The sequence below is a fragment of the Neisseria shayeganii genome (assembly GCF_014054965.1).
GTDB classification, from domain to species: domain Bacteria; phylum Pseudomonadota; class Gammaproteobacteria; order Burkholderiales; family Neisseriaceae; genus Eikenella; species Eikenella shayeganii.
This window is the reverse complement of the sequence record NZ_CP059567.1, coordinates 1-115,343: the sequence shown is the minus strand read 5'-3', so window position 1 is coordinate 115,343 and position 115,343 is coordinate 1. Positions and strand designations below refer to the sequence as shown.

Genomic DNA, 115,343 nt, shown 5'->3' with positions numbered 1-115,343 from the left:
GCTGCTGGCCGGCCTGCCCAACACCGTTTCCGGCATCACCATCAACCGCTATTGCTCTTCCGGCATCAACGCCCTGCAAATCGCCGCCGACCGCGTGCGCACCGGCGAAGCCGAGATCGCCATTGCCGCCGGCAGCGAGAGCATGTCGATGGTGCCGATGATGGGCAACAAAGTGTCGCTCAACCCCGCCGTGTTCGAGAAAGACGAAAACTACGCCATTGCCTACGGCATGGGCCTCACCGCCGAGAAAGTGGCTGAGCAATGGGGCGTGAGCCGCGAAGACCAAGACGCCTTCGCCGTGGAAAGCCACCGCCGTGCGCTGGCCGCCATTGAAGCCGGCAAATTCAAGGCCGAAATCAGCCCCATCGAAGCCGTGTACCGCACCGCCGATTTGGCCAGCCGCGAAGCCAAAGAAATCCGCAAACTGTGCGACACCGACGAAGGCCCGCGCCCCGGCACCTCCATGGAAGGCCTGGCCAAGTTGAAACCGGTGTTTGCCGCCAAAGGCAGCGTGACCGCCGGCAACTCCTCGCAAATGTCCGACGGCGCCGGCGCGCTGCTGGTGGTGAGCGAAGAGGTGCTCAAACGCTACAACCTCACCCCCATCGCCCGCTATGCCGGTTTCGCCGTGCGCGGCGTGCCGCCCGAAATCATGGGCATCGGCCCCAAAGAAGCGATTCCGGCGGTACTGAAATCGGCCGGCAAAACCCTGGCCGACATCAAATGGATGGAGCTGAACGAAGCCTTCGCCGCCCAAGCGCTGGCGGTGTGCCGCGACCTGAATCTGGACATGGACGTGGTCAACCCCAACGGCGGCGCCATCGCCCTGGGCCACCCGCTGGGCGCCACCGGTGCCATCCGCGCCGCCACCGCCATCCACGGCATGCGCAACCGCGGCGAAACCGGCTATGCCATGGTGACCATGTGTATCGGCACCGGCATGGGCGCCGCCGGCCTGATTGAAGTGCTGTAATCCTTTCTTCACGGCATCGGGCTACCTGAAAGCAGAAAACGGCTTTCAGGTAGCCTTTTATTTTGCCTGGAAGGTAGGCTGAGACCTTTGCAAAACCCCCATCTGCGGCGCATTTCTGCGTTGTGCGTTTATGCCCTATGGGTACTGCTCGCTCGCTTGCCTATCCAGATGATATGTCTTCGCTCGCTGCGCTGCTACGCCTTGAACTGCATCCACATCTGGGGGTTTTGCAAAGGTCTCAGGCTGAATGCGTCGCTGCCTGCGGAACCGCCATTCTTGGCCGCCCCGCCCGCAGTCACACCACAAAACCGCCGCGTCCAAGCCGAATCGGCCTATAATGCCGCCCCTTTGCCATGGCTTCTGCTGTTATGTCCCGTTTCTTTGCTTTTTTCGTGCAACTGCTGCCCTTGGCCGCCGCGGCGGTCGTCTGCATGGCCGTGGCCGGCCTGCCCGTCTTGGCCGCCTACGGCATCAGTCCGCTCACCGTGGCGATTGTGGCGGGCATGGTGTTGGGCAACACGGTGTTCCCGCGCTTCGCCCCCCATCTGGCCGACGGCCTGGCTTTCAGCAAAACCCGTCTGCTGCGGCTGGGCATTGTGTTATACGGCCTGAAAATCACCCTGCCGCAACTGGCGGCCGCCGGCTGGCCGGCGCTGGCGGCGGACATCGGCATCGTGGCCGGCACCTTCCTGCTGGCGGTATGGCTGGGCAAACGCCTGCGCCTGCCGCCGCAAACCGCCGCCCTGATCGGCGCCGGCAGCGCCATCTGCGGCGCGGCGGCGGTGTTGGCCGCCCAGCCGGTGCTGAAAGCCGAAGAACGCGACGTCGGCGTGGCGGTGGCCACCGTGGTGGTGTTCGGCACGCTGGCGATGTTTGTTTATCCCATGCTGGCTGCCTGGCTGGTGCCGTCTGAAGCCGCCGATGCGGTTTGGTTTGGCTGGGGCCTCTACACCGGCGCCAGCGTGCACGAAGTAGCGCAAGTGGCGGCTGCCGGCGCCGCCATCCACCCGCTCGCCGCCGACGTGGCGGTGATCACCAAAATGATCCGCGTCATGCTGCTCGCCCCTTTCCTACTGACTCTGCCGTGGCTGATGCGCCGTCTGCACCCGCAAGATGGCGGCATCGGCAGCAGCCGGCTGACCATTCCGTGGTTCGCCCTCGGCTTTGTGGCCGTGGTGGTGCTCAACAGCCTGATCAGCCTGCCCGAAAGCTGGCATCAGGCCCTGATCCGTTTCGACACCTTTCTGCTCACCACCGCCATGTTCGCCCTGGGGCTGACCACGCGCTGGCACAGCGTGCGCCAGGCCGGCATCCGCCCCCTGCTGTTGGCCGGCTGTTTGGCGGCGTGGCTGCTGCTCGGCGGCGCGCTGCTTTCGTATGCCGCCTATTCCTTACTCGGCTGAAGCGCGGTTGTGATCCTGCAGGCTGAGACCTTTGCAAAACCCCCATCTGCGGCGCATTTCTGCGTTGTGCGCTGCTCGCTCGCTTGCCTATCTAGATGATATGTCTTCGCTCGCTGCGCTGCTACGCCTTGAACTGCATCCACATCTGGGGGTTTTGCAAAGGTCTCAGGCTACCTGAAAAATCAAGGCCACGCTTTCAGGTAGCCTGCCGCCCGATTTTTGGCTACACTCGCGCTTTTGCTGTTTTAGAGAAGAAACTTCACGCCGGCTTGCCGGCACCCTAAAGGCCGCGCAGACATTGCGCCTGCGGCGGCCGGTCGGCGACATTGCGACGCCGCAAACCCAGAAAAGGAACCCGCCATGAGCACCCTCTCCCCCATCGCCCTGCGCCGTCAAACCGAGCGCAAGCCCCATGCCACCGCCCAATACTGGCGCAAATGCCAAGTGGAAGAACTGTTCGCCCTGCCCTTTTTAGACCTGGTCTATCAAGCCGCCCAAATCCACCGCGAACACTTCAACCCGCGCGAAATCCAACTCTCCACCCTGCTCTCCATCAAAACCGGCGGCTGCCCGGAAGACTGCGAATACTGCCCGCAATCGGCGCACTACAACACCGGCCTCGAAAAAGCCAAAATGATGGACGTGGCGGAAATCGTCGAAAAAGCCCGCATCGCCAAATCGCGCGGCGCCAGCCGCTTCTGCATGGGCGCCGCCTGGCGCGGCCCCAAACCCAAAGACGTAGAAACCGTATCCGAAATCATCAAAGCCGTGAAAGGCCTGGGCTTGGAAACCTGCGGCACCTTCGGCATGCTGGAAGACGGCATGGCCGAAGATTTGAAAAACGCCGGCCTCGACTACTACAACCACAACCTCGACACCGACCCCGAACGCTACAACGACATCATCCACACCCGCCGGCATGAAGACCGCATGGATACCTTGGGCAAAGTGCGCGGCGCCGGCTTGAAAGTGTGCTGCGGCGGCATCGTGGGCATGAACGAAACCCGCCCCGAACGCGCCGGCTTAATCGCCAGCCTGGCCAATCTCGACCCTCAGCCCGAAAGCGTGCCGATCAACCAATTGGTGAAAGTCGAAGGCACGCCGCTCGCAGACGCCGAAGACTTGGATTGGACAGAGTTTGTGCGCACCATCGCCGTTGCCCGCATCACCATGCCGAAAAGCTATGTGCGCCTGTCGGCCGGCCGCAGCGACATGCCCGAAGCCATGCAGGCACTGTGCTTTATGGCCGGTGCCAACTCGATTTTCTACGGCGACAAACTGCTCACCACCGAAAACCCCGAAGAAGACGGCGACCGCCTGCTGATGCACAAACTGGACCTCTATCCCCTGCAGCATCAGGCCGATGCCTGACAGACAAACCACAGGCTACCTGAAACCCTTTTCAGGTAGCCTGAGACCTTTGCAAAACCCCCAGATGTGGATGCAGTTCAAGGCGTAGCAGCGCAGTGAGTGCAGACATATCATGAAGATAGGCAAGCGAGCGAGCAGCGCACAACGCAGAAATGCGCCGCAGATGGGGGTTTTGCAAAGGTCTCAGCCTGAATCTTTGTTTCTCATCCCAACGGGCAAAAACAAGATAAGGAGAACCGCCCGTGATGCCTCAGCATCCATCCCCAGACCCCGACTCTGCCGCCCAAGCGCGCCACGCCCGCCTCCGCAAGCTCGGCGGCCTGCTCCTCGCCTGTTTTGCCGCCGCGATATTCCCCGCCTGGTTCGGCTTGATCATGCTCGCCGCTCAGCTGGGCTGGGCAGTTTCCGCCACCCAACTGATGGCTTGGCTGGCATCCGCCCTGTTGGCCTGCGGGGTTTGGCCGTGGATACTGTATATGATGTACTACGACCCCCAGCATCAGCCTGAATCCCGCTTGCCTGCGCAGCATAGGTGGTTCGACTCCCCTCCTGCCCCCATGCCGCCGCTCCCGCCGCTGAGCCGGGCCGACCGGGCGCTGCGGCTGCTAATTTTACTGCTGGGCATGGTGGCCCTGTTTTTCCTGTGCGGCAACGAAGCACCGTTTGCAGACCTCACAGAAGCGGTGTCCACCCTATCGGTGCAACCGCATGCCTACGGCTCCTTAAGCGGCTTTCTCGCCCTCATGCTGCTGGCCGCCATCGGTCCGCCGACACTCTACTTCGCCGACCACCAACTGGAGCAGACCCCGCCGAACAGCCTGCACCGCCTCATCTTGGCCCGGCAGACCCATTGGCTGGTCTGCGCCGGGCTGGCTTGGGCGGCCTGCTTCCTCGCCGGCCAAATGACCATTCCGATAATATTCGAATATCTCTAGGGCGTATCGCCGGCATGACAAAGCACCCGTTTTCAGGTAGCCTGCCGCCCTTGCTGTCTGAATCAAGGAACCCCGCCATGTGCCAGCTGTTGGGCATGAACTGCAACACCCCCACCGACATCGTGTTTTCCTTCGAAGGCTTCCGCCGCCGTGGCGGGCTCACCGACCACCATGCCGACGGCTTCGGCATCGGCTTTTTCGAAAACCGCGGCGTGCGCCTGTTTCACGACGACCAACCCAGCGCCCATTCGCCGGTGGCCGACCTGATCCGCGCCTACCAAATCAAATCGGAAAACGTCATCGCCCACATCCGCAAAGCCACCCAAGGGCGGGCCGAGCTGGTGAACACCCATCCGTTTATCCGCGAAATGTGGGGCGAATACTGGCTGTTCGCCCACAACGGCCATCTGGAAAACTTCCGCCCCGCCTTGGGGCAATACTACCGCCCGGTGGGCGGCACCGATTCCGAACGCGCCTTCTGCCACATACTCGAAGAACTGCGCCAGCGTTTCGACAGCAAGCCGCCCGCCCCCGTGCTGTTTGAAGCCCTCGCCGAGCTGACCGCCCGCATCCGCTGCCACGGCCTGTTCAACTTCATGCTTTCCAACGGCGACATCCTGTTTGCCCACGCCAGCACCCTGTTGCACTACATCGTGCGCCAAGCGCCGTTTGGAGAAGCGCAGCTGCTGGACGATGATGTGACGGTGGACTTTGCCGCCGTCACCACCCCCAACGACCGCGTGGCCGTGATCGCCACCCTGCCGCTCACCGGCAACGAAACATGGACCCAACTGGCGGTCAACGAGCTGGTGGCTTTCCGCGACGGCGACATCATCTTGCGCGACCGGCCTGCCGAACCGAAATACCTGCCGGTGGCCGAAGGTTTGGCTTTGGCGCGCGCCGTGGGCGCGGTATAACTTTGCAGTGAAAAAGCGTTCAGGTAGCCCAAGGGCTGAGACCTTTGCAAAACCCGCAGATGTGGATGCAGTTCCAGGCGTAGCAGCGCAGCGAACGCAGACATATCATATAGATAGGCAAGTGAGCGAGCAGCGCACAACGCAGAAATGCGCCGCAGATGGGGGTTTTGCAAAGGTCTCAGGCTACCTGAACGCTTTTATGTATGTGGTGCCATAAAACCTTAAAAATGCCCGCACCACCCGGTGCAGGCATCAAACCGCTGCGCTTTTGGGCTATGGCCTCCACCCTGTCTGCCAAGCCTCAGCGGTACAAGCCGTGCTGCCGGATATATTCGTTCACTGCCGGCGGCACCGCCCCGCTGACGCCTTGTTCCGCCAGCTCGCGGCGGATGGCGGTGGAGCTGATGTCCTGCGCTTCGGCCGGCAAAATCCGCACCCGGCCCTCAGTCAAAGCACCGGCCAGCCACTCTTGCAAAGGCGGCGGCACTTGCGCCAAGCTGAAACCGCTGCGCGGGGCCACCGCCAGGCCGGCCTGCCGCACCAAATCTTGCCAGCGGTGCCAAGTATGCAGCTGCAACAGGCTGTCCATGCCGAGCAAAAACCACAGCCGGGCCGCCGGAAAATGCTGGCGGAAAATCTGTACCGTATCGTAGGTGTAGGTGGCGCCGTCGCGCACCATATCGCAATCGCTGACGGCAAAACGGGCATCGGCCGCCACCGCCCGTTCCGCCATGGCCAAACGGTGGCGGGCGGGCGTGCGCGGCCGGTCTTTGTGGTAGGGGTCGCCGGCGGGCAGAAAAATCACGCTCTCCAGCGCCAATTCGTCGGCAAAAATGCGGGCGATGCGCAGGTGGTCGTTGTGGATGGGGTCGAAGGTGCCGCCGAACAGGCCGATGGCTTGCATAGATACTCCGTTTTCCAAACCTGTTTGTAGCCCGTGTTCAAAGTCTTCTTGTAAACCGGCGCTAGGTTTTCAGGTAGCCTGAGGGCAATGGTGATTTAAATCGCGCATTCGGTTTTGCCGTTCACCACCACCGTCAGCTTGCCGGTAGTGGGGTGGATCACCATACCGTGCACGGCTATGTTTTCGGGCATCAGCGGATGGCGGCGGATCACGCTCACGGTGTGGCGCACGCTGTCTTCCACGTCGTCAAAACCGGTCAGCCAGCCGTCAAGATTGATGCCGGCGTTGCGCAGGGTAACGATGCGGTCTTCGGGAATGCCCTGCTCCACGGCATGGCCGAGGAACTGCTCGGGATTGAGGCCGCGCATACCGCAATCGTGGTGGGCCACCACCATGATTTCTTCCACCTGCAGTTCCAGCACCGCCACCAATAGGCTGCGCATCACCGAACCCCAGGGATGGGTGACCACGGCGCCGGCATTACGGATCAATTTGGCATCACCGTTTTTGATGCCCATGGCCGCCGGCAGCAACTCCAAAATCCGAGTGTCCATGCACGAGAGAATCGCCAGTTTTTTTTCCGGAAATTTATTGCTGGAATAATGGATATATTCTCCCGCCTCTACAAATTGCCGGTTGTGATCGAGAATATCGTGCAGCAGACCCATGTCCGTTTCCTTTCGCTGGGTACTCAAAACTGAGGGCGCATTATAGCGGATATGCTTACCGGCTCCGATAAGCCAAACAGGCTACCTGAAAATTTTTCAGGTAGCCTGTTTGATGCACCGGCAGATACTGAAAACCTGCCGTCAGCGCGCACTCAACGCACACCGGCTTTTTTCACGCTGTCCACATAACCGTGGTCGTTCAAGCGGATGTGGCGGAACAGCCAGCCCTCCAAAAGATTGAGCAGCTCATCCAGCGCTTCGTTGTCGCCGTTGTTGTAGCGGCTTTGGAACATATTCATTTTGCTCACAAAATTGGCGTGCACTTTTTTATGCGGCTCAATCAGGTGGTAATCCGCCTCTTGCAGCATCATTTCTTCGTAGCTGAAATGCTCCACCGTGTAATCAATCAGGTGTTGAAACACTTCGCTGATGGCCTGTTTGTCGCCTTTTTCCTTGGCATCATACAAATCATTGATGTACTGCACCAATACTTTGTGCTGTTCATCGATGTCGTCGAAACCGGTATCCAGATCAGGGGTCCAATAAATGAATGGCATGTTTTTGCTCCCGCAATGGTTAAGAAATCGTTTTATTGATGCGGGATAACTTAACAATTCTGCCGCCAGAAATCAAGTTTCCGGCGCATGATGCGCCTGATTTTGCCATCCGGCTGTTGCGCTTTGGCAAGTCCGCTTACGGCCAAGCCGCTTGCTCCGGCTTTCTCGACCGCGCAAACATCATTCCAGGCAAAGAAAAACCTCCCGTCAAAGCGGGAGGTTTCCAAACATGGGCCCGGCGGCCATTAACGGCGGATGCCGTAACCGTCCACCTGAACCTCTACACGGCGGTTGGGTTGCAAGCAGGCAATCAGCTCGGCACGGTTGCCGGTGCGGTTGCACTGTTTCACCGGCTGGGTTTCACCCGCGCCGTAAGCACGGATTTTAGATGCCGGCAAGCCGCGCTCAATCAGATATTGGCGCACGGTTTGCGCACGCGCTTGAGACAGGCTTTGGTTGTAGGCATCGGAACCCAGATAGTCGGTATGACCGACAACGGTAATGCTGTTCAGCTCGGCAAAGCTTTGCAGCTTATTGGCCAAATCGTCCAGCTCCTGACGACCGCGCGGATTCAAATCGTTCATGCTGCTGCGGTCAAAAGCAAACAAAGCATCGGCGCCCAAGGTATAGCGCTCTTGTACCGGAGCGGCAGGAGCCGGAGTGGGAGCGGGTGCACCGCAAGCGGCATCAGACGGATCCACCGGATTCCAATGCGTGCTGCCTACGCGCATATTGCGGTCGAACAGGATTTTGTATTGGCAAGTGGTCACGTTGTCGGTGCCTTGGCCGGGCGTATGGAAGTGGAACAGATAAGTCCACTCGCGCGGACGCCACAGCTCATCGTAATGCGGGCGGCCCAGCAGATAGTACAGCTCGTCTTTGGTCAAACCGGGTTTCACTTGGTTCAAGCTGCCCAAGTCGGGGAAGGTACCGCGGTTTTTATGAAAGGTAACGCTGTCCCAACGCGGCCATTTCAGCTCGGCGGCAGCGGTGCCGTCGGCATTGATGCGGTTGGAAGACGAGGAGCAGGCAGCCAACACGGCGGCCGATACCGCCACCAGTGCCACGTGACGGGTGATCTGGATGAATTTCATTTTATTTCCTTTTATATCAGATATTCAGGCAGGCTACCTGAAAGCCTTTCAGGTAGCCTCTGCTTGACTCCGTTACCACTGGTAACCGGCACCTACGGAAGCACCGAAGTGGCCGCGCGAATTACCGGAAGCGGTACCTTTGATGATCCAGTTGCCGCCGTCGGAGATGGTGGAGAAGCCTACGGCGTAACCGGTTTCACCTTTGTAGTAACCGCCGCCTACGGCCACCATGCTCTTGCCGGGCAGATAAGCCTGCGGCAGGCCGGCAGTGGCAATGGCTTGCGCCACGCCCGCATTGGCGGTGTTTTCCACTTGGTTAACACGGTTTTCGATACCATTGAGGCGGCCTTGCAGCTGACCTGGGATGGTCACGTTCACGTTGTTGATCGCCTTGTTCAGTTGATCCACGTTCACCGCATCGGTGCCTGCCGTGCCTTCGGCCACGTTGGTAATCTTGTTACCGCCGTTGTTCAGGCCGTCGCCGGTGAGACTAACCGGTGCTTTGCCCTGAGCCGCAGGCGTGATGGTAACACCATTGCCGTTGGTGACGGTTTGGTTGCCGGCCGCATCCGTTGTGGTCACGCTGGTCAGCGTCATATTCGGATTGGTGGCTACCTGATAGTTGGTGACGCCGTTGGCGGTGGTCGGAGTTACCACAATATTGGTGCCAGCGGAAACGGTGTTGCGCTTGCCGGCCGCAGTGGCTACTTGAGCCAACTGGTCTTCGGTAGCAGCACGACCGCTAACCGGTGTACCGTTCCAAGTCGTGTTGGTCAAACCGCCGATGGTGCCGGCATTGCCATTGATGGTAACGGGATTGCCGCCTTGGGCAGGGCCGATATTAACTACCGGAGCCAAGGACAGATTCACGGTATCGCCGTTTTTCTGAGCCGTGATATTGCTGTCGCCTACCACGTTTTGTACCGCGGTATCGGCTTTAGCCAAGCTGTCTTTAGCCGCTTGCGACAAGTCCACAGCATAATCAGTTACACCATTAACAGGGGCCTTCGGTGTAACGGTAACCGCCGTGCTGCCAGCCGATACGCTGGCAGAAGTATCTGCCGCAGCCGCAGCCGCAGCCGCTAAGCGCTTCACATCACCAATGTTGGCACCGTTGGTGTCGGTATCTCCACCACTGGCCACATTGGTAATTTGCTTACCGCCTGCATCAATACCTGCCTTGGTCACGTTCGGGCCGCCAGTGATGGCCAAACCGTTGTCGTTCAACAAGGTATCGCCCGCTTTCACGCTGGTTACCGCCAAATCAGGGTTCAGTTTGATTTGCAAACCAGCAACCGTGGCTTCTGTGGTGATATTGGTGTCACCGGAAACTTTTAAGCTCTCGCCCAGTTTTCTGGCTCCAGTGGTACCAGTATCGCCTGCAAAATCCAAACCTTTATTGTCTACGGCATCTTTGGCTGCGACACCTTGGGCAATATCGGTTTTCACTTGATCAGCCAAACCCACGGTGTAGACTGGCGCTTCCGGTGTGCCGCTTTGCGCGACAACGGTCTCGCCTGCTGTTGCTGCTACAGTGGTCACAGTGTCTTTAGCATTCACTGTATATTCAATACCGCCGGCAGCGTTCACACCTTCATCAACGGTAACGTTGGTACCCGCTTTAACCGTATTGTGCTTGCCAGCCTGAGCCTGTACTGCTTGCAACTGAGACACGTTAACAGCATCTGTCGGTGCAACACCATTGGCAACACCGCTGATGACTTTGTCACCTGCATTGATGCCGGCTTTGGTAATGCTCGGTCCACCAATAATAGCCAAACCGTTGTCGTCTACCTTGGTATCGCCCATCACCACGCTGCCGTTATTGCCCAGGTCGATGTTCTCGGCCAGTTTCACGTTCAGCGTACCGGTTTGCGGATCAGCTTCCACGCCGATATTGCCATTGGTCAGATTGCCAGTAGCGCCACCTTTGATGTTGACGGTCGAACCCAGCTTGCGTTCCACATTACCGCCGCTGTCGCCGGCAAAGGTCAGCGGTTTCACTACTTCGTCGTTCAGGTTTTTCAGCGCATCGGCAACATTGTTAGCCGGGTTGTATTGCGTACCATCAGTTTTAGTGATGGTATAACTCGGTGCAATGAATGTACCCGCGGGGATTGCTGGATTGCTACCATCTGCAATGGCTGCGCCACCACCCAATGCATCTGCTGCGCCTTTGAGCTGGCTCACGTTTACGGCATCGGTGTTATTTACGCCGGGAGCAACATTAGCCAATGTCATCGCATAGGTCGTCTGACCAATGGCATTTTGCATAGAGGCAATCACATTCGGCGGGTCTACCTCATTTCCACCGCCATTCGGCTGGGTATAGAACTTGTCATCGGTATGTTTGTACAGCTTATTACCTGCAGCATCGGTATACACCACCGGCAATTGTGCACTCTCAGCTTGACCTTGGGCATTCATGCCGATGGTGATGGTGGTTTTGGCTCCGTCAGTATTCGTGGTAACCGTGGCGCCATTGGCTCCGACAAAGTTCACCGTATCGTAGGGACGAACAAAATCGGTAGGCGCACCGCCAACTTGCAGGTTCCAACCAGCATTTAGCACATCGCCCACTGTTGCAGCGTTACCAATGGCCGGATTGGCCGGCGCGGTTTGCGCGGTGGTCGGGGTACCGGTGCTGGTGGTTACGGGCAGATTGGCAGCCAAGCCGCTGATATTGCCTGCGGTGCCGTTGATGGTAATCGGGCTACCACCACTATTCGGACCGATGGTCACGACAGGCGCCAGATTAAAGTTGACATTATTACTTGTGGCATCTTTACTGATCACAAGATTGCCATCACCGCTACTCAAATCAACCTTTTCGCCGGGGTTGACCAGAGAAGCCGTGCTGGTTTCACCCTGAGCGGTCAGCGTAAAGCCGCTGTTGTTGATGGCGTTGGCAATACCTTCAGCGGTAACCATTTTGGCGTTATCCGGGGCATTTGGCACGTTTACCTTACCGTCGGTATGGGCCAAGGTGGTGGTTTCAATGGCCGGCGTTGCTGCCACATCAAAAGTGACTTTGGTGACACCGTCGGCTTCAGTCGTGACGTTGGCTGTGGTTCCATTGCCATTTACAAACTGCACTTTGTCACCAGGCGTCACCGTGCCTTTTACTGCTCCGCCATTGTCCAGCACCTGCCAACCTTGGTTGATGTAGGTATTCAGCTGGGTAACGGCATCTCCGACATTATTCGCGGTAGTAGCCGCAGTATTACCGGCCGCATTGGTGTAGGTAACCGGAGCACCGGCAGCATTCACTACAGTGTAAGTGGGTGCAGTATAGGCATTGTTAGCCGGATCGTAGTTAGCTCCACCACCCAAAGCGGTAGTGTTGCCAGCTGCTTGCAGCTTAGCATCTTCCACTTGATTGGCCACAGCTTTCAATTGAGATACGTTTACCGCATCGCTGTTTTCGGTACCGGCTGCAACATGGGTAATTTGGCGGGTTTCCAGCTCGCCCGCTTGGGTTTTACCGCCTACAGACACCTCACCTAAAGTGTTTTTCGCAGTGGCAGCCACCGCATCTTTATCGGCCTGATCGGCAATGCCCAATACATAAACTTGATTGTTTGCCAGCACCGGGGCAGCCTCTGCGGTGGCAGAAGCAGTAAATCTTGCACGATCAGCAATTAGTGGCATTAGCACCATCCCCCACCGCCAAAGCAGATTGACCGGTTGCTTTTGCCGCATTACCTACGGAAACCGCATTGTTTTTATTAGATACCGCGCTAGTACCGAATGCAATCGCATTTTTCGCGGCATTAACTTCCGCGTTACTACCGAATGCAATCGAACTTTGCGCCGTGGCTGAGTCACCTGTTACCTTGGCATTGGTACCGATAGCGGTGGAATCCTGGCCTGCGGCCGCACTTGTACTGGTACCACCGGTGTGCACTACGACAGCACCGCTAGCAGCGCCATCGACAATGGTCGCCGCCACCGCCTGCCCGCCCATCAGCAATACAGCGGAAGCCGCAGCCGTCATCATAAAGCGCGAACCGCCCAAGCCCAGCTCGCTTAAAACAGAGCCGCCGGATTTACTCGATTTCCCGCGGGCTTTGGCCGTTTCCTGCACGGCCACCCATGTGTTGGTGTGCTCGTTCCATACGGTACGATAAACCTTATTCATATTTTCATTCCTTCTCATTGAGGTGATCAATTCACACAGCCGAACGCTCCGGCCGATCCGCCCAGCCAACCCATCCGCAACCGATTTAAGGCATCAGCCCATTGGCAAAGCCATACGGAGCGATTCGGATTGGATTTGGCATCCATGGTTCGGCAGATTGTCAGTCAGATTATCCAAACCTGCGGCTTGGGATAACACATTATTGCTTGTTTACACAAACAATCGACAGCTGCACTCAGTAAAGCATCATACCGGCTTTTCTTTACGAAAACTAGAAACCGGCTGCTCCGCCTTGGGAAAGACGGCTTATTTACAACAAGCCTTTTCTCAAGGAAAACAGCCGGATAAGCAAAAAAAGCCCATCCAATTAACAGAAGTTTATATTTTTTTTACGAAAACCATGCTTTCCGCGCCAAACCCAGCTGCCAACAGAGTTTGCCAAACCTCACGGTGGGGTTCGCCAACGGGCGCGTTGGTATGTATCCGCACACATTGCGCCTCGCGGGCAAGATCGGCCAAGCAATCCAGCAAGCGGGCCAGAACCGAATCTGCCGCCTGCGGGGTGGCGCTCAAGGTATCGATATATAAGGTGCTGCCGCCGTGCAGGCTGTCGTTCAGGTAAAACAGACAGGCGGCGACGGCTTGGCCGTTGGCATCAAAACAAGCCGCCACCCGACGGCCTTGGCCGTGCAGTTTGGCCAGGCGCTGGCTGAAGTGTACCTGCCCCAAAGCTTCCGGCAATATGGGGCGGAAGGCGGGGTAGGCGCAATGCAGCTCGCCGGCATCCAGCTCGCGGGCTTCGAAATGGGCAGCCTGTTCGACCGCCGCTGTTTGACCTGAGGACGGATGCGCTTGCGCTTTGCTCTCAGCGGCGGCTTGGGAGTCTGCCTCGGCCTTGGCCTGCAAAGCGCTGTCCAAGAGGGTGCCTTCCGCTGCATTTTGCTCTTCCAACAAGGCTTTGCAATCGATCACGCGCAAATCGTTGTCTTGGGCGAAATCCATCAGAAAGCGGAACATGGATTCGTTGATTTGCTCGAGTTTTTTATCTACGGCCACGCAGCGCACATTGTCCACCAAAATGGGGCGCACCCAATCGTGATAGGAAAGCCGGTTGTTGTCGAACGAAGACAAGATGCCGCACAAACGCTCCGACCAATCGCTGGGGCGGAAGGTTTTGCCGTTGCTGGTGATGCCTTGTATAACGATTTCGTAAGGGTTGCAAATCAACATGGATGAGGTCTTTCAGGTAGCCTGCGGGCTTAGGCAAATCATGATTTGGAATGACATTGATTATAGCCGACCGCCCATAGCGGCAACAGGGTAAATTAAGCAGGGGCGGTGCTTTCGTGGCATTTTCCCCTTATAAAGCCGAACAACTACTCTTGCCAATGTGCTTTAGGCTACCTGAAAGGGCAAACATTATCAGAACCCTATAACAAAAATGAATCACCATCCCGCCATTTGCCTTCATCAGACGGTAACAAGCGTTTATCCAAAGTTTTTAAACCCGCGATACAACACCTTTTACAAAAGCCGGCAGTAAATTAACGCTGCCCCGCCTTCGGCTGCTATCATACCGGCAGGTTTTACTTTAGAGCCTACCTTCAGCCGCCGACTCTTAACGACGGCCGCATTGATCCGACAAGCAAATGTTGCGCCTCATGATACTCCGGCCCTATTTTTTGAGTTTTCTCATTATTCTCTTTTCTGCCCCTGCTTATGCAGAAGACGGCGGATTGCGAGCCGTTCTCCGTCAGGCATTGAACAGCGATCCGCGCCTTTTGGAGGCACGGGCCAATATTGCCGCAGCCGAAGAGCAAGTACAAATCGCCCAAGCAGGGCATTATCCGGTGCTCTCACTCACCGGCCGCCAAACGATTGCGCAGCGTCAAAGCCATTCGGCCAACCGCGAAGATGCAGACATCGGCTTACACGGACGTTTAAACCTCTACGCATGGGGCGGCATCGAAGCGGCGGTAGCACGCGACCGAAGCAAACAGGGCTACTACCGGCACAAATACGATGAAACCCGCGAGCAACTGGGTAAAACCATTTCGGAACTCTACCTGACAGCTTTGCGCGCGCGCGAACAAAGCGCGGTGTACCGCGAGAGCTTGGCACGGCACGACAAAATGCTGCATGACCTGTCTGTTATTGTCCGCTACGATGCCGGCCGCCGCTCCGAACTCACCGAAGCTCAGGCCAGGCGCCTGCAAGCCGAGTCCAACCTCTTACAGCAACAGCGCATCCTCCACACTTCTTTAAGCAGCCTGAGCCGTTATACCGGCCGCACCTTACAAGCAGCAGACCTGCGCGATCCCTTTGCCGGCAGCACACCGGAAGACATTATTTCCCGTTATCAAAACCGCAGCCAGCTATCGCACCCTTCCTATCTGGCGCAAAAATCAGAATGGGACAGCGTACGCGCCCAAGTGGATGTAAGCCGCTCCCGCCGCCTGCCTTCCGTGAATCTGGAAGGCAACCTGAACCGCAATAACCGCGAGGTCTTTCTCAGTCTGAATTGGCATATCTTCGACCATGCCGCCCGCCATACCGTGCGGCAAGACGGCCACTCTTTGGCGGCGGCCGAGGCCAAGCTGGAAGAAATCCTACGCGAAACGGCCGAGAAATCGCAAACGGCCAAGGTGGACATGGGCCAAAGCCGCCGTCGGATGCTGGTGGCCATCCAGCAGATCAGCGCCCAACGCGAAGTGGTGCGCGCTTATGAAGCACAGTTCAAAATCGCGCGCCGCTCACTGGCCGATGTGCTCAATGCCTACCAGGAATTGTCGAACATCCAGATTGCCGAAGTGAATGCCTACGCCGACTTTTCCGATGCCGCCCTCGCCTACCTAACCGCCCAAGCCGCCATTAGCGATTGGGCAAACAGCGAACAGCAAACAACGGCATCCGCACTGCCCCAGCAATGGCTTTCCGCACCGCCTGCCGCACCAAGCGAAACCGCAAAACCCGCCGCAACCCCGCCACCACCTGCCGCTTCGGACAGGCTACCTGAAAACCCAGCACCGGCCATGCGGCAAACCGCCGAACCCGCAACATCGGTTCCGCAAGCCGCAGCCAAGCCGCCCGCCCCTCCGGCGCCCGAAGCGGCCGCGCAGGTGGCGCCCCCGCCTGAGCAAAACTTGCTGACGCCCATCTCCGTCTCCTCTCACAGCATACCCGCCGACCTGATGGATATGCCCATACCCGAACAACTGTTGTCCACCCCCGCCCCACAACCATGAACGCCCTAATCGACCATTTGGCTTTGGCCACCAAAATCTGCGGCGCACCGCTGGCCAAAGAAACCCTGGCCGCACAAACCGTACACGGCGAAAGCCGTCACGACACCTTCCGCTCCTTGGCCGAAGTGCTGCGCAGCCACGGTTTTGAAAACACCCTTTCCAAACGCCCTTTATCGGAAATTCCGGCCCTGGCCGTGCCGGCGGTGCTGATTTTGCACGACGAAGAAGCCGCCGTGGTCACCAAAATCGAGGGCAGCGGCAGCGAGCGGCGCTACACCATCCGCCAAACCGACGGCTTGGAAAAAGTGCTGACCCACGCGGAGCTTAATCTCCTCTATCTGGGCTTTTGCTGGTTTGTGAAACCCAAGGCTGCCTCAGACACCCGCTCCGAATTACCGGAATACCATCTGCCCAAAGCATGGTTTTGGAAAGTGATTTGGCGTTTCAAAAACTATTATTACCAAGTGATTCTGGCCACGTTCATCATCAACTTTCTGGCGCTGGTCAGCTCGCTGTATGTGATGAACGTTTACGACCGCGTGATTCCCAACCAAACCTATGAAACCCTGTGGGCACTCAGCATCGGCGTGGTATTGGCGATTACCTTCGAATTCATCGCCAAGCTGATCCGCGGCTACCTGACCGACATCGCCGGCAAAAAGGCCGACCTCATCATCAGCTCGGCCCTGTTCCGCCGCGTCATGAGCCTGCGTTTGGCCGACAAACCGGTGTCTGCCGGCTCTTATGCCAACAATCTGCGCGATTTCGAATCGGTGCGCGAATTCATGACCAGCGCCAGCCTGCTGGCTTTGGTGGACATGCCTTTCCTGCTGCTGTTCGTATTCGTCATCGCCCTATTGGGCGGCAAGCTGGCGCTGGTGCCGCTGATCATCATCCCCGTTGTGATCTTGGTGGGGTTGGCGGTGCAGCCGCGCATGGCGCGCTACATCAACGAATCCATGCGCGAATCCTCGCAACGCCAAGGCTTGGCGGTGGAAGCCATTGAAGGCATCGAAACCCTGAAGGCCAACAATGCGGTCAATTGGGCCCAGCAACGCTGGGACAACTTCACCGCCAAAACCGCCGCCTCCCAAGTGAAAGTGAAAAACCTGAGCAACTTCGTGGTCAGCTTTTCCGTGGCCATGCAGCAGCTGAACACCGTATTTCTGGTGGTGCTCGGCACCTACCTCATCCACAGCAGCAATGAAGCCGACCGCATCACCATGGGCGCCTTGATCGCCGCCGTGATTCTCTCCGGCCGCGCGCTGGCGCCGCTGGCGCAAATCGCCGGCTTGGCCACCCGCTTCCAGCAGGCCAGATTGGCATTCAAAGGGGTCAACAACATTGTGGAGCGCCCGATCGAGCGCGCACCCGACCGCCAATACATTACACTGGACGCCATGCAGGGCGGCATGAGCTTCCATCAGGTAGCCTTCCGCTACGGCAAAGACAACCAAGCGGCACTCAGCAACATCCGTCTCAATATTCAACCCGGAGAAAAAATCGGTATTCTCGGCCGCATCGGCAGCGGCAAAAGTACCCTGCTCAAGCTGGCTGCCGGCCTGTACGAGCCGGCCGAAGGCAATATCTGTATCGACAACATCGACCTGCGCCAAATCGACCCCGATTATCTGCGCCACCAAATCGCCTTATTCAGCCAATCGCCGCGCCTGTTTCTGGGCAGCCTGCGCGACAACCTCAATCTGGCGGCCGGCGAGTACACCAGCGACCAAGAGCTGATGTTCGCCCTGCGCCGCTTCGGCCTTGACCGCCTGATTCAAAGCCACCCGCGCGGCTTAGATATGCCTTTGGGCGAAAACGGCCTCGGCCTCTCCGGCGGCCAGCAGCAATTGCTGGCGTTGGCACGCATGACCTTAAAAAATCCGCGCGTGGTCTTACTGGACGAACCCACCAGCGGTTTGGATCAAGGCACCGAAAACCGCGCCCTGCGCGTGCTGGCCGATTGGACCAAAGAACGCACCCTGCTGGTGGTGACCCACCGTCCGCAAGTCTTGCGCATCGTCAACCGCGTCATCGTGGTTGAAGAAGGCCGGATCATTTTGGACGGCCCGCGCGATGCGGTACTCCAGCGCCTGATGGGCGGCGAACCGCAGCCCGCCACCCCGGCCCAACCTGCCGTCCGCTCCGCCTGAGTTTTCAGGTAGCCTCACCGGAGAAGCCCGCCATGTCCCGCTCCCCAAACGACCAACAGATCAAAGAATCCGATCTGGCCTTGATCAACGACCTCAACGCCGCCCTGCAAACCGAAAAACACCGCGGTATTTTTGCCGTTACCCTGCTGTTTGCCCTGCTACTCGTTATCTTCGTGGTATGGGCCTACAACAGCCCGCTGGAAGAAGTGACCCGCGGGCAAGGCAGCGTGATTCCGAGCAGCCGCGACCAAATCGTGCAAAGCCTTGACCCGGGCATCATCCGCGAAATCAAAGTCAAAGAAGGCGATGTGGTAGACAAAGGCCAAGTGCTGATTTTGCTCGACGACACCCGCAGCTCCGCCGTGCTGCGCGAAAGCGAAGCCAAAGTGAACAATCTGCAGGCGATTTCCGCCCGTTTGCAGGCCGAAGCGCACGGCACGGCACTGCAATTCCCGGCCGGTCTGCCGGCCGAGCTGCGCGCCCGCGAAACCGCCGCCTATCAAGCCCGCCGCCGCGCGATGGCCGATGCCGTCAGCGGCCTGCAGCAAAGCAAAGCCATGCTCGACCGCGAAATCGCCATCACCGAACCGATGGTGGCGCAGGGTGTGATGTCGGAAGTGGAACTCTTGCGCATGAAACGGCAGTCGGCCGATTTGTCGCAACAAATCGCGGAACGCCGCAACCGCTACGTGACCGAAGCCAGCAACGAACTGGTACAGACCGAATCCGAGCTGGCGCAGGCGCGCGAAAACATGGCCATGCGCGCCGACCCGGTGGACCGTTCGCAAATCCGCGCCCCTTTGCGCGGTGTGGTGAAAAACATCCGCATCAACACCGTCGGCGGCGTGGTGCAGGCGGGGCAGGACATTCTGGAAATCGTGCCGCTGGACGACAAACTGCTGGTGCAGGCCTACATCCGCCCCAAAGACGTGGCCTTTATCCGCCCCGGCCAAGAGGCGGTGGTGAAAATCAGCGCTTATGATTACGCCATTTACGGCGGCATCGAAGGCAAGGTTACCCTCATCAGCCCCGATACCCTGCAGGACGACCGCCGCTCCAGCGCCCTCAAGCTGAACCCCGACGAAGCCTATTACCGCGTGTTGGTGGAGACCAGCGGCAACCGCATGACCGACAGCAACGGCCAACCGCTGGAAATCACCCCCGGCATGACCGCCACCGTGGACATCCGCACCGGCGAAAAAACCGTGTTCCAATACCTGATCAAACCGATCACACGCATGAAACAGGCCTTGCAGGAACGCTAAAGGCCGAAGAACAAAAGGCTACCTGAAAACTTTCAGGTAGCCTTTATTGTGTTGCGGCACGCCGGGGCGTGCCGTCTCCAAAACATCCAAACTCAGCTGCGGTAAGCCTGCATCAGCTGATCGTAGTTTTCATAATGGGCGGGGGCCACAAAACCGCGAATCAGGCTCATGGTCTGGTAAATGCCGCGGCGCTTGGCTTCTTCGTTCCACGAGCCGTCGTGCTGGGAGTTGTCGAAATCGAACCAGTATTTGGTGACCAGCCACACGTTCAAGCCTAATTCGCGCAAGGCTTCGTCGCTGGCTTCCAAAATGCCTTTCTGGCGCAGCTCGGTGAAAATCTGCACCAGCAGCGGGGAAATTTTCACGTGGGTGAATTCGTTGTGGTCGCCCAACAGCTCTTTGCTGCGCATCAGGAGGGTATTCACGTCGCTGAACAGGAAGCGGTAGTCCCACAAAATGTCGTACACGCCGTTCATATACTCGCCCATTTTGGCCATGTCGCCGGGCAGCTCGGTTTGGCGGATGTAGTCCAACAGCGTGTTGGTGTAGCGCTTGAACAGCTGGATGATGATTTCGTCTTTATTGCGGAAGTGGTAATACAGGTTGCCGGGGCTGATGCCGAGGTGTTGGGCGATGTGGTTGGTGCTGATGTTGCGCTCGCCCTCTTCGTTGAACAACTTCAGGCTGGCATCAACGATGCGGTCGTAAGTACTCGGCTTGCCGGGTTTCTTGGCCATGGTGGGACTCCTTGATTTTGTATTTGAGATGGCGGTTTCTTCTGTGTGTGGCGGGGCGGGTGCACCCCTGCTGCCGCCCGCCGTTTTCAGGAAACGGCAGGCAAGTGAAAGAACCTGCACTCGGCAGATTCGCTGCCTGAAGAATACAGGTTCTAGGGCCTGCGGACAATCGGCCGGCATCCTATTTGTTTCACTTTAACAAACAGTTTGTTGCCTGCCGGCTGCCTGCAGTTTTCCGGTTTAAAACCAGATAGGCTCCGGCTCCAAATCCACGCCGAAGCGCTGTTGCACGCTGAGGCAAATGTGTTCGGACAATCGGGCGACGTCGGCAGCGGTGGCGCGGCGGCGGTTTACCAACACCAGCGCCTGCCGATCGTGCACGGCGGCACCGCCTTCCTGCCGGCCCTTGAGGCCGCATTGGTCGATCAGCCAGCCGGCCGCCAGTTTCACGCTGCCGTCGGCCTGCGGGTATTCGGGCAGGCCGGGATACCGTTGCCGCAAAGCGGCGGCTTGTTCGGCGCTGACCACCGGGTTTTTGTAAAAACTGCCGCAATTGCCGAGTTCGGCCGGGTCGGGCAGTTTGCTGCGGCGGATGCGGCACACGGCCTCCGCCACCAGCTGCGGCGTGAGCGGGCCGCCTTGTGCCAAGGTTTCGGCCACGTTTTTCAAATCGCCGTAGCGCAGTTGCGGCGTAAAACGGCGGCTGAGGGCAAAGGTAACGGCGGTGATCACATAACGGCCTTTGCCGGCCTGCTTGAACAGGCTGTCGCGGTAGGCGAAGCGGCAGTCGTCCCGACTGAGGACGGCAAACTGCCGAGTTTCCAAATCGAACACATCCACTTCGACAATGCGGTCTTTCACTTCCACGCCGTAAGCGCCGATGTTCTGCACCGGCGCGGCGCCCACGGTGCCGGGAATCAGGCTCAGGTTTTCCAAGCCGCTCAGGCCCAGCACCAGGGTGTGCTGCACGAAATCGTGCCACACTTCGCCGGCTTGGGCGCGCACCCGCACGGTGTCGCCATCATCGGCTACCACTTCAATGCCGCGCGTGGCCATGCGCACCACCAAGCCGGGATAATCCTTCATAAACAGCACATTGCTGCCGCCACCCAGCCACAAGACCGTTTCGCGGCGGTATTCGGGCAGGCGGAGGATTTCAGGTAGCCTGTCGGTGTGTTCGAGCACGCACAAGGCGGCGGCGCGGGCCGGCAGGCCGAAAGTGTGCAGAGGGCTTAAATCGGCATCGTATTCTATCTTCATCGGTATGCCCGTTCGCGGCTCACTGTTTCCAAACACCACAGCAGCGCCACGGCCGCTGCGGCCAAAGACAGCACCAGCGCCGTCCAAAATCCGTAAATGCCCATCTCCCTGCCGAAGGCCAGCCAGCAGCCCAGCCCCAAGCCGAGCACCCAAAAAGCCAGGGCATGAATCAGCATCGGCAGCTTGGTCACCTTATAGCCGCGCAGGGCGAAAGAAGCGATGCACTGCACCGCATCGGCCAGCTGGAAGGCGGCAGCAAACAGCAGAATCGTCGCCCCCAGCGCCAGCACGGCGGCATCGTCGGTGTACATCGCCACCAAGTGATGGCGCAGCAGCAGAATCAGCACCGCCGTGCACACGGCCAGCGCCGCCCCCACCGCCACCGCCACGCCGGCGGCATAGCGCGCCCGGTACAGCTCGTTGGCGCCGACGGAGTAACCCACCCGCACCGTGGCCGCCGTGCCCACGCCTTGCGGAATCATATAAATGATGCCGGTGATGTTGATCACCACCTGCTGCGCGGCCACAAAGTCTTCCGTATTGCCGTCCAAACGCGCAATCAGCAGCATGATGAAGGTGAACAGGCTCACTTCCAAAAAGAACGACAGCCCGATGGGCACACCCAAGCGGGTGATCTGGCCGAACACCGCCGTATCCGGCTTGGAAAAGCGCGCCATCAGGCCGAAAGGGCGGAAATAACGCTGCTTGGCCACATACAGCCACAGCGCCAGCGCGTTAAACCAAAACACCAGCGCGCTGGCCAGGCCGCAGCCTGCCCCGCCTAAAGCCGGCATGCCCAGTTTCCCGTAAACAAAAATATAGTTGAGCGGGATATTCAGCAGCAAAGCCGCCCAGCTCACCCACATAATCGGCTTGGGCCGCCCCAGGCTGGACGCATAAGCATGCAGGGCGCGGTGCACCATCGCCGCCGGCATCGCCAGCGCAATAAAGCCCACATACTGGCCGAATTGGGCTTCGACATTGGCATTGAGTGTCAGGTAGCCCTGCAGCGGCGCAATCGCCAGCCACAGCAGCAACATACCCAAGATGCCCAACAACAGGCCGTACCACAGCCCCTGCCGGCCCAATTCGCCCACCGCCTCGGTTTCGCCCGCGCCGTGCTGTTGCGACAGCATCGGGTTGAGGGCGGTCATGATGCCGAGAAAGGTAATGTAAACCGTGATGAATGCGCTGCCGCCCAGCGCCACGGCGGCCAAATCGTCTTTACCCGCCCCGCCCGCCATCACGGTATCGACAAAACCCACTCCCACCTGCGCCACTTGGGCGGCCAGCATCGGCATCGCCAACACCGCCAGTTTGGCGGCTTCGCGGCGGAATGCGGCGGGCGAATATCGGGTCAGGTCGAGCAACATGGTTTCGGGCGGACAAAAGGCGCGCAGTTTAGCAGAAAAAGAGCAAGTAAGTTAAGAGCCAAAGGTTTAGGGCGTGCCGTCACCAGGCATTGCGGCGGTATTTTTGGTCAAAACCCGCATCTGCGGCGTTAAAAATGCTCGCAAGATGTCCAATCTTGCTGCGCTTTTTGCCTGGCAGCTGCAAATTTTGCCTCAAAAAACCGCTTCGCAAGCATGATGACGATGCGCCCTAGAAACCGCAACATCGGGTTAAATTGTGTTGCACAAACAAACCGTTCCCTGCCCGCCCGCCGTTCAGGCTACCTGAAAGCACGGACGGCGCCGCCGCACTGCTTTCAGGTAGCCTAGACCTTTGTCTTTACATTTCCGCACACTTTCCGCCTTTTTTCCGCCGCTTGCGCTACAATTCGGCCTTTTGCACCGTCTGCCAGTGTTCCGACCGACAGTTACAAAGGAAACCCCATGCAATTTAACGAGTTATTCAACCCGAATGAATTCATCGCCCGCCACATCGGCCTCAACGCCGCCGAACAGGCCGCCTTGCTGGCCGAGCTGGGCGAAGAAGATATGGCCGCCTTCATCGACAACACCGTGCCGCAAAGCGTGCGCATGCCGGGCAAACTGAATCTGCCCGCCGCCATGAGCGAAGCCGACGCGCTGGCCAAACTGCAGGCCGTGGCCGCCCAAAACACCATCCACAAAAGCTACATCGGCCAAGGCTATTCGCCCACCCGCCTGCCCAACGTCATCGTGCGCAATGTGCTGCAAAACCCCGGTTGGTACACCGCCTACACCCCCTATCAGGCCGAAGTGGCGCAAGGCCGCCTCGAAGCCCTGCTCAACTTCCAGCAGATGTGTATCGACCTGACCGGCCTGGAAATGGCCGGCGCCTCCCTGCTCGACGAAGCCACCGCCGCCGCCGAAGCCATGGCCATGGCCCGCCGCGTGAGCAAATCCAAGTCCAACCGCTTCTTCGTGGATGCGCGCGTGTATCCGCAAACGCTGGACGTGATGACAACCCGCGCCGAATACTTCGGTTTCGAACTGGTGGTGGGCGACTTTCAGGTAGCCGCCGAAGGCGAATTCTTCGGCGCCCTGTTCCAATACGTCGGCAAAGACGGCGACATCGCCGACTTGGGCGACGTCATCGCCGCCGTGAAAGCCAAAGGCGCGGTGACCGCCGTGGCCGCCGACGTCATGAGCCTCGTCTTATTGAAATCGCCCGGCGAAATGGGCGCCGACATGGCCTTGGGCAGCACCCAACGCTTCGGCATCCCCATGGGTTTCGGCGGCCCGCACGCCGCCTACTTCGCCTTCAAAGACGAACACAAACGCTCCGCCCCTGGCCGCATCATCGGCGTATCGGTGGACGCCTCCGGCAAACCCGCCCTGCGCATGGCCCTGCAAACCCGCGAGCAGCACATCCGCCGCGAAAAAGCCAACTCCAACATCTGCACTTCGCAAGTGCTGCTGGCCAACCTGGCCGGCATGTACGCCGTTTACCACGGCCCCGAAGGCGTGAAGCGCATCGCCAGCCGCATCCACGCCCTGGCCTGCGCCTTCGCCAACATCGTTTCAGGTAGCCTCAGCATCGCCAACAGCGACTTCTTCGACACCGTAGAAGTGGATTGCGGCGCCCAAGCCGACGCCATCTACCAAAAAGCACTGGCCAAAGGCTTCAACCTGCACCGCGCCGCCGACACCGTGCTGGGCGTTTCCTTCCACGAAGAAAGCGACGCCGCCGACTTCGCCGTACTCACCGAAATCTTCACCGGCAAAGCCGCCGTGCTGCCTGCCGAAGCCACCTGCCGCATCCCGGCCTCCCTGCGCCGCAGCAGCCCGATTCTGCAACACCCCGTGTTCAACAGCCACCACACCGAACACCAAATGCTGCGCTACCTGAAAAAACTGGAAGAGCGCGACTTGGCGATGAACCGCAGCATGATTTCGCTCGGCTCCTGCACCATGAAGCTGAACGCCACCAGCGAAATGATCCCCATCACCTGGCCCGAATTCGCCAACATCCACCCCTTCGCCCCGCGCGAACAGGTGCAGGGCTACCTGAACATGATCCACGGTCTGGAAGAGCAGCTCAAAGCCATCACCGGCTTCGACGCCATCTCCATGCAGCCCAACTCCGGCGCTTCCGGCGAATACACCGGCCTGTTGGCCATCCGCCGCTACCACGCCGCCCAAGGCCAGCCCGAGCGCAACATCTGCCTGATTCCGCGCTCCGCCCACGGCACCAACCCCGCCACCGCCCAAATGCTGGGCATGAAAGTGGTGGTGGTGAACACCGACGAGCAAGGCAACGTGGACGTGGCCGACCTGCAAGCCAAAGTGGCGCAATACGCCGACACCCTCGGCGCCCTGATGATTACCTACCCCTCCACCCACGGCGTGTACGAAGAAGGCATCCGCGACATCTGCAAACTGATTCACGACCACGGCGGCCAAGTGTATATGGACGGCGCCAACATGAACGCCCAAGTCGGCATCATGCAGCCGGCCGAAGTGGGTGCCGACGTCTTGCACATGAACCTGCACAAAACCTTCTGCATCCCCCACGGCGGCGGCGGCCCCGGCATGGGCCCCATCGGCCTGAAAGCCCACCTCGCCCCCTACGCTCCCAGCCACGTGGTAGCGCCGGTGGAAGGCAAAACCGCAGGCATGGGCGCCGTCTCCGCCGCGCCCTACGGCTCCGCCAGCATCCTGCCGATTTCCTGGATGTACATCACCATGATGGGCGCCGACGGCCTGCGCCAAGCCACCGAAGCCGCCCTGCTCAACGCCAACTACGTGGCCAAAAAACTGTCGGCCGACTACCCCGTGCTCTACACCGGCAAAAACGGCCGCGTGGCGCACGAGTGCATCATCGACCTGCGCCCGCTGAAAGCCGAGAGCGGCATTACCGAAGTGGACATCGCCAAACGCCTGATGGACTACGGCTTCCACGCCCCCACCATGTCCTTCCCCGTGGCCGGCACCCTGATGATCGAGCCCACCGAATCGGAAGACAAGGCCGAGCTCGACCGCTTCATCGCCGCGCTCAAGCAAATCAAGCAGGAAGCGCTGAAGGTGCAAAACGGCGTGTGGCCGAAAGACGACAACCCGCTGGTGAACGCCCCGCACACCGCCGCCAACATCGCCGGCGAATGGAACCGCGCCTACAGCCGGGAAGAAGCCGTGTTCCCGCTTCCCTTTGTGCGCGAAAACAAATTCTGGCCCAGCGTCAACCGCGTGGACGATGTCTTCGGCGATAAAAACCTGGTCTGCTCCTGCCCGTCTATCGACAACTACGAAGACTAAGGTTCAGACACAACAAAGGCTACCTGAAACGTTCAGGTAGCCTTTTTCTTGCTTCGCCCCTTATTTACGGCTCTTCCGGCAATACGAAGGCGGCAATGATGTACACCAGCAAACCCACGCCGGTGAACAGAATCGCCACAGCGGTGGCAATGCGCACCCAGCCCGAGTCCACACCAAAATAAGCGGCCAGTCCGCCGCATACGCCGGTGAGCTGGCGGTCGGTTTTCGAGCGGTAAAGTTTTTTCGCAGGCAGGGCCATGATTCTTCCTTTTCCAATAAGATTGGCAACGGCGGCCAGTATAAACCGCCCGAACGTTGGCTGCGGTAAAGAAAAAGAAAACGCAAAATCCGCGCCCTGCCGCTCCCGCCCCGGCATTCTTCGGTTAGAATCGTGGCTTTGCCACCTTGTTTGAACGGAACCGCCATGCAAGCCGAAACCGAACTGCCGATTGACGATTACGAAGACGAAAGCGCCGAGCAGGAGCAGCGCTGGCGCGAAGGCCGCATCGTGGATGTGGCGGTGCGGATTTGGGACGAAGAAAAACGCGCCGGCGTGGCCGATGTGCTCACCGCAACCAATCCCCCGCGCGTGTTTCTGGTGGGCGATATGTTTGCCGCCGCCGATTTGTCGCCCAAGCCGGGCGACGTCTTGCGCGGCATCCTGCACACCCACCCCTTCGGCGGCCACTGGCTGCTCGACAGCGCCGAAAACGCCGCCACCTCCGGCCTGCAGCACCGCAGCCCGGAAGAGGAAGAAGCGCTGCACAAACAGCGCAAACAGGCCAAACGCCTCGACCAGCTGGTGAACGGCGAAACCTATGTCGGCAAAGTGGTGCGCTGGCGCGACGAAGAACAGGCCGGCTACATCAAAGTGCAATCCATCAAAGCGCGGGTGTATTTCCCGCAATCGGCCTTCGTCTTCCGCAACAAACGGCCGGAAAAACGCCAGCGCGTCAGCTTCGTGCTCAGCCGCCGCAACGACCAATGGGTGGCCACCCGCGTGATTCCACAGGGCTACTCCATCGGCTTTGCCGACCAGGCCAGCGAGCAGGCTTCCGGCACCCTGATGAGCGGCGGTTTCAGCGAAGCCGTGCTGGCAGTGGCTTTTGTGCTGCTGCATTTGTCGGCCGTTTCCTTTATCTCGCTTCAGGTAGCCGTGGCCTATCTCTTGCTCAGCTGCCTGCTGCTCTCGCTCTACCGTTTCGACAAACGCGCCGCCCAAGCCAGCGGCCGCACCAGCGTGCCCGATTTCGTGCTGCACCTCATTTCCGCCCTCGGCGGCTGGCCCGGCGGCCTCCTGGCCCAACTGCGCTACAACCACCACACCGCCAACATCCGCTTCATCCGCATCTTTTGGTTTACCGTGGCGCTGAACGTGGTGTGGACCTACCTCTTCCTCGTCCACCTCATCAGCCGGCCGGAATTCGCCTTTCTGAAAAACTGAGCCTGTTTTATGCACCCCTCCCGTTTCAGGTAGCCCGAACAGGCTACCTGAAAATACAAGCATGAGTTATTGCGACCACATATCCACCCTGCCCGAAGACGACCCGAACCGGCACTACCACGACAGCGAATACGGCTTTCCCCTGTATGACGACCGGGAGCTGTTCGGCCGTCTGCTGCTCGAAATCAACCAAGCCGGCCTCAGTTGGACGCTGATGCTGAGAAAAGCCGCCGCCTTCCGCGCCGCCTATGCCGGCTTTAACATCGCCGCCGTGGCCGCCTTCGGCGAAGCCGACCGCGCCCGCCTGCTGGCCGATGCCGGCATCGTGCGCAACCGCCTCAAAATCCACGCCGCCATCCACAATGCCGCCGTGATTCTCGATTTGCAGCGCCAACACGGCAGCTTCCGCGCCTGGCTCGACGCCCACCACCCGCAAACCCTGCCCGAGTGGGTCAAACTGTTCAAACGCACTTTTAAATTTACCGGCCCCGAAATCACCCGCGAATTTCTGATGAGCACAGGCTACCTGAAAGGCGCCCACCGGCCGTCCTGCCCCGTTTACGCCCGCATCGAGGCCGCCAACCCGCCCTGGTTGCAGGCCGAACGCGCGCAGCAGTCAATCCGCACCGGCCAAGCGTAAGGCACACAGAAATCCGCCGCCAACAAGCGCTTCGGCGGGCACTCTTGCTATAATTCCGCCTTTCATTATTTTCCCGTTACCGAGTCCGCCATGTACGCCCTGCTGCGCCGCTTTCTGTTTCAAATGGACGCCGAACGCGCCCACCACCTCACTCTCTCCGCCCTGCAACTGGCCTACCGCAGCGGCCTTTCAGGTAGCCTTTCCAGCGCGGCCACCGGACGGCAAACCGAATGGATGGGGCTGCAGCTGCCCAACCCGGTCGGGCTGGCCGCCGGCCTCGACAAAAACGGCGACTACATCGACGCCCTGGCCTCGCTCGGTTTCGGCTTCATCGAAATCGGCACCGTCACCCCGCTGCCGCAGCCGGGCAACCCGCAGCCGCGCCTGTTCCGTGTGCCCGAACACCAGGCCGTGATCAACCGCATGGGGTTCAACAACGGCGGCATCGACCAACTGATCACCAACGTGCTCCGCAGCCGTTTTCAAGGCGTGCTGGGCATCAACATCGGCAAAAACGCCGTCACCCCGATGGAAAAAGCCGCCGACGATTACCTCATCTGCCTGGAAAAAGCCTATCCGCACGCCGGCTACATCACGGTCAACATTTCCTCGCCCAACACCAAAAACCTGCGCGCCCTGCAAGGCGGCGACGAGCTGCACGCCCTGCTCGACGCCCTAAAAAACCGCCAATCCCAACTGGCCACCCAACACGGCCGCTACGTGCCGCTGGCGGTAAAAATCGCCCCCGATCTGGATGACGCACAAATCGAAGCGGTGGCCGAAGTGGCGCTGCAAACCGAAATCGACGGCATCATCGCCACCAACACCACCATCGACAAAACCGCCCTCGGCAACCACCCGCTGGCCGGCGAAGCGGGCGGCCTCAGCGGCCTGCCGGTGCGCGAAAAAAGCCGCGCCGTGCTGCAAAAACTGGCCGCCCGCCTCAACGGCCGCATTCCGCTCACCGGCGTCGGCGGCATCGTCTGCGGCCAAGACGCCGCCGACAAGCTGGCCGACGGCGCCACCGCGGTACAGATTTACAGCGGCTTGGTGTACCGCGGCCCTGAATTGGTGGGCGAATGCATCCGCGCCACCCGCTGAAAACCTTGCCGCCCCTGAGGCTACCTGAAAGCCGCCAACCGATTGATGATGAAAAGGTCTTACCCTGTCCTGTTTTTTCAGGTAGCCTATCCACGCTTTTCTATTTTTTCCGATAAGGAGCTTGCTCATGTCTGCTTTGACCCGTTTGTCTGCCGCCGCCCTATCCGCCGTTTTGGTGCTCGGCGCGTGCAGCAATAATTCCGCCGTACATTACACCACCGGCCAGGCGCAAAACGCCGCCCGCGTGCATTATGGCGAAGTGCTGTCGGTGACCCCCGTGTCCATCGAAGGCGAAGACAATCCGCTGCTGACCGCAGCCGGCGCCGCCGTGGGCGGCATCGGCGGCAGCAACATCGGCAAAGGCCGCGGCTCGGCCGTGGGCGCGGTAATCGGCGCCGTGGTGGGCGGCCTCGTGACCCAAGCCGCCACCAAAGGCGCCGACCGCCAACAAGCCTACGAAATCGTGGTGCAGTTAGAAGACAGCCGCGACGCGATTTCGGTGGTACAAAAAGCCGATGTGGCCGTACAGCCCGGCCAGCGTGTGCGCGTACTGATCGGCAACAACGGCGTGACCCGCGTGCTGCCCCTCCACTACTGATGCCGACGGCCAAGCCGGCGGCAGCCGGCCGACACCGTCTTCCCCCTCAGGCTACCTGAAGCCCTTACCGGCTTTCAGGTAGCCTGAAACTTTCGCGCCGCCGCATCTGCCAAATCCGTTAAATTGCATTAAAATAAACCCTCTTTCCGTAATCCGGTTTTCCCATGAACATTCTGATCAGCAACGACGACGGCTATCAGGCCGAAGGGCTGGCCATTCTGGCACGGGTGGCGGCCGAATTTGCTAATGTCCGCGTGGTGGCGCCCGAGCGCGACCGCAGCGGCGTGAGCAACTCCCTCACCCTCGACCGCCCCATGCGCATCCGCCAGGCCGCCAACGGATTCTATTTTGTCAGCGGCACCCCCACCGACTGCATCCACCTCGCCCTGCACGCCCTGCCCGACTTCAAGCCCGATCTGGTGCTCTCCGGCATCAACCACGGCGCCAATATGGGCGACGACACCCTCTATTCCGGCACCGTGGCCGCCGCCACCGAAGCCTATCTGCTCGGCATCCCCGCCGTGGCCTTTTCGCTCAACGACAAAAGCAACCGCTATTGGGACACCGCCGAACAGGCCGTATGGCGGCTGCTCTCGCATCTGCTGCAACAACCGCCACAACAGCCGGTGTTGTGGAATGTGAATATTCCGGCGGTGCCGCCCGAGCAGATTCAGGGCATCACCACCGCCCGCCTCGGCCGCCGGCACCACCACCAATGCGTGGTGCCGGCGCAAAGCCCGCGCGGCGAAGCGGTATATTGGATCGGCGCCGCCGGCGAAGTGTCCGACCGCGAACAGGGCACCGATTTTGCCGAAAACGAAGCCGGTTGGATCACCGTCACCCCTTTGTCGGTGGATTTAACCGACTACCGGCGCATGGGCGATGTGGCGCAATTCTGGCAGGGAGCAGCATGGTCCGCCCCGATGTAAACCGCAGCAGTTTCGACTGGCGACGCCGCAGCATGGTGGAACGGTTGGCCCGCATGGGCATCCGCCGCGAAGAAGTGCTGGCCGCCATGAACAGCGTGCCGCGCCATCTGTTTGTGGAGGAGGCCCTGCGCTCGCGCGCCTACGATGATATGTCGTTGCCGCTGGGTTTGGGACAAACCATCTCCCAGCCCTATACCGTGGCCGTGATGACGCAGCTGATGCTGGGCAAACTGCCGGTGGCGGGCTTCGGCCGCGTGCTCGAAATCGGCACCGGCTGCGGCTATCAGACCGCCGTGCTGCAAGCCGCCGGCCTCGCCCAAGTGTATTCGGTCGAGCGCTTGCGGCCGCTGCACGAAAAAGCCAAACACAATCTGCGCCAAGCCGGCCTCATCGGCCGCATCCGCATGGTCTGCGGCGACGGCTACCTGGGCCTACCCGAAGTCGCGCCCTTCGACGGCATTTTGGTCACCGCCGCCCCGGCCGAAGTGCCGCTGCCCCTGTTGCAACAATTGGCCGTCGGCGGCCGCATGGTGATTCCGCTGGACGAAGGTGGCCACCAATATTTGTGGCTGATTGAAAAAACCGAACGCGGCTTCCACGAAACCTGCATACAAGAAGCGCGCTTCGTCCCCTTGATTAACGGAACTTAACCGGTTTCCCCTACCCGCAAACTTGCATTAAGCGGCGCGTATTGCTTATGATAAGCGCCGTTTTTGCGTACAGAGGCAGCATTCATGAACCGTTCTTCCCTTCTGCGCTACAGCGTATCCGCCGCCGTGCTTTCCCTACTCGGCGCCTGCTCCTTTCTCAGCCAGTCGCCCGCTCCGGTGGTAGCCGGCAACAACAGCGGCACCGGCACTGCTGCCCCCTACTCCCCCCCGCCGGCCGACAACCCTTACGGCGCCCAACCCTATACCCCGCCCGCAGCGGCGCAGACAACTGCACCCTACACCCCTCCGGCCCAGTCCGCGCCCTATAGCCCGCCGCCCGCTGCCGGCGGCTCCGGCTATGTGCCGTCTTACGCCCCGGTTGACATCAACGCCGCCCAACACACCGTGGTGCGCGGCGATACGGTGTACAACATTTCCCGCCGCTATCAAATCAGCCAAGACAATCTGCGGGCTTGGAACAACATCGTGGATAACAACATCCACGTTGGCCAAGTATTGCGCGTGAAACCCGCCGGTTACGTTGCGCCAGCCGCCAGCCGCCAGCCGGCGGCCGTCACTCCGCCGACGGTCACCACAACTGCTCCGGCAGCCACAACCCCGCCCGCCACCACAGCCAGCGTTTCCGGCGCCACCCGCAGCGTGGCCGGCATCACTTGGCAACGCCCCACCGCCGGCAGCGTACTGGCCCGTTTCGGCGGCGCCCAGAAAGGCATCAACATCGGCGGCAACTTGGGCCAACCCGTTGTGGCGGCTGCCGACGGCAAAGTGGTGTACAGCGGCTCCGGCCTGCGCGGCTACGGCAATTTGATCATCGTGCAGCACAACCAAACCTATCTCACCGCTTACGGCCACAACCAGCGCCTACTGGTGCGCGAAGGCCAGTCCGTTCGCCGCGGCCAAAGCATTGCTACCATGGGCAACAGCGACACCAACCGCGTCCAGCTCCATTTCGAGCTGCGCAAAGACGGCCAACCGGTGGATCCGCTGCTCTACCTGCCCAACTAAGCCTATACAAGTCCGTACGGCAAAACAGGCTACCTGAAAGTTTTCAGGTAGCCTGTTTGCTATCCGGCTTTGTCGGCATATCCGACTCAATCCTGCGGCGGCAGGGCCGCGCTGCCCATGCGGCGCAAAATGATGTTGGTCTTATTGCGCAAACGGCGGTGGTTGCGGTGCTCTTGGTAATACTTGGGATTGGGCAGCATCGCAATCAGCGAAGCCGCCTGCGGCGCCGACAAACGGGCGGCCGGCTTGCCGTAATAATGCTGCGCCGCCGCTTCGATGCCGTAAATGCCCTTACCGAATTCCGCCACGTTCAGATACACCGTCAGAATCCGCTCCTTGCTCCACATATTTTCCAGCATCACCGTGATCACCGCTTCTTCCGCTTTGCGCACATAAGAGCGCTCCGGAAACAGAAACAGGTTTTTCGCCAACTGCTGGCTGATGGTGGAGCCGCCCGCGCGCACCGCTCCGGTGCGTTCGTTGCGTTTCATCGCCTGTTCGATGCCGTCCCAGTCAAAACCCTCATGGTTGCTGAATTTGGCATCTTCGCTGGCAATCGCCGCCTGCTTGACGCTGCGGGCAATCTGGTCGCTTTCCACCCATACCTGCTGCGCGCGCGAAAACGTGGTCACATTGTGGCGCAACATAAACGCACTGGTGTGCACCGGCTGGGTTTTCCAATACAGCAGCAACACAGCCACCAACACATGAAAGCCGACAAACAGCCACACCACCGCCCAAATCAGCTTCTTCACCGCCCGCCGCAACCTGCCCGGCCGCTTGGCCGGCACCTCAGCCGCTTGGGCGGCCGCCGTTTCTTTGTCCATATCTTCACACAGCACAGTATTCAAAAAGCCGCCACCATAGCAAATTTCCGCGTCACAACCTGCAGAAATTACCCGCGCCAAAACAACTTAACCGTTTGCCGGCATACGCAAACCCATCCAGGCTACCTGAAAACACAAACCCTGCCGTTTCAGGTCGCCCCTGCCGCTTTTTCTCCCGCAGCCGACTCAACGGATTAAATAGAGAAATCCTCACTAATCGGCCGATACAGCCTTTGTTCAATCTGTTCCCGACTCAACTGCGGCAGATACAGCTGCATAAACTCAAAAGCATAACCGCGCAAATACGTATCCTGCCGCACCACAATATGGGTAAAAGCCGGATAAAACATATGCCCGGCGGGGAGACAGACCAAATCCGCATCCGCCTCCGCATCATAGGCCACATCCGCCAACAAACCCACGCCGATGCCGGCCCGCACATAGGTTTTAATAATATCCGGGTCGGCGCTGGCCAACGCCGTTTCCGGCCAAGGCAGGCCCGTACCGGCAAAAACCTGCTGCAAAGCCGAGTCGTCAGCCACATCGGCATACGTGACCAACGGCACACCCGCCAAATCTTCCCGCACCAAGGGCCGCGCCATCTCGGCCCAAGTATGCCCTCGCGGCACCAGTACACAGCGGTGCCAAGGGTGGGCGGTAATCCGTCTCAGATTGGCATCCAGCAGCGCCACTTCCGAGTTCACCGCCAAATCCACCCGACCGTCCGCCACCATTTGATCAATGGTCATCGGCGCCGCCGGTATCAGCGACAGCTTGACTTTGGGGTAGCGGCGCAAAAAAGCGGTCACCACTTGCGGCAAGACATAACGCGCCTGTGTATGCGTCGTTGCCACCGTCAAGCGGCCGCTGTCCTGCTCGGCAAACTCGGTACCGACATTGCGGATATTCTGCACATCGCGAAATATCCGCTCGGCAATTTCCACCACCGCCTGTCCCGGCGGCGTCAACGAAACAATGCGCTTACCGTGGCGCACAAACAGCGACACGCCCAGCTCATCTTCAAGCAGCTTAATTTGTTTGGAAATGCCCGGCTGGGAGGTAAACAAAACCTCGGCCGCTTCGGAAATATTCAGATTGCGGCGGGATACTTCCAAAAAGTAGCGCAACTGTTGCAATTTCATAAAATAAACATATTTGTAGGATTTATACGACAATGCCAAGCGGCCTCCACGCCGGCCAACAGACCCATGGCCAAAGCCGGCGCAGAAAGGAAGCGCATGGTATCACAGCCGGTTCGGACTTTCGCAGGCAGCTCAGATAAGCAATTGCCTGCAATGTTGTTTTTGCACAACCAAAAATCTGAACACGTCGCCATTTGTTAATTTTTTTCATGACAGCGCCGGCAAATTTCGGCATGATTCCCCTTCAGGAAACGGGTATTTCCACCGTATGGCCGCGTAACTCCTTATTGACAGTTCGGGCCGGCCTTTTTATAGTGCCAACCTGAGTATATCTGGATAACCGCAGTTTCCGGCGGTCCTTATATGGTATTTGCGAGGGCAAGCGTACGTTGCATATGTATGAGCGGTCTGCGCATAACAAACTTTTTGATGAGGGAATAACATGACCAAACAGCTTAAATTGAGCGCTTTGTTCTTGGCCTTGGTTGCTTCCGGCACCGCTATGGCTGACAGCAAATTCAGCAACGAAAAATACGGCTATACCATCAGCGAGCAATCTCGCGAAGTAGTTCGTTCCAACACTGAGCCGAACGGCGCTCACGAGTGCTGGGAAAACAGCTTCCTGAACGAAGAAGTAGGCAAGCTGGGCTTGGCCGAATGTGGCGACCGTCAAGAAGTGGCCCAACCTGCTCCTCCTCCCAAAGTACAAGAAGAAGTCATCTCCTTGTCTTCTAACTTCTTGTTCGGCTTCGACAAATACACTCTGCGTCCTGAAGCGCAAAGCACTCTGAACGAATTGGCACAACGCCTGAGCCGCGCCGAAGTACAATCTGTACGCGTTGAAGGCAACACCGACTTCATGGGCAGCGAAGCCTACAACCAACGCTTGTCTGAGCAACGTGCGGCTGCTGTTGTGAACTACTTGACCGCACGTGGCGTGACTGCCGAGAAAATCACTGCCGTTGGTCTGGGTGAGTCTCAAGCCCGCATGACCGAACAGTGTCAAAACGAAGTAAACAACTTGGGTCGTCGCGTATCTGCAGCCCGCAAACGTACTGCTTTGATCGCGTGTATCGAACCCGACCGTCGCGTAGACATCCGCGTGACTGCCGTAGTAGAACACCAAGTTCGTTAATCGTTGCTTCAGCATTGTATTGCCCAAACCCTGCCTCGGCAGGGTTTTTTTATTGTTGGCCGTTCCGAATCACTGGCCGATCCCAACCCAAAACAAACGTAAAACCGCAGTACAGAACATGACAGGGGTGGCCTATTATTTTAAAATGATGAGTTTGGCGGAGCTTGGCGCACAAGTGATGCAAGCCGGCTACTTCAGGTAGCCCTTGGCCTCATCATTGCCGGCGTGGAGCTCTGTTTCCGCCCACTGCTAAAACAAGGAAAACAGATGCGTTTACACCATGCACTTCTGCCCGCTCTTTGCGTTCCGCTGAACGCCTCGGCCGCCTCTTTGGACGGCGCCAGCTTGAGCCTGCTCTGGGGCATACCCTTTGTACTGATTCTGCTGTCGATCGCCACCGGCCCTTTGCTGTTTTCCCATACTTGGCACCACCATTTCGGCAAAATCACCGCCGGCTGGACCGTATTGTTTCTGGTTCCCTTCATCGCCGTGTTCGGCTTCGGAGAGGCACTGCACACCGTCGCCCATGCCCTGGTAGCCGAATATATCCCGTTTATTTTATTGCTGCTCGCGCTCTATACCATTTCTGGCGGCATTCTGGTTTGGGGCAATCTGCACGGCAGCCCGCGTCTGAACACCACTATTTTGGCCATCGGCACCGTTTTGGCCTCCATTATGGGCACCACGGGTGCCGCCATGCTGCTGATCCGCCCGCTGTTGAAAGCCAATGACAACCGCAAGCACCGCGTTCACGTGGTGGTGTTCTTTATTTTCTTGGTGGCCAATATCGGCGGCGGCCTCACGCCCCTCGGCGATCCGCCTCTGTTCCTCGGCTTCTTAAAAGGCGTGGACTTCGGCTGGACCGTGCAACATATGTTCATGCCCGTGCTGCTGAGCTCGGTGATCTTGCTGATCGCCTTTTACTTCCTGGATCGCTATTTCTTCTCCAAAGAAGACGAGATCCTGCCCAAAGACCCTTCCCCCGACAGCCCGCTGAAAATCTTCGGCAAATGGAATTTCTTGCTTTTGGCGGGCGTAGTAGGCGCGGTCTTGATGTCCGGCTTATGGAAGCCCGACCACCCCGGTATCGATGTGCTGGGCACCCCTTATCTGCTGCCCAATCTGATTCGCGACATCATTTTGATTGTGCTGACCGTGGTTTCCCTGAAAATCACGCCGCAGCAGGTGCGCGCCGGTAACGAATTCAACTGGGATCCGATTTTGGAAGTCGGCAAACTGTTTTTGGGCATTTTCATCACCATTTCCCCGGTCATCGCCATTCTGCAAGCCGGCGAAAACGGCGCTTTTGCCGGGCTGATCGCCTTGGTACACGATGCCGCCGGCAACCCGATCAACACCATGTATTTCTGGATGACGGGCCTGCTTTCCGCCTTTTTGGACAACGCCCCTACCTATTTGGTGTTTTTCAATATGGCCGGCGGCGATGCCACTGCCCTGATGTCCGGCCCGCTCTTCCACACCCTGCTTGCCATCTCCATGGGTTCGGTATTCATGGGCGCCCTCAGCTACATCGGTAATGCGCCCAACTTCATGGTGAAAGCGATTGCCGAACAGCGCAAAGTGCCCATGCCCAGCTTTTTCGGCTACATGGTGTGGTCATTCGGCATCTTGGTGCCCCTGTTTATTCTGCACACCCTGATTTTCTTTGTGTGGCAGCTGCTGTAAGCCATCTCTCTGAATCAAGGCTACCTGAAACCGGCGCTCTGCCCTGCAGATGCCTTTCAGGTAGCCTTTTCCACTCGATTTCCGCCATCCATGAATTTAAGCAAATACCTACAAGCACAAGGCTGGGGCAGCCGCAAACAATGCCAATGGCTGATCCGCAACGGCCTGGTCAGCGTTAACGGACACGTGCTCGACAACGAGCAAACCGAAATCGACCCCACCGCCGTCCACAGTCTGCAACGTGACGGCGAACCGCTGGTCGTGATCCCCTATCCCTATTACTACCTGCTGCTGAACAAGCCCGCCGGCTATGAAACCTCGCACAAACCGCGCGATTACCCCAGCGTGTTCAGCCTGCTGCCCGACCACCTTCGCGCCCGCCAACCGCAAGCCGTCGGCCGTTTGGATGCCGACACCACCGGTGTATTGCTGATCACCAACGACGGCGCATTCAACCACCGCCTCACCTCGCCCAAGCATAAAGTGCCCAAGCATTACCGTGCCACCTTAAAACACCCTGCCGATGAAAACCTGTGCGCCACCCTGCGCCAAGGTGTGCTGTTGCACGACGAGAACGAAACCGTTGCCGCCGCAGCCGCCTCCCTGCCCCAGCCCACCACCCTCCTGCTCACCCTCACCGAAGGCAAATACCATCAAGTCAAACGCATGGTGGCCGCCGCCGGCAACCGGGTGGCGGCCCTACACCGCCTCCGTTTCGGTGACTGGGATTGCGGCCAATTAGCGGAAGGAGAATGGTGTTTTATTGATCAGCCGGCCTGACGCCGGAAGCTCAACAGACAGGCGTGTTGGGCAAAAGAATATGTCCGCATCCCAACGTTGCCGCATCGGCCGTCCAGTCAGAAGCCTGTCCGGTCAATCGCCACCCCGCCCGAATCGTGTTTCCGCCACTGCCCGACTCTGCCGGCAGCCTCCATATGCTTATTACACATAAATTGCTTTTTTCAGAAAAAATCCGGAATTTATGCCGAAGATAAAACAGAAAAAGGTTTTATATGCCGATAAATTCACAGTTTAGGCAGTTTGCTGCATCTGCACATGCAGGCGGCTTGGAGCAAACGGTCGATTACGCTAAGATGCCCGCCCTTCAAGGCTACCTGAAAGAAAGCAGGTTTATAAAATGAATCCGGAAACCCCTTCAGTTTCAACCTGGCAAACCCGCCTGCGCGCCATGGGCCCGGGCATCATGATGGCTTCGGCCGCGGTGGGCGGCTCGCACATCATTTCCTCCACCCAGGCCGGAGCGCTGTACGGCTGGCAGCTGGCGCTGATTATCGTGCTGGCCAATCTGTTTAAATATCCGTTTTTCCGTTTCGGCCCGCAATACACGCTGGAAACCGGCAAAACCCTGCTCGAAGGCTATGCCGAAAAAGGCCGCATTTATCTGTGGGTATTTTTCCTGCTCAATCTGTTTGCCACCGTCATCAACACCGCCGCGGTGAGCCTCTTATGCGCGGCCATTCTGAGCTTTGTGCTGCCCGGCGATTGGTCGGTCAACCAATTGGCGGTGGCGGTGTTGGCTTCATCGGTGCTGATGCTGCTGGCCGGCCCCTACCGCACGGTGGACGGCCTTTCCAAACTCATCATGATCAGTCTCACGGTGACCACCGTGGCCGCGGTGGCGATTGCCGCCTCCAGAGGCGCGGCCATGCAGCCCGACTTCATCGAGCCCAGCCCGTGGAATCTGGGTGCGCTGGCATTTATTGTGATGCTGATGGGCTGGATGCCGGCGCCGATTGAAATTTCCGCCATCAATTCGATGTGGGTGGCGGCCAAAAACCGCATCAGCCCGGTACGCTACGAAGACGGCCTGTTCGACTTCAACGTCGGCTACATCGGCACCGCCCTGCTGGCGCTGGTGTTTCTGGCCTTGGGCGCGCTGGTACAGTACGGCTCCGGAACTGAGGTGCAAACGGCAGGCGCGGCCTACATCGGCCAGTTGATCAATATGTATGCCGCGACCATCGGCGAATGGTCGCGCTGGCTGGTCACCTTCATCGCGTTTGCCTGTATGTACGGCACCACGCTCACCGTTATCGACGGCTATTCGCGCACCAATATGGAATCGCTGCGCCTACTCACCCGCACCAGCCACCTGAGCGGCAACCGCGCTTTGGGGGTGTGGATTGTGTTTGCCGCCTTGGCCGGCCTGTGCGTGATTCTGTTTTTCAAAGGCGCGGTGCTGCCGATGCTGAAATTCGCCATGATTGCCTCTTTTGTCAGCACGCCCGTCTTCGCTTGGCTGAATTTGAGCCTGGCCCGCCGCGGCAAACGCGGCCAGCAGCCCTGGCTGATGGTGTTGGCCTGGGTGGGCCTGCTCTATCTGAGCGCCTTTACTTTACTGTTTTTAGTGAACCAAACCGGCTTGTTGAAATAAGGCCGTGTTGAATGGCAAACAGGCTACCTGAAACGCTTTCAGGTAGCCTGTTTGCTTTAAGTCAGACAAGGACATCCGTCTCAATACACCGCCCGACCTTGAGCATCGGTGACTTTTTTCCACTCTTGGCGTACCAAATCCTTCACCGAGGCCGGCAACGGCACATAATCCAGCTTGGCCGCGGCTTCGTCGCCGTTTTGGTAGACCCAGTCGAAGAAGCTCAGCACGGCACGGGTTTGCTCGGCTTGGTCGGCCTGCTTGTGGATCAGAATGAAGGTGGCTGCCGCCAGCGGCCAGGCCTGCTCGCCCGGCTGGTTGGTCAGCACCAAGCTGAAACCGGGTACGCTCTGCCAGTCCACTTCGGCTGCGGCGGCAAAGCTGGCCTGCGAAGGCTGCACGAATTGGCCGGCCCGGTTTTGCATTTGCACGTGCGCCATTTGGTTTTGCTTGGCGTAGGCGTATTCCACATAGCCGATGGAGTTCTTCACCCGGTTCACATAAGTGGCCACGCCTTCGTTGCCCTTGCCGGCCGCGCCAGAGGAGGCAGTCGGCCATTTCACGGTATTGGCCGCGCCCACGCTGTCTTTCCAGGCGGCGGAAACTTGGCTCAAATAGGTGGTGAAAATAAAGCTGGTGCCGGAGCCGTCGGAGCGGAACACGGTGGTGATCGGCGCATCCGGCAGGCTCAATCCTTCATTGAGGGCGGCGATTTTCGGGTCGTTCCACCGCTTGATGTTGCCCAGATAAATGTCGGCCAACACTTCGCCGGTCAGCTTCAGTGCGCCCGGCCCGATGCCGTCCACATTCACCACCGGCACCACGCCGCCGATGACGGTGGGGAACTGGATCAGGCCCTGTTTGTCTAATTCTTCCGCACTCAGCGGCGAATCGGAGGCGCCGAACTGCACGGTTTTGGCGGTAATCTGCTTCACGCCGCCGGACGAGCCGATGGATTGGTAGTTGACGCGGCCGCCGGCGGCTTGTTGGTAGGCTTGGGCCCACTGCACGTAAATCGGTTGCGGGAAAGATGCGCCGGCGCCGGTGATGTCGAGGCTGACTTGGTCGGCCGGGGCGGCGGCCGAAGCGGCCGGTGCCGCCGGCTGTTGGGCGGCGGGGGCGTTTTTTTCGCCGCCGCAGGCCGCCAACAAGGCGGCGCTCACGGCGGCTGCGGTGATCAGACGGATATTCATGCTTGCTCCTGAGTTTGGGTGAAAACAGGCGCAGTCTAATCCGTGATTGTTGCAGGCGTATGACGGGGCAACAAGCAAACAGGCTACCTGAAAGCGAAGCACGCGGGTTTCCGCGTCGTCAAAACTTTCAGGTAGCCTTTAATCGTTTCATGCAGAATTAGGGTGTGCCACCCCTTCAGATGTGGCTGCCGCCCAAAGCCGGGCAGTACAACAGACGCCGGTGCTCGCTAGCCCTGTGGCAGACAGATGACCCGAAGCCAAGCGGCCGGGCAGCATTACCAAGGTACCACACAAAAAATGCCGCAGTCGGAATTGGCAAAGCGCTCAGCCTGCCGTTTGCCGCACGGTATCCGACAGGCTGCCCAGCGGTGCCGCTGCTCACAACACCGCTTGCGGATAAGCGCCGATGATTTTCACAAACGCCGCCCGCTCGGCCAGTTCGTTCAGCGCAGTGCGCACCGCCGGGCTGTCGGCATGGCCTTCGATGTCGATAAAAAACACATAATCCCACAGGCCCGCGCGGCTGGGGCGGCTTTCCAGCTTGGTCATGGACACGCCGTGGGCGGAGAAGGGCCGCAACAGGCCGTGCACCGCGCCGGCGCGGTTGGGGGCGGAGACGATGAGCGAAGTTTTGTCGCCGCCGCTGGGCACGGTGCCCTGGTGGCCGAGCACCAGAAAACGGGTGGTGTTGTTCGGCTCGTCTTCGATATTGCTCGCCACCTTGGCCAAGGCATACAGCTCGGCGGCGGCCTGGCCGGCAATGGCGGCGGCCGTCTCGTCTTCTGCCGCCAAACGGGCGGCTTCGGCATTGCTGGAAACGGAAATGCGCGCCACCCCTTCGGGCAGGTGGCGGTTGAGCCATTCGTGGCATTGCGCAAGCGCCTGGGCATGGGCATACACGCGGGTGATGCCGTGCCAACCGCCGTGGCGGCTGAGCAGATGATGGTGGATGCGCAGCACCACTTCGCCGCAGGCCTGAAGAGGCGTGGATACCAGCAAATCCAAAGTACGCCCCACCGAACCTTCGGTGGAGTTTTCCACCGGCGCCACCACATAATCGGCCTGCCTCGCCTCCACCAGGCGGAAACATTCGTCGATGGTGGCGCACGGCAGGGTGTGGGCGGCATGGCCGAAGTGCTTCATGGCCGCCTGTTGGGTAAAGGTGCCCGCCGGGCCGAGATAGGCGATGGTAAGCGGCCGCTCCACCGCCAAGCACTCGCTCATGATTTCGCGGAACAGGCGCGCCACCGCCTCGTTGGGCAACAAACCGCGGTTGAGCGACTGGATGCGGCGCAATACCTCGGCTTCGCGCTCCGGGCGGTACACCACGCCGGTGCCTTTCAGTTCGCCGATGGCGCGGGCATGGCCGGCGCGCCGGTTGAGCAGGTCGAGAATGGCGGCATCGATTTCGTCGATGGCCTGACGGTGGGGCAGGAGTTTTTCGTGGTCGGACATGATGACGGACGGAACAATTCGAGACAGAGGAAAATAAAGCGGTATTGTAGCCCATCTGCCCGCCGCCGGTGGCCCTTCCGCGCAGCGAAGCAGCAGGCCGAGAGTTGCCAAACCGCCCTCCGGACACTTTTCTGCTTACTACCTTGATGCCCCGGGAGTGGCGCTCATGCTCTCTGCGCTGTTGCGCTTTAAACGGCAAGCCTATCTGGCGAAGGGCAAAGCCCTCAGGCTACCTGAAAGCGGACGGCGCTGATTCGGTTGGCCCGTTTGGGCTTCATTGTCGGACGGCATCCGAAACAAGGGGTTTCAGGTAGCCTGCCGCACCAGCGGCCAGCGTTGCAGCAGGCGGCTGACCGCATCCGCTTGCGCCAATAAATGCTGTTGCCAAGCCGCCGTGCCCTGCCGCCATTCGGGCAGGCGGTTGAGCAGGGCCGACCACGCGGCGATGCGTTGCTCCTCACTTAGGCCATGGATGCCGTTGAGTTCGTCCGACAGCTGTTGGTGCGGCGCCTGCCAAGCCACGCCGGCCGAACGGGCATACATTTTCTGCCAAAAGGCATGCAGTTTGTCGGCATGCGCCATTTCCGCCTGCGGATAAATGTGCCACAGCAGCGGCTTGCCGGCCAACTGGGCGCGCACAAAGCTGTCTTCGCCGCGCACCGTCACGCCGTCGGCCAACCACAGCACTTTGTCGAATTCGTTTTGCGGCACAAAGTCCACCCGCACCAGCCGCACCGTTCCCGCCTGCCACACGTCGCCGGCTTGACGCAGGGCGTGCTCGGGCACCGCACCGCTGCGCCTCAGGCTGTCGGCAATCTGGTGCCCGGCCAACCACCATTCCGCCGCCTGCCCCCAAGCCTGCCAAGCGGCCAGCCATTCTGCCCAAACCGGGCTGTCGTAGCCGAAAAACAGCCAGCGGCAGGCGGCAGGCGGCGTTTCAGGTAGCCTCAACGCCCGGTACACCGCCGTTTGGGCGGCCGCATCCTGTAAAAACGCCTGCCGCCGTTCGGCATAAGCGTTTTCGCGCAGCAGGCCACCGCTCTCGGCGCTGAAACCCATCAGCCAAAAATATTTGTCTGTGCCGTCGGCCTGCAGAGACGGCTTGCCGTGCATGGCCTCGGCCCAGTCTTCCGCGCTCAGGTATTCCCAGTTGAGCCACAAGGCACCGCTGCGGCGGACGTGCGCCAACACCGCGTCCGGCAAGTCGCAGCCGAAAGTTTCCACCACCAACGCCGGCACGGCCGCGGCCGCCTCTTCCGCCAAGCCGGCAGCATTGTCGCCCTGCCAAGCGTGCACGCGGATGTCGGGCGGCAACGGCTGTCCGCCCAACAAAGCCGCCAACGAGGGCGGGTGGTCGTGCCATAAGGCTACCTGAAAGCCGGCTTCGGCCAAACGGCAGGTCAAACGCCAAGCCACACCGATGTCGCCGTAGTTGTCGATTACGCGGCAAAACAGCCAGGCGGCGGGGCGGCGGACGGGATGGGCAGCAATCATGTTTCGGGCCGAATCGGAAAAACCAGATGGGGCGGCAATTTACGTCGCTTTGCATTTTTGTCAAGCCAAGTCGGGGAAATTTTTTGTGTTTATCCACATTGACGGACTCTGTTTTTTGTGCGGTCGCCCAGGCAGCCGCCCGGCCGGCTTGACAGCTTGAGAAACAATCTAAATCATTAAATAGCAATAAATTTTTCAAAAATGACAATTTTTTGGGCAAACCAAGCCGAAGCCTGATTTTTCAAGCATTCCGCGCGCTGCCCCATGGTTTTCCACGAAGTTATCCACAGCTTTTGTGGGTAAGGCGTAAAGGCAATATTTCATAAGGTTTTAGCCGGAAACGGCGGCGCTGGCGGCGGCAAACAAGATGCGGCGGGATTGGCAGTTCATTGCTTTTTTTGCCAGGAAACGCGGAGAAAAATTCACGCTGCGGCAGCCTATGCCGTCTGCCTGCCGATGACGGCGCTGCCGGCATTGGGCGGCGGCTCGAATTGCCGTTATAATCACTGCCTTATTTGCCTCGGCGCACCGACGGCCGACGGCTGCGGCCGGCACCGCCGCCTTCTCCCACAGGAATCCATTGCTTCATGATCCGTTTCGAACAAGTTTGCAAAACCTACCCCGGCGGCTTTCATGCCCTCAAAAACGTCAGCTTTCAAATCAATAAAGGCGAGATGATTTTTGTGGCCGGCCACTCCGGCGCCGGCAAATCCACCGTGCTCAAGCTGATTGCCGGCATCACCAAACCCACTTCCGGCAAGGTGTGGATGAACAATCAGGAAATCGGCAGCCTGTCCGACCAGCGCTTGGGCTATCTGCGCCAACACATCGGCATCGTGTTTCAAGACCACAAAATCCTGTTCGACCGCAACGTGCTGCAAAACGTGCTGCTGCCGCTGCGCATCATCGGTTACGACCGCCAAACCGCCGACAAACGCGCGCGGATTGCAATTGAAAAAGTGGGCTTGGGCGGGCGCGAGCTGGCCGATCCGATTACCCTTTCCGGCGGCGAACAGCAGCGCCTGTGCATCGCCCGCGCGGTGGTGCACCAGCCCGGCTTGCTGATTGCCGACGAACCCTCGGCCAACCTCGACCGCGCGTATGCCTTAGACATCATGGAGCTGTTCAAGACCTTCCACGAGGCCGGCACCACCGTGATTGTAGCCGCCCACGATGAAACCCTGATGGCCGACTACGGCCACCGCATCCTGCGCTTGCAGGAAGGCAGGTTTGCCGCATGAAACATTATCTTTCCCTGCATCTCGAAGCCGCCCTGCAGGCTTTCAAAGCCTTATTCAAACAACCGCTGGGCACGCTGTTGGTGCTGCTGATGTTGGCCGTGGCCATGACCCTGCCGCTGGCCCTGTATTTGGGCGTGCAGAGCAGCGGCACGGTGTTGGGGCGGCTGAACGAAGCGCCGCAAATCACCCTCTATCTCAACCACGAAGCCGACAGCGCGGCGGCGGAGTACATCCGTGCCAAACTGGCAGCCGATGTACGCATTGAGAAGGCGGATTTCGTGAGCAAACAGGAAGGCATGCGCGAACTGCAGCAGGCCTTCCAAGGGCAGGATTTGGTGTCCATGCTCGACAGCAATCCGCTGCCAGACGTGTTTGCCGTTAGCCCGCGGGACGGCCTCACGCCAGAAGAACAAACCGCGCTGCAGCAAGACCTGGCCGCCCTGCCGCAGGTGGACAGCGCGCAGATGGATGCCGAGTGGATGCAAACACTCTACCAAATCAATACCTTCGTCCATCAGGTGTTCCGTTTTCTGGCGCTCACCTTGGGCGTGGCCTTTGTTTTGGTAGCGCACAACACCATCCGCCTGCAAATCCTCAGCCGCAAGGAAGAAATCGAAATCACCAAGCTCTTGGGGGCGCCCGCCTCGTTTATCCGCCGCCCGTTTATTTATCAGGCCGTGTGGCAGAGCGCCCTGGCCGCCGGCCTGAGCCTGCTCTTGTGCGGCTGGCTGGTGCAGACCACGCGCCCGCTGATCGACCGCATTTTCCGCCCCTACGGCCTGCATTTGGACTGGCGTTTTTTCCACGGCTGGGAAATCGCCGTGGTGTTTGCCGTGGTGTGCGGCTTGGGCGCGCTGGGCGCTTGGCTGGCCGGCAGCCGCCATCTGCTCAGCTTTAAGGCCAGAAGCTGACCTTCCCCGCTTCGCAAACGCAACGCTTTCAGGTAGCCTTCGGGCTACCTGAAAGCTTTTCCGGCCTGCCAATAGAGGTTTGTATGCTGACGCACCCCGCCTTAAACCACCCCGCATTTGCGCCCTATAAAAACGCCCTGCTGGCTGCGGCCAGGCCCACCGCCGAAATGATACTGCACCCCGCTGCCGACTTGGGCTGGCGCCAAAGCAAGCTCGGCGGCCTGCCCTATCTGCCCGCCGGTGCGGCCTACCCGCACAGTGCGGACGGCAAGCCGCTGTATCTGCTCTTGCAAATCAATTTTGCCGAAATGCCACCCCTGCCCGACTTTCCCACCGAGGGCATTTTGCAGTGGTTTGTCGAGGCCACTTGGACTTGGGGCGCCAATTTCGACCACCCCGCCGACCAAAGCGCTTTCCGCCTCTGCTATTACCCCAAAGTGCTGACCGACGACTCGGCGCTGGTGCGCGATTTTTCTTTCCTGCCGCCACTGGATCCGCCCGCGCAGGGGCTGTGGCAAAAGTGGAAACGCAGTTTTGCGCGCCCGCCGCGTCTGCCCTTCACACAGCCCTGCGCCATCCGTTTCGAGGCCGGCGTGCAATTTCCCGCCCTGGACGATCGCACCTGCTACCTGACAGGCGAGTGCGCGCCCGACATTCATTTTGACAACTGGATTGAAGACGAATTCGATGCCTTTGCCGAAGCTTATTTGGCAGCATTCGCAGGCAACGGCAACCGCGTGGGCGGCTACCCCACCTTCACGCAGGACGACCCGCGCCTCAGCGCCGAGGAAATGGCCTACGTGCAATTGGTGCAGCTCGACAGCCAACCGCCCGAGCTGATGATGTGGGGCGACGCCGGCATTGCCCATTTGTTTATCCGCCCCGACGATTTGCGCCGCCGCGATTTTTCGCGCGTGCTCTACACTTGGGATTGTAGCTAAGCTGGGCACCGGCATGGGCCCAAACAAGCCAAGCGCCCTTTCAGGCTACCTGAAAGGGCGCTTGGCAACCGGAGCGGCTCAATCCTCGTCCGGCAGTTTGCTGACTTTCACCCGCTCGATGCGCTGGCCTTCTTTTTCCAGCACTTCGAAACGCCACCCGTAATAATCGAGGGTATCGCCGACATCGGGGATGCTTTGCAGCTCCTCCATCATCAGGCCGGCCACGGTGTGGTAGTCGGCGTCTTCTTCCTGCGGCGGCAGGTTGAGCTGCGGCGCAAGTTCCACGTATTCCAAGCTGCCGTCCACGGTGAGGCTGTGGTCGGCATTGGTTTGCAGGCTGGGGCTGTCTTCGCGCTCGAAGGCTTCGGGAAATTCGCCGGCAATGGTTTCCAACAGGTCTTTCATGGTCACCATGCCGAGAACGGCGCCGAATTCGTCCACCACCAGCGCGTAATCGGCACTGCTGCGGCGGAACTGCTCGATAGCGGAGAGGGCGTTGGCGCTGTCGGGCAGAATCAAGGGTTGGCGCAGGGCGGCTTGGATGTTGATTTCGCCTTCGTCCAAGAGCTGGTTGAGCAAGTCTTTTTTGTTGATGTAGCCCAAGGGCTCGTCGGCACCGGCCTTGCCCACCACCAGAAGGCGGGAATACGGGGTGTTTTGCAGTTGGGCTTTCTGTTCTTCCTTGCTTTGCGAGATGTCGAGCCGCTCGATGTCGCGGCGCGGAATCATCACGCCGGGAATGGGGCGCTCGGCCAGGGTGAGCACGCTGCGGATCATGGATTTTTCGTTTTCTTCAAAATAGCCGTCGTTGTCGGTTTCACCGGCTTTGGCCAGCACGGCTTCCCGGATGCCCATCATGCCGAGCACGTTTTCGGCAGTGCGCTTGCGCCAGGAGCTGCCGCTGTAGGCGTTTTTGTCGGTGTTGCGGCGGGCGATGTGGTTGAAGATTTCAATCAGGATGGAGAAGCCGATGGCGGCATACAGGTAGCCTTTGGGGATTTCCACATGGAAGGCTTCGGCAATCAGCGAAAAGCCAATCATCAACAGGAAGCCCAAGCACAGCATCACCACGGTGGGGTGTTTATCGACAAACTCGGTGAGCGGTTTGCTGGCCCAAATCATCATGCCCATGGCCACCACCACAGCGGCCATCGCCACTTCGATGTGCTGCACCATGGCGACGGCGGTAATCACCGCATCGATAGAGAAGACGGCGTCGAGCACCAGAATCTGCGCCACCACGCCCCAAAAAGGGGCATGGACTTTGTGCTGCTCGGCCACGGTGTAGTGGTTGACGCCTTCCAGGCGCTCGTGCAATTCGGTGGTGGCTTTATAGAGCAGGAACAGGCCGCCGAAAAACATGATCATGTCTTTGCCGGAAACGGCGTGGCCGTTGATTTCGAACAGCGGCGCGGTCAGGCGCATCAGCTGCACCATAAAGCCGAGCATCACCAAGCGCATCAGCACGGCCAGCACGAGGCCGGTGATGCGCGCACGGTCGCGGTGGGCCGGTTTCACCTTGTTAGCGAGAATGGCCACGAACACCAAATTGTCGATGCCGAGCACCACTTCCAAAATAATCAGGGTTGCGAAGCCCAGCCAGGTTACCGGGTCGGCCAGCCAACTGAAATCCATAAATCGGGGTTCCTTTGTATTGTGGCAGCAGGGAAAGGGGATGAATGATGATGCGGAAAACAACAGGCTACCTGAAAAGCGGCACGGCTTTCAGGTAGCCTGTTGTTTACAGCCCGCCGTAAGAATGCAGGCCGCTTAAAAACATATTCACGCCGACAAAAGCGAAAGCGGTGATGAAAAAGCCGACAATGGCCCACCAAGCTAGCACCGCACCGCGCCAGCCGGCCACCAGACGCAAATGCAGCCAGATCGCGTAGTTGAGCCACACAATAAAGGCCCAGGTTTCTTTCGGATCCCAGCTCCAGTAGCGGCCCCAGGCGTCGGCGGCCCACAATGCGCCGAGAATGGTGGCGATGGTGAAAAAGAGGAAGCCGACCGCAATCGCTTTATACATCACCTCTTCGATCACATGGGTTTCCGGCAGTTTGAGCGCCGGGCGGTACAGTTTCAGCAATTCGGCCACGCCGAGAAAGGCGGCCATGCAGAAAGCGCCGTAGCCGATGAAATTGGCCGGCACATGGATTTTCATCCACCAAGACTGCAAAGCCGGAATCAGCGGCTGGATTTGGTGGGCGTTGCGGCTGAAGCTGTACCACAACACGAAACCCACCAAAATCAGCTGCAGGGTGTACACAAACACACCCAGCCGCTGCAGCTTGAATTTGCCTTCGTAATACAAAAACATCAGCCCAGTGATGACGATGAACAGGATAAACACTTCATACAGGTTGGAAACCGGAATGTGTCCGGCATCCGGGCGCAACAGATAACTTTCGTGCCAGCGCACCAGCATACCGGTCAAGCCGGCCACGGCAGCCGCCCAGCTGAGGTTGCGCCCCATCTCGAGCAGCGTGTTGGTGGCGGAATCGCCGTGCCGTTTGCCGAACAGGCCCAGCGCATAGCAGCCCCAAGCCATGATGACCAGTGCGCACAGCCAGCCGATGGCCGATTGGCTGCTTAAAAAGTATTTCAACAGAAAGCGGTTGTCGGCCTGCTCAATGTGGCCGCCGTAGAGCAGCACCGCGCCATAGGCCAGCGCGATGCACAGCGGGATATACCAGCGCAGCGGTTTGAAAAACCAGCCCAACGCCACCGCCGACGCGGCGCTGCACCACAGGATGCAGACTTCGTAAACGTCCATGCGGTGCGGCAAGATGAGGTGGACCGCCATCGCAATGGCGGCCATCAGGGCGGCAAACAGCCAATCGGCCGCGCCCAGCTTGCGCCAAAAACGGCGCTCGCGCAGCAGCTCGTGCGACATATCGGGCGGCAGATAAGGGGAAGATTCAGGATGGTTCATGATGGTTCAACTCCTGCGCCAAGCGCGCGAGGTGGGTTTGGTGCTGCGGAAATTCGGTGTCTAGTTCGCGGCCGTGGCGGCCGGAACTCATGGCAAAGCGCACGCCGCCGTCTTCATACAGCAGCCAAGCGCGCTTTTCGCGGACGTAAAACATAAAGACGGTACCCAACACCAGCAAAACGGAACCCAAATACACCAAGCCTTGGCCGGGCGAACGGGTCATCTGCAGGCCGGAAGACTTCACTTCGCTAAAGCCGTCCAGCTGCAGCAGCACCGGCGCATCAAAGCGGGTGAGGCCGGTGTAGGCATCGAAACTGTTGAGCAGAAAACGCTGGCGGGCTTCGTTTTGCGGCCATTGCACCCCTTGCTGGGCCAGCGCCTGGTCCAGCGCCAGATTGCCGGCGCCGAACAGCATTTGGTAAAACAGTTCGCGCATCCGCTCCTGCTCGCCGGCCGGGATTTTGGCGGCCACAAAATCGTTCAGGCCGGTATAACCTTCGCGGGCAAACAGCTCCAGCACATTGCCCAAGGCTTCGCGGAAGCGGGTTTGCGTGTCGCCTTCCATGCCGGCCACCGCCTGCTCGATCACCGCCTGCCGCTGCTGCGGGTTTTGCAATACGGCGCGCAGGTGCATAAAGGTATCGGGTTTGCCGTTGAAGTCGGCCGGGATCATCAGCCAGCGGTATTCCTGATCCAATGCGGCGCGTTCGCCGGTGGCGAAATAATAGTCGCCGTTGCGCAGCAGGGGCAGCATGTAATTGACGTATTCTTTGGCCTGGCCGGCTTGGTCGCGCACGCGGAAAGTGATGGTGGGGCCCACATTGCGCACGCTTTTTTCCTGCCGCACGCTGCGCACATCTTGCAGCTGACGGTGCAAGGCGCTGCCTCCTTCCGGCGCGGCCTGCTCCTCATCCTCCACATTCATGGGGCGCAACTCGTTGAACTCCAGCGTGTAGTTGGCGGATTGCCCCTGCCCCAAATGCAGCGGGAAGCTGCTCATGGAGGCGGCTTTCAACTCGGCCGCCAGCGGAGAGGGGCTGGCCAAATTCCAAGCGCGGAAATTGAGGCCGGAGCCGCCGTCACCGAAACTGGCCTGATACACCGTGATGCCGTGCAGGGTGAAGGGGTGGTTGACCTTAATCGTGGGGTGGAAGACTTCGCCACTTTTTTTGTCGGTCACCACCAAATCGCTGGCAAAATTGCGCGGCATGCCGTTGTCGTAGAAATCCACATGAAACTGCTTGAGTTGCACCGTAAACGGCAGTTCCTGCACCAGCATGCCCTCGCCGGTGTTGAGAAACACCTTGTCCACCGTTTGCCCTTCGCGCACGTTGACATCGCCGCGGAACGACAAGGTACCGCTGTCCAAACGGCTTTCCGGCGCGAAATCGCTGGCGAATTCGGCGGTCTTGTCCGGCTTCAGGCTACCTGAAAGAATGCCCAACTTCAGGCCCATATTGCTGTCGATCAGGCCGCCCAAACAAATCACGATGATGGCCGCGTGGGCGCAGATATAGCCCCATTTGTTCATCGCCCCCTTCTTCGCGGCCAAGAGCAGGCTGCCGTCTTCGCGCGCTTGCTGCTTGACGGAGAAACCGGAAACTTTCAGGTAGCGTTCCGCCACATCGGGCGCAGGCGCCGGCGTGAGCATGGCCGTGTGCTGCATATGCGCCAGCGATTGACGGGTGGCTTTGAGGCGGAAAGAACGCATTTCGCGCAAAAACGGCGGGATGTTGCGCCACAGGCAAAGGCCGGTGGACAGCATCAGAAAGGCCATGATGGCCACAAACCAAGCCGAGGAATACACATCGTAGAGGCCGAGAAAGCGGAAAATCTGATCCCAAAACGGGCCGAATTCCACCACATAGCCGACATCCTGCTGGTTTTGCTGCAAGACGGTGCCGATGACGGAAGCCAGCGCCAGCAGAGACAGCAAGGCCACCGCGAAACGCATGGAACTGAGGAAGGCAAACCAAGGCCGTTTGGCCAGCGGGGTTTTGCCGGAAACAGGGGAGGAGCTCATAAACCGAATACAGTCTGTATGTGAGGCATACCGAAACGCGGCATTATAACGGAATTGCGGCAAGGATTTACAGGCTTTGCACAGCGCTGCACCGCCGCTTGCCGGCAGGCGCATGGACGAGCGCGGCGGCAGGCCACCTGAAAACCACTCCGCCCTATTTTACAAGCATAAAATTTCAGGTTAACCCCTTCTTTGCAAACTTTATAACAATTTATAAGCCGACCTGCTGGATATTAACGTGCGATGCAGGCACCATCGCGCCCCTTGATTTTCCGCCCTATCCAACAAAACAAAAAGGACAAACGAAATGAAAAAAGTATGCCTCAGCCTGTTGCTGGCCGCCGGTCTTGCCGCCCCGGCCCTGACGCTGGCGGATAACGGCCAAGATACCGCCGCCCGTCTGCTGTATTTGGAGCAGCGGGTGGAAGAGCTGAGCCGCCGCGTGCTGACTCTGGAGCAGCAAAACCGCCAGCAACAGCACATCATCATCGAAAACCGACGCCAAACCCCCACCACTTACGCCTGCAGCGTATCGGTGTTCGGCAAAACTTACGAGGCCTTGGACCAAAACGAAGGCGTGGCCCGCCACAAAGTACGCCAAGCCTGCGGTACCCAGCAAAACGCCATGTTTTGCACCAACCGCGACATCAAATGCCAAGCCTACCGCTAAGCCGTCTGTAATCGTGCGGCCGCCGACCGCATGGTGCCAGGCTACCTGAAACGCTTTCAGGTAGCCTTTGTATTGGCAGGCTGTTACACTGCCGCCAGTTTCCCGCCGCCGTACCCGCCGGCACCAAATCGCCTAATCACGCTTAGCGCACGACTCCCGCAGCCGGCGGCGAGCCAAACATTCGCCCGTTTCGGCAGTACCCATGACCCAGGTGCCCACAACGGGCTTTCCCATTTCGGAGCTTCTCATGAAAACAAAAACCGTCTTGCTGCTGAGTGCGGCCGTGTTGGCCCTGACTGCCTGCCGCAGCCAGCAGGCCAGCGATCCGGTCGTATCCGCCCGCCCGGCGCCCGCCACACCGGCGAAACCGCCCGCCTTCGATCCCAACGCCGCACCGGTTGCCCAAACCGGCTTTCCGCAAAACGCTAATGTGCAGCAATTCATCCGCCATCAGGCCAGCCACGGCCGCTACAGCGAAGCCGAACTGCAGCAGTTTTTCGAGCGCGCGCAATACAAGGGCAACATCATCAGCATCATGAACCGCCCCGGCACGTCCCGCCCGTGGTACGAGTTCCGCCGCGGCAACGCCGGCAGCGGCAAAATCAACGGCGGCCGCCGCTTCTACCAGCAAAACCGCCAAGTCATCGACCAAGTGGCCCGCGAATACGGCGTGCCGGCCGAAATCATCGTGGCCATCATCGGCATCGAAACCAACTACGGCAGCAATATGGGCAGCTTCCGCCTGGCCGATTCCCTGCCCACCTTGGGCTTTGATTACCCGCGCCGCGCAGAGTTTTTCCAAAAAGAGCTGGGCGAATTCCTACTGATGGCCAAAGAAGAAGGGCGCGATCCCTTCAGCTTTATGGGCAGCTACGCGGGCGCCATGGGCATGCCGCAGTTTATGCCTTCCAGCTACCGCAAATGGGCGGTGGACTACGACCGCGACGGCCAGCGCAATATCTGGGGCAGCGTGCCCGACGTGGCCGCCTCGGTGGCCAACTACATGAAAGCCCACGGCTGGCAGACTGGCGGCCGCGTGATGGTGCCCGTGTCGCTGGCCGAAACCACCCCGCAGCTTTTGGCGCTGATTGAAGAAAAAACCGCACTCAATTACACCGTCGGCCAGCTGCGCCAAATGGGCGTGGTGCCGCTGGAAGCCGTGGCCGACCATGAAAAAGCCGTGCTCTTCCGCTTGGAAGTCGCTCCCGAGCGCTTCGAGTATTACATCGGCCTGAACAATTTCTACAGCATTTGGCAATACAACCACAGCCGCCTCTACGTGAGCGCCGTGCGCGATATTGCCAACGGCATCGGCCAAGGTGGCCTGTAAACCGCTGCTGCAGATAAGGCAAGGGCTACCTGAAAGCGTTTCAGGTAGCCCTTTATCATTTGCTGCGGCCAAAGCGGTGCTGATTTTGCTGTGTCGGCAAGCGGCGTGACGTCAGCGCTCACAACAAACCGATTTCCGCAAAAAACCGCCCGTAAACCGCCGCCTTTTTCTCCAAAGCCAAAGGGTAAGCCCGCGAAGACGAAGGCATCCGGTAGAGCCGTAAAGAGCGCCCCGCATACTCCGCCTCCGAAAAACCGCCGATTGGCGGCTTGGCCGTGCCCGGCGGCAGCAAAGACAGCAATGTCTCCGTGGCTTTATCGCCGGTGCTCATCAGCGTTTGGCATTGCGGCATCTGCGCCAGCAAACCCGCCAAATCCACCGGCGCCACAATCTGCAAAAACTTGTCCGACGCATTGCCCTGCAAGCGAATCACCCGATATGCGGCATCGCTGATGGCAATGCCGCGCTGCGCCAAAAACGCCCGCAACAGCACTTCTTTAAACGCCTTGCCACCTGCTTCGACAAAATAATCCTTGTCTTGGAAAAACACCAAACCGAACAGCCGCCACATATCGTTTTGAAAGTTGGGATAATAAAAATCCATCTTCCAACGCGAGCGCGGCGGCGGAAAGGAGCCGAGCATCAGCAGTTTGGCGTTGGCGGGAACGAAGGGCGGCAGCGGGTGGGTTTCGATGGCGGTTGCAGTCATGGCGGAGGTCAGCGGCGATGAGGGTGTTTCAGGTAGCCTGTGGGTGATGCGCTTGGGGTGGGCGCGAGGGAAGGGAAAAAAACATATGCCTTAGATTAACTTTTTGACTTTTCAGAAGCATATTTTTGCAGGCTCAATAATTCGGCAATATCCACTACTCCCTACTGCTCCTTAATTTGCCGTTGCGCGGCCATATAGCGCTCATACTCGGCTTCTGCTTTAGCATCGGCCTGTTTCCTGCTGATCTTACCCGAACCTTGCAGCACTTCGCGCTCGTTAAATTCTAAAAACTGGTTCAACTTTATCTCCCAGTCTTTTAAAAAAATCTGTTTCTTGCGCTGAGCCTGATCTTCGGCAAAATCCAGCCACATGGTGACGATGCGGTTTAACTGGCTGATTTCTTTTTCGTTTAAATAGTTTTTGGCCGTTTTAATATCTTTTTTACGAACCACACCATCGGTAATATGCGTTAAGCCCATCAACGGCTTGGACGCATCCGCTCGCCGATAAACCAGCTCAGCAGCGGTATGCTCGGTCACTGCAAAATGCAGTTTATTTTGAATGGTTTTGAAAAATTGCGTGGTTTCTTGAAAACTGGGCTGATAATCCCCCGCCAGCGCAAAAATCTCACGCACGCGCAGATACACCCGTTTTCGCTGGCGCGGATATCGCGGATGCGCTCCAGCAATTCATCAAAATGATCCGGTGCGGGGATGGTACCGACCGGTGGATTTTTCAGGCGTTCGTCATCCAGCACAAAGCCCTTTTGCAGATACTCGCCCAAAGTACGCGTCGCCCATTGGCGGAATTGTGTCCCGCGCGAAGAGCGCACACGATAGCCGACAGCGATAATCATCGGCAGGGAATAGTGTTTTAACTGCCGTTTGACCTCGCGCCCGCCCTCCGTTTGAACTTGTAAGTATTCCTTACAAGTTGCCGTTTCATCGATTTCAAGCTCTTGATAAATGGCTTTGATGTGTTGGGTAATCGATTGCGGCCTTACTTGGTACAGCTCCGCCATTTCCGCCTGCGTCAACCAAAGCTGCGCGCCCAATTCGCGTAACACAAATTGGGAAAGACCGTCTGAAGTGGTGTAGAGGATGAGTGTGTTGTCGGTCGTCATGTATTTTTCCTTTTATAGACGGCCTCATCATTGATTCCAATTGTTTTCAACGATTTTTCCCGATTGAAAATAAATGGCCACATACTCAATAAATGTTTGGAAATCGGTATTTTGTTCCACAATGCGATTGACCGACTGCCAGTCAATTTGTTCTTTGCGCTTGGCGGGCAGCCAAATCTCGCTGTCGTTCCATTCTTGGGTGTTCAAAATGATCACGCCAATGCCGTGCAAGGCTGACAAAATGCGCAGTTCCTGTTCGGTATGTTCACCGACAATTGCGGTGGTGACCAGATATCCCTCGTTGGCCCAACCAGAATTACTGACTGCCTGAAAAAAGCTTTCCCGCACATTACTGCCATTGAGCTCCCGCTTCACTTCAAACGACCACAACAGCACATGTTGCCCCGCGCCCGATTGGGCGCATTGGCGCACGTCGTGCTGCCATGCTTTATCCAATGCCTGCATTGCAACAATATCCGGATGCAGCCAATGATTGCCTCTGCTGCCACGATTGTTTTTGGAGCGTTTTTCGTCAATTCGCAAACCGTATAAACCTAAATTGGAGGACAAAAAACGCATCATCAAAGGATACAGGTCTTGCTCCGAGGCGGCATAGGCGGATTCATCCACGACCAATCCATTATCTTGTTGGTGGCTTGGATCAAACCAAAACAAACGCGGGCGTGGTTTGTCCTGCATACGGATGGCGGGACATAATTTCAGTACGGAACTTTTGTGTGAACCGATTTCTGAGACGACTTGTTGGATAAATGCTTTTTCATCGGCAAATTTAGATTTTTTATTTTGATAGTCATGCGGATATTGTTCCGTAATGGCTTGGGCAATTTGGCGTGCCGTGAATTTCCGTAGCGGATTGGCTTGTAAAAATTCAACGATTTTCTGAGGCTGGCTGGATTTTCCCATCTGGAGCACCTTGGCAATATCGTATTGGTGAAATTACTTTTTCAACTTCGCAAACGCATCGGCCATGGCGGTATTGCCCATTGGTTTTTCCTGCCGTTGGTATTGCGGGCCACCTGAACGGCGCTTGCCGTGCCCGTTTTCAGGTAGCCTGCCGTTTCTTCCAGAAGCGTTACCTGCTTCATCATCCAAGCGCATGGTTAGGGCGATGCGTTTGCGGGCGGCATCGACTTCCAGCACTTTCACTTTAACTACGTCGCCGGCTTTGACGACTTCGCGCGGGTCTTGGACGAACCGATTCGACAAGGCGGAGATGTGGACGAGACCGTCTTGGTGGACGCCGATATCGACGAATGCGCCGAAGTTGGCTACGTTGCTCACTACGCCTTCCAAAATCATGCCGACTTGTAAATCGCTGATTTCGTTGATGCCTTCGGCAAAGGTGGCCGTCTGAAATTCGCCGCGCGGGTCGCGGCCGGGTTTTTCGAGTTCGGCGAGGATGTCCATGATGGTGGGCAGGCCGAATTGCTCGGTGGTGTAGCTGGCGGGCTTGATTTGTTTGATTTTTTCGCGGTTGCCGATGAGATCGGCGGCTTTGATATGCAGGTCGTCGAGCATTTTGGCGACGACAGGGTAAGCCTCGGGGTGGACGGCGGATGCGTCCAGCGGTTCTTTGCCGCCGTTGATGCGCAAGAAGCCGGCGGCCTGCTCGTAGATTTTTTCGCCGAGGCGCGGTACTTTGAGGAGTTTTTTGCGGCTGTCGAATGCGCCGTTTTCGTCGCGGTAAGCAACGATGTTTTGTGCGAGTGTGCTGTTGAGGCCGGAAATGCGTGCCAGCAGAGGGACGGAGGCGGTGTTCACGTCCACACCGACGGCGTTCACGCAGTCTTCCACTACGGCATCCAGTGATTTGGCGAGTTGGCTTTGGTTGACATCGTGCTGGTATTGGCCGACGCCGATGGATTTGGGGTCGATTTTTACCAATTCGGCCAGCGGGTCTTGCAGGCGGCGGGCGATGGAGACGGCTCCGCGCAGGGAAACGTCTAACTCGGGAAATTCTTTGGCGGCCAACTCCGAAGCGGAATAAACGGATGCGCCGGCTTCGGAGACGACGATTTTATGCAGCCCCATTTTCCCTTCGGGACTTCCTGCGGTCGCAGCAAGCCTTTTGATTAATTCGCCGGCGAGTTTGTCGGTTTCGCGGCTGGCGGTGCCGTTGCCGATGGCAATCAGTTTTACGCCGTGTTGTTTGATCAGGCGGGCAAGGGTGGCTAAAGCGTTGTTTTCTTGGTGCAGATAGACGACGGCGGTGTCGAGCAGCTTGCCGGTGTCGTCCACCACGGCGGTTTTGATGCCGGTGCGGTAGCCGGGGTCGAGGCCGAGGGTGGGCAGGCGGCCGGCGGGGGCGGCCAAGAGCAGGTCTTTGAGGTTGCGGGCGAACACGGTAATGGCGTCGGTGTCGGCGGCTTCTTTCAAGCGGCCTAAGGCTTCAAGCTCCAGCGAGAGGAAGATTTTGGCGCGCCAGGTAAGGCGCACAGTGTCGCGTAACCACCGATCGGCGGGGCGGCCTTGATCGGTGATGCCGAAATGTTTGACGATGATTTTTTCGTATTCGCTCTGCTCGGTAATCGGGGTTTCGTCGGGCTGGTATTTGAGGGCGACTTGCAGCACGCCTTCGTTGCGGCCGCGCAATACGGCCAGCGCGCGGTGGCTGGGCATGTTGCGGACGGGTTCGCGGTGGTCAAAATAGTCTTTGAATTTTTCGCCGGCCTCTTCTTGTCCGGCAAGCACTTGGGCATGGATTTCGGCTTCGTTCCACAGTTTTTCGCGCAAGTTGCCGAGCAGTTCGGCATCTTCGGCGAACTGTTCCATCAGAATGGCGCGTGCGCCGTCGAGCGCGGCTTTGGTGTCGGGTACTTGTTCGTTCAGGTAGCCTTCGGCGGCGGTTTCGGGCTGTTCAGACGGCGTTTGTAACAATAATTCCGCCAAAGGCTGCAAACCGTTTTCGCGGGCGATTTGAGCTTTGGTGCGGCGTTTGGGTTTGTAGGGAAGGTAGAGGTCTTCAAGCGCGGTTTTGTTGTCGGCCGCTTCGATAGCCGTCTGAAGCTCGGGCGTGAGTTTGCCTTGTTCTTCAATGCTTTTTAACACGGTTTGCTTGCGATCGGCCAATTCGCGCAGGTATTGCAGACGCTCGGCAAGGTGGCGCAGTTGGGTGTCGTCCAGTCCGCCGGTTACTTCTTTGCGGTAGCGGGCGATAAAGGGCACGGTGGCGCCGTCGTCGAGCAGTTCGACGGCGGCTTGGATTTGGGCGGCGGTGGCGTTTAATTCGGTGGCGAGGGTGGCAATGATGTTCATGGTGTTTGCTTGATTCAGAAATAAGGGTGGATTATAGCCTTAAACGGTAGGCTACCTGAAAGCCGCCATACTTGCCGAACCGCCGGCTTTGCGGCAACATTCGAGGCCTTGTCTTCCCAACTTTCATCAGGAGCGTACCATGAGCGACATCATCAGCAATTTTACGTTTGACGAACTGACCATCGGCCAAAGCTACAGCCAGAGCCGCACGGTAAGCGAGGAAGATGTGGTGCTGTATGCGGCGGTTTCCCACGATACCAATCCGGCGCATTTGGACGCCGAATACGCCGCCGGTACCATGTTTAAAAAGCCGATTGCGCACGGTATGTTTACCGCCGGCCTGATTTCCGCCGTCATCGGTACCCGCTTCCCCGGCATGGGCACGATTTATCTGGGCCAGGATCTGCAGTTCCGCCGGCCGGTGTACATCGGCGACACCTTAACCGTCACCCTGACCGTGGTGTCGCGTGACGAAGAAAAAAAACGGGTGGCGCTGGAAACCGTGGTGGTCAACCAAAACGGCGACAAAATCCTCACCGGCCAGGCCAATGTGCTGCCTTCCCAAGAAAAAATCAGCCGCGCCGTGATTGCGGTGCCGGCAGTGAAGATTGTTTGATGCCGTAGCAGGCTGCCATGGGTAGGATGGCGGCCTGCCTCCCGCAGGCTACCTGAAAGCAGGATGCTGATTGCAGCAGGGCTTTCAGGTAGCCTTTTTGTTTTGTGGCCCGGCAGTGCGGTTTGAAAGCCATTGCGGGCAGGGATGTGCTGTCTAGGTAAGACGCTCAAGACAGGCTATAATCCAACGCGTTCTGTCATCTTTCTGTCATATTTGCCGACAGAACGGCCCGTTCCCACTCTCCCTGTATCGCTATGAAAAAACTGCCTTTAAAAACCCTGTTTTCGCTTGTGTTGCTGGCCGTTTTGGCCGCTTCTTTCTGGTACAGCACCGCTTGGCTGAAGCTCTGCTACGGCTTGGCTTTGTTTTTGTTCGGCATGCAGTGTATTGAGGAGGGCTTGCACAATGCCGCCGGCGGCACCCTGGAGCGTTTGATGGCCAAAAGCACGGCCACGGCGGGCAAGGGTTTGCTGTTCGGCATCGGCGCCACCTTTGTGCTGCAGTCCAGCACCTTGGTGTCTTTGCTCACCATCGCCTTCCTCAGCACGGGCCTGATTACCTTGGCCGGCGGCATTGCGATTATTTTGGGCACCAACCTCGGCGCCACCAGCGGCATTTGGCTGTTGGCGCTGGCCGGACAGAGCATCAGCTTGAGCCCGATAGCGGTGCCGATGCTGGTATTCGGCATTTTGGCCAGTTTTTTCAACAATAAAAGCAAAGCGGTCGGCCGGGTGCTGGTGGGCATTTCGCTGATTTTCTTAGGCATTGATGCGATTAAAGACGGCTTTCAGGCCTTGGGCGGGCAAGTGGATTTTGCGTCGCTGCGTTTCAACGGCGTGGCCGAAATTGCGATTTTCTGCGGCATCGGCCTCTTGCTGACCATTGTGTTGCAGTCTTCGCACGCCACGCTGATTCTGACCTTGGCAGCCTTGGCCGGCGGGCAGATCAGCGTGACGCAGGGTTTTGCGATTGCCATCGGCTCGAATGTGGGCAGCAGCGTATCGACCGCATTCGTGGGCATGCTCGGCAGCGACCGCAGCGGCCAGCGTTTGGCTTTGGCACATTTGGTGTTTAACGTGGTGACCGCCGTGCTGTCTTTGATTCTGTGGTGGCCGTTGAGCCGGTTGGTCATCGGTTTGGCCGATTGGACAGGCATGGGCAATCTGCTGCAGCTGGCTTTGTTCCACACACTATTTAACGGCTTGGGTTTGGCCGTTTTCTGGAAGCTGCAGCAGCGCTTGGCCGACAAACTGCTGCAATGGCTACCTGAAAAGGCGGAAACCAGCCTGTTACCGGAAAACAGCACACCGGTGCGGGCACGCTACCTGAACGACAATATGCTGCGTTCGGGCGATACCGCCGTGCGGGCAGTGTTTCAAGAAGTGGGCCACTTGAATACCTTGGGTACAGAGGTGATTTGCCATGTGCTCTTTATTCCGGTTGAACACCTGTACAAGGAAGAAGAAGAGGAATTGCCGCCGCCCCAAGCGCCGCTGCATCTGAACGCTCAGGCGTATTACGAAAGCCAAATCAAACCGCTGTACAGCGAATTATTGGATTTCACGGGTAAGACCGATATCGAAGGCGACAGCCAGCAGCAACGGTTGGCCACTGCACACGAAGCGGCTTGGCAAATAGTGGAAATCGTCAAAGAGAGCAAACACCTGCAAAAAAATATGCAGCAGTATCTGCAACAACCCGATGCGCCTGTGTTCAAAGACTATCTCCGCCTGCGCAAGCATTTATTCAAAACCCTGCGCCTGTTTCGGGAAATCAATGCCCTCCCCTTGCAGTCGGCGCAGCGCAGTGAGCGCATGGCGCAACTGGAAGCGCATACGGCCAGCCTGGAAACATTCCGCGCCCGTGTGTTGGTCAAGCTGCGCAGCGGCAAGCTAGGCGGCTGGCAAACCTCTTCTTTAATGAACGACATCAACTATGCGCGGCGCATCGGGCAGGGCATTGTAGAAATCTTGCAAATTTTGGAAGCGGCGGAACAACAGCGGCAGGCAGTCAGCATCTAGGCCATGTGAGGCGTTTTGCCGACCAACAATCGGTCCGAATACAGCACCGTTTAGGGTGTGCGGCCGTTTGGCTGGCTTAGCGGTTTGGGGACGGTAAAGCCCCGTATGCTAAGCAGAGCGTGCGGCAAGATTGGACACCTTGCGAACTTTCCGTTATCCCGAGCGGGCGACGCCGCAGACGGGGGCGTTTTACCGCAAACAACCACCATCATGCCAACTGACAACACGCCCTAAAACAGCAACATCGGCTTTTGCAGCGAACGTATTGAGAAATCATCCATACACCGCGACGCTTGCAGAGAAGAAGCAGGGTCTCTATAATCGGCCCCACTTCTTGAGGGAGTAGTCGTCCGGGCTGTTTCAGGTAGCCCGGAGCCCTAATCAACAGATTTGCCCAATCGGGCATGGTTACGGCGTCCCCGGCGGGATTGATGAGACTTAAGACGGCAATGCCCCTTGGCGGGCGGATTTTGCCGTCTTTTTGTTTGATCGCCCGCCAGGTAATGAGTATGGATGCCTTTTTTTCTTCCACCGTGCTGGTGGCCTTAGCCGAAATTGGCGACAAAACCCAATTGCTGGCCTTATTCTTGGCCGCCCGTTTCCGACAAAAATATGCGATCAGTGCCGGCATCTTCGCCGCCACCCTACTAAACCACGCCTTATCCGCTTGGATCGGCGTTTGGCTGGCCGCCCGCTTTTCGCCAACCGCATTGTCTTGGCTGGTGGGGGGGAACTTTCTTGCGGTTGGTTTATGGCTGCTGCGGCCAGACAAAGACGACAGCCAAGACAGCCCGATGATGAAATACGGTGCGTTTTTTGCCACCTTTATTCTGTTTTTTCTGGCCGAAATCGGCGACAAAACCCAATTGGCCACCGTATTTCTTGCCGCCCGCTATCAGGAAATGTGGGCGGTACTCGTTGGCAGCACCTTAGGCCTGATGTTGGCCAATGTGCCGGTCGTTTATCTAGGGGCCCGTCTGCTCAACCGGATGCCCACTCGAATCGTACGCCTGAGCGCCTGTGCGCTGTTTTGTGCCATGGGGCTGTGGACGGTTTGGCAGAATTATTAGCAGCACACAAAGCAAAAGCCCGAATGCTTAAAGCATTCGGGCTGAATATTTGGGGTGGCTGATGGGATTCGAACCCACGACAACCGGAATCACAATCCGGGACTCTAACCAGCTGAGCTACAGCCACCACATTAAAAACTTTTCGACGCTTGGCACGCCCGACAGGAATCGAACCTGTAACCGCCCGCTTAGAAGGCGGGTGCTCTATCCGGTTGAGCTACGGGCGCTCTACCTTAACTTCCTGTCGCAACCAATGTCGGGTTACTTTGGTCGGGGCGGTGGGATTCGAACTCACGACCCTCTGCTCCCAAAGCAGATGCGCTAACCAGGCTGCGCTACGCCCCGACGAGAAGCGGGAATATACCCGCTCCCTACCCAAAGGTCAAGCACTTTGCGCCAAATCGCCCTCACTTTAGCTTAACCCTATGCTTTTTTATTCAAAAATAAGTAAGGCTGCCTTTCGAAAAGCGTGAATCATGTTTCTAAATAAACTGGACTCTATTTCAAGATGAAAAAACCGGCGGAAAATGAGACAATGCCGCCCTTTATTTCAAATACGGGTTTGAGCAAACATAGTCCATTGATGACCTTTGCTTCCCGCACCTCCCGCGATTTTATTGTTCATTTCAGAGGAAACCATTTGATGAGCGCCCAGCTGATTGACGGCAAAGCCGTATCCGAACAGCGTTTGCAATATGTTGCCGAGCAAGTGGCCAATCGTCTAGCCAAAGGCCTAAGGGCCCCTTGCTTGGCTGTAGTATTGGTCGGCGACGACCCTGCAAGCGCGGTTTATGTACGTAACAAAAAATTGGCTTGTGAAAAGGTGGCTTTTACGTCACGCAGCCATGAACTGCCTGCCAGCACTACCCAAGAAGCGCTATTGAAACTGATTGATGAATTGAATGCCGATGCAGAGGTTGATGGCATTCTGGTCCAATTGCCCTTGCCCGCACACATAGACAGCCAATCGGTGATTGAACGCATTCTCCCGCACAAAGATGTGGATGGCTTCCACCCATACAATGTTGGCCGTTTAGCGGTGAAAATGCCATTAATGCGTCCTTGCACCCCCAAAGGCGTTATGACCCTGCTGGACGCCTACGGCATCGACCCCAAAGGCAAAAAAACCGTTATCGTCGGCGCCTCCAATATTGTTGGCCGCCCTCAAGCACTGGAAATGCTTCTGGCCCGAGCCACGGTAACCGTCTGCCATAGTGCGACACAAGATCTGGCTGCCGAAGTAGGGCAAGCAGATATTTTGGTCGTGGGCGTCGGCATCCCGAATTTTATTCCCGGCGAATGGATCAAACCGGGAGCAGTAGTGATTGATGTGGGCATTAACCGATTGGATGATGGCCGTTTGTGCGGAGATGTGGCCTTTGAAGCTGCCCGCAAACGTGCTGCCATGATTACACCTGTTCCCGGAGGCGTCGGTCCGATGACCATTGCCACCCTATTAGAAAACACCTTAGATGCCACAATGATGCACGATTGAACTGCTGACAGTTAAAGCAAAGATTATCTGCAGCATTTTTCAGGTAGCCCTGAAGCGTTTACAAAACACTCTTCTCTTTCCACAGCCGAAATCCGAATGCAGGATTTCGGCTGTTTTTAATACGTAAAATCCGGCTTAATGGACATTTGGGTTGGTAAAAACCGCTGTAATCCTTAGCATACAAGGCTTTCAGCGGTTTTTTGCCAATGTTTGTTAAAAATGCCCGTTTTGCCATCAAAACACCCTTATCAAATACGGAAGAAAAAACGGTAGGCAAAGATATAAATGTTCTGCCTGCAACAAATTTCTCCCGGTCTCAAAGACACTCGACAATGACTGTCTTTTGTATGAGTACATCCACCTCAAACAAACTTATGCCCAACTGGCCCATCGGCACCGTTGCAGCTTAAAAACCATACAGCGCCGCCTCAAACAAGCCAGCCTGCATCGGCCGCCGCCGCCCCATCCGGTTGCCAACATCATCATGGACACAACCTACTTCGGCAGAGCTTTCGGCGTCATGGTGTTTATGAACAGCCTCAACGGCCAAGTGCTGCACAAGCAGTATGTGGCAAAAGAAAGTACCGTACTCTATGAACAAGGGTTAAAGGCTATTCTCAATAAAGGCATTGCCATTCAAAGCATCACTGCCGACGGCTTCAAAGGATTGAGCACACTGTATCCCGACATTCCTTTCCAACTCTGTCAATTTCACCAACAGCAAACCGTCCGCCGCTATCTGACCCGCCGTCCAAAGTCGGACGCAGGCAGAGAGCCGAAAGAGTTGGCTGACAGTTTGTTTGGCTACAGCAAAGCCGACTTTGAGAGTGAGCTGTTTTTATGGCATGCAAGACATCGCGACTATTTGAACGAACTCAGCTACAGCATAGACGGACACCAAAAGTGGTACACCCACAAAAGATTGAGAAGTGCTTACCACAGTCTGAGGCGCAACCTGAGCTATTTATTCACGTATCAACAAAATCAAAAACTGATGATACCGAACACCACCAACCGCTTAGAAGGGAAATTTGGCGAATTGAAGACCAAAATACGCTGCCATGCCGGGATGAGTATGGAATCTAAAAGACTGTTTATAGATAATTTCTTTGGAGTTTAGGAAGCAAAAAAGAGCTCAAAAACCAACCTAAATGTCCATTAGAAGCTAAGTTCTCTAAAAACCAACCCAAATGTCCATTAAGCCGAAAATCCCTTATTTTTCCTGACTGCAACCTGAGACCTTTGTAAAATCTGTAAAACAGACAAACCACATACCAGAAAGCTAAGCGAACAAGCCGTTTATAGAGAATGAAGCTACAGGCAAGATGCGCTGCCGATAGCGGTGTTTTGCAAAAGATTTCCAGCCCACAGTGACACACTCGTACCGAGTTGGCATTTCTTTCACGGCGTTGGGGCTACCTGAAAGATTCAAGCTGATTAGGGATTCCGGCATAATCGCTTGCCGGCACCCTGGCCGCCCAATTGCCTGCACCCTTCCCCTCAAACAAGCACAATCAATCCTTTACTGTCCCGTTACGTCCGCACAAGTAAAAGCCCCCTGATATTCAGGGGGCTTTAGTAATGGGGTTTGGCGGTGACCTACTTTCACACGGGTATCCGTACTATCATCGGCGCTGAGTCGTTTCACGGTCCTGTTCGGGATGGGAAGGCGTGGGACCAACTCGCTATGGCCGCCAAACATAAACTGTCAAATTGGTAAGCCGTTATGAAGCGCTGCTTCACTTATTTATTGTTTAATCAACGGTGCGATGATGTGTCATCAAGTCTTATGTAAGCTTTTATCTTTTTATTACTTTGATTCGTGATGTTGGATATCGGTTTGCCGATATCCGATGTCCGAATCCAAAGTTCTTCAAATGATAGAGTCAAGCCTCACGAGCAATTAGTATCGGTTAGCTTCACGCATTGCTGCGCTTCCACACCCGACCTATCAACGTCCTGGTCTAGAACGACTCTTCAGGAGGGTCAAGCCCTCAGGGAAGTCTCATCTTCAGGCGAGTTTCGCGCTTAGATGCTTTCAGCGCTTATCTCTTCCGAACTTAGCTACCCGGCGATGCGACTGGCGTCACAACCGGTACACCAGAGGTTCGTCCACTCCGGTCCTCTCGTACTAGGAGCAGCCCCCGTCAAACTTCCAACGCCCACTGCAGATAGGGACCAAACTGTCTCACGACGTTTTAAACCCAGCTCACGTACCACTTTAAATGGCGAACAGCCATACCCTTGGGACCGACTACAGCCCCAGGATGTGATGAGCCGACATCGAGGTGCCAAACTCCGCCGTCGATATGAACTCTTGGGCGGAATCAGCCTGTTATCCCCGGAGTACCTTTTATCCGTTGAGCGATGGCCCTTCCATACAGAACCACCGGATCACTATGTCCTGCTTTCGCACCTGCTCGACTTGTCGGTCTCGCAGTTAAGCTACCTTTTGCCATTGCACTATCAGTCCGATTTCCGACCGGACCTAGGTAACCTTCGAACTCCTCCGTTACTCTTTGGGAGGAGACCGCCCCAGTCAAACTGCCTACCATGCACGGTCCCCGATCCGGATTACGGACCTGGGTTAGAACCTCAAAGACACCAGGGTGGTATTTCAAGGACGGCTCCACAGAAACTGGCGTCTCTGCTTCTAAGCCTCCCACCTATCCTACACAAGTGCCTTCAAAGTCCAATGCAAAGCTACAGTAAAGGTTCACGGGGTCTTTCCGTCTAGCAGCGGGGAGATTGCATCTTCACAACCATTTCAACTTCGCTGAGTCTCGGGAGGAGACAGTGTGGCCATCGTTACGCCATTCGTGCGGGTCGGAACTTACCCGACAAGGAATTTCGCTACCTTAGGACCGTTATAGTTACGGCCGCCGTTTACTGGGGCTTCGATCCGATGCTTGCACATCTTCAATTAACCTTCCAGCACCGGGCAGGCGTCACACCCTATACGTCCACTTTCGTGTTAGCAGAGTGCTGTGTTTTTAATAAACAGTCGCAGCCACCGATTCTCTGCGACCCTCCAAAGCTTACGCAGCAAGTGCTTCACCTCAGAGGGCATACCTTCTCCCGAAGTTACGGTATCAATTTGCCGAGTTCCTTCTCCCGAGTTCTCTCAAGCGCCTTAGAATTCTCATCCTGCCCACCTGTGTCGGTTTGCGGTACGGTTCTGATTCAACTGAAGCTTAGTGGCTTTTCCTGGAAGCGTGGTATCAGTTACTTCTTGTCCGTAGACAATCGTCATCACTTCTCGGTGTTATGAAGACCCGGATTTGCCTAAGTCTTCCACCTACCGGCTTAAACAAGCTATTCCAACAGCTTGCTAACCTAACCTTCTCCGTCCCCACATCGCATTGAATCAAAGTACGGGAATATTAACCCGTTTCCCATCGACTACGCATTTCTGCCTCGCCTTAGGGGCCGACTCACCCTACGCCGATGAACGTTGCGTAGGAAACCTTGGGCTTTCGGCGAGCGGGCTTTTCACCCGCTTTATCGCTACTCATGTCAACATTCGCACTTCTGATACCTCCAGCACACCTTACGATGCACCTTCTCAGGCCTACAGAACGCTCCCCTACCATGCGCGCTTCATTAAATAAACTCCACTTTAATAAATGCTTTCCGTCGCTTCGCTCCGGCAAGCTATCTGAATTCATTTAATGAAGCGCGCATCCGCAGCTTCGGTTACAGATTTGAGCCCCGTTACATCTTCCGCGCAGGACGACTCGACCAGTGAGCTATTACGCTTTCTTTAAATGATGGCTGCTTCTAAGCCAACATCCTGGCTGTCTGGGCCTTCCCACTTCGTTTACCACTTAATCTGTCATTTGGGACCTTAGCTGGCGGTCTGGGTTGTTTCCCTCTTGACAACGGACGTTAGCACCCGCTGTCTGTCTCCCATGATTGCACTTTCCGGTATTCTTAGTTTGCCATGGGTTGGTAAGTCGCAATGACCCCCTAGCCATAACAGTGCTTTACCCCCGGAAGTGATACATGAGGCACTACCTAAATAGTTTTCGGGGAGAACCAGCTATCTCCGAGTTTGTTTAGCCTTTCACCCCTATCCACAGCTCATCCCCGCATTTTGCAACATGCGTGGGTTCGGACCTCCAGTACCTGTTACGGCACCTTCATCCTGGCCATGGATAGATCACTCGGTTTCGGGTCTACACCCAGCAACTGATCGCCCTATTAAGACTCGGTTTCCCTGCGCCTCCCCTATCCGGTTAAGCTCGCTACTGAATGTAAGTCGTTGACCCATTATACAAAAGGTACGCAGTCACCCCATTAAGAGGCTCCCACTGTTTGTATGCATCAGGTTTCAGGTTCTATTTCACTCCCCTCCCGGGGTTCTTTTCGCCTTTCCCTCACGGTACTGGTTCACTATCGGTCGATGATGAGTATTTAGCCTTGGAGGATGGTCCCCCCATCTTCAGACAGGATTTCACGTGTCCCGCCCTACTTGTCGTATACCTAGTACCACTGCTGGAATTTCGAATACGGGGCTATCACCCACTATGGCGGACGTTTCCAAGTCCTTCTTCTATCCCAACAGCTATCGTATACAGGCTCCTCCGCGTTCGCTCGCCACTACTTGCGGAATCTCGGTTGATTTCTTTTCCTCCGGGTACTTAGATGGTTCAGTTCTCCGGGTTCGCTTCGCTTATCCTATGTATTCAGATAAGGATACCGTACAGAATACGGTGGGTTTCCCCATTCGGACATCACCGGATCATAGCTCTATTGCCAGCTCCCCGATGCTTTTCGCAGGCTTACACGTCCTTCGTCGCCTATCATCGCCAAGGCATCCACCTGATGCACTTATTCACTTGACTCTATCATTTGAAGAACCTGCTGACTTCGCTAAACCTTCCGTTGACAAGTCGGTTTAACTTAGGCTCTCTACTTTGATAAAGCTTACTGCTTGTTGTGTGTTCGTCTGTGCCTTTTGCACTCACAGACAAACGATACAATCATCACCCAAATTACTGTGGTCTCACCCTTGCCTTTGCAGGCTGCCTGAAGACAAATGAATCGCTTCGGGCGGGTAAAACCAACATTGTCTTTGTTTGTTGATTTCGGCTTTCCAATTTGTTAAAGATCAATGCAACTTTTAATCGCAAATAAAAACCAGCTCTTCAAACTCGTTTTTATTTGCCATCAGCTTTTGGTGGAGGCAAACGGGATCGAACCGATGACCCCCTGCTTGCAAAGCAGGTGCTCTACCAACTGAGCTATGCCCCCAATCTCTTGGTGGGTCTGGCAGGACTTGAACCTGCGACCCCACGCTTATCAAGCGTGTGCTCTAACCAGCTGAGCTACAAACCCAGATTACTCCAACTTCGTCGGGTTCCCCCAACCAGTTTCGCATCTCTAATTCACAGTTTACCGATAAGTGTGAATGCACCAAGCCCCGTCTTTTCTCTAGAAAGGAGGTGATCCAGCCGCAGGTTCCCCTACGGCTACCTTGTTACGACTTCACCCCAGTCATGAAGCATACCGTGGTAAGCGGGCTCCTTGCGGTTACCCTACCTACTTCTGGTATCCCCCACTCCCATGGTGTGACGGGCGGTGTGTACAAGACCCGGGAACGTATTCACCGCAGTATGCTGACCTGCGATTACTAGCGATTCCGACTTCATGCACTCGAGTTGCAGAGTGCAATCCGGACTACGATCGGTTTTTTGGGATTGGCTCCACCTCGCGGCTTGGCTACCCTCTGTACCGACCATTGTATGACGTGTGAAGCCCTGGTCATAAGGGCCATGAGGACTTGACGTCATCCCCACCTTCCTCCGGTTTGTCACCGGCAGTCTCATTAGAGTGCCCAACTAAATGATGGCAACTAATGACAAGGGTTGCGCTCGTTGCGGGACTTAACCCAACATCTCACGACACGAGCTGACGACAGCCATGCAGCACCTGTGTTACGGCTCCCGAAGGCACTCCTCCGTCTCTGGAGGATTCCGTACATGTCAAGACCAGGTAAGGTTCTTCGCGTTGCATCGAATTAATCCACATCATCCACCGCTTGTGCGGGTCCCCGTCAATTCCTTTGAGTTTTAATCTTGCGACCGTACTCCCCAGGCGGTCAATTTCACGCGTTAGCTACGCTACTAAGGTGTCATGCACCCCAACAGCTAATTGACATCGTTTAGGGCGTGGACTACCAGGGTATCTAATCCTGTTTGCTACCCACGCTTTCGAGCATGAACGTCAGTATTATCCCAGGGGGCTGCCTTCGCCATCGGTATTCCTCCACATCTCTACGCATTTCACTGCTACACGTGGAATTCTACCCCCCTCTGACATACTCTAGCCTGCCAGTTCAGAACGCAGTTCCCAGGTTGAGCCCGGGGATTTCACATCCTGCTTAACAAACCGTCTGCGCTCGCTTTACGCCCAGTAATTCCGATTAACGCTCGCACCCTACGTATTACCGCGGCTGCTGGCACGTAGTTAGCCGGTGCTTATTCTTCAGGTACCGTCATCACTCCAGGGTATTAACCCAAAGCTTTTCTTCCCTGACAAAAGTCCTTTACAACCCGAAGGCCTTCTTCAGACACGCGGCATGGCTGGATCAGGCTTGCGCCCATTGTCCAAAATTCCCCACTGCTGCCTCCCGTAGGAGTCTGGGCCGTGTCTCAGTCCCAGTGTGGCGGATCATCCTCTCAGACCCGCTACTGATCGTCGCCTTGGTAGGCCTTTACCCCACCAACTAGCTAATCAGACATCGGCCGCTCGAATAGCGCGAGGTCCGAAGATCCCCCGCTTTCCTTCTCAAAGCGTATGCGGTATTAGCCATCCTTTCGGACAGTTATCCCCCACTACTCGGTACGTTCCGATGCGTTACTCACCCGTTCGCCACTCGCCACCCAAGAAGCAAGCTTCTCTGTGCTGCCGTCCGACTTGCATGTGTAAAGCATGCCGCCAGCGTTCAATCTGAGCCAGGATCAAACTCTTATGTTCAATCTCTAACTTAATAACTTCTGGTCTGCTTCAAAGAAACCAACACAATGTAGTTAATCTACATCTTGTCTGTTTTTGTCGCAGTGTGAGGCTCAATGCACTCACACTTATCGGTAATCTGTACTGTTAAAGAGCAAAATTTTTGCTGCCGAAGCAGCGAAGAAGGCGAACTATACGCCCCCAGCCAAACACAGTCAACCACAAATCACAAAAAAATCCCACCCAATCCATCACCACCATGAATAACAAGGAAATTTTGTCAGACAATAAAATCACCAACACCAAAATGAACCCAAATCAAACTGCCCAACCTGAATACAGGCTACCTGAAAAGTTTCAGGTAGCCTGTTGCGCCCGCTTCAATCAATACCGTTCAACACCGCTGTCAACGGTGCCGTATTTGCCAGCACTGGTGAATTTTCTTATTGCGGAAGTCATCAGGCACGGAAGATTTCGATACATCCCGAACCTGATAACGCTCCATAATGGCTTGCTCCAAAACAAAGCTGCGCAGATTATTGGAAAAATAGAGGCAGCCTGCTGGTGCCAACAATTGCATTGCCCCGTTGATCAAAGCCGCTTGGTCGCGCTGGACATCCAAAATATCGAGCATTTTTTTGCTGTTGGAGAAACTGGGCGGATCCATCACAATCAAATCGAAGCATTTTTGCTCGGCGGCGGCCTGCTCCAAATAACGAAATACGTCGGCGCGGATAATCTGATGACGACGCTCATCGATGCCGTTTAAGGCAAAGTTGCGCTTGGCCCAGTCCAAATAGGTATTCGACAAATCAACGGTTTCGCTGCTTGCCGCGCCACCGGTAGCGGCATAAACGCTGAAGCTGCCGGTATAGGCAAACAGGTTGAGGAAGCGTTTGCCGGCGGCTTCTTCGCCGACTCGGCGGCGGGTGTTACGGTGATCGAGAAAGAGGCCGGTATCCAGATATTTATCGAGATTCACCCAAAACGCCCGCCCGTTTTCGTGAATCACAAAATCCTCTCCCTCGGCACCCGTTTTTTCATACTGCTGCAAACCTTTCTGGCGGGCCCGTCTTTTCAGATGGATATGCTGCGGCGGGAAGCCGGTGACAAACGATACCGCCTCCACCACCTCGGCCAGCCAGGCTTCATACTCATCGGGCGGCAGCAGCCAGCCGGTGTCGTATTCCTGCAGGTGCACCTGATCGCCGTAAATATCGACCGCAAACGGATATTGCGGAATATCGCGGTCATACAGCCGCCACGCTTCGATTTGCTGGCGGCGCGCCCATTTGAGCAAGTGTTTGGCATTTTTGCCCAAGCGGTTGGCGAAAGCGGAGATATCGTTCATAACAGGCTACCTGAAAAAGAAGGCCGTCATTGTAGCGGACAATCCGGCCGCTCACCGAACCGCCTTACCCCAACCATAGCCACCATCTCGACGTTTTCAGGTAGCCTTCGATTCCATCACAATAAATTTCAAACACTTGCTTGACGGCTTGGCAACGCATCTATATGATGCGCGCTCTTTTTCACTTTGAAGCCATCGTCTTCAGCCAGCCGGCTGTTTCTCATCAGCCGTTTTGCCTTGAGCAGATTCCATCCTGCCCGCCGAACGGGCAGTCTCGATTGAAGGTTGTCGCCGATGCCACCCCAAGCCGGACGGCTTGCGACAAGTCTTTACCGTAACTTCCGTTACCGCCTCCCCAGCTTCACGGCTGCCCTGTCTGCACACGGGCAGAAAGCCTTGTTGTCCTTTTTGGAAACACATGACCATTAAATTCAGCGATTTACTGCACGATAAAAACCTACTCTCCGCCCTGCGCAGCGCCGGCTACGAAGAACCCACCCCGATTCAGGTACAAGCCCTGCCCGCCGCACTGGAAGGCAAAGACATCATGGCCTCGGCCCAAACCGGCTCCGGCAAAACCGCCGCCTTCCTGCTGCCCTCGCTGCAACGCATCACCAAACGCAGCGAAAAACCCGGCAAAGGCCCCCGCATCCTGGTGCTCACCCCCACCCGCGAGCTGGCCGCGCAGGTGGAAAAAAACGCGCAAACCTACGCCCAAAACATGAAATGGCTGCGCACCGTCACCCTGGTGGGCGGCTCTTCTTTCGGCTTCCAAATCAAAGCCCTCAGCCGCCCGGTTGACGTCATCGTGGCCACCCCCGGCCGCCTGATGGACCACATGCGCAGCGGCCGCATCGATTTCGACCGCCTGGAAGTGTTGGTCTTGGACGAGGCCGACCGCATGCTCGACATGGGCTTCATCGACGACATCGAAACCATTGTCGCCGCCACCCCGGCCGAACGCCAAACCCTACTGTTTTCCGCCACCTGGGATGGCGCAGTAGGCAAACTGGCACGCAAGCTGACCCGCAACCCCGAAGTGATTGAGGTGGCGCGCGTGGACGACCAAGGCAAAATCGACGAACAACTGCTCTACTGCGACGACAAAAACCACAAAAACCGCCTGCTCGACCACATCCTGCGCGATGCCAACATCGACCAATGCGTGATTTTCACCGCCACCAAAGCCATGAGCGAGCAACTGGCCGACGAGCTGTACGACAAAGGCTTCGCCGCCAACTGCCTGCACGGCGACATGCCGCAGGGCTGGCGCAACCGCACCCTGATGGACTTGCGCAAAGGCCGCATCAAAATCTTGGTGGCCACCGACGTGGCCGCCCGCGGCATCGACGTGCCCACCATCACCCACGTCATCAACTACGACCTGCCCAAACAGGCCGAAGATTATGTGCACCGCATCGGCCGCACCGGCCGCGCTGGTCGCCACGGCTTGGCGCTCAGCTTTGCCGAAGTCAACGAATATGTGATGGTGCACAAAATCCAGAAATACATTAACCGCACCCTGCCCGAAGTGGTGATCGAAGGCATGGAACCCACCCGCAAACGCAACAAAAATGCCGCCGACAAGCCCAACAACAAAGGCAGAGGCGGCTGGGGCGGCAAAAGCGGCCACGGCGACAAGAAATGGGGCGCCAAAAAAAGCGGCAGTTTCAAAAAAGACGGCTTTAAATCCGGCAATGGCAAGTCCGGCGGCATGAAAGAGCGCCGCAAACCGACCGCCCACAGCCGCTGAGCCTAGACAGCATCAATTCTTGGGGCTACCTGAATATTTGGCTTCTTCAAATAATGAAAGCGCCGTTTTCAGGTAGCCTTGAACGGCCATACAGCATTACCAAACTTCGAAGGTATCAGAAGCCACCCAAATCAGAATTGCCAATGCGGCAGCATTATCTAGACCACATTGGCATTCATTTGTTGGCCAAAGCCGACCGGCTCAATCATCGCGGTCGCGGCGGGAAGACAGCACCCGCCCGCTACGCGCATCCACCCAAACCTCGTATTTGCGGCCGTTCGCCGCACGGATGTCCACCTCGTAAACCTGTCGGCCGTTTTTACGGGTTAAATCCACATCGCCGACCCGACCACGGATACGGCGCAAAGCGGCATTGGTGGCGCGGTTTGCCGAGATTATCCGTGTCTCGGCACGGCCTTGGCGGCGGGAAATTGTTCGACGGTCATCATCATCGTCATCACGGTCATAAACCCGGGCAGGGCGGTGGCGGTCGTCGTCATCGTCGTCTGCATGCGCCGGCAGAGCGACGGCCAACATCAGTGCGGGCAACAGGCACCAGGCTTTTTTCCATTTCATAAATCAGTCCTTATTCACCCTGAAAAGAGGTGGAACGCACGGAGTAATGAAACAGGCTACCTGAAACTAACCGGCAGCCTGCAAGCAAACTATTGGATTTTCACCACCGATTTCACATCGACTTCGGTACCGTTCCAATCCTGATCGATTTCCGCAGTCAAGCGAACCCTGTCACGAGGCGTAACGTTCACGCCGCGCCATACATCGTCGTCGATTTCAACTTCGATGCTGCCGCTGGCATCACGGAAAATATAATGTTCGCGACGCACTTGCTTTTCAATGCGGCCTTCCAACACCACGTAGCTGTCATCCGGCAGGTTTTTCAAGGCCGCCACGCGGCTGACACTGGCGCTGTTTGCCTCGGCAGTGCCGTGCTCTGAAAAACCCGCTGCCGCGGTAGCGGAAACGGCCAACAACATACTGATCAAAATTGCATTTTTCATCAACTCATCCTCATCTAACCATGAATAAAAGAGAAATCGGCCGCCCTGCCGATAAGGGGCAAGGCTTTTTGCCAACACGGTGCATGATACCCTTTGCAACTTAGGCAAAAATTAGGCCGATCAAATATTGGATTAATATTGGGTTAAATCAGGTAAGCATGACCACCGCCGTTTCCTACCGGCTGTTCGATGGTCTTCAATTTGCCGCAGCCGGCCTGATACAGTAGAAGCCTTGATGGGCGCTATTTTAAACCGGCCGCCATGCTCTAAAGGTCTGACACTAACGGATGGGCGCGGCACATAAAAAAAGGCTACCTGAAAATTTTCAGGTAGCCTTTTTGTGTGCGTCTCAGTCACGCAGGCGCTTATTCGGCAGCCGGCACCACGGATACGGTAATGTTGGCCACGGCATCGGAATGCAGCGCCACTTCCACTTCGTATTCGCCTACGGCTTTCAGCGGGCCGTCGGGCAGGCGTACGTTGGCTTTGGCGGCTTCCACGCCGAAAGCGCAAATGGCCTCGGCGATGTCGGCATTGGTTACAGAACCGAACAGGCGGCCGTCCACGCCGGCTTTTTGCGCCACGGTAATGGTTTGGCCGTCCAGCTTGGCCTGACGGACTTGGGCGTCAGCCAGGATTTCGGCTTGACGGGCTTCCAGTTCGGCGCGGCGGGCTTGGAAGTCGGCCAAAGCGGCTTCGGTAGCGCGTTTGGCTTTACCTTGCGGAATCAGGAAGTTGCGGGCATAGCCGTTTTTCACGGTTACCACGTCACCCAGATTGCCCAAACCGCCGATTTTTTCTAACAGAATGATTTGCATGTTGAAACTCTCCGTTGATTATTTGTGTTGGTCGGTGTACGGCAGCAGGGCGAGGAAACGGGCGCGTTTCACGGCCACAGACAGCTGGCGTTGGTAGTGGGCTTTGGTGCCGGTGATGCGGGCGGGGATGATTTTGCCGTTTTCAGCGATGAATTCTTTCAACAGATCAACGGATTTGTAATCAACTTGTTTGATGCCTTCTGCAGTGAAACGGCAGAATTTTCTACGTTTGAATGATTGACGAGCCATGTCGTTTTAACCTTTATATTCGTGAATCGTTTGTATGTGCAATATCGGACGGCGGTATTTTTGGCTGTAGGCGCTGAGAAAACCGCTGACTGCTATGCTGCAGCCGGTCCGGGACTGCCAGACGGCCGCCTCGGCTCCGATCAGTTTGGCCTGTATTTCGAAACGGGCCAAGTAGCGCTCTCCGGCGTCTTGCTGCCAGGATTCGTGCTCCAACAGCAAATCCAGCACGGGGGTGCCGGCAGGGGTGTAACGCAGGGTATCGGCGGCTTTGATGCGGGCGTTCAGGCGGAGGATGTTTTCCAAATTACGCTTCGGCAGCCGGAGTTTCTTCGGCTGCGGCTTGGCCGCTCAGCAGGTTTTTGGACTTCTCTTCTTTCATCATCGGAGAAGCTTCGGTGACTGCGGCGTCCATTTTAACGGTCAGGTGGCGCAGTACGGCATCGTTGAAGCGGAAGCCGGTTTCCAGCTCTTCCACCACGGCGGGCGTGCATTCGATGTTCATCAGCACATAGTGGGCTTTGTGGATTTTGTTGATGGGGTAGGCCAGTTGGCGGCGGCCCCAGTCTTCCAGACGGTGGATGTTGCCGCCGCCGTCGGTTACCAGTGATTTGTAGCGCTCAACCATGGCGGGCACTTGCTCGCTTTGATCCGGATGAACGATAAACACGATCTCGTAATGGCGCATGTTTTCTCCTTACGGCTGTAAAGCCTTTTGCCATGCGAATGCAAAAGGCAAGGGTTGAAAAGGGCGGGATTTTAAAGGAAAGCCGTTTGGGCGGCAAGTGCTTGGGCCGGCAAAGATTCAGTTGTCGCGTTTTGCCGACGGCACCCGCCCGCCCCAGGCATTAGCCGAACTGACCCCGATGATCAGGGCCACGCCGACGTATTGCCAGAGATTCAAGCTTTCGTGCAGCCACCAGGCGGCCAGCGCCACCGCGGTGAGCGGCTCGATCACCGTGAACACGGAGGCACGGGCGGCCGGCATCTTCTCCAAGCCTTTGATATAGAGCGCATACGGCAACAGGGTGCCGATCACCGCCAAAGCCGCCACCGCCAGCCAGGCCGACGGCGCACCCGCCAACAGGCGCTGCCAGGCCTGGTGGGTATCTGGCAGAAAGGCCATGGCCACGGCGCTGATGAACACCGAAGTGAACAACACCAGCATGGGCGGATTGCGGCCCATGGCGCGTTTGCCGAGCACGCCGTAAAGCGCATAGCAGACGCCGGACATCAGGCCCAAGCCGATACCGAACCAATTGACCTGGCCGATGCCGGCCATGGTGAGGCCTACCCCACAGGCGGCCAGCACGGTGAGCGCAGCGGAGCGGCGGGTAATCCCCTCGCCCAGCAGGATGCGGGCAAAAATCAGGCTCCACACGGGCGCGGTGTACAGCAGCGCCACCGCCAGCGAACTGCCCACCGCGGCCACGGCGCCGAAGTAAAACACCGTCATGCCGAACATGCCGAGCATGGATTGCCAAAACAAGGCGGGCAGCTGGCGGAAACTGAGCCGTTTCAAATAACGGGCGAACCAGGGCAGCAACACCAGCAGCAAAACCGCAGCAGATGTCACGCGCAGGGAGGCGGCTTCCATGCCGCTGAAGCCCTGCCGGTTGAGAAACGTGCCCAACACGCCCAAGCAGCCCCAGCAGACGGCGGCGATGATGATTTGGCACATGCCCAGTATTTGCGGATTCATGGTTTCAGGTAGCCTTTATTCAGCGTGTATGGGTGTGGATGGCAAACGGTGGGATGGTGGCGGCGTTTGCCGATATTCTTTCATTCGCCATCCCTTGATGATTGGATTTCAGCCTGCAGCAAGCCGGTAACACGAGTTCAGGCTACCTGAAACCAGCCACGCGCATTTCTGCGTCGACAAAACATTCAGGTAGCCTGAAGCACGGCCGTCTCCGGCCGCCGGTTTAACCGGTATTGCGCAAACCCTGGGCCACGCCGTTGATGGTGAGGTGGATCAGCTGCAGCAAATGGCCGTTGTCCGGCTCCTGCCGCAGCCGCGCCAACAGCTTGGCCTGCAGCCAGTTGAGGGCGTCCAGATAAGGCAGGCGCAAGGCCAGCGAGCGTGCCAGGCTGCGGTTGTCGGTAAGCAGGGTGTCGCGCTGCAACAATTGCAGCAGGGCTTGGCGGCTGCGGGCGAACTCGGCTTCGATGCGGGCAAACAGCTCGGCGGCGGCGCTTTGGTCTTCGGCCAAGTCCAGATAGGCGCGGGCGATGTCCAGATCGGCCTTGGCCATGACCTGCTCCATATTCGACAACATGGCTTGGAAAAAGGCGCTGTGCGCGGCCATGTGCTGCAAACGCGCCAAATTCACGGGATCGGCCGCCAGCAAGGTTTCGACCGCGCTGCCGAAACCATACCAGGCCGGCAGCATCAGCCGGTTTTGCGTCCACGAGAATACCCAGGGAATGGCGCGCAAATCCTGAATCCGCGCCAGGGTTTTGCGGCTGGCGGGGCGGCTGCCGATGTTGAGGCTGGCGATTTCCTGTATCGGGCTGGTTTGCAGGAAATAATCGATGAAACCGGGCTGGGTGATCAGGGCGCGGTAAGCGGCGAAAGCGGCGTCGGATAGCGACTGCATCAGCGCCGCATCCGGCGCTTCGCCGCGCTGCGGCAGCAGGCTGGCTTCCAGCGTGGCGGCGGCCAGGGTTTCCAGATTGCGTTCGGCATTGTCGGCATCGGCGTATTTGGCGGTGATCACTTCGCCCTGCTCGGTGATGCGGATTTGCCCGGCCACGCTGCCGGCAGGCTGTGCCAGAATCGCTTCGTAAGCCGGGCCGCCGCCGCGCCCGACGCTGCCGCCGCGGCCGTGGAACAGGCGCAGGCGCACGCCGTGGCGGGCAAACAGCCGCACCAGCGCTTCTTCAGCCTGATACAGCGACCACTGGCTGGTGACATAACCGCCGTCTTTATTGCTGTCGGAATAACCGAGCATGATTTCCTGAATATCGTCGCAACCGGCCAGCAGCTGGCGGTACCAGGGCAGGGAAAACAGGCTGTCCATCACATCCAAACAACCTTGCAGGGCGCCGATGGTTTCAAACAAGGGCACAATATTGAGGCGGCTGCGCACGCGGCCGTTTTCCAGCCGCAGCAGGCCGGTTTCTTTCAGCAGCAAGGCCAAGGCCAGCAGGTCGCTGACGTTTTCGGCATTGGAAATAATGCTTTGGCGGATGGCGCCTTCACCGAAACGCTGTTTGATGTCCGCGGCGGCCTGAAACACCGCCAGCTCGTGGGCGGTGTCGTCGCTGTAACGCACATAAGGGTTGTACAGCGGGCGCTGGGTGGCCAGCTCGCGCAAGAGCACGCGCTGTTTGGCGCTTTCGCTCAGGGCGTGGAAGTCTTCCAAGTCGGCGTGTGCAAACAGCTCGGCCACGGTGTCGGCGTGCTTGCCGGCGTGCTGGCGCAAATCCAGCGGCATCAGATAGAAACGGAACACCGAGGCGGCGCGCAACAAATCGGCCAGCTGACCATCGGCCAGCAAACGGCTGCCGTTGGCGGCCAGCGAATCATACAGCACCTGCAAATCGGCAATAAAGGCATCGGCGTCGGCATACGGCTCAAGCAGGCCGAAACGGCTGCCCAGGCCCAAACCGAAGCTGCGGCCGCTGGCCACCAGCCGCGCCACCATATAGGCCACGGCGCGGCGGTACGGCTCTTCTTCGCGGGCGCGCTCGGTGTCGGGCGATTGCGCCGACATCGCCAGCACCGCCTCGCTCACCTGCACCCGGCGCACCGACATCGACAAAGCCTCATACAAGCGCCCCAACTCGGCGCGGTAAAAACGGAACACCGCATCGGCCTGGCGGCGGAAGGCGTAGCGCAGGGTGTCGGCAGACACAAACGGGTTGCCGTCGCGGTCGCCGCCGATCCAGCCGCCGATGTGCAGCACATCGGGCAGGCCCACCCCGGGATAGGCTACCTGAAGCGCATCCTGCATTTTGCGGTACACCCCCGGCACGGCGCGGAAAAAGCTGAGCGGAAAATAGGCCACGCCGTTGTTGATTTCATCGGCCACGCTGATTTTGAAATGGCGGGTTTCGTTGGTCTGCCACAGCGACCACAACACGGTTTGCACGCGGCGCAACAGCTCGGCCTCGGCACGGCCGCCCCGGCAGGCGCTGCGCTCGTCGAGCAGGGTGCGGATTTCGCGATGGAACTGCAAAATGGTTTGCCGCTGCACCTCGGTGGGGTGGGCGGTGAGCACCGCCGCCACGGTGGTGTGCGCCAACTGCTGCCGCACCGCCGCGGCATCCACGCCCTGCTGCTGCAACAGCGACAGCACATGGGCAAAGCTGGCCTTGCCCGGCGCTTGGTCGTCGGCCTCGTGGGCGCGGCGGCGGCGCTGGTGGTGGGTGTCTTCGGCGATGTTCAGCACCTGGGCAAACAGGCTGCAAGCACGGATCAGGTTTTCCAGCTGCGCATCGTTGAGCTGCGGCAACACCCGCTCAATGACCGCCTGCGGCGCTTCGCCGGCCAGCAGCGCCGCAACGGTGTCTTGCACCGGCGCGCCGGTTTCGGCCGCCAGCACGCTTTGCAGCGCATCGCTTAAAAAGGCCACGTCGGCCAAGAGCGGGGTGTCTTTGGGATTGTCGAGCAGGGGGTGGCGGGGCATGGCGTTTCTTTCTTATTGTTGGAGTGGGGTAGGTCGGCCGCAATATAGCAGCCGCGTTCCGCTGCTTGCAATGCCTGTCCGAGAGCGGCTGCTCGAAGCAGGATTCCCTGTATAATCCGCCCCTCTGCACACATCCTTTTACACCTGAATCATCACAAGAAAGTGTTCCGAATATGCAAGAATCCGCCCACTCCGCCGCGCCGGCCGATTGGCTGGCCGACACCGGCAACGGCGTCAAAGAATTTTTCATCGGTCTGTTTAACCGCGACGAATTCGGCCCCGCCCTATTGATGCGCAGCTTTACCGACACCCGTGGCTGGACGGAGCTGGTGGTGATGCTGGCCTTGCTGGCCGGCACCTATTTTGCGTCGCGCATGATTACCCGCCGCGTGCCGCCGGTAGGCGGCAAAATGCCGCTGACGCGCCATCTCCTGCGCCGCCTCAGCTGGCCGATTCTGATGCTGCTGGCCGCTGTGGTCGGCATGTTTGTCTGGCAATATCTGTCCACTTGGCCCTCGCTGTGGCTGCGCCTGCTGGCCATGGCCGCCCGCTGGATGATTCTGATCCGCGTTGCCTTGGCGGTGCTGAATTCCGCCCTGCCGACCAACCGTTTTACCGACCGCCTCGAATACTCGATGGCCGCGGTGTTGTGGGTGGGTTTCGTGCTGTGGATTTCCGGTTTGGACGACATCATCATCGGCTGGCTGAAAAGCCTGCAGTTTACCGTCGGCTCGTCCAAGCTCAACCTCTACACCATCCTGACCGGCCTGCTGTGGGTGGGCATCATGATGGTGGGTGCGCTGTGGCTGGCGCGTTATATCGACGGCCGCCTGAAAAACAGCACCCGGCTGGACGCCAATCTGCAAATCGTGTTGTCGAAAATCGCCACCACCCTGCTGGTTTTCCTGTCGATTCTGATCGCCCTGCCGCTGGTCGGCATCGACCTCACCGTGCTGTCGGTATTCGGCGGCGCCTTGGGTGTGGGCTTGGGTTTCGGCCTGCAAAAAATCGCCAGCAATTACGTGTCCGGCTTTATTATTCTGGGCGACCGCTCCATCCGCCCCGGCGACCGCCTGACGGTGGACAACTTCACCGGCTATGTGACCAACATCACTGCCCGCTTCGTGGTGCTGCGCAGCGTCGGCGGCCAAGAGGCGCTGATTCCCAACGAAACCTTCGTCACCTCCACCGTGATCAACGAATCCTATTCCGGCAAAACCCTGTGGCAGAGTCTGGACGTTCAGGTAGCCTACCACACCGACCTCACCTTGGCCCTGCGCATCATGGAAGAAGCCGCCGCCGCCCAAGAGCGGGTGCAGAAAGACCCGGCGCCGAATGCGGTTTTGGTGAATTTCGGCGACAACGGCATCGATCTGAAAGTCGGCTTTTGGGTAAAAGACCCGGAAAACGGCTTTTTGGGTCTGTTCTCCGCCATCCTGCTCACCATCTGGCGCCGTTTCAATGAAGAAGGCATCGAATTCCCCTTCCCGCAGCGCGAAGTACGGATTCTGAACGACGACCCCCAACCCGATGCCTCCGCTCTCACCAAAGCCGGCTACCTCGAGCAGGCCGACACCGTTTCCAGCGAAAACGGCCACCCGCAATGAGCGCAGTGGCCAATACGCCGTTCAAACGGCCGGTGTCGGTGCTGGTGGTGCTGCACGACGGCTGCGGACGGGCGCTGCTGCTGGAGCGGGCCGACCGCGCCGGCTTCTGGCAGTCGGTCACCGGCAGCCTGGAAGACGGCGAAACCCCCGCCGCCGCCGCCTTGCGCGAAGTGGGCGAAGAAACCGGCCTGCTGCTGCCGCCCGAGCGCATAGACAATTGGCACCTGAGCACAAGCTACGAAATCTACCCGCATTGGCGCCACCGCTATCCGCCCGGCACCACGCGCAACACCGAACACACCTTCTGCGCCCTCATCCCGGCCGATGCCCCGGTCCGCCTTTCGCCGCGCGAACACCGCGCCTGCCTTTGGCTGCCCCTGGCCGAAGCCGCCCGGAAAGTGTTTTCCCCTTCCAACCGCGCCGCCCTGCTGCGCCTGGCCGGATGGCCGCCCGAAGCGGGGAGAGAAACCCCAAAGATTGGCGGCCGTTAAACCCATCCATCCCGCTCGGTTGGCGCACCGTTTTCAGGTAGCCTCAGGCTACCTGAACCGCCACCCCGATTCGAACACCACATAGCAAACATGACACAGAAAAAACACGCCTCCGACATACCCGCCCTGCTGGCGCAAACCGCCGTCGCCGGCGACGCCTTCGCCCTGCTGCAAGGCGTGATGGCTTGGATGCGCCAAGGCGGCGCCGCGCAGGCCGAACGGCGCATGCGCATGCTCATCCGCTGGCTGGCGCAAGACCCGAAACTGGCCGCCGCCGTGGCCACTTTGCTGTGCCGCTGGCTCAGCAGCGTGCGCGTTTACCCCACCCTGATCACCATCGGCATCTTCTCCCGCCAAGGATTCAGCCACGAACTGCGCCAGCGTTTGTACGAACGGCTCAACCCCGCCTACAAAGACCGCAACGACCTGCGCGACGTGCTCTCGCTGCTGTTTGCCCATCCGCGCGACCCCGAGTGGCTGCAAGCCGTGCCGTTCCGCGCCTGGCTGCGCCTGTTCGACCTGCTCAACCGCCACGCCGACCCCAACGTGTGCCAAACCTGCCGCCGCCACCTGGCCCACGACAGCCTGTATGCGGTGGAAATGCTGTCGGTGTGGATTGCCGCCGAAGAGCTGGAACCCGACCTGATCCGTCTGGAGCCGAAACTTTTGGATGTGGATTCGCCGCTGGTCGGCCTCAAACGCGAGGTGTCCGAATGGCTGGACCACCACCGCCAAAACCGGCCGTTCGATCCGGCCCATTTAAACGTGATGCTGGCCCAATGCCGCGAGCTGGTTGACCGCCTGCGGCGCAAAGGCACCGGCGCCGGCGCCGGCTCCTCGATGACGGTGGCGCACCTGCTGGAGCGGCTCAGCCAAACGCTCAACCGTTTGGAAGACCTGATGGAGCTGCACGACACCCGCCAACGCAGCGCCCGCCTGCTGCGTGCGCTCAAGCTGGCCGGCGGCATTGCCGCCGCCACCGTAGCGCGGCGCAGCATCACCCCCTTGTGGCGCGGCAGCGTGAAAATGCTGGCGCGCAGCATCAGCCAAAACTCCAGCCGCCACGGCGAACACTACATCACCCGCAACCGCAGCGAATACTGGAGCATGTTCCGTTCCGCAGCCGGCGGCGGCGTCCTCATCGCCCTGATGGCGCTGCTGAAAATCCACATCGGCAGCACGGTGGCCGACCCCTTTATGTATGCGGTGCTCTCCAGCCTCAATTACGGCATCGGCTTCGTGATCATCCACATGCTGCATTTCACCGTAGCCACCAAACAACCGGCCATGACCGCCTCCAGCTTCGCCCAAGCCGTGGAGCGCAACGACAAGGGCCGCGCGGTCAACCTCAAGCTGGCTCAACTGCTGATCGACGTATTCCGTTCGCAAAGCGTGGCGGTATTCGGCAATGTGTTTGTCGCCCTGTCCCTGGCTTCGCTGATCGCTTGGGGCTACCTGAAAAGCCAAGGCCAACCCTTGCTGGACACGGCGGCGGTGGCTTACGAATTCAAATCGCTCAACCCGTTTACCCAGCCCACCCTGCTGTTTGCCGCCATTGCCGGGGTATGGCTGTTCTGCTCGGGCATCATCGCCGGCTTTTTCGACAACCGCTCCGACTATCTCAACCTGAAAATGCGTCTGCGCGAGCACCCGCTGCTCAAGCGCCTGCTCTCCGAGCGGCAGCGCAACCGCCTGGCCGATTATCTGCACGCGCATTACGGCGCCATCATGGGCAATTTTTGCTTCGGCGTGCTCTTGGGCATGACCGGCTACCTCGGCCACCTCACGGGCCTCCCGCTCGATATCCGCCATGTGGCGTTTTCTTCCGCCAACCTCGGCTATGCGGCCGTCAGCAGCCACAGCTCATGGGCGGTTTTCGGCTTCAACCTGCTGTTTGTGCTGGCCATCGGCATGGTGAATCTGGTGGTGAGTTTTTCCATCACCCTGTGGGTGGCGCTGCGTTCGCGCGATGCGGTGATCGACAGCCCTTTCCAGATTGTGCGCACCCTGTTTACCCTCTTGAAACAAAAGCCCGCCAGCCTGTTTTTCCCGCAGGCCGACAGCACCCCGCCGGCGGGTAACGGCAAAAAAAACGGCGGCCATTAGGGGCTGTTGACATGTGGCGGATACAGCGTTTTTTGAGGAAAAATACCGCCATTAGGCGAATGGCCAACAGACCCTACGCCGCCGCGCTTCGCTCAAAACAAAACCGCCTGCAGCCGGGCAGGCGGTTTCGGCATCGGCAGCGCTCAGAACCACTCTTTCTTACCGATCACATAAATCTGTTCGAACTCCTCATCGGAGCATTTCAGATACTTCACAATATCGATGATGCAGAACACGCCCACCACCAAGGGGCCAAGGAAGAACACAAACGAACCCAAAATACAGATCAGCAGGTAGATGATGCCCACCTTGTTTACACCTAGATAAAACTTGTGTACGCCGAAGCCGCCGAGGAAAAATGCCAAAATAGCGGCGATGATGCGTTTGCTGAGACCGGAAGATGCGGTATTTTCAGACATGGTCTTCTCCTATCGTGAAGTCAAGATAAACACAAAACAACTTACCACTTCATCATTCCTGCTGAAGTTGTTTTTATGATAACAGAATCTTTATTCGAAAGACACGCCGGCAAGCCCCCGCTGCCGCCAGCAAGCCGTTTCAGGTAGCCTGCCGCTGCTTGCTTGTCCCCGATTTCCATATGATTGCCCTTATTTGAGATGTCCGCCTATTCCCGCCGCCAATTCCTGGCCTTGTCCGCCGCCGTCTTACTCAGCGCCTGCAGCCGGCGCACACCCGCCTACACCGCCCTGCCGCGCGGCAGCCGGGTGTTGGCTCTGGGCGACTCGCTTACCGCAGGCTACGGTGCCGCGCCCGAAGCCGCCTACCCGGCCCAGCTTGCCCGCCTCACCGGCTGGCAAGTGGACAACGGCGGCGTATCGGGCGATACCTCGGCGCAGGCTTTGGCCCGCCTGCCCGCTCTCTTGCGGGCGCAGCCGCGGCTGGTGCTGATCGGCATCGGCGGCAACGATTTCCTGCGCAAGCTGCCCGAAGTAGACACCCGCCGCCACATTGGCCGCCTGCTGGAAAGCGTGCAGCAGGTCGGCAGCCAACCGCTGCTGATCGCCATGCCGAAAATCGGGCTGGCCGCCGCCTTCGGCCATTTGAGCGACCATCCGCTGTATGCCGAATTGGCGGAACAATACCGCACACCGCTGCTGCGCGATGTCTGGTCGGAAATTCTCGCGGACGACTCGCTGAAATCGGACGCCATCCACGCCAATGCCGCCGGCTACCGCCTGTTTGCCGAGCGTTTGGCCGATTTCCTGAAACAGCAGGGTTTCAGGTAGCCGCTTATGCCGCCTTACACTTTCACCCCCATTGCCGTAGTGCGTTCGCCTTTCCGACAAAAATTCGGCATTCCGCGCCAACCTCATCTGGCGCCGTCGGCAGAAATCTGCATCGAATTCCAACCCGAATTCGGCGCTGACTGCGTGCGCGGTTTGGCCGACTTCGGCTATCTGTGGGTGCAGTTTGTATTCCACGGCGTGCTGGACGAAGGCTGGTCGCCGCTGGTGCGTCCGCCGCGTTTGGGCGGCAAACAGAAAATGGGGGTGTTCGCCACCCGCAGCCCGCACCGGCCCAATCCCTTAGGCCTGTCGCTGCTGAAGCTGGAGCGCATCGAGCACAGCCGCCCCTTACGCATCTGGTGCAGCGGCGCCGACTTGCTCGACGGCACACCGGTGCTCGACATCAAGCCCTATCTTCCCTTTGTGGAAGCCCGACCCGACGCCGCCGCCGGCTTCGCCGCCGAACCGCCGAGCCGGCTGACCGTGGCCTGGCAAGCCGATCCCGCCCGCCTGCCCGAAGCACTGCGCCGGCTGGTTGAAGAAAGCATTGCCCAAGACCCGCGCCCGGCTTACCAAAACCTGCCCGAACGGATTTATGTGATGGCGCTGGCCGGCTACGAGATCCGCTTCCGCATCGCCGACGGCCAGGCGGTGGTGCTGGCGGCGGATGAAATTCAACGGTGAATGGCGGCGGCCGGCCTCATAAAGGCAAAAGGCTACCTGAAAGTTTTGCCACGCAGAAACTGACGTGGCTCGCTTTCAGGTAGCCTTTTACCATTCAAAACAATGATTTCGGTTGATATCCTTGCACCGGATGCAGATGCGCTCAAAGCATGGCCACACAGCGGGCATGAACGCATAACACAGCAATACGCCACAGACAGGGTTTGCAACAGGCGGTCAATGTCCGTGGCAAGCACGGTAATAGGCAATCAGCGCGGCAGTGGAGGCATCGTGCGGACCGCCCGCTGCTCCGCCCAACTCGGGCAGGATATGCTTGGCCAACACCTTGCCGTATTCCACCCCCCATTGATCAAAAGAATTGATGCCCCAGACCACGCCTTGCACGAACACCTTGTGCTCATACAGCGCCAACAGCATGCCCAAATAATACGGGTTGATCCGCTCAACGGCAAAGAGGTTGCTCGGGCGGTTGCCGGGAAACGTCTGCTGCTTCGCCAAGCAGCTTTTTTCTGCTTCCGACAAACCGCAGCCGTCCAGCGCCGCCAAGGCTTCGGCCTCGGTTTTGCCGCACATCAAGGCTTCGGCCTGCGCCAAGGCGTTGGCCACCAGCGCGGCATGGTGGCCCTCCAGCGGCGAATCGCCGTGCATGGGCACAATAAAGTCCAAAGGAATCAGGTCGCTACCCTGATGCACCAGTTGCATAAAGGCATGCTGGCAGTTCACCCCTTCCTCACCCCACACCACCACGCCGGTGCGGCAACCGGCCGCGTCGCCGCTGCGGCAGCGCGCTTTACCGTTGCTTTCCATGTCGAGCTGCTGCAAATGGGCGGGAAAACGGCGCAAGCCGTGGTGGTAGGGAATCACCGCATGGCTGGCCGCGCCGTGGAAGTTTTGCTGCCAGATGCCGATTAGGGCGGCCAATACGGGCATATTGTGCCGCCACGGGGTATGGAAAAAATGCGCGTCCATGCGGTGTGCGCCGCACAGGAAATCGCGGAAATGGTCGCTGCCCACGGCACACATCAAAGGCAGGCCGATGGACGACCATACGGAATAGCGTCCGCCTACCCAATCGAACATGGCAAACACGCGCTCGGCATCTATGCCGAAGGCTTGCGCGGCGGGCACATTGGCGGAAACGGCGGCAAAGTGGCGGGCGATGTCGGCCTCACTCCGACCTTGGCTCAGAAACCAACGGCGGGCGGCCTGCGCGTTGAGCAGGGTTTCCTGGGTGCCGAACGATTTGCTCGCCACGATAAATAACGTGGTTTCCGCATTCAAGCCGGCCAGGGTTTGACCCAAATCCGCGCCGTCGATATTGGCGACAAAATGGACATTGAGTGCCTGCCGGTAGGGCTGTAGGGCCAGCACGGCCATGCGCGGGCCGAGATCCGAGCCGCCCACGCCGATATTGACCACATCGGTAATCCGCCGGCCAGTGGAGCCCAGATAGCGGCCTTGGTTCAGGCTGTCGGCAAATGCCAGCGCGCGCCGCAGTTCGCGGTGCACCAGCGGCACGATGTTTTCGCCGTCCACGTAAACCGGCTCGGCGTTTTCAGGTAGCCTCAACGCGGTGTGCAAAACGGCACGCTGCTCGCTCTCGTTGATTTTATCGCCGCGGCGCATGGCATCGCGCTGCCCGGCCAAGCCACATTCGTCGGCCAGACGGCACAGCAGGGCCAGCGTGTCTTCACCGATGCGGTTTTTGCTGTAATCAAACAACAGGCCGCCCAAACGCTCGTGCAGACGCTCGAAGCGGTCGGGTTCGGCAGCGAAACGGTCGCGCAGATGCAGGTGGCGGGTGGCCTGAAAATGTTCGTTCAGAGCCTGCCAGGCAGGAAGGCGGGTCGGGTTCATGGCTCAATATTAGGAAGATATGGAAAGCAGGCTACCTGAAACGGTTTCAGGTAGCCTGCCGGCAAGCGGTTTACTCGGCGGGCGAAGCCGGCTCGGGCAGGCGGATAAAGTGGGCGCGGTAATGGCGTAGCTCTTCGATGCTTTCCAAAATATCGTCCAGCGCTTTGTGCGAGCCTTTTTTGACCACGCTTTTATACACTTGCGGGTGCCAACGGCGGGCCAGCTCTTTCAGGGTGGAGACATCGAGATTGCGGTAGTGGAACCATGCTTCCAGCTGCGGCATGTGGCGGGCCATAAAGCGGCGGTCTTGGTGGATGGTGTTGCCGCACATCGGCGTGCTGTTCTGCGGAATCCAAGCCGACAAAAACGCCAACAGCCGCCGCTCCACTTCCTGCTCGCTGAAAGTCGAGTCTTTCACCCGCTGGGTGAGACCGGTGCGGGCGTGGGTGGCGGTGTTCCAAGCGTCCATATTGTCCAGCACTTCATCGCTTTGGTGGATGGCATACACGTCCGACTGCGCCAGCACATTCAGTTCGCTGTCGGTAATGATCATCGCCACTTCGATGATTTTGTCGCGGTCGGGGTCGAGGCCAGTCATTTCCATGTCCAGCCAACACAGATGATTGGGGTTTTGCACGCAATTTCCTTATTCTGATTCTGTTTGGGTGGTCATCAGCATCACCGTCAACTGTTGCGGCTGGCGGCCAAAGGTCTGCTGCACGGCAGTGCGCACGGCGGCATCCACTTCGCCCACCGTACGTCCGGCAACCTGTCCCGGCTCCAATACCACCATCACCTGCATCAGCTCGCCGTTCAACATATTCACCACCACCGAAGCATCGGCGCCGAGCGAGGCCTTGAGCGCTTCGGCCACCTTCTCACCTTGCTCGCCGGATGCCAGCACCTGCTGCTGCAACTGCTCCACTTGGCCGCAGCCGGCCGGCAACACAGCCAGCAACAGCGCACCGCCGAGGGCGGCAAAAACATTGTTCATTGCGGATTCCGCCAAACAAAAGAGCGCATTGTAGCCGATAAGCGCGGGCAGGTCTAAACACCGCCGTCCGCCGGCTTTACCTTTCGCGGCAGACAGGCCACAATTCGGGCTACCTGAAACACCGAACACACTGCCATGGCCTTACATATCGAAATCCTGCCCGTCACCCCCTTCCTGCAAAACTGCGCCCTCTTATGGGACGACGAAAGCCGCGAAGCCGTGCTGACCGACGTCGGCGGCGAAGCCGACCGCCTGCTGGCCGAAGCGGCCAAACGCCAATTGGTTCTGAAGGGCGTCTGGCTCACCCACGGCCATGTCGATCACGTCGGCGGCGTGGCCGACCTCACCGCCAAAGTCCCTTTGCCCGTATCCGGCCCGCACATCGACGACACCTTCTGGCTGGACGGATTGCCCGAAGCCACCGCCGCTTACCGCTTTCCCCATTCCCCCGCCATCCGCCCCGACAGCTGGCTCAACGAAGGCGACGATCTGAGCGTGGGCCGCTACCGCTTCCAAGTGCTGCACATTCCCGGCCACACGCCCGGGCATGTGGTGTTTTATTGCGCCGAAGAAAAACTGCTGATTGCCGGCGACGTGTTGTTTTACGAATCCATCGGCCGCACCGATTTCCCGCGCGGCAACCACGCCGACCTCATCCGCAACATCCGCGAAAAACTGCTGGTTTTGCCCGAGGATGTGCGCGTGCTGCCCGGTCACGGCGCGATGACCACCATCGGCCACGAGAAACGGCACAACCCCTTTCTGTAAAATTTAAGCGGGCAACTGTGAAAAAACGGCCGGCTTGTCACAGCAAAGCCGCCGCAGGGGGTAAATTCCGGTTAAATGGCCTTTCGCTGCACCGGCGCCTGCATTAGCATGGCCCGCCATGAACTCGGCGCCCTTCAGCACAGCCTGGGGCGTTGAGACTTTTTCCACACCCACTAGGAGTGTTTACATGAACATGAAAACTTTGATTCTGCCCGCTTCCCTGGCTTTGGTATTGGCTGCTTGCGGTACCACTTACCACGGCAACCGGGGCCATCAAGGCCACCAAGGCCATCAGCACGGCCACGCCCACCAAGGCCAAGCCGGCCAAGCCGAAAACTTCAGCTGCCGCAACGGCCTGTCCGTTACCGTACGCCACCTCGGCAACGACCGCGTTGAGCTGCGATTGGACGACAAACAAACCGTGATGGGCGCCGCCGTTTCCGGCTCCGGCGAACGCTATGTTTCCACCAACGGCCTGTTTGGCAGCGGTGCCGAATGGCATCAAAAAGGCGGCGATGCGGCCTTCAGCTTTAAAGATCCTTACGGCAACGCCGTGGACACCACTTGCAGCCGCCGTCGATAAGCGATAAACCGGCCGGTCTTCAAAAAGGCTACCTGAAAACACTTTCAGGTAGCCTTTTACATGAAACAGCACAGGCGGTCAGCGGGTTTTGTCTTCCAAAGCGTTCTGCTCTTCCGTCTGCGTTTGCTGCTGCGGGCGCACGGTTTGGAAATCGCCTTCAATCACATCATCCGGCTGATGGCCAAAACGGCGGTCGAAACCGCGCCCGGTTTGCACCGCCGCCGGGCCGCCTTTGATCGGCAGCAGCAGCACCAAAGCCACAACCGTGGAGGCAAAACCCGGCGACATCAGCATCAATGCCGCCACAATGTAACGCAGCGGCCACAGCAATTGGTAAAACGACACCTTGCCCTGCCGACCGAACAAAGAGCCGGCCAGCATCACCGAAGAAAAACCGAGATTGCGCAACATCAACAGGCCGGCCGCAAACGATAAAGCCATCAGCAGCAAGGTGGGCAGCCCGCCCAACCAGTCGGCCATCAACACAATGGAAGCCACTTCCGCCAGCAACAGCGCCAGCAGAGCAAGTCCGAGATACGGCATGGGGTTTCTTTCTTTGAGGATTCAGGGCGCTACTATAAGCGCAAACCGGCAAATTTCAAGCGCTCTCGCCGTTGCGTGGGTAGAAAATATCGCTGCGTATAGTATGATTCGGCCTGCCCCTTCCGGCAGACCGAGCAACTGCCGAACAGGCGGATAGCCCAGGCCTCCCTTTCTTGCGCAGCGGCTTTTCGAGACAACACCGCCGATACCCGGCGCAAATGCGCGCAAGACGGGACATCAGGGGCCAGGCATTCAGATGCCATTGCTGGCCGAATGCCGCCGCCGAGAGATCAAACAGGTTCTGAAACCTATGCAACCTCCTCCCGTCGCGGAGCACACGGCAACCAGACTACGGAGTACCTTAATGAATTTTTTCCGCAACCTTGTCAGCGCCCTTTCCTGCGCCGCCCTATTGGCGGCTTGTGCCGGCACGCCGGCGCCCGGCGGCAGCGGCGCCGTACCCGAAGGCCATTACCGCGTCCAACGCGGCGACACCCTCTACCGCATCGGCCAGCGCTTCGGCCAATCCGCCGCCACGCTGGCGGCTTGGAACCAGCTGCGCGATCCGTCGCAAATCGAAGTCGGTCAGATTTTGCGCGTGCGCCCGCAAGGCCGCAGCAGCAACAACACCGCCCGCAGCGGCAATGTCAGCGTCAGCCGCCCGACCAGCCGCACCGCCGCCCCCAGCCGTTTACAGTGGCCGGTGCGCGGCGACATTCTCTCCCGCTTCAACGGCACCTCCAATAAAGGCATCGACATCGGCGGCCAAGCCGGCACGCCGGTGCAGGCCGCGGCCGCCGGTCGGGTGAGTTATGCCGGCGAAGGCCTGCGCGGCTACGGCAAACTGATTCTGATCAATCACGGTGGCGGCATGCTGACCGCTTACGCCCACAACCAAAGCCTGCAGGTGCGCGAAGGCGAGCAGGTGTCCGCCGGGCAAACCATCGCGCGCATGGGCGACACCGGCACCGACCGCGTCAAACTGCACTTTGAAGTGCGTCTCAACAACCGCGCCGTCAACCCATTGGACTACCTGCCCAATTAAATTTGGCCGTTTGCCGTAGCGCTTTCAGGTAGCCTGCCGACCATCCCGTTTTCCGATTCAGGGAAACCTTTGCAAACCGCCAGATGTGGATGCCGTTCAAGGGGGAGCAGCGCAGCGGGCGTAAACGCCAGGAATCCCTGTAGGACAAACATATCGCACGATAGACAACGAACAGTACCCCTAAGGGCATAAACGCACAACGCAGAAATCCGCCGCAGACGGAGGCTTATCAAGGTCAAAGGCTACCTGAAAGCCCCGCCGCTGATATATGATGGCGCCGTTTTGTTTTCATCCGACTGGGAGCCGACCCCATGCCCGCCTGGACCCCCCCCGATTTCGAACAAAAAATCTGCCCGCCCGACGAACTGGCGGCCCGACTTGCCCGTCTGCCGCGCCCGCTGGTGATGACCAACGGCTGCTTCGACATCCTGCACCGCGGCCACGCCACCTATCTGGCTCAAGCCCGGGCCTTGGGCGCGTGCTTGGTGCTGGCCTTGAACACCGACGCCTCGGTGCGCCGCCTGGGCAAAGGCAGCGACCGCCCCATCAATACCCTGGCCGACCGTGCCGCCGTGGCCGCCGCATTGGCCAGCGTCGATTTGGTGACTTGGTTCGACGACGACACCCCCGCCGCCCTCATCGAAACCGTCCGCCCCGATATTTTGGTCAAAGGCGGCGACTGGCTACCTGAAAACATCGTCGGCGCCGCGGAAACCCTGGCCCGCGGCGGCCAAGTCCATTCCATCCCCTTCCTGCACCCCACCTCCACCACCCAAACCCTGGCCAAAATCCGCGCCTCGGAGCAGGCATCATGATGCAGGCCGCACACTGGCAGCTGCTGGCCGAGCTGGCCGACGGCACCTCCCACCACGTGACCGAGCTGGCCAAGCGCCTAGGGGTCAAGCCGCCGCAGCTCAACGGCTTCTGGCAGCAGATGCCGCCGCACATCCGCGGCCTGCTGCGCCAGCAAGACGGCCGCTGGCGGCTGGTGCGCAGCCTCGCCATTTGGGACGCCAAACGGCTTCAGCAGCAAGCATTGCAGCACGGCTGGCAAGCCGAGCTGCTGCATGAGCATATCTCCAGCAACACTTACCTGATGGAACAGGCCAAAAGGCTACCTGAAAGCATCCACCGCCAAGCGGTGTTCGTCCACCGCCAAACCCACGGCCGCGGGCGGCAGGGCAAAAGCTGGGAAAGCCGCTTGGGCGAATGCCTCACCTTCAGCATCGGCTGGTATTTCGACTGCCCGCAAACCGCTTTGGGCGGATTGGCGCTGGTGACCGCCCTCGCCTGCTGCCGCGCCCTGCAAAAAGCCGGCGTGGCGGCGCAAATCAAGTGGCCGAACGACCTGGTGGTCGGCGGCGAAAAACTCGGCGGCATCCTCATCGAAACCGTCGCCCACCAAGGGCGCACCGCCGCCGTGGTAGGCATCGGCATCAATTTCGTGCAGCCCAAAACCGTGGCGGCGGCCTCGGCGGTGCAAACCCAGTCCCAGCAAACCGGCGCCCACCATTTGGCCGACCAGCTGCTCGCCGAGCTGGCCGCTATTTTTCCCCGTTTCGAGCAACACGGCTTACCGCCTTTTTTGCACGACTACCACGCCCTGCACCGCGACCAAAACCGCCCAGTGCGCCTGTTGCACAACGGCGAGGCAGTGCTTGAAGGCACTGCCTTGGGCGTGGATGGCGGCGGCGCACTGCACATCCGCGACGCAGCCGGCAAAGAACACACCGTGGTCAGCGGCGAAATCAGCCTGCGGCCGCTGCACGAGGGCGAACCAAGCGTGCACACGCCCCCGGCCGGCAAATGTCTGCTTTTGGATGCCGGCAACAGCAAGCTGAAATGGGCCTGGCTGGAAAACGGCCGCTTGGGGGCGGCCAATAAAGCCCCGTATTGGGATTTATCGGCCTTAGCCGAAAGCTGGCGCCAGCACGGCGGCGAAACAGTGCGCATTGTCGGCTCCGCCGTTTGCGGCTCAGTCAAAAAAGCCGCCGTCGCCGAAGCACTGGGGCAAACGCCCGAATGGCAAACCTCCATGTCTGCTGCCTTGGGCATCCGCAACCATTACCGCCATGTAGAGGAACACGGCGCCGACCGCTGGTTCAACATACTGGGCAGCCGCCTGTTCAGCCAACATGCTTGCGTGGTGGTGAGCTGCGGCACGGCGGTCACCATCGACGCCCTCAGCGCCGACAACCATTACCTAGGCGGCAACATCATGCCCGGCTTCAACCTGATGAAAGAAGCCATGGCCCTGCATACCGCCAACCTCAACCGCCCCATCGGCCGGCCTTATCCTTTCGGCACCACCACCGCCAACGCACTGGCCGGCGGCATGTCGGATGCCGTTTGCGGCGCCGTCATGCTGATGCACCGCCGCCTGCAACAGAAACACCCCAGCCAGACGGTGGACATCATCATCACCGGCGGCGGCGCAAACAAGGTAAAACAAGGATTACCCGAAGACTTTGCTTTGGACAACCCTATTCAAATTGTGGATAATCTCGTGCTTTACGGATTACTCAACTGGGTGAATCAGGCATGAAATGGCTGTTTGCCATCTTGGTGGCTTTGAATATCATTGTTTTCGGGGGCATGCTGTTCAGCCGCATGGGCGCACCGCAACAGCAGCAGGCCGCCGCACCGCCAGCCGCTCCCGCCCAGCCGACCGTGGTACAGATTCACACCGGCGCCCAACCAGCGGCCCCCGCGCAACAAGCGCCCGCCCAACCCGCCGCTCCCACAAGCGCCCAAACAACGCCGCGCACACCGGCATCCGCGCCCCGCCGCGCCAACGAAACCGCCGGCAAACCGGCCGAACCCGCCGCACCGAAACAAAACGACAGCGGCATCCGTGCCCCGGCCACCGCCTGCACCGCCACCGCCGTGATGCCCGAAGACGATTACCACCGCATCAAAGGCCTGCTCAGCCGCTGGCCGCATTCCGCCACCCGCGTGGTCGAGCGGCGCAACGACAGCCGACAGACCGCCGCCCGCTACCAAGTCAGCGTGGCGGTTGAGGGCGACCAGCAGGAAACCGCCGCCAAACTCAAATCGCTGGGCCTAAACGCCACGCCCGCCGGCGGCCGCCTCAACATCGGCACCTTCAACAACGAGCAGCAAGCAGAGCGTGCCGCCGCCCGCGCCCGCCAGGCCGGCCTGGTGCCGCAAATCAACCGCACAGGCTCCGGCGGCAGCGAGCAATCCGCCGCCTTGGGCGAATCCAAAATGCAGCTGACCTTTATTAATGTGGACGATGCCGCCGCCGCCGGCATCAGCGGCGTCATCGGCCGCTATGCTTCCCTGCGTCGGGCACCGTGCCGCCGCTGACGGCCTCCCCCAACCGACCGCTTCCCCTTTTCCACCGTGTGAGTGCGCCACCATGGATACCCCTCTGATTCAGCAAGTGACCGAACGGCTGGCCGAACGCGGCGAAACCGTTACCTGCGCCGAGTCTTGTACCGGTGGCCTGTTGGCTGCCGAAATGACCCGCCTGCGCGGCAGCTCGGCGTGGTTTGAAACCGGCTTCGTAACCTACAGCGACCAAGCCAAACAACAGCTCTTGGGCGTGAATGCCGCCACCCTGCGCCACTATGGCGCGGTGAGCGAACAAACCGTGCGCGAAATGGCCTTGGGCGCCTTGATTGCCGCCAAAGCAGACTACGCCTTGAGCATTTCCGGCATCGCCGGGCCCGACGGCGGCAGCGAGGAAAAACCGGTTGGCACCGTTTGGTTCGGCTTGGCCACCAAACAGCGGATTTGGGCCAAGCAACATCAATTCTCAGGCGACCGCCAAGCCGTGCGCAGCCAATCGGTGCAGTTTGCCCTGCTCATGCTCAAGCGCTATTTGGAACGCTGATCCCACAACCCCATCGTCATTCGGTTGAGTCAAATTTCGTTATTTTTCTTTAAACGCAGGCTAGCTGAAACCGCCTTATTTGCAAGATGCGGTTTTCAGGTAGCCTGCGTTTGCATGGTTGGATAGGGATTCCGCGACCGCCCGATCCGATCGCCCCAAGCGGGGCAGACCGCCATCATCCGCCAATAGCTTGAAAATAGAAATAGTTCGTATTAGAATGCGCGGACTATGCAAAACGATGACCGTTCTCTTTCCCTAACCGTACTGCTGTGCGTGATTGCTGCGCACATTGCAGTTTTTTTTGGCATCGCCCTGTTCAAAACGCCCGAGCCGCCATTGGAGCCGCCCGGGCTGAGTTTCGTGGATTTGGGCATGGCCGGCGGCGGGTCAGGCGGCGAAGGGGGCGGCACACCGGGTGGAGACAGTGCGCCGCCGGCCGAACCGGCGCCGCCCAAACCGCAACCCAAGCCCGAACCGCGCAAACCCCAACCTCGGGCCACGCCCAAACCGCAAGAGCGTATCCAACCGGTTATCCGCCGCGACGACCGGCCGGCCGATGTGGTGCAAACCAAGCCCGAACCCAAACCGGAGCCTAAGCCCGAACCGAAGGTCGACCCCGCGCGTCAGGAGTCCTCGCGCCCGAACAATAACCAGCCCGCCAATAACCGCAACACGCAAAATGCCGCTTCACAAAACCCATCCGGCAGCGGAGAAGGCAACAGCGCCGGTTCCGGCAGCGGCGGCAGCGGTGCATCAGGCTCCGGCCGCGGCCAAGGCCAAGGCAGCGGTGACGGCACCGGCAACGGCCCGGGTAGCGGCGGCGGCAGTGGCGGCGGTTCCGGAAACGGGGGCGGCGGTGGCGGCGACGTAACCTTACCCTCCCACACCGGCGGCTACCTGAACAACCCCCGTCCTCCCTATCCGAAACAGTTGGAAGAAGACGGCGTCAGCGGTTCGGTGCGCCTGCGCGTGATGGTGGAGGCCAACGGCAAACCTTCCAGCGTGGACGTGGTGAGCGCCACCCATCCTCTGTTTGCACGCAGCGCCAGAGACACCGTGGCCAACTCCTATACCTTCCGCCCGGCCACCCGCAACGGCCAGCCCATCCGCCACAGCTACACCTTTACCATCCGTTTCCGGGCGCCCAACTGAGCCACCCCATTTCCAACTTGATTGCTACACATAGGAACATCCATGGATTTATTACAAGTTTTCAAACACGGCGACGCCGTCTTGATTGCCGTTTTCCTGATCTTGGTGCTGATGAGCATCGTCACTTGGTGGATCATCATCATGCGCGCCATCAAGCTGCACAAAATCAAACATGCCTGCCGCGGCACCGTAGAAGCCGTGGCCACGTCAAGCAATGTTGAAGACATGCTGCGCAAGGCCAAGGCCCACCCCTCACCGTTGAGCGAACTGACCGAATCCGCCGTGGCCGCCGCCCGCCAATACCGCGCCTGCAGCGGCAGCCCGCTGACCACCATTCCGCTGGCCGACTATCTGGTGCAGCACATCCGCAACCAACTCACCAACATCAAACGCCCGCTGAACGGCGGTCTCACCATCCTCGCCTCCGTAGGCGCCACCGCCCCGTTTATCGGCCTGCTCGGCACCGTTTGGGGCATTTACCGCGCTCTGCACAACATCAGCCTGCAGGGCCAAGTGAACATCGCCACCGTGGCCGGTCCCATCGGCGAAGCGCTGGTGGCCACCGCCATCGGCCTGTTCGCCGCCATTCCCGCCGTATTGGCCTACAACTTCATCGTGCACCACAACAAAAAAGTGGCACAGGTATTGGACACCTACGCCTACGACCTGCACGTCAAGCTGATGAACGACAAGGAGTAAAGCCATGGCTTTCGGTTCGATGAACGAGGGCGACGACGCCCCGATGGCCGACATCAACGTCACCCCGCTGGTGGACGTGATGCTGGTGTTGCTGATCGTTTTCATGATCACCATGCCGGTGATGACCCATTCCGTGCCCCTACAGCTGCCCACCGCTTCGGAAAAACAGCAGCGGGAAAACCAGCCGCAGCCCAAAGACCCGCTGCGCATCAGCATCAATGCCGACGGCCAATACCACTTGGCTGAAGGCGAAGCGCTGCCCTTCAAAGATTTGGAAGCGCGCCTGCTGCAAATCGGCAAGGAAAACCCCGATACCGTGATTGCGATTGCCGCCGACAAAAACGTGCCTTTCGAACGGGTGGAAGACGCCCTAAGCGCCGTGCGCGACGCCGGCCTGAGCAAAGTGGGCTTTGTCACCCAAGAAGCGGACAGACCCTAAGCTCCCGCCGCATGACGCAAAGGCTACCTGAAAGCGTTTCAGGTAGCCTTTTGTTGTTCTCTGCCTACCCAACTGCTGCGCTAACTTACACTTCCATCAACCTGACACCACTTTGCCATCAAAACCCATGCCGAGACCTTTGCAAAACCCTCATCTGCGGCGCATTTCTGCGTTGTGCGCTGCTCGCTCGCTTGCCTATCTATCTGATATGTCTGCACTCACTGCGCTGCTACGCCTTGAACTGCATCCACATCTGAAGGTTTTGCAAAGGTCTCATGCCGCTCACAAACTCCGCCACCCTCTTTACACCGGTGACACCAACAAAGAAACAGGCTACCTGAAAACTTTCAGGTAGCCTGTTTCTTTGTTGGAGCGGTTTATTCCGGCCGCATTTGCGGGAACAGCACCACATCGCGGATGGTTTGCGCATCGGTGAGCAGCATCACCAAGCGGTCGATGCCGATGCCGCAGCCGCCGGTGGGCGGCAGGCCGTATTCCATGGCGCGGATGTAGTCGGCGTCGTAGTGCATGGCTTCGTCGTCACCGGCGTCTTTCTGCGCCACTTGCGCTTTGAAGCGGGCGGCTTGGTCTTCGGGGTCGTTCAATTCCGAATAGCCGTTGGCCAGCTCGCGGCCGACCACAAACAGCTCGAAGCGTTCGGTGAGGCCGGGCTGGGTGTCGGAGGCTCGCGCCAGCGGCGACACTTCCACCGGATAATCGATGATGAAGGTGGGCTGCCACAATTTGCTTTCGGCGCAACCTTCAAACAGCGCCAGCTGCAGGCTGCCGATGCCGGGCGAGGGCGGCAGGCTTTCGCCGTGTTTGACGATTTCCTGCTTCAGCCATTCGGCATCGTTGAGCTGCTCGTCGGTGTAGTGCGGATTGAATTTTTTGATCGCCTGCAAAATGGTGAGGCGTTCAAACGGGCTTTCCAAATCCACTTCGCGGCCGTTGTATTCGATTTTGGCGCGGCCGCAGGCGGCCACGGCGGCTTGGCGGATGATGCTTTCGGTGAGCGCCATCATGCGTTGGTAGTCGGCAAACGCTTCGTAGAATTCCATCATGGTGAATTCGGGGTTGTGGCGCACCGACATGCCTTCGTTGCGGAAATTGCGGTTGATTTCGAACACGCGCTCCAAGCCGCCCACCACCAGCCGTTTCAAATACAGCTCGGGCGCGATGCGCAGATACAGCGGCATATCGAGCGCGTTGTGGTGGGTGATGAAGGGCTTGGCCGCCGCCCCGCCGGGAATCGGGTGCATCATGGGGGTTTCCACTTCCAAATAGCGTTCGTCCACCATAAATTGCCGAATCGCCTGCACGATTTGGCTGCGTTTCACAAAAATATCGCGCGAGGCTTCGTTGGCGATCAAGTCCACATAGCGTTGGCGGTATTTGGTTTCCTGATCGCTCAAGCCTTTGTGTTTGTCGGGCAGCGGGCGCAGCGATTTGGTGAGCAGGCGGACGGCAGACACGCGCACGGTCAGCTCGCCGTGGTTGGTTTTGAACAGCGTGCCTTCGGCGCCGACGATGTCGCCCATGTCCCAGTGTTTGAAGTCGTTGTGCGCTTCTTCTCCCACGCCTTGGTTGTTGATGTAGAGCTGGATTTGGCCGCTCATGTCCTGCAGGGTGGCGAAGCTGGCTTTGCCCATGGCGCGCTTGAGCATCATGCGGCCGGCCACTTTGACCGGAATGCCTTGCGGATCGAGCTCGTCTTTGCTCAGGGCGTCGTATTGGGCGTGCAGATCGCCGGCAAAGCTGTCGCGCCGGAAATCGTTGGGGAAGGCGGGGCCTTTGCCGCGCAGCTCGTGCAGCTTGTCGCGGCGCAGGGCGATGATCTGGTTTTCGTCCAATTGGACATCGTCGGTCTGCGGAGTGTGTTGTTCGCTCATGGGAAAATCCGTGGGTAAGGCCTGAGGCTACCTGAAAGCCGGCGGCGGAGATAAAAAAGGCCGTATTTTAAGCCAATTCGGCGGCTTTGGCTAAGGCGTTCCCCAATCAGAGGGCCGCCACCGGGCGCTGCGCCCGCAAAGCCTTAGGGCTTTTGCGGCGATGCCGCTATAATGCGTTTTTTCCGGTTTGCAGGGCATCGATCATGAAACACATCCACATCATCGGCATCGGCGGCACCTTTATGGGCGGCCTGGCCGCGTTGGCCAAAGAGGCGGGCTTCAGCGTTACCGGCTGCGACGCCAAAATGTATCCGCCGATGAGCACCCAGCTCGAAGCCTTGGGCATTGCCGTGCACGAGGGCTTTGATGCCGAGCAGTTGGCCGACTATGCCGCCGATGTATATGTGATCGGCAATGTGGCCAAACGCGGCATGCCGGTGGTGGAGGCCATTCTCAACCGCGGCCTGCCCTATGTTTCCGGCCCGCAATGGCTGGCCGAGCATGTGTTGCAGGGGCGCTGGGTGCTCGGCGTGGCCGGCACCCACGGCAAAACCACCACCGCCTCCATGCTGGCCTGGGTGCTGGATTATGCCGGCCTGGCGCCGGGCTTTCTGATTGGCGGCGTGCCGCAAAACTTCAGCGTGTCCGCCCGTCTGCCGCAAACGCCGCGCCAAGACCCTGCATCGCGCTCGCCGTTTTTCGTGATCGAGGCCGACGAATACGACACCGCCTTCTTCGACAAACGCTCCAAATTCGTACACTACCGCCCACGCACGCTGATTCTGAACAACCTCGAATACGACCACGCCGATATTTTCCCCGACTTGAATGCCATCCAAACCCAGTTCCATCACTTGGTGCGCACCGTGCCCGGCGAAGGCCTGCTGGTGTGCAACGGCCGCGAAGCCGCCCTGCAAGACACGCTGGCGCGCGGCTGCTGGACGCCGGTGGCCGCATTCGGCGGCGACAGCGGCTGGCAGATTGGCGCCGTCGATGACAACGGCGGCTTTGAAGTCTGCCTCAACGGCCGCGTGGTCGGCCGCGTGGCCTGGGATTTGCTCGGCGAACACAACCGCCTGAACGCCTTGGCGGTGGTGGCCGCCGCCCGCCATGCCGGCGTCGATGTTCAGGTAGCCTGCGAAGCCTTGGGCGCGTTTAAAAACGTCAAACGGCGCATGGAAATCAAAGGCACGGTGCGCGGCATTACCGTGTACGACGATTTCGCCCACCACCCCACCGCCATCGCCACCACCGTGGCCGGCCTGCGCCAGAAAGTGGGCGCCGCGCGCATTTTGGCGGTGCTGGAGCCGCGTTCCAACACCATGAAGCTGGGCACCATGAAAGCCGCCCTGCCCGAGAGCCTCAACCAGGCCGACCACGTTTTCTGCTATGCCGGCGGCGTGGATTGGGACGTGGAAGCCGCGCTGGCGCCCTTGGGCGGCAAGCTGCACGTGGGCCGGGACTTCGACGCCTTCGTGGCCGCCATTGTTGCAGATGCCAAGCCGGGCGACCAGATTCTGGTGATGAGCAACGGCGGCTTCGGCGGCATCCACGCCAAGTTGCTGGCCGCGCTCGATAGCCGCGCCTAAAACCGCCACCGCCCAACTTTCAGGTAGCCCATCCCGGCTGCCCCGGCCTGACCGTATACCCGATGACACTCCGTTCCCGCTTTTTATTGCCGTTCTGCCTCCTGCTGGCCGCTTGCGGCCCCTCGGCCGAAGACACGGCCGCTTCGGCAGTGTCTTCGGCCGCTTTTGAGCCGTCTCCCGCCGCCGAACCGCCTGCGTTGACGGTTTCCGAAGCGGTGCCCGCGCCCGCCTCTGCCGACACCCCGCTGCCCCAATCCGAAACGGAAACCCACTACGCTGAGCCTGAAGCACCTGCCGAGCCGCTGGTGTACGGCGCCGACGGCATGCACCCGATTTGCGAAGCCTATTTCCAACGCGCCCGCCGCTGTTTCGCCCGCGCACCAGCCGAACGTGCCGCCCTGCTGCAACAATCGCTGGAAGCCACCCGCGCCGAGCTGCTGCCCGCTGATGCCGACACCTGCCGCGCCGTCAGCCAGCAGTTTGACGAAATGGCGCAAGCCATGGGCTGCGTACACGACGACGGGACGGCAGCCCACTAAACCACACCGCATTCTTTGCCGATTCCCGACCACGGCTTGCACAGCAGCAGGTTTCAGGCAGCCCCGCAGGCTACCTGAAACCCGTCTTCTTTTTCCGCGCATCGGTTTTTCAAACCGAATGCTATCGGCTAAAATGCCGACCAAACCACACTCCGTGACACAAAGGAACCGCCATGCGCCACACCGCCCTGTTGCTTGCCTTGCTGGCCCTGTCTGCCTGCACCTGGGAAACCTATGAAAACGCCGAAGGCCGCACCTCGCTGCGCCAGCGCTATGCGCCCGGCACACCGGTGGTGTACCAAGACGGTACCTTCGCCCGCGACCAACGCTACAACCAACACCGCCCGCAAGCCGTGCCGCTCCAACGCGAACGGCACGGCAGCGAGGTGCGCGGCGCCACCTGGCACAACGAAGCGGCGACCCCCGCCCAATGATGGCCATCACGGCTGCCCGAACCGTTTGATTATTTAGACAGGCTGAGACCTTTGCAAAACCCCCAGATGTGGATGCAGTTCAAGGCGTAGCAGCGCAGCGAACGTGAACGTCAGGAATCCCTGTGGGACAGACATATCATATAGATAGGCAAGTGAGCGAGCAGTACCCATAGGGCATAAACGCACAACGCAGAAATGCGCCGCAGATGGGGGTTTTGCAAAGGTCTCAAGCTTTCAGGCTACCTGAAAACCGGAGGCGTACCGCCCGGAAGCCGGCATACGCGGGTTCTGCCGCGAAAGCTGCCGCACCCAGCAGCACGCCACGCCGTCAACAACCGATCCCATCCGCGGTTTTCAGGTAGCCTGAAGCCTTTACCAAATCCAGCTGTAGTGCCGTTCCAAGCCTAGCAACGCAGCAGGCAGCCCCATATGGCATCACCGCACCAGGCAGAAATGCGCTGCCGATGGGGTTTGGCACCGGCCTCCGTCCGCATCCCACTCAATTCAAGAGCACACCATGTCCCTACACATCGTCATCCTCGCCGCGGGCAAAGGCACCCGCATGTATTCCCAACTGCCCAAAGTGCTGCACGAAATCGGCGGCGAGCCGATGGTGCAGCGCGTGATCGACACCGCCCGCTCCCTCAATCCGCACAGCATCAGCGTGGTCATCGGCCACGGCAAAGAAGCGGTGCGCGCGCGGGTGCAGCGCGAAGTGAACTGGGTGGAACAAACCGAACAACTGGGCACCGGCCACGCAGTCAAAATGGCGCTGCCGCATCTGCCGGCTGAAGGCCGCACCTTGGTGCTGTACGGCGACGTGCCGCTGATTGATGCCGCCACCCTGCAAGCCCTGCTGGATGCCGCCGGCGACGACGTAGGCCTGCTCACCGACGTGCTCGACAACCCCACCGGCTACGGCCGCATCATCCGCGACCAAGGCCAGGTGGCGGCGATTGTGGAAGAAAAAGATGCCGACGCCGCGCAAAAAGCCATTACCGAAATCAACACCGGCATTCTGGTGCTGCCCAATGCCCGGCTGGCCGGCTGGCTGGAACAGCTCTCCAGCAACAACGCCCAAGGCGAATACTATCTGACCGACCTAATTGCGCTGGCCCGTCGCGACGGCATTGCCGTGCATCCGCTTCAGGTAGCCCGCTCGCACCTGGCCGCCGGCGTCAACAACAAGGCGCAGCTGGCCGAATTGGAACGCATTTTCCAGCGCGAACAGGCGCAAGCCCTGCTCGCCGCCGGCCTCACCCTGCGCGACCCCGCCCGTTTCGACCTGCGCGGCCGCCTGCAACACGGGCAGGACGTGGTGATTGACGTCAACGTGGTGCTGGAAGGCGAAGTGGTGTTGGGCGACCAGGTGGAAATCGGCGCCCATTGCGTGCTCAAAAACGCCCGCATCGCCGCCGGCACCCGCATCGCCCCTTTCAGCCATCTGGAAGACTGCGACATCGGCGCCGACGCCCGCATCGGCCCGTTTGCCCGCCTGCGCCCCGGCACCCGCCTCGCTGAAGCGGTACACATCGGCAATTTCGTGGAAGTGAAAAACAGCGTCATCGGCCAAGGCAGCAAGGCCAACCACCTCAGTTATCTGGGCGACGCCGACATCGGCAGCGGCAGCAACATCGGCGCCGGCACCATCACCGCCAATTACGACGGCGTCCACAAATACCGCACCGTCATCGGCAACGAAGTGCGCATCGGCTCCGACACCGTGCTGGTGGCGCCGGTCACCGTGGGCGACCGCGCCACCACCGGCGCCGGCAGCGTGATCACCAAAAACTGCCCGGCGGGCGAACTGACCGTGGCCCGCGGCCGCCAAACCACCATCGCCGGCTGGGTGCGCCCGGAAAAACCCAAGCCCTAACCCCCCGTCGATTCCCATCCGCATTAACGGCATAACCGCGTGCCTGCGCCCATACGATTAGGAACGGCAGACGACGGCCGTCCAGGCTACCTGAAAACATCCCCGCCGAGGGCAGAGGGCTTTCAGGTAGCCTTTATTTCTATAGAAAACAGGGCACTGAATCGCTTTCCGGCCCAAGTCTTGAAAAACGGCACCGCAAACCCATTTAGTGCTCAAGTCAACGCACCTTGCGGTGCAACATAAATAGAAAACCCCTGAATATTCAAACTCAAGGAGTACATACATTATGGCAAAAGTCATCGGTATCGACTTAGGTACAACCAATTCCTGCCTGGCCATTTCCGAAAACGGCCAAACCAAAGTGATTGAAAACGCCGAAGGCGCCCGCACTACCCCCTCCATCGTGGCCTATTTGGACGGCGGCGAAATTTTGGTGGGTGCGCCGGCCAAACGCCAGGCGGTCACCAATCCGAAAAACACCATCTACGCGGCCAAACGCCTGATCGGCCACAAATTTGAAGACAAAGAAGTTCAGCGCGACATCGAAACCATGCCTTTCGACATCATCAAAGCCGCCAACGGCGACGCTTGGGTGAAAGCGCAGGGCAAAGAGCTGTCTCCGCCGCAAATTTCGGCCGAAGTGCTGCGCAAAATGAAACAGGCCGCCGAAGCCTATTTGGGCGAAACCGTTACCGAAGCGGTGATTACCGTGCCGGCCTACTTCAACGACAGCCAACGCCAAGCTACCAAAGACGCCGGCCGTATCGCCGGCTTGGAAGTGAAGCGCATCATCAACGAGCCGACCGCTGCCGCTTTGGCCTTCGGTATGGACAAAAACGAAAAAGGCGACCGCAAAATTGCCGTTTACGACTTGGGCGGCGGCACCTTCGATATTTCCATCATCGAAATTGCCGATGTGGACGGCGAGAAACAGTTCGAAGTATTGGCCACCAACGGCGACACCTTCTTGGGCGGCGAAGACTTCGACCAACGCCTGATCGACTACATCATTGCCGAGTTCAAAAAAGAACAGGGCATCGATCTGAAAAACGACGTGATGGCGCTGCAACGCCTGAAAGAAGCGGCCGAAAAAGCCAAAATCGAGCTTTCCAGCGGCCAGCAGACCGAAATCAACCTGCCCTACATCACCATGGACGCCACCGGCCCGAAACACTTGGCAATGAAGATTACCCGCGCCAAATTCGAAAGCCTGGTGGAAGACTTGGTGGCCCGCTCCATCGAGCCTTGCCGCGTGGCGATTAAAGACGCCGGCCTGAGCGTGAACGAAATCGACGACGTGATTTTGGTGGGCGGCCAAACCCGCATGCCCAAAGTGCAGGAAGCGGTGAAAGACTTCTTCGGCAAAGAGCCGCGCAAAGACGTGAACCCCGACGAAGCCGTGGCCGTGGGTGCCGCGATTCAAGGCGAAGTATTGGGCGGCGGCCGCAGCGACGTGTTGCTGCTCGACGTGACCCCGCTGTCGCTGGGCATCGAAACCATGGGCGGCGTGATGACCAAACTCATCACCAAAAACACCACCATTCCCACCAAAGCTTCGCAAGTGTTCTCTACCGCCGAGGACAACCAGTCTGCCGTGACCATCCACGTGCTGCAGGGCGAGCGCGAACGCGCCAGCGCCAACAAATCGCTGGGCCAGTTCAACTTGGGCGACATCGCACCCGCTCCGCGCGGCATGCCGCAGATTGAAGTGACCTTCGACATCGACGCTAACGGCATTCTGCACGTTTCGGCCAAAGACAAAGGCACCGGCAAAGCGGCCAACATCACCATCCAAGGGTCGTCCGGCCTCTCCGAGGAAGAAATCGAGCGCATGGTGAAAGACGCCGAAGCCAACGCCGAAGAAGACAAAAAACTGATGGAGCTGGTACAAAGCCGCAACCAAGCCGAAGCCCTGATCCACTCGGTGAAAAAATCGCTGGCCGACTACGGCGACAAACTCGACGCTGCCGAGAAAGAGAAAATCGAAGCCGCGGTGAAAGACGCCGAAGAAGCCGTGAAAGGCGACGACAAAGCCGACATCGATGCCAAAGCCGAAGCTTTGGGCACCGCCAGCCAAAAACTGGGCGAGATGCTGTATGCCGACGCCCAAGCCCAGGCGCAAGCGGCCCAAGGCGGCGAACAGGCTGCCGGCGGCAAAGCCGACGATGATGTGGTGGATGCCGAATTCGAAGAAGTGAAAGACAAAAAAGACTAAGATTCAACCGTCTGTTGTCTGCCAAAGGCTACCTGAACCGTTTCAGGTAGCCTTTCTTGCATCCAACCATGCTGCAGCTTTGCTCCCCCAGCGGGCTGAGACCTTTGCAAAACCCCCAGATGTGGATGCAGTTCAAGGCGTAGCAGCGCAGTGAGTGCAGACATATCATATAGATAGACAAGCGAGCGAGCAGCGCACAACGCAGAAATGCGCCGCAGATGGGGGTTTTGCAAAGGTCTCGGGCTAGCTGAAACCGTTGCCGCCATCTGCGGGTAGATGCGGAGCAGCCTGCCTTTCAGGTAGCCTTGATTGTGTTTGTGCTGCCCACGGCCGGCCCTCCGCTATAATGCTGTTTCTCCGTTTCCCGATTGCCGTCCATGCTCCTCCTCTACCAATCCAACCGGCTGGAAATTCTGGCCGAAACCGCCGTGGCCTTGATGCAGCACGCCCCTTTGCAAGGCGCTTTTGCGCCGGAAGAAATCGTGGTGCAGAGCCAAGGCATGCGCCGCTATCTCAACCATTATCTGGCCGAGCGCAGCGGCATTGCCGCCAATCTGCGCTTCAGCCTGCCCGCGGCCCTGAGCTGGCGGCTGACCCGCACTTTTCTGCCCGACACCCCCGCGCTTAATCCGTTTGCCCCCGAAGTAATGCGCTGGCGGCTGTTGCGGCTGTTGCAGGGCGACCATTTGCCGCCGGCAGTACACGCCGCATTGGCAGGCTACCTGAACAGCAGCCGCACCGCGCCCTACCGCTTGGCCGGCAAACTGGCCGACGTGTTCGACCAATATCTGGTGTACCGCCCCGATTGGGTGGCGGCTTGGGAAAACGGCGAGAGCATGGGCTTGGGCGCGGATGAAATCTGGCAGGCCGAATTGTGGCGCCTACTGGCGGCAGACGGCATCGGCGGCGGCCACCGTGCCGAACAGCGCAGCCGGTTGCTGGCTGCCCTGTCGGCCGACAAGCTGCCCGAGCGCTATCTGGTATTCGGCATCGCCACGCTGGCGCCGATGTATCTGGATTTGCTGCAGCGCCTGGCCGAGCACACCGAGGTGCACATTTTTGCCGTCAACCCGAGCAGCCGTTATTGGGGCGACATCGAAAGCGCCCGCCGGCAGGCGCTCAGCGGGCTGCCCGATGCCGAGGCCGCCGGCCATCCGCTGTTGGCCTCCTTGGGCAAACAGGGGCGCGACTTTTTCGACATGCTCACCGCCGAAGGGCGGGTGGACGAACAGCACGACTGGTTCCCCGCGCCGCCAGCAGTCCCGTCGCTGCTGCAGCGCGTACAGCAGGACATCCAAACCCTCAGCCTGCCCGAGCGCGGCAGCGCGGCGATGGACGGCAGCATCACCATCCAGTCCGCCCACAGCCGCCTGCGCGAATTGCAGATTTTGAAAGACTGGCTCTTGGGCGTGCTGGCGGAAGATGCCGATTTGCAGCCGCACCACATTGCCGTGCTCACCCCCGACATCGAAAGCTATGCGCCCTACATCCATGCCGTGTTCGGCGAGGAGCAGCCGGGCAGCCCCGCGCTGCCCTACAGCGTGGCCGACGTCAAAATCAGCCGCCGTCCCGCCCTGATGCAGCTGGCCGAGCAGCTGCTGGCGCTGATGCAGAGCCGTTTTGAAACCGATTATGTGCTGCCGCTGCTCGATTCGCCCGCCGTCTGCCGCCACTGGCATTTTTCCGAGCGCGATGCCGACCACCTGCGCCACAGCATTGCCGAGCTGAACATCCGCTGGGGCAGCGATGCCGACATGCGCCGCCGCTACGGCGGCAGCGGCGAGGCCTTCACTTGGCAGCAGGGCAGCGAGCGCACAGCCTTGGGCTGGCTGATGCCGGAAAACAGCGGCCTGTGGCAAGGCGTACTGCCGTGGACGGCCGATTGGTCGCACACCGCCGTGCAGGCGCGTTGGCAGCAGCTGTTGGCCTGTTTGCGCCGCCATCATGCCCTGTGGCAAACCGATGCCGCGCCGGCCGAATGGTGCGCACGCCTGCACGCCCTGCTGGATGACCTCGCCGGCAGCGAACCTGCCGATGCCGACGACCAAGCCGCCCGCCAACAGCTGCACAACGACTTGGCCGCCTGGCAGGCGGAAAGCGCGCTGGCAGGCTACCTGAAACCCCTGCCACCCGAAACCGCCTGCGAACATTTGGCCCGCTTCTTCACCGGCAGCGGCGAAGCCGGCTTTTTGCGCGGCGGCATCACCTTCTGCGGCATGGTGCCCATGCGCAGCCTGCCGTTCGACACCCTCTGCCTACTCGGTTTGAACGACAGCCGCTTCCCGCGCCAAACCCAGATTCCCGCCTTCGACCTCATCAGCCGCCACCCGCGCAAAGGCGACCGCGCCCGCCGCGACGACGACCGCTACCTGTTTCTCGAATCCCTGCTCAGCGCCCGCCGCCGGCTGTATCTTTCCTACATCGGCCGCGACAGCCGCAAAGACGAAGCCCTAGCCCCCTCACCGCTGCTCAGCGAATTGGCCGACGTGCTGGCGCTGATGGGCGGGCAGAGCAGCGCCGAATTTGCCCAACAGCACATCCGCCAACATCCCTTGCAGCCGTTTTCGCCGCGCTATTTTTCAGGTAGCCCGAGCAGCAGCCGGCAAGATTACGCCGAAGCCCTCAACCGCCTGCCGCAGCCGCCCGCACCGTTTGCCGGCGACTGCCCGCCCGCGGCCGACTGCCCCGATCCCATCCCCCTTGAGCACCTGCTGCGCTTCTGGCGCAACCCCGTGCGCCATTGGCTCGGCCGCGCCCTGCAATGGCGCGAGCCGTATGCCGACGAAGCCGCAGAATCGGCCGAACCCTATGCCATCGAAGCGTCAAACGAAGTCGCCCGCCAATATCTGGACGCCCGCCGCCGCCATCAGGATTTTGCCGACACCGAAGCCAAGCTCGCCGCCCAAGGCTTGGTGCCCGCCGGCCTGCTCGGCCACCTGCTGCAGGCGCCCGACATCCGCGCCGTCAAACGGCTGAACGGCGAACTGCTGCACAGCCCGCGCCTGCCGGCACAGACTTTCGAGCTTGCCTGCGGCGGCCGGCGGCTCACCGGCAGCCTCAGCCAGCTTTACCAACACGGCCAAATCCTCTACCGCAGCGGCGCGCCTAACGCTCCCGATACGGTGGAACTGTGGCTGCTGCATCTGGTGTATTGCGCCGCCGGCAGCGGCAGCCAGCCGCGCGACACCCATTGGCTCAGCGCCGCCGCCCCGCACACCCTGCCGCCGATTGAGCGCGAACAGGCGCAGGCGTGGCTGGCGTCTTGGTTAGATTACTACGCTTTGGGCCACAGCCGCCCGCTGCCTTTTTTTGCCAAAACCTCGCTCGCCGCCGCCCGCGCCTACACCGAAGACAGCGACACCCCGCCGGATGCCGCCGTCAAAGCCGCCCGCGGCGACTACCGCAGCGGCCGTTTCAGCGCGGGGCAGGCCGAACGCACCGAAGTGGCGCAGGTATTCGGCCGCGACGAAGCCGAACCGATTGAAACCCCGCTGTTCTGGAATCTGGTGCGCGAGCTGTTGGTGCCGCTGCATCTTTATTTCGCCGCCGCCGAGGCTACCTGAAACCGCCTGGTTTTAAAGATCGAGACCTTGCCGCACCGCAAGCGCGTCACGCAGCCATGCCCACCGGCAGGCTACCTGAAACCCCTTCCCGAGTTTTTCCATGCACGCTTTCAACCCGCTCACCGTTCCCCTGCTTGAGCCGCAGGCCCATTTGATCGAAGCCTCCGCCGGCACCGGCAAAACCTACGGCATCGCCGCCCTGTTTACGCGGCTGGTGTTGCAGGGCGTGCCGGTGGAACAGATTTTGGTGGTCACCTTCACCGAAGCCGCCACCGCCGAGCTGAAAACCCGTCTGCGCGCCCGTTTGGGTGAGGCGGCGGCCTGCCTGCAAGCAGAGGAGGGAGAGGAAGCGGCGGGCGATGCCCTGTTGCAGGACTTATTGGCGCAGGCTTCGGCGCAGCACGGCCGCGACGTGCTGGCCGCCCGCGTGCAGGCGGCCTTGAGCGGTTTCGACACCGCCGCCATCTACACCATCCACGGCTTCTGCCTGCGCGTGCTCAGCGATTACGCCTTTTTGTGCGGCGTGCCGTTCGAGCTGACGGTGGGCGATGCCGACCCCGCCGCCCGCCTGCTGGCGGCGCAGGATTTCTGGCGCGAAGAAGTGGCCGACCACCCGCTGCATGCCGAGTTGGCGGCGGAATTCAAACTCACGCCCGCTTCGGTGTTGGCCGAATTGTCGCCGTATCTGAAGCGCCCTTTTCTCGATGCGGTGGTGCCGGAAAACCGCCTGCCCGCGCTGTTGGCCGATTACGAAGCTGCGTGGGCGGCGGTGCGCGATGCCCTGCCGCAGTTGGAAGCCGGCTTCCGCCGGCTGCACCCCCAGCTCAATAAACGCACATTCAACGGCAAAACCTTCGACACCCTGTTTACCGAATTGGCGCAAGCCGCCGAATCGGGCCTGCACCGGCGCAGTTTCAGCAAGCCCGAAAATCTGCTGAAATTTGAAGCAGGCTACCTGAAAGACGCCGTCAACAAAGGCAAAGAGATAGACGAGGCCGAAGCCGCCGGCCTCGCCCCGCTGGCCGAATTCGGCCGCTGTTTTCTCGCCATCGAGCAAGCCAAGGCCGAAGCCGTGGTGCGTCTCAAGTTGGCCTGTTGGGGCTACCTGAACCGCCGCTTGGCCGAAGACAAACAGCGCCGGGCGCAGCGCGATTTCGACGACCTGCTGCTCGACGTGCACACCGCGCTGACCGAAGGCAGCCGCGCCGCCGATTTGGCCGAGGCGCTGGCGCAGAAATGGCAGGTGGCGCTGATTGACGAGTTTCAAGACACCGATCCGCTGCAATACGCGGTGTTCAAAACCGCCTTTATCGACCGCGGGCTGCCGGTGTTTCTGGTGGGCGACCCCAAACAGGCGATTTACGGCTTCCGCGGGGCGGACATCCACGCCTACCTCGATGCCGCCGCCAACACCCCCAGCCGCTACACCCTGGCCACCAACTACCGCAGCAGCCGCGCGGTGGTGGACGGCATCGGCCGCCTGTTTTCGCGCCGCGCCGCGCCGTTTGTGCTGGCCGATATTCCCTATGTGCCGGTGGCCGCGCATCGGGCGCAGGGCGCTTTGCAGCCGCCGGGCGCGGCGGTAACGGTGCGCTGGATCAACCCGCCGGCCGGCGCCGACGACAAACTGCCGTCCAAAGACGTGCTGCACGCGCGTGCCGCCGATTTCTGCGCCCGCGAAATCGCCGACCGCCTCAACCGTGCGCGTTCAGGTAGCCTCTTGCTGGACGGCCGGCCACTGGAGCCGCAACACATCGCCGTGTTGGTGCGCACCCACAACGAAGCCGCGCTGGCCGCCCGCGCCTTGAAAAAACGCGGCGTGCGCAGCGTGTTGCTGCAGCAGGAATCGGTGTTCGACAGCGAAGAGGCGCGTGCCTTCGGCGTGATGCTGTCGTTTTGGCTGCACCCGCAGCACACCGAAAACCTGCGCTTTCTGCTCGGCAGCGTGCTTTACGGCCGCACCGCCGCCGATTTGGCCGCACTCAACGAAAACGAAGCCGCGCTGGCCGGCTGGATCGCGCTGGCCGAAGACGCGCGCAACCTGTGGCAGCAGCAGGGCGTGTATGCTGCCGCCGCCCGTTTCGCCCGCGCCAGCAGCTTGGAAGCCCATCTGCTCGCCACCCGCAACGAGCGCAGTCTCACCAACTTCTGGCAGCTGGCCGAACTGGCGGCCGAAGCGGCCGCCGATCTGCCCGCCCCCGCCGCCCTGCCCGAATGGCTGGCGCGCCAGGCCGGCCGCGGCATCGGCAAAGAGCGGATGCTGCGTTTGGAAAGCGACGAAAATCTGGTGAAGATTGTCACCATGCACGCGGCCAAAGGCTTGGAGTATCCGCTGGTGTTCTGCCCCTTTGTGTGGGACGCCAGCAGCCGAGACACCGCCGAGTGGGCGCTGCTGCATCAGGACAACGGCCGCAGCCTGCTGTTGGCGCGCGCACAATTGAGCGAAGCGCACCAGGAGCAGCTGTTTGCAGAAGCCATGGGCGAACGCCTGCGCCTGCTGTATGTGGCGCTCACCCGCGCCCGCGAAGAGCTGGTGCTGTATGCAGCCGCCTGCAGCAGCACCGCCGACAACGCGCTGGCCTACCTCTTGGCCGAAGAAGACGGCGACTGCCACCGCATCCGCGCCGGCTGGCAGGCCTTAAAAAACCAAGCGCTGGCCGAAGCCTTGAAACAGGCCTGGCACAGCCTGATCAGCGCCGCCCCCAGCAGCGATCTGCAGTGGCGGGAAGACGAGCCGCCCGAAGCCGACTACCGCGCCACCGACCCGATGCAGGGCCGCTACCGCGCCTGTACCTGGCCGCCGCGCCCGTGGCGCTTTATCCGCCACACCAGCTTCACCGGCCTGACCCGCCAAGCCGCCACCGCCGAAGACGGGCTACCTGAACAAGACTGGCTGGAACACCAATCCGCAGCCCCTGCCGGGGAAAGCGAAGCCGTACCCGAAACCGCCCTGTTGGCCTTCCCGCGCGGCGCTCGGGCCGGCGTGTGCCTGCATGCCGTGTTGGAACACACCGATTTCAACCGCCCCGCCGCCGAACAGGCCGAGGCCTATGCCGATATTTTGCGCGGCTACGGCTATGATCCCGACAGCCATCTGGCCGCCGCGCTGGAGATGGCCGCCGCGGCCGCCGCAGCCGAATTGGACGCCGGCGCCACGCTGGCCGATACCCTGCCCGCAGAGCGGCTGCCGGAAACCGGCTTTGTGCTGCACATCGAAAACTTCGGCCTGCCGCGCCTGCAACGCTGGTTCGCCCGCAGCGATACCGGCCTGCCGCCGCACGCCGCCGACCACCTGGCCGCCCTCGACTTCCACACCGTCAACGGTTTTCTCAACGGCTTCATCGACCTGATCGCCCGCAGCCCCCAAGGCCGCGTGTGGGTAATCGACTACAAATCCAACCACTTGGGCAAGCGCTTGCGCGATTATCACCCCGAGGCGATGTCGGCCGCCGTCAGCGAGCACCATTATTATCTGCAGGCCCTCATTTACGCCGTGGCCGCCGCACGCTACCTGAAACAGCGCCGCGCCCTGCCCGACACCATCGCCATCCGCTATCTCTTTCTGCGCGGCCTCAATCCGCACGGAACGGAAGGCATCTGGCGTTGGGACATCCCCACCGCCGCTTTGGCAGAGTGGTTGGACTGAGTGCTGCCGCTTCGGCCGGGGCCGTGCCAAAGCATGGCCTGAGACCTTTGAGCCGGTCAGGCAGCATAAAACCCGTGTCGCAAAACAGGCTACCTGAAAGCGTTTCAGGTAGCCTGTGCGGTGTGTGTTGAACGGGACGGGATTATTTCTGTTCGTCACGCATCTGCCGCATGCTGCTGCGGATGGTGTCGAGCTGTTTTTCATAGCGCCGGCAATGCGGGCAGAAACACAGGTGCAGGCGCAAACGCCATTTTTCGCTGCGGCTCAGCGGGCGGTCTTGGCTTTGGGAAATCAGGGAGGCGGCTTGTTTGCAGGTAAGCATCAGTTTTCCTCATTTTCGTTTGTTTTGACGGCTC

At 59.2% G+C, this 115,343-nt stretch carries 92 protein-coding genes, 5 tRNA genes, 3 rRNA genes and 6 pseudogenes (1 of these 106 running past the window's edge); 56 read left to right on the top strand and 50 right to left on the bottom strand.

What is annotated here, in order from left to right; genetic code table 11:
- The 5 genes and pseudogenes from H3L94_RS00500 to bioB form a co-directional block, all read left to right on the top strand.
- A protein-coding gene (locus H3L94_RS00500; RefSeq protein WP_182122227.1) for an acetyl-CoA C-acyltransferase crosses the window boundary here: on the top strand, positions 1-973 show its 3' portion. The gene continues 227 nt to the left of window position 1, outside the view; the window shows 973 of its 1,200 coding nt (coding positions 228-1,200); the start codon falls outside the window, past its left edge; the stop codon is at positions 971-973.
- 87 nt (positions 974-1,060) lie between these two features.
- Positions 1,061-1,311, top strand: a pseudogene (locus H3L94_RS12145) (hypothetical protein).
- Positions 1,312-1,341: 30 nt separating this feature from the next.
- Positions 1,342-2,376 carry a YeiH family protein gene (locus tag H3L94_RS00495; RefSeq protein WP_244958778.1) on the top strand — a complete coding sequence of 345 codons (1,035 nt, stop codon included), beginning with the start codon at positions 1,342-1,344 and terminating at the stop codon, positions 2,374-2,376.
- A gap of 22 nt (positions 2,377-2,398) precedes the next feature.
- Complete coding sequence (locus tag H3L94_RS12140; RefSeq protein WP_244958854.1) at positions 2,399-2,554, top strand: lipoprotein signal peptidase; 156 nt, start codon at positions 2,399-2,401, stop codon at positions 2,552-2,554.
- Between the two features lie 182 nt (positions 2,555-2,736).
- Entirely contained in the window at positions 2,737-3,747 is a 1,011-nt protein-coding gene (bioB, locus tag H3L94_RS00490) for a biotin synthase BioB (protein ID WP_009119956.1), read from the top strand.
- Between the two features lie 31 nt (positions 3,748-3,778).
- Here bioB and H3L94_RS12135 read toward each other — a convergent pair whose 3' ends face one another.
- Positions 3,779-3,934, bottom strand: a complete 156-nt coding sequence (locus H3L94_RS12135; protein WP_244958853.1) for a lipoprotein signal peptidase — start codon at positions 3,932-3,934, stop codon at positions 3,779-3,781.
- A gap of 58 nt (positions 3,935-3,992) precedes the next feature.
- On the opposite strand from H3L94_RS12135, the gene H3L94_RS00485 reads away from it, so the two are divergent.
- Complete coding sequence (locus H3L94_RS00485; RefSeq protein WP_182122225.1) at positions 3,993-4,682, top strand: hypothetical protein; 690 nt, start codon at positions 3,993-3,995, stop codon at positions 4,680-4,682.
- Positions 4,683-4,759: 77 nt separating this feature from the next.
- Entirely contained in the window at positions 4,760-5,599 is an 840-nt protein-coding gene (locus H3L94_RS00480; protein WP_182123070.1) for a class II glutamine amidotransferase, read from the top strand.
- A gap of 301 nt (positions 5,600-5,900) precedes the next feature.
- On the opposite strand, the gene nadD is transcribed toward H3L94_RS00480, so the two are convergent.
- From nadD to H3L94_RS12920, 7 genes and pseudogenes are all read right to left on the bottom strand, one after another.
- A complete protein-coding gene (gene nadD / locus H3L94_RS00475; RefSeq protein ID WP_182122224.1) occupies positions 5,901-6,503 on the bottom strand; it encodes a nicotinate-nucleotide adenylyltransferase in 603 nt (200 codons plus the stop codon).
- A 95-nt stretch (positions 6,504-6,598) separates the two neighbouring features.
- Positions 6,599-7,171, bottom strand: coding sequence for a beta-class carbonic anhydrase (locus H3L94_RS00470; RefSeq protein ID WP_009119960.1), 573 nt, complete (start codon positions 7,169-7,171; stop codon positions 6,599-6,601).
- A gap of 152 nt (positions 7,172-7,323) precedes the next feature.
- Positions 7,324-7,728 carry a bacteriohemerythrin gene (locus H3L94_RS00465; protein WP_182122223.1) on the bottom strand — a complete coding sequence of 135 codons (405 nt, stop codon included), beginning with the start codon at positions 7,726-7,728 and terminating at the stop codon, positions 7,324-7,326.
- A gap of 245 nt (positions 7,729-7,973) precedes the next feature.
- On the bottom strand, positions 7,974-8,822 hold the full coding sequence (locus H3L94_RS00460) for an OmpA family protein (RefSeq protein ID WP_182122222.1): 849 nt from the start codon (positions 8,820-8,822) through the stop codon (positions 7,974-7,976).
- Positions 8,823-8,894: 72 nt separating this feature from the next.
- Positions 8,895-12,473 carry a YadA-like family protein gene (locus tag H3L94_RS00455; protein WP_182122221.1) on the bottom strand — a complete coding sequence of 1,193 codons (3,579 nt, stop codon included), beginning with the start codon at positions 12,471-12,473 and terminating at the stop codon, positions 8,895-8,897.
- Positions 12,457-12,963: an ESPR-type extended signal peptide-containing protein gene (locus H3L94_RS00450; protein ID WP_182122220.1), complete on the bottom strand. Its 507-nt coding sequence runs from the start codon at positions 12,961-12,963 to the stop codon at positions 12,457-12,459. Before H3L94_RS00450 ends, H3L94_RS00455 begins: the two co-directional genes overlap by 17 nt.
- Positions 12,964-13,904: 941 nt before the next feature.
- Positions 13,905-14,193 (bottom strand): annotated as a pseudogene (locus tag H3L94_RS12920) (DUF3579 domain-containing protein); the annotation flags it as partial.
- 506 nt (positions 14,194-14,699) lie between these two features.
- Between H3L94_RS12920 and H3L94_RS00440 the strand changes: the two are divergent.
- From H3L94_RS00440 to H3L94_RS00430, 3 genes are read left to right on the top strand one after another with little or no spacing between them, the layout of a single operon-like run.
- The gene (locus H3L94_RS00440) at positions 14,700-16,208 is read left to right on the top strand and encodes a TolC family protein (protein WP_244958776.1); all 1,509 of its coding nucleotides are present in this window, start codon (positions 14,700-14,702) and stop codon (positions 16,206-16,208) included.
- On the top strand, positions 16,205-18,361 hold the full coding sequence (locus tag H3L94_RS00435) for a type I secretion system permease/ATPase (RefSeq protein ID WP_182122217.1): 2,157 nt from the start codon (positions 16,205-16,207) through the stop codon (positions 18,359-18,361). The genes H3L94_RS00440 and H3L94_RS00435 overlap by 4 nt, the downstream gene beginning before the upstream one ends.
- 32 nt (positions 18,362-18,393) lie before the next feature.
- Positions 18,394-19,626 (top strand): HlyD family type I secretion periplasmic adaptor subunit, encoded by a 1,233-nt coding sequence (locus H3L94_RS00430; protein ID WP_182122216.1) that lies wholly within the window; start codon positions 18,394-18,396, stop codon positions 19,624-19,626.
- Between the two features lie 92 nt (positions 19,627-19,718).
- Here H3L94_RS00430 and H3L94_RS00425 read toward each other — a convergent pair whose 3' ends face one another.
- From H3L94_RS00425 to H3L94_RS00415, 3 genes are all read right to left on the bottom strand, one after another.
- On the bottom strand, positions 19,719-20,363 hold the full coding sequence (locus H3L94_RS00425) for a TetR/AcrR family transcriptional regulator (protein WP_182122215.1): 645 nt from the start codon (positions 20,361-20,363) through the stop codon (positions 19,719-19,721).
- A gap of 240 nt (positions 20,364-20,603) precedes the next feature.
- Positions 20,604-21,623: a UDP-N-acetylmuramate dehydrogenase gene (gene murB / locus H3L94_RS00420; protein WP_182122214.1), complete on the bottom strand. Its 1,020-nt coding sequence runs from the start codon at positions 21,621-21,623 to the stop codon at positions 20,604-20,606.
- A complete protein-coding gene (locus tag H3L94_RS00415) occupies positions 21,620-22,996 on the bottom strand; it encodes an MATE family efflux transporter (protein ID WP_182122213.1) in 1,377 nt (458 codons plus the stop codon). The genes murB and H3L94_RS00415 overlap by 4 nt, the downstream gene beginning before the upstream one ends.
- A gap of 462 nt (positions 22,997-23,458) precedes the next feature.
- Between H3L94_RS00415 and gcvP the strand changes: the two genes are divergently transcribed.
- The gene (gene gcvP, locus H3L94_RS00410; RefSeq protein WP_182122212.1) at positions 23,459-26,305 is read left to right on the top strand and encodes an aminomethyl-transferring glycine dehydrogenase; all 2,847 of its coding nucleotides are present in this window, start codon (positions 23,459-23,461) and stop codon (positions 26,303-26,305) included.
- Between the two features lie 64 nt (positions 26,306-26,369).
- Here gcvP and H3L94_RS00405 read toward each other — a convergent pair whose 3' ends face one another.
- The gene (locus H3L94_RS00405) at positions 26,370-26,564 is read right to left on the bottom strand and encodes a PspC domain-containing protein (protein WP_040660485.1); all 195 of its coding nucleotides are present in this window, start codon (positions 26,562-26,564) and stop codon (positions 26,370-26,372) included.
- Positions 26,565-26,729: 165 nt separating this feature from the next.
- Here H3L94_RS00405 and H3L94_RS00400 point away from each other — a divergent pair, with 165 nt between their 5' ends.
- From H3L94_RS00400 to H3L94_RS00370, 7 genes are all read left to right on the top strand, one after another.
- On the top strand, positions 26,730-27,749 hold the full coding sequence (locus H3L94_RS00400; RefSeq protein WP_182122211.1) for a DUF1294 domain-containing protein: 1,020 nt from the start codon (positions 26,730-26,732) through the stop codon (positions 27,747-27,749).
- Positions 27,750-27,810: 61 nt separating this feature from the next.
- Positions 27,811-28,389, top strand: coding sequence for a DNA-3-methyladenine glycosylase I (locus H3L94_RS00395; protein WP_182122210.1), 579 nt, complete (start codon positions 27,811-27,813; stop codon positions 28,387-28,389).
- Positions 28,390-28,479: 90 nt separating this feature from the next.
- Entirely contained in the window at positions 28,480-29,490 is a 1,011-nt protein-coding gene (locus tag H3L94_RS00390; RefSeq protein WP_182122209.1) for a quinone-dependent dihydroorotate dehydrogenase, read from the top strand.
- Positions 29,491-29,617: 127 nt separating this feature from the next.
- On the top strand, positions 29,618-30,088 hold the full coding sequence (locus tag H3L94_RS00385) for an outer membrane lipoprotein (RefSeq protein WP_009119981.1): 471 nt from the start codon (positions 29,618-29,620) through the stop codon (positions 30,086-30,088).
- A gap of 164 nt (positions 30,089-30,252) precedes the next feature.
- Positions 30,253-31,017 (top strand): 5'/3'-nucleotidase SurE, encoded by a 765-nt coding sequence (gene surE / locus H3L94_RS00380; protein WP_009119982.1) that lies wholly within the window; start codon positions 30,253-30,255, stop codon positions 31,015-31,017.
- Entirely contained in the window at positions 30,999-31,667 is a 669-nt protein-coding gene (locus H3L94_RS00375) for a protein-L-isoaspartate(D-aspartate) O-methyltransferase (protein ID WP_182122208.1), read from the top strand. The genes surE and H3L94_RS00375 overlap by 19 nt, the downstream gene beginning before the upstream one ends.
- Before the next feature lie 84 nt (positions 31,668-31,751).
- On the top strand, positions 31,752-32,693 hold the full coding sequence (locus H3L94_RS00370) for a peptidoglycan DD-metalloendopeptidase family protein (protein ID WP_182122207.1): 942 nt from the start codon (positions 31,752-31,754) through the stop codon (positions 32,691-32,693).
- An 86-nt stretch (positions 32,694-32,779) separates the two neighbouring features.
- Here H3L94_RS00370 and mtgA read toward each other — a convergent pair whose 3' ends face one another.
- Both mtgA and H3L94_RS00360 read right to left on the bottom strand, forming a co-directional pair.
- Positions 32,780-33,535, bottom strand: a complete 756-nt coding sequence (gene mtgA, locus H3L94_RS00365) for a monofunctional biosynthetic peptidoglycan transglycosylase (RefSeq protein ID WP_232203145.1) — start codon at positions 33,533-33,535, stop codon at positions 32,780-32,782.
- 179 nt (positions 33,536-33,714) lie between these two features.
- Positions 33,715-34,662, bottom strand: a complete 948-nt coding sequence (locus tag H3L94_RS00360; RefSeq protein WP_182122206.1) for a LysR substrate-binding domain-containing protein — start codon at positions 34,660-34,662, stop codon at positions 33,715-33,717.
- A gap of 442 nt (positions 34,663-35,104) precedes the next feature.
- On the opposite strand from H3L94_RS00360, the gene H3L94_RS00355 reads away from it, so the two are divergent.
- The 4 genes from H3L94_RS00355 (at position 35,105) to H3L94_RS00340 (ending at position 39,878) form a co-directional block, all read left to right on the top strand.
- Positions 35,105-35,797, top strand: a complete 693-nt coding sequence (locus H3L94_RS00355; RefSeq protein ID WP_182122205.1) for an OmpA family protein — start codon at positions 35,105-35,107, stop codon at positions 35,795-35,797.
- Between the two features lie 267 nt (positions 35,798-36,064).
- Positions 36,065-37,483 carry a sodium:proton antiporter gene (locus H3L94_RS00350; RefSeq protein WP_182122204.1) on the top strand — a complete coding sequence of 473 codons (1,419 nt, stop codon included), beginning with the start codon at positions 36,065-36,067 and terminating at the stop codon, positions 37,481-37,483.
- Positions 37,484-37,573: 90 nt separating this feature from the next.
- Positions 37,574-38,263: a pseudouridine synthase gene (locus H3L94_RS00345; protein ID WP_182122203.1), complete on the top strand. Its 690-nt coding sequence runs from the start codon at positions 37,574-37,576 to the stop codon at positions 38,261-38,263.
- Between the two features lie 358 nt (positions 38,264-38,621).
- Positions 38,622-39,878, top strand: a complete 1,257-nt coding sequence (locus H3L94_RS00340; protein WP_009119992.1) for an NRAMP family divalent metal transporter — start codon at positions 38,622-38,624, stop codon at positions 39,876-39,878.
- 80 nt (positions 39,879-39,958) lie between these two features.
- Here the strand turns inward: H3L94_RS00340 and pstS are convergent, their stop codons facing one another.
- From pstS to earP, 3 genes are all read right to left on the bottom strand, one after another.
- Positions 39,959-41,068: a phosphate ABC transporter substrate-binding protein PstS gene (gene pstS, locus H3L94_RS00335; RefSeq protein ID WP_182122202.1), complete on the bottom strand. Its 1,110-nt coding sequence runs from the start codon at positions 41,066-41,068 to the stop codon at positions 39,959-39,961.
- A gap of 378 nt (positions 41,069-41,446) precedes the next feature.
- Positions 41,447-42,523, bottom strand: a complete 1,077-nt coding sequence (gene pheA / locus H3L94_RS00330; RefSeq protein WP_182122201.1) for a prephenate dehydratase — start codon at positions 42,521-42,523, stop codon at positions 41,447-41,449.
- Positions 42,524-42,829: 306 nt separating this feature from the next.
- Positions 42,830-44,017: an elongation factor P maturation arginine rhamnosyltransferase EarP gene (gene earP / locus H3L94_RS00325; protein ID WP_182122200.1), complete on the bottom strand. Its 1,188-nt coding sequence runs from the start codon at positions 44,015-44,017 to the stop codon at positions 42,830-42,832.
- Positions 44,018-44,604: 587 nt separating this feature from the next.
- On the opposite strand from earP, the gene H3L94_RS00320 reads away from it, so the two are divergent.
- From H3L94_RS00320 to H3L94_RS00310, 3 genes are all read left to right on the top strand, one after another.
- Entirely contained in the window at positions 44,605-45,258 is a 654-nt protein-coding gene (locus tag H3L94_RS00320; RefSeq protein WP_182122199.1) for a cell division ATP-binding protein FtsE, read from the top strand.
- Positions 45,255-46,169 carry a permease-like cell division protein FtsX gene (gene ftsX, locus H3L94_RS00315; RefSeq protein WP_182122198.1) on the top strand — a complete coding sequence of 305 codons (915 nt, stop codon included), beginning with the start codon at positions 45,255-45,257 and terminating at the stop codon, positions 46,167-46,169. The genes H3L94_RS00320 and ftsX overlap by 4 nt, the downstream gene beginning before the upstream one ends.
- A gap of 83 nt (positions 46,170-46,252) precedes the next feature.
- Positions 46,253-47,110 (top strand): YwqG family protein, encoded by an 858-nt coding sequence (locus H3L94_RS00310; protein WP_182122197.1) that lies wholly within the window; start codon positions 46,253-46,255, stop codon positions 47,108-47,110.
- A 78-nt stretch (positions 47,111-47,188) separates the two neighbouring features.
- Here H3L94_RS00310 and H3L94_RS00305 read toward each other — a convergent pair whose 3' ends face one another.
- From H3L94_RS00305 to H3L94_RS00295, 3 genes are all read right to left on the bottom strand, one after another.
- Entirely contained in the window at positions 47,189-48,745 is a 1,557-nt protein-coding gene (locus H3L94_RS00305; protein WP_182122196.1) for a TerC family protein, read from the bottom strand.
- Positions 48,746-48,851: 106 nt separating this feature from the next.
- A complete protein-coding gene (ccsB, locus tag H3L94_RS00300; protein ID WP_182122195.1) occupies positions 48,852-50,045 on the bottom strand; it encodes a c-type cytochrome biogenesis protein CcsB in 1,194 nt (397 codons plus the stop codon).
- On the bottom strand, positions 50,032-52,068 hold the full coding sequence (locus H3L94_RS00295; protein WP_182122194.1) for a cytochrome c biogenesis protein ResB: 2,037 nt from the start codon (positions 52,066-52,068) through the stop codon (positions 50,032-50,034). Before H3L94_RS00295 ends, ccsB begins: the two co-directional genes overlap by 14 nt.
- Positions 52,069-52,375: 307 nt before the next feature.
- Here H3L94_RS00295 and H3L94_RS00290 point away from each other — a divergent pair, with 307 nt between their 5' ends.
- Both H3L94_RS00290 and mltB read left to right on the top strand, forming a co-directional pair.
- Positions 52,376-52,738: a hypothetical protein gene (locus H3L94_RS00290; protein ID WP_182122193.1), complete on the top strand. Its 363-nt coding sequence runs from the start codon at positions 52,376-52,378 to the stop codon at positions 52,736-52,738.
- Positions 52,739-52,985: 247 nt separating this feature from the next.
- Positions 52,986-54,068, top strand: coding sequence for a lytic murein transglycosylase B (gene mltB, locus H3L94_RS00285; protein ID WP_182122192.1), 1,083 nt, complete (start codon positions 52,986-52,988; stop codon positions 54,066-54,068).
- 118 nt (positions 54,069-54,186) lie between these two features.
- On the opposite strand, the gene H3L94_RS00280 is transcribed toward mltB, so the two are convergent.
- The 4 genes and pseudogenes from H3L94_RS00280 to H3L94_RS00265 form a co-directional block, all read right to left on the bottom strand.
- The gene (locus H3L94_RS00280) at positions 54,187-54,777 is read right to left on the bottom strand and encodes a uracil-DNA glycosylase family protein (protein WP_182122191.1); all 591 of its coding nucleotides are present in this window, start codon (positions 54,775-54,777) and stop codon (positions 54,187-54,189) included.
- Positions 54,778-54,938: 161 nt separating this feature from the next.
- A pseudogene (locus H3L94_RS00275) lies at positions 54,939-55,900 on the bottom strand (virulence RhuM family protein).
- A gap of 27 nt (positions 55,901-55,927) precedes the next feature.
- Positions 55,928-56,824, bottom strand: a complete 897-nt coding sequence (locus H3L94_RS00270) for a COG2958 family protein (protein ID WP_182122190.1) — start codon at positions 56,822-56,824, stop codon at positions 55,928-55,930.
- A 33-nt stretch (positions 56,825-56,857) separates the two neighbouring features.
- Positions 56,858-59,176 carry a Tex family protein gene (locus H3L94_RS00265; protein ID WP_182122189.1) on the bottom strand — a complete coding sequence of 773 codons (2,319 nt, stop codon included), beginning with the start codon at positions 59,174-59,176 and terminating at the stop codon, positions 56,858-56,860.
- A gap of 139 nt (positions 59,177-59,315) precedes the next feature.
- Between H3L94_RS00265 and H3L94_RS00260 the strand changes: the two genes are divergently transcribed.
- The 3 genes from H3L94_RS00260 to H3L94_RS00250 all read left to right on the top strand — a co-directional run bounded on the left by H3L94_RS00260 (position 59,316) and on the right by H3L94_RS00250 (position 62,883).
- Complete coding sequence (locus H3L94_RS00260) at positions 59,316-59,792, top strand: MaoC/PaaZ C-terminal domain-containing protein (protein ID WP_182122188.1); 477 nt, start codon at positions 59,316-59,318, stop codon at positions 59,790-59,792.
- A 254-nt stretch (positions 59,793-60,046) separates the two neighbouring features.
- Entirely contained in the window at positions 60,047-61,813 is a 1,767-nt protein-coding gene (locus H3L94_RS00255; RefSeq protein WP_182122187.1) for a Na/Pi cotransporter family protein, read from the top strand.
- 509 nt (positions 61,814-62,322) lie between these two features.
- A complete protein-coding gene (locus H3L94_RS00250; RefSeq protein WP_182122186.1) occupies positions 62,323-62,883 on the top strand; it encodes a TMEM165/GDT1 family protein in 561 nt (186 codons plus the stop codon).
- A 50-nt stretch (positions 62,884-62,933) separates the two neighbouring features.
- Here H3L94_RS00250 and H3L94_RS00245 read toward each other — a convergent pair.
- The 3 genes from H3L94_RS00245 to H3L94_RS00235 form a co-directional block, all read right to left on the bottom strand.
- Positions 62,934-63,010 (bottom strand) — tRNA-His (locus tag H3L94_RS00245).
- A gap of 23 nt (positions 63,011-63,033) precedes the next feature.
- A tRNA-Arg gene (locus H3L94_RS00240) sits at positions 63,034-63,110 on the bottom strand.
- 40 nt (positions 63,111-63,150) lie between these two features.
- Positions 63,151-63,228, bottom strand: a tRNA-Pro gene (locus tag H3L94_RS00235).
- 298 nt (positions 63,229-63,526) lie between these two features.
- On the opposite strand from H3L94_RS00235, the gene folD reads away from it, so the two are divergent.
- Positions 63,527-64,378 (top strand): bifunctional methylenetetrahydrofolate dehydrogenase/methenyltetrahydrofolate cyclohydrolase FolD, encoded by an 852-nt coding sequence (gene folD / locus H3L94_RS00230; RefSeq protein WP_182123069.1) that lies wholly within the window; start codon positions 63,527-63,529, stop codon positions 64,376-64,378.
- 229 nt (positions 64,379-64,607) lie between these two features.
- Positions 64,608-65,498 (top strand): annotated as a pseudogene (locus tag H3L94_RS00225) (IS256 family transposase, variant Zn-binding type); the annotation flags it as partial.
- Positions 65,499-65,964: 466 nt separating this feature from the next.
- Here H3L94_RS00225 and rrf read toward each other — a convergent pair.
- The 6 genes from rrf to H3L94_RS00195 form a co-directional block, all read right to left on the bottom strand.
- A 5S ribosomal RNA gene (gene rrf, locus H3L94_RS00220) occupies positions 65,965-66,077 on the bottom strand.
- A gap of 183 nt (positions 66,078-66,260) precedes the next feature.
- Positions 66,261-69,225, bottom strand: a 23S ribosomal RNA gene (locus H3L94_RS00215).
- 333 nt (positions 69,226-69,558) lie between these two features.
- Positions 69,559-69,634: transfer RNA gene (locus tag H3L94_RS00210), tRNA-Ala, on the bottom strand.
- 7 nt (positions 69,635-69,641) lie between these two features.
- Positions 69,642-69,718: transfer RNA gene (locus H3L94_RS00205), tRNA-Ile, on the bottom strand.
- Positions 69,719-69,818: 100 nt separating this feature from the next.
- A 16S ribosomal RNA gene (locus H3L94_RS00200) occupies positions 69,819-71,359 on the bottom strand.
- Together the 16S, 23S and 5S rRNA genes with 2 tRNA genes alongside form the textbook arrangement of a ribosomal RNA operon.
- A gap of 385 nt (positions 71,360-71,744) precedes the next feature.
- Positions 71,745-72,689 (bottom strand): class I SAM-dependent methyltransferase, encoded by a 945-nt coding sequence (locus H3L94_RS00195; RefSeq protein ID WP_182122185.1) that lies wholly within the window; start codon positions 72,687-72,689, stop codon positions 71,745-71,747.
- Positions 72,690-73,107: 418 nt separating this feature from the next.
- On the opposite strand from H3L94_RS00195, the gene H3L94_RS00190 reads away from it, so the two are divergent.
- Entirely contained in the window at positions 73,108-74,442 is a 1,335-nt protein-coding gene (locus H3L94_RS00190; protein WP_182122184.1) for a DEAD/DEAH box helicase, read from the top strand.
- Positions 74,443-74,643: 201 nt separating this feature from the next.
- Here the strand turns inward: H3L94_RS00190 and H3L94_RS00185 are convergent, their stop codons facing one another.
- The 8 genes from H3L94_RS00185 to ppc form a co-directional block, all read right to left on the bottom strand.
- Positions 74,644-75,018, bottom strand: a complete 375-nt coding sequence (locus H3L94_RS00185) for a PepSY domain-containing protein (protein WP_182122183.1) — start codon at positions 75,016-75,018, stop codon at positions 74,644-74,646.
- 89 nt (positions 75,019-75,107) lie between these two features.
- A complete protein-coding gene (locus tag H3L94_RS00180; RefSeq protein ID WP_009120070.1) occupies positions 75,108-75,461 on the bottom strand; it encodes a YgiW/YdeI family stress tolerance OB fold protein in 354 nt (117 codons plus the stop codon).
- 365 nt (positions 75,462-75,826) lie between these two features.
- Positions 75,827-76,279, bottom strand: coding sequence for a 50S ribosomal protein L9 (rplI, locus tag H3L94_RS00175; protein ID WP_182122182.1), 453 nt, complete (start codon positions 76,277-76,279; stop codon positions 75,827-75,829).
- 18 nt (positions 76,280-76,297) lie between these two features.
- Positions 76,298-76,528, bottom strand: coding sequence for a 30S ribosomal protein S18 (rpsR, locus tag H3L94_RS00170; RefSeq protein ID WP_009120066.1), 231 nt, complete (start codon positions 76,526-76,528; stop codon positions 76,298-76,300).
- 6 nt (positions 76,529-76,534) lie between these two features.
- Positions 76,535-76,831: a primosomal replication protein N gene (gene priB / locus H3L94_RS00165; RefSeq protein WP_182122181.1), complete on the bottom strand. Its 297-nt coding sequence runs from the start codon at positions 76,829-76,831 to the stop codon at positions 76,535-76,537.
- Between the two features lies 1 nt (position 76,832).
- Positions 76,833-77,213: a 30S ribosomal protein S6 gene (rpsF, locus tag H3L94_RS00160; protein ID WP_009120064.1), complete on the bottom strand. Its 381-nt coding sequence runs from the start codon at positions 77,211-77,213 to the stop codon at positions 76,833-76,835.
- 117 nt (positions 77,214-77,330) lie between these two features.
- Positions 77,331-78,227 (bottom strand): DMT family transporter, encoded by an 897-nt coding sequence (locus tag H3L94_RS00155; RefSeq protein ID WP_182122180.1) that lies wholly within the window; start codon positions 78,225-78,227, stop codon positions 77,331-77,333.
- A gap of 223 nt (positions 78,228-78,450) precedes the next feature.
- On the bottom strand, positions 78,451-81,159 hold the full coding sequence (ppc, locus tag H3L94_RS00150; RefSeq protein ID WP_182122179.1) for a phosphoenolpyruvate carboxylase: 2,709 nt from the start codon (positions 81,157-81,159) through the stop codon (positions 78,451-78,453).
- A gap of 173 nt (positions 81,160-81,332) precedes the next feature.
- Here ppc and H3L94_RS00145 point away from each other — a divergent pair, with 173 nt between their 5' ends.
- From H3L94_RS00145 to H3L94_RS00135, 3 genes are all read left to right on the top strand, one after another.
- On the top strand, positions 81,333-82,766 hold the full coding sequence (locus H3L94_RS00145; protein WP_182122178.1) for a mechanosensitive ion channel family protein: 1,434 nt from the start codon (positions 81,333-81,335) through the stop codon (positions 82,764-82,766).
- Positions 82,763-83,257: a dihydroneopterin triphosphate diphosphatase gene (gene nudB / locus H3L94_RS00140; protein ID WP_182122177.1), complete on the top strand. Its 495-nt coding sequence runs from the start codon at positions 82,763-82,765 to the stop codon at positions 83,255-83,257. Before H3L94_RS00145 ends, nudB begins: the two co-directional genes overlap by 4 nt.
- 90 nt (positions 83,258-83,347) lie before the next feature.
- Positions 83,348-85,363 (top strand): site-specific recombinase, encoded by a 2,016-nt coding sequence (locus H3L94_RS00135; RefSeq protein WP_244958775.1) that lies wholly within the window; start codon positions 83,348-83,350, stop codon positions 85,361-85,363.
- Between the two features lie 143 nt (positions 85,364-85,506).
- Here the strand turns inward: H3L94_RS00135 and H3L94_RS00130 are convergent, their stop codons facing one another.
- Entirely contained in the window at positions 85,507-85,782 is a 276-nt protein-coding gene (locus H3L94_RS00130; protein ID WP_182122176.1) for a TM2 domain-containing protein, read from the bottom strand.
- A 198-nt stretch (positions 85,783-85,980) separates the two neighbouring features.
- Between H3L94_RS00130 and H3L94_RS00125 the strand changes: the two genes are divergently transcribed.
- Complete coding sequence (locus H3L94_RS00125) at positions 85,981-86,610, top strand: arylesterase (protein WP_182122175.1); 630 nt, start codon at positions 85,981-85,983, stop codon at positions 86,608-86,610.
- 6 nt (positions 86,611-86,616) lie between these two features.
- Complete coding sequence (tsaA, locus tag H3L94_RS00120; protein ID WP_182122174.1) at positions 86,617-87,294, top strand: tRNA (N6-threonylcarbamoyladenosine(37)-N6)-methyltransferase TrmO; 678 nt, start codon at positions 86,617-86,619, stop codon at positions 87,292-87,294.
- A 216-nt stretch (positions 87,295-87,510) separates the two neighbouring features.
- Here the strand turns inward: tsaA and pgi are convergent, their stop codons facing one another.
- The 3 genes from pgi to H3L94_RS00105 form a co-directional block, all read right to left on the bottom strand.
- The gene (pgi, locus tag H3L94_RS00115) at positions 87,511-89,151 is read right to left on the bottom strand and encodes a glucose-6-phosphate isomerase (protein WP_182122173.1); all 1,641 of its coding nucleotides are present in this window, start codon (positions 89,149-89,151) and stop codon (positions 87,511-87,513) included.
- Between the two features lie 70 nt (positions 89,152-89,221).
- On the bottom strand, positions 89,222-89,788 hold the full coding sequence (gene orn, locus H3L94_RS00110; RefSeq protein ID WP_182122172.1) for an oligoribonuclease: 567 nt from the start codon (positions 89,786-89,788) through the stop codon (positions 89,222-89,224).
- Between the two features lie 9 nt (positions 89,789-89,797).
- Positions 89,798-90,145, bottom strand: a complete 348-nt coding sequence (locus H3L94_RS00105) for a hypothetical protein (RefSeq protein WP_182122171.1) — start codon at positions 90,143-90,145, stop codon at positions 89,798-89,800.
- Positions 90,146-90,280: 135 nt separating this feature from the next.
- On the opposite strand from H3L94_RS00105, the gene H3L94_RS00100 reads away from it, so the two are divergent.
- Entirely contained in the window at positions 90,281-90,913 is a 633-nt protein-coding gene (locus tag H3L94_RS00100; protein ID WP_182122170.1) for an MBL fold metallo-hydrolase, read from the top strand.
- 187 nt (positions 90,914-91,100) lie between these two features.
- Complete coding sequence (locus tag H3L94_RS00095; protein WP_182122169.1) at positions 91,101-91,496, top strand: MliC family protein; 396 nt, start codon at positions 91,101-91,103, stop codon at positions 91,494-91,496.
- 78 nt (positions 91,497-91,574) lie between these two features.
- Here the strand turns inward: H3L94_RS00095 and H3L94_RS00090 are convergent, their stop codons facing one another.
- A complete protein-coding gene (locus H3L94_RS00090) occupies positions 91,575-92,039 on the bottom strand; it encodes an FxsA family protein (protein ID WP_182122168.1) in 465 nt (154 codons plus the stop codon).
- A 364-nt stretch (positions 92,040-92,403) separates the two neighbouring features.
- On the opposite strand from H3L94_RS00090, the gene H3L94_RS00085 reads away from it, so the two are divergent.
- The 9 genes from H3L94_RS00085 to H3L94_RS12125 all read left to right on the top strand — a co-directional run bounded on the left by H3L94_RS00085 (position 92,404) and on the right by H3L94_RS12125 (position 99,588).
- Positions 92,404-93,084, top strand: coding sequence for a murein hydrolase activator EnvC family protein (locus H3L94_RS00085; protein ID WP_182122167.1), 681 nt, complete (start codon positions 92,404-92,406; stop codon positions 93,082-93,084).
- 311 nt (positions 93,085-93,395) lie between these two features.
- On the top strand, positions 93,396-93,899 hold the full coding sequence (locus H3L94_RS00080) for an adenylyltransferase/cytidyltransferase family protein (RefSeq protein WP_009120158.1): 504 nt from the start codon (positions 93,396-93,398) through the stop codon (positions 93,897-93,899).
- On the top strand, positions 93,896-95,629 hold the full coding sequence (locus H3L94_RS00075; RefSeq protein ID WP_182122166.1) for a biotin--[acetyl-CoA-carboxylase] ligase: 1,734 nt from the start codon (positions 93,896-93,898) through the stop codon (positions 95,627-95,629). Before H3L94_RS00080 ends, H3L94_RS00075 begins: the two co-directional genes overlap by 4 nt.
- Positions 95,626-96,414, top strand: a complete 789-nt coding sequence (locus H3L94_RS00070) for a cell division protein (protein ID WP_182122165.1) — start codon at positions 95,626-95,628, stop codon at positions 96,412-96,414. The genes H3L94_RS00075 and H3L94_RS00070 overlap by 4 nt, the downstream gene beginning before the upstream one ends.
- A 52-nt stretch (positions 96,415-96,466) precedes the next feature.
- Entirely contained in the window at positions 96,467-96,943 is a 477-nt protein-coding gene (gene pncC / locus H3L94_RS00065) for a nicotinamide-nucleotide amidase (RefSeq protein ID WP_182122164.1), read from the top strand.
- Between the two features lie 228 nt (positions 96,944-97,171).
- Positions 97,172-98,095, top strand: coding sequence for an energy transducer TonB (locus H3L94_RS00060; RefSeq protein WP_182122163.1), 924 nt, complete (start codon positions 97,172-97,174; stop codon positions 98,093-98,095).
- 42 nt (positions 98,096-98,137) lie between these two features.
- On the top strand, positions 98,138-98,794 hold the full coding sequence (locus tag H3L94_RS00055) for a MotA/TolQ/ExbB proton channel family protein (protein WP_182122162.1): 657 nt from the start codon (positions 98,138-98,140) through the stop codon (positions 98,792-98,794).
- A gap of 4 nt (positions 98,795-98,798) precedes the next feature.
- Complete coding sequence (locus H3L94_RS00050) at positions 98,799-99,233, top strand: ExbD/TolR family protein (protein ID WP_182122161.1); 435 nt, start codon at positions 98,799-98,801, stop codon at positions 99,231-99,233.
- Positions 99,234-99,360: 127 nt separating this feature from the next.
- Complete coding sequence (locus H3L94_RS12125) at positions 99,361-99,588, top strand: lipoprotein signal peptidase (RefSeq protein WP_244958774.1); 228 nt, start codon at positions 99,361-99,363, stop codon at positions 99,586-99,588.
- A 22-nt stretch (positions 99,589-99,610) separates the two neighbouring features.
- On the opposite strand, the gene lysS is transcribed toward H3L94_RS12125, so the two are convergent.
- A complete protein-coding gene (gene lysS / locus H3L94_RS00045; protein WP_182122160.1) occupies positions 99,611-101,125 on the bottom strand; it encodes a lysine--tRNA ligase in 1,515 nt (504 codons plus the stop codon).
- 203 nt (positions 101,126-101,328) lie between these two features.
- Between lysS and mpl the strand changes: the two genes are divergently transcribed.
- The 3 genes from mpl (at position 101,329) to H3L94_RS00030 (ending at position 103,687) form a co-directional block, all read left to right on the top strand.
- Positions 101,329-102,714: a UDP-N-acetylmuramate:L-alanyl-gamma-D-glutamyl-meso-diaminopimelate ligase gene (gene mpl / locus H3L94_RS00040; RefSeq protein WP_182122159.1), complete on the top strand. Its 1,386-nt coding sequence runs from the start codon at positions 101,329-101,331 to the stop codon at positions 102,712-102,714.
- A gap of 62 nt (positions 102,715-102,776) precedes the next feature.
- A complete protein-coding gene (locus H3L94_RS00035) occupies positions 102,777-103,253 on the top strand; it encodes a hypothetical protein (protein WP_182122158.1) in 477 nt (158 codons plus the stop codon).
- Between the two features lie 173 nt (positions 103,254-103,426).
- On the top strand, positions 103,427-103,687 hold the full coding sequence (locus tag H3L94_RS00030) for a hypothetical protein (RefSeq protein ID WP_182122157.1): 261 nt from the start codon (positions 103,427-103,429) through the stop codon (positions 103,685-103,687).
- 33 nt (positions 103,688-103,720) lie between these two features.
- Here the strand turns inward: H3L94_RS00030 and H3L94_RS12120 are convergent.
- Positions 103,721-103,908: pseudogene (locus tag H3L94_RS12120) on the bottom strand (ATP-dependent exonuclease).
- A 296-nt stretch (positions 103,909-104,204) separates the two neighbouring features.
- Here H3L94_RS12120 and glmU point away from each other — a divergent pair.
- Positions 104,205-105,563, top strand: a complete 1,359-nt coding sequence (gene glmU / locus H3L94_RS00025) for a bifunctional UDP-N-acetylglucosamine diphosphorylase/glucosamine-1-phosphate N-acetyltransferase GlmU (protein WP_182122156.1) — start codon at positions 104,205-104,207, stop codon at positions 105,561-105,563.
- A gap of 286 nt (positions 105,564-105,849) precedes the next feature.
- A complete protein-coding gene (gene dnaK / locus H3L94_RS00020; protein ID WP_009119251.1) occupies positions 105,850-107,778 on the top strand; it encodes a molecular chaperone DnaK in 1,929 nt (642 codons plus the stop codon).
- Positions 107,779-107,870: 92 nt separating this feature from the next.
- Here the strand turns inward: dnaK and H3L94_RS12805 are convergent.
- Positions 107,871-108,044: pseudogene (locus H3L94_RS12805) on the bottom strand (lipoprotein signal peptidase); the annotation flags it as partial.
- Between the two features lie 111 nt (positions 108,045-108,155).
- On the opposite strand from H3L94_RS12805, the gene recC reads away from it, so the two are divergent.
- Both recC and recB read left to right on the top strand, forming a co-directional pair.
- The gene (gene recC, locus H3L94_RS00015) at positions 108,156-111,341 is read left to right on the top strand and encodes an exodeoxyribonuclease V subunit gamma (protein ID WP_182122155.1); all 3,186 of its coding nucleotides are present in this window, start codon (positions 108,156-108,158) and stop codon (positions 111,339-111,341) included.
- A gap of 100 nt (positions 111,342-111,441) precedes the next feature.
- Positions 111,442-114,987 (top strand): exodeoxyribonuclease V subunit beta, encoded by a 3,546-nt coding sequence (recB, locus tag H3L94_RS00010; protein WP_182122154.1) that lies wholly within the window; start codon positions 111,442-111,444, stop codon positions 114,985-114,987.
- 142 nt (positions 114,988-115,129) lie between these two features.
- On the opposite strand, the gene H3L94_RS00005 is transcribed toward recB, so the two are convergent.
- A complete protein-coding gene (locus H3L94_RS00005; protein WP_182122153.1) occupies positions 115,130-115,309 on the bottom strand; it encodes a zf-HC2 domain-containing protein in 180 nt (59 codons plus the stop codon).
- Positions 115,310-115,343: the final 34 nt, after the last annotated feature.

Bases quoted from the DNA above. Each gene is read 5' to 3' on its own strand.
- rplI (WP_182122182.1), bottom strand. From the start codon at position 76,279: ATGCAAATCATTCTGTTAGAAAAAATCGGCGGTTTGGGCAATCTGGGT.
- H3L94_RS00075 (WP_182122166.1), top strand. From the start codon at position 93,896: ATGATGCAGGCCGCACACTGGCAGCTGCTGGCCGAGCTGGCCGACGGC.
- H3L94_RS00095 (WP_182122169.1), top strand. From the start codon at position 91,101: ATGAACATGAAAACTTTGATTCTGCCCGCTTCCCTGGCTTTGGTATTG.
- pheA (WP_182122201.1), bottom strand. From the start codon at position 42,523: ATGTCCGACCACGAAAAACTCCTGCCCCACCGTCAGGCCATCGACGAA.
- H3L94_RS00455 (WP_182122221.1), bottom strand. From the start codon at position 12,473: ATGCCACTAATTGCTGATCGTGCAAGATTTACTGCTTCTGCCACCGCA.
- H3L94_RS00360 (WP_182122206.1), bottom strand. From the start codon at position 34,662: ATGAAATTGCAACAGTTGCGCTACTTTTTGGAAGTATCCCGCCGCAAT.
- ccsB (WP_182122195.1), bottom strand. From the start codon at position 50,045: ATGAACCATCCTGAATCTTCCCCTTATCTGCCGCCCGATATGTCGCAC.
- H3L94_RS00255 (WP_182122187.1), top strand. From the start codon at position 60,047: ATGAAAAAACTGCCTTTAAAAACCCTGTTTTCGCTTGTGTTGCTGGCC.
- H3L94_RS00125 (WP_182122175.1), top strand. From the start codon at position 85,981: ATGTCCGCCTATTCCCGCCGCCAATTCCTGGCCTTGTCCGCCGCCGTC.
- H3L94_RS00250 (WP_182122186.1), top strand. From the start codon at position 62,323: ATGGATGCCTTTTTTTCTTCCACCGTGCTGGTGGCCTTAGCCGAAATT.
- H3L94_RS00480 (WP_182123070.1), top strand. From the start codon at position 4,760: ATGTGCCAGCTGTTGGGCATGAACTGCAACACCCCCACCGACATCGTG.
- mpl (WP_182122159.1), top strand. From the start codon at position 101,329: ATGAAACACATCCACATCATCGGCATCGGCGGCACCTTTATGGGCGGC.
- earP (WP_182122200.1), bottom strand. From the start codon at position 44,017: ATGATTGCTGCCCATCCCGTCCGCCGCCCCGCCGCCTGGCTGTTTTGC.
- H3L94_RS00395 (WP_182122210.1), top strand. From the start codon at position 27,811: ATGAGTTATTGCGACCACATATCCACCCTGCCCGAAGACGACCCGAAC.
- H3L94_RS00080 (WP_009120158.1), top strand. From the start codon at position 93,396: ATGCCCGCCTGGACCCCCCCCGATTTCGAACAAAAAATCTGCCCGCCC.
- pstS (WP_182122202.1), bottom strand. From the start codon at position 41,068: ATGAATATCCGTCTGATCACCGCAGCCGCCGTGAGCGCCGCCTTGTTG.
- recB (WP_182122154.1), top strand. From the start codon at position 111,442: ATGCACGCTTTCAACCCGCTCACCGTTCCCCTGCTTGAGCCGCAGGCC.
- rpsF (WP_009120064.1), bottom strand. From the start codon at position 77,213: ATGCGCCATTACGAGATCGTGTTTATCGTTCATCCGGATCAAAGCGAG.
- H3L94_RS00180 (WP_009120070.1), bottom strand. From the start codon at position 75,461: ATGAAAAATGCAATTTTGATCAGTATGTTGTTGGCCGTTTCCGCTACC.
- H3L94_RS00310 (WP_182122197.1), top strand. From the start codon at position 46,253: ATGCTGACGCACCCCGCCTTAAACCACCCCGCATTTGCGCCCTATAAA.
- H3L94_RS00305 (WP_182122196.1), bottom strand. From the start codon at position 48,745: ATGGATTTCAGTTGGCTGGCCGACCCGGTAACCTGGCTGGGCTTCGCA.
- H3L94_RS00405 (WP_040660485.1), bottom strand. From the start codon at position 26,564: ATGGCCCTGCCTGCGAAAAAACTTTACCGCTCGAAAACCGACCGCCAG.
- nadD (WP_182122224.1), bottom strand. From the start codon at position 6,503: ATGCAAGCCATCGGCCTGTTCGGCGGCACCTTCGACCCCATCCACAAC.
- glmU (WP_182122156.1), top strand. From the start codon at position 104,205: ATGTCCCTACACATCGTCATCCTCGCCGCGGGCAAAGGCACCCGCATG.
- pgi (WP_182122173.1), bottom strand. From the start codon at position 89,151: ATGAACCCGACCCGCCTTCCTGCCTGGCAGGCTCTGAACGAACATTTT.
- H3L94_RS00470 (WP_009119960.1), bottom strand. From the start codon at position 7,171: ATGGGTCTGCTGCACGATATTCTCGATCACAACCGGCAATTTGTAGAG.
- H3L94_RS00355 (WP_182122205.1), top strand. From the start codon at position 35,105: ATGACCAAACAGCTTAAATTGAGCGCTTTGTTCTTGGCCTTGGTTGCT.
- H3L94_RS00345 (WP_182122203.1), top strand. From the start codon at position 37,574: ATGAATTTAAGCAAATACCTACAAGCACAAGGCTGGGGCAGCCGCAAA.
- surE (WP_009119982.1), top strand. From the start codon at position 30,253: ATGAACATTCTGATCAGCAACGACGACGGCTATCAGGCCGAAGGGCTG.
- H3L94_RS00430 (WP_182122216.1), top strand. From the start codon at position 18,394: ATGTCCCGCTCCCCAAACGACCAACAGATCAAAGAATCCGATCTGGCC.
- H3L94_RS00485 (WP_182122225.1), top strand. From the start codon at position 3,993: ATGCCTCAGCATCCATCCCCAGACCCCGACTCTGCCGCCCAAGCGCGC.
- H3L94_RS00135 (WP_244958775.1), top strand. From the start codon at position 83,348: ATGACACAGAAAAAACACGCCTCCGACATACCCGCCCTGCTGGCGCAA.
- H3L94_RS00090 (WP_182122168.1), bottom strand. From the start codon at position 92,039: ATGCCGTATCTCGGACTTGCTCTGCTGGCGCTGTTGCTGGCGGAAGTG.
- H3L94_RS00155 (WP_182122180.1), bottom strand. From the start codon at position 78,227: ATGAATCCGCAAATACTGGGCATGTGCCAAATCATCATCGCCGCCGTC.
- H3L94_RS00375 (WP_182122208.1), top strand. From the start codon at position 30,999: ATGGTCCGCCCCGATGTAAACCGCAGCAGTTTCGACTGGCGACGCCGC.
- H3L94_RS00385 (WP_009119981.1), top strand. From the start codon at position 29,618: ATGTCTGCTTTGACCCGTTTGTCTGCCGCCGCCCTATCCGCCGTTTTG.
- H3L94_RS00265 (WP_182122189.1), bottom strand. From the start codon at position 59,176: ATGAACATCATTGCCACCCTCGCCACCGAATTAAACGCCACCGCCGCC.
- H3L94_RS00435 (WP_182122217.1), top strand. From the start codon at position 16,205: ATGAACGCCCTAATCGACCATTTGGCTTTGGCCACCAAAATCTGCGGC.
- H3L94_RS00450 (WP_182122220.1), bottom strand. From the start codon at position 12,963: ATGAATAAGGTTTATCGTACCGTATGGAACGAGCACACCAACACATGG.
- murB (WP_182122214.1), bottom strand. From the start codon at position 21,623: ATGAAGATAGAATACGATGCCGATTTAAGCCCTCTGCACACTTTCGGC.
- H3L94_RS00460 (WP_182122222.1), bottom strand. From the start codon at position 8,822: ATGAAATTCATCCAGATCACCCGTCACGTGGCACTGGTGGCGGTATCG.
- H3L94_RS00280 (WP_182122191.1), bottom strand. From the start codon at position 54,777: ATGACTGCAACCGCCATCGAAACCCACCCGCTGCCGCCCTTCGTTCCC.
- H3L94_RS00070 (WP_182122165.1), top strand. From the start codon at position 95,626: ATGAAATGGCTGTTTGCCATCTTGGTGGCTTTGAATATCATTGTTTTC.
- H3L94_RS00105 (WP_182122171.1), bottom strand. From the start codon at position 90,145: ATGAACAATGTTTTTGCCGCCCTCGGCGGTGCGCTGTTGCTGGCTGTG.
- mltB (WP_182122192.1), top strand. From the start codon at position 52,986: ATGAAAACAAAAACCGTCTTGCTGCTGAGTGCGGCCGTGTTGGCCCTG.
- H3L94_RS00055 (WP_182122162.1), top strand. From the start codon at position 98,138: ATGGATTTATTACAAGTTTTCAAACACGGCGACGCCGTCTTGATTGCC.
- H3L94_RS00005 (WP_182122153.1), bottom strand. From the start codon at position 115,309: ATGCTTACCTGCAAACAAGCCGCCTCCCTGATTTCCCAAAGCCAAGAC.
- gcvP (WP_182122212.1), top strand. From the start codon at position 23,459: ATGCAATTTAACGAGTTATTCAACCCGAATGAATTCATCGCCCGCCAC.
- pncC (WP_182122164.1), top strand. From the start codon at position 96,467: ATGGATACCCCTCTGATTCAGCAAGTGACCGAACGGCTGGCCGAACGC.
- H3L94_RS00495 (WP_244958778.1), top strand. From the start codon at position 1,342: ATGTCCCGTTTCTTTGCTTTTTTCGTGCAACTGCTGCCCTTGGCCGCC.
- H3L94_RS00320 (WP_182122199.1), top strand. From the start codon at position 44,605: ATGATCCGTTTCGAACAAGTTTGCAAAACCTACCCCGGCGGCTTTCAT.
- H3L94_RS00030 (WP_182122157.1), top strand. From the start codon at position 103,427: ATGCGCCACACCGCCCTGTTGCTTGCCTTGCTGGCCCTGTCTGCCTGC.
- H3L94_RS00415 (WP_182122213.1), bottom strand. From the start codon at position 22,996: ATGTTGCTCGACCTGACCCGATATTCGCCCGCCGCATTCCGCCGCGAA.
- H3L94_RS00085 (WP_182122167.1), top strand. From the start codon at position 92,404: ATGAATTTTTTCCGCAACCTTGTCAGCGCCCTTTCCTGCGCCGCCCTA.
- H3L94_RS00050 (WP_182122161.1), top strand. From the start codon at position 98,799: ATGGCTTTCGGTTCGATGAACGAGGGCGACGACGCCCCGATGGCCGAC.
- H3L94_RS00195 (WP_182122185.1), bottom strand. From the start codon at position 72,689: ATGAACGATATCTCCGCTTTCGCCAACCGCTTGGGCAAAAATGCCAAA.
- bioB (WP_009119956.1), top strand. From the start codon at position 2,737: ATGAGCACCCTCTCCCCCATCGCCCTGCGCCGTCAAACCGAGCGCAAG.
- H3L94_RS00390 (WP_182122209.1), top strand. From the start codon at position 28,480: ATGTACGCCCTGCTGCGCCGCTTTCTGTTTCAAATGGACGCCGAACGC.
- H3L94_RS00370 (WP_182122207.1), top strand. From the start codon at position 31,752: ATGAACCGTTCTTCCCTTCTGCGCTACAGCGTATCCGCCGCCGTGCTT.
- H3L94_RS00190 (WP_182122184.1), top strand. From the start codon at position 73,108: ATGACCATTAAATTCAGCGATTTACTGCACGATAAAAACCTACTCTCC.
- nudB (WP_182122177.1), top strand. From the start codon at position 82,763: ATGAGCGCAGTGGCCAATACGCCGTTCAAACGGCCGGTGTCGGTGCTG.
- H3L94_RS00290 (WP_182122193.1), top strand. From the start codon at position 52,376: ATGAAAAAAGTATGCCTCAGCCTGTTGCTGGCCGCCGGTCTTGCCGCC.
- rpsR (WP_009120066.1), bottom strand. From the start codon at position 76,528: ATGGCTCGTCAATCATTCAAACGTAGAAAATTCTGCCGTTTCACTGCA.
- H3L94_RS00060 (WP_182122163.1), top strand. From the start codon at position 97,172: ATGCAAAACGATGACCGTTCTCTTTCCCTAACCGTACTGCTGTGCGTG.
- recC (WP_182122155.1), top strand. From the start codon at position 108,156: ATGCTCCTCCTCTACCAATCCAACCGGCTGGAAATTCTGGCCGAAACC.
- H3L94_RS00270 (WP_182122190.1), bottom strand. From the start codon at position 56,824: ATGGGAAAATCCAGCCAGCCTCAGAAAATCGTTGAATTTTTACAAGCC.
- H3L94_RS00185 (WP_182122183.1), bottom strand. From the start codon at position 75,018: ATGAAATGGAAAAAAGCCTGGTGCCTGTTGCCCGCACTGATGTTGGCC.
- H3L94_RS00400 (WP_182122211.1), top strand. From the start codon at position 26,730: ATGCAAGCCGAAACCGAACTGCCGATTGACGATTACGAAGACGAAAGC.
- H3L94_RS00260 (WP_182122188.1), top strand. From the start codon at position 59,316: ATGAGCGACATCATCAGCAATTTTACGTTTGACGAACTGACCATCGGC.
- folD (WP_182123069.1), top strand. From the start codon at position 63,527: ATGAGCGCCCAGCTGATTGACGGCAAAGCCGTATCCGAACAGCGTTTG.
- H3L94_RS00130 (WP_182122176.1), bottom strand. From the start codon at position 85,782: ATGTCTGAAAATACCGCATCTTCCGGTCTCAGCAAACGCATCATCGCC.
- H3L94_RS00465 (WP_182122223.1), bottom strand. From the start codon at position 7,728: ATGCCATTCATTTATTGGACCCCTGATCTGGATACCGGTTTCGACGAC.
- ppc (WP_182122179.1), bottom strand. From the start codon at position 81,159: ATGCCCCGCCACCCCCTGCTCGACAATCCCAAAGACACCCCGCTCTTG.
- H3L94_RS00145 (WP_182122178.1), top strand. From the start codon at position 81,333: ATGCAAGAATCCGCCCACTCCGCCGCGCCGGCCGATTGGCTGGCCGAC.
- H3L94_RS00340 (WP_009119992.1), top strand. From the start codon at position 38,622: ATGAATCCGGAAACCCCTTCAGTTTCAACCTGGCAAACCCGCCTGCGC.
- H3L94_RS12125 (WP_244958774.1), top strand. From the start codon at position 99,361: ATGCCGAGACCTTTGCAAAACCCTCATCTGCGGCGCATTTCTGCGTTG.
- ftsX (WP_182122198.1), top strand. From the start codon at position 45,255: ATGAAACATTATCTTTCCCTGCATCTCGAAGCCGCCCTGCAGGCTTTC.
- H3L94_RS00295 (WP_182122194.1), bottom strand. From the start codon at position 52,068: ATGAGCTCCTCCCCTGTTTCCGGCAAAACCCCGCTGGCCAAACGGCCT.
- H3L94_RS00425 (WP_182122215.1), bottom strand. From the start codon at position 20,363: ATGGCCAAGAAACCCGGCAAGCCGAGTACTTACGACCGCATCGTTGAT.
- H3L94_RS00350 (WP_182122204.1), top strand. From the start codon at position 36,065: ATGCGTTTACACCATGCACTTCTGCCCGCTCTTTGCGTTCCGCTGAAC.
- lysS (WP_182122160.1), bottom strand. From the start codon at position 101,125: ATGAGCGAACAACACACTCCGCAGACCGACGATGTCCAATTGGACGAA.
- H3L94_RS00100 (WP_182122170.1), top strand. From the start codon at position 90,281: ATGGCCTTACATATCGAAATCCTGCCCGTCACCCCCTTCCTGCAAAAC.
- dnaK (WP_009119251.1), top strand. From the start codon at position 105,850: ATGGCAAAAGTCATCGGTATCGACTTAGGTACAACCAATTCCTGCCTG.
- H3L94_RS00035 (WP_182122158.1), top strand. From the start codon at position 102,777: ATGACACTCCGTTCCCGCTTTTTATTGCCGTTCTGCCTCCTGCTGGCC.
- tsaA (WP_182122174.1), top strand. From the start codon at position 86,617: ATGCCGCCTTACACTTTCACCCCCATTGCCGTAGTGCGTTCGCCTTTC.